The organism is Robertkochia solimangrovi (assembly GCF_007279655.1).
GTDB lineage: Bacteria > Bacteroidota > Bacteroidia > Flavobacteriales > Flavobacteriaceae > Robertkochia > Robertkochia solimangrovi.
On the sequence record NZ_QKWN01000006.1, the window covers coordinates 115,344 to 230,686 of the forward strand.

Sequence of the window (115,343 nt, forward strand, 5' to 3'; positions counted from 1 at the left end):
GTCCGCATTTCGCCATTTCATTAATCCTGTAAAATTCCTTTTTACTATCTTAACCTAAGCAATAGGAGTTACAGTTTCATAGATGGACATCGAATTATATTATCCCAAAAGTCGTGTAGAATGGCGGAAATGGTTGGTAGAGAATCACGATACCAAAACCTCTGTTTGGGTTATCTTTTATAAAATAAACACGGATAAAGCATCCGTGAGCTGGAGTGATGCCGTTGATGAGGCATTGTGTTTTGGTTGGATCGATAGCAAGAAGCAAAAAATTGACGAATTCAGTTATCGCCAGTTCTTTTCCAGAAGAAACCCCCAAAGTATTTGGTCAAAAGTCAATAAGAATAAAGTTCAAAGACTCATTGCAAACGGATCGATGACTGCAGCAGGTTTAAAAAGTATCGAAACAGCAAAACAAAATGGATCCTGGACACACTATGACAAGGTAGAAGAATTGATTATACCCAATGATTTAAAAATGGCATTGGCCAAGGAAAAAATTGCGATGGAATACTTTGAAGGTTTAAGTAAATCAAGTAAGAAAATACTATTGTACTGGGTTATTTCTGCCAAACGTTCTGAGACACGTCAAAATCGGATTGAGGAAATATTTAAATCAGCCAGTAAACAGCAAAAACCAAAACCTTTACGTTAAACGATATTTTTCAACGAGCTGGGATATGTAGACATTTGTTATTGCTTTGTCAGCATATATTTGTCCCCGTTCGCTTTGGTCAGATGTAGCATGGATTCATTCAAATCATAAGTCCATTCGTCATTCAGAATCAGTGACCAGTCGAATTCTGCGGTCCAGGGACAACCATTGACAAAGGTTACGGTATTGCCAGAGATCTTATAAGTTCCGTTACAAAGCGCAGGAAATTTTTCGAGCTCACTTTGTCCCTTAAACGTTTCATTGGTAAAAGTCAAAACCACTTCTGAAGTATTCCCATTCCGTTCAAAAATTCCGGTATAGGTACCATTGAGTTCAGATTGGGAATTTTGATCATCGTTATTACAAGCAACTAAAAATAACAGTATGCCAAGTAGCCGTAAAATTTTGGTTTTCATGATTTTGTTTTTTCATAGATGCATAAATTCACAAAGAGTTGCTTTAAAGTATAATGGTTTAATGTTATTCAGGTTCCTTCACTGACATTCAGTTTTATGCCTGAATCGAAAGTAAAAAGCGTATCTGTACTTCGGTAGTTTCTACAAAGTAATTCAGGAAAGTAAATACTATGGTGATTTAATACATTTAAAATGTAAAGGCCCTCTGTAAAAATACGGAGAGCCTTACACCAACGAGTTAATCAAAAATCAAATTACACTATTTTTCGAATATGCCCGGCTGTGCGATACCGTCTATTTCCTTCACCTCAATTTTAAGTAGTTGAGCGATGACAAGCATGATATCCTCCAGATGCAGTAATGGGATTTCTCTCCCTTTTGCAAACCCGGCACCATAAGCCACAAAACCGGTATAAATGTTATGATTATCAGGGAAATACCCATGTTTACCCCCAACTTTATGCTGTAAAACCTCACCTTGTGCATCATTGGAAAAAGCATATCCATCTGCTGCCGATAAGGCCAATCTTGTATTCGGATCTGCTTTATAGGTTCGAATCGTTTTCTCATCGATCACTTTAAAGGTTTGTTGATAGACAAAGGGTAATTGTGCCAGAAGCTGTTTAACCTTATCCAGCGTTTTGGTATCGTTCTTATCTTTAAGATGAAGAAACGTAGAACCACCTGTGGAAAAGAAAAATGCTTTTTCGTAAAGTCCTGCATCCTTTAGCCAGATATTAGGTGCAATTGCGGTATGTACCGTTACAAAACCATGATCTCCGGTAATAATAATAGCAGTTTCTTCTAAAATACCGGCTCTTTCCAAAGCATCGTAAATAGCTCCTACTGCATTATCTGCATTAGCAATTGCTCTATTCACATAATCTCCTTCTCTACCCATTTTATGTTGTGCCCCATCGGTATTCGGAAAATGTACCGTCAGCAAATTGGGTTTATATTTTTCGATGATGTGACTGGCTATTCTGCCTAAATTCTCATCCATTCTAAAAGAAGTCAGATTATAGGCATCCTTTTCCATTTGTCCCGTAGCATACTCGGTAACTTCTTCAAAAAGACCTTTAGGAGTTGCAAATTCCCGGGTTGCTTCCCGACGGTCTGATGGATTATCAAAAGACCAAATCTCCGGAATATTATAATCGATATAAGGGTTATTTACGGTAACAGGCCAGGAAACCGAAGCTGTTGACATTCCTTTTTCCTTAGCATACTGCCAAATGGTTTTTGCCTTTACCTGATTAAAATCATATACGCATCCCTCGGGTTTTCCATCTTTACCTACGCCAGTATTATAATAGATCCCGTGAGATTCCGGCAAGGTTCCGGTTACCAGGGTAGTATGTGAAGGATACGTTACCGAGGGAAAAATAGTCCGAACATCTGCGGCTGTCGTACCATTTTTTGCAAGGTATTTCAAATTGGCCGTAGCCCATTCCGGATCCTTGTAAAAATCTGAACGAAAACCATCGATGCTTATTAGCACCACATGTTTAGTCTCTTGTGCATTAAGTTGAAATATGCTGCCCAGCAATACTATACTAAGCAGACCAAAGGCTATATTCTTGTTAATCATATTGAAAGCTTTAGAAAAAAGGTACGATGGCCACATCATTTTTATTCTCAACAATTATTTTGTTCATATCCACGGTAATGGTAATGTTTCCATCCGCATCTGTGGAGAAATCATCCAAATTTTTATCCGCTACAAAGCTTGGAATCTGAGCCTCTATATATTCATCGGAAACATTGGAATTATTATCCTGTTCGATTTGAGAAATCGGATATTTTATACCCAGATCCGTCAATCTTCTCCCTTCACTCATAAATACCTCCTGGCGCATTAAATACACATGATAAAGTACGTCATCAATAGTCTGGGCATTGTCAATATCCGCAGCTGTTACGTGTGTGCCTGAAACAGTACTTACGGTAATACTCCCCTGTTGTCTGTCTAAAACCAGACCACTTTTGAAATCACTATTTGCATCAAAACGAACCTTTACAGCGGTTAACGGGTAATCTGTACGATTCCCACCATTTCTGGTCTCGCCGCTATCATCGACCAGTACTTTTGGTCTTATATTGATCAAACTTAAAAGTCCAATTAGATTTGATTTCGCAGTAGCTATATCATTTTGAGCCAAAGCAATCTCAGCCAGTATTAAATAAGCTTCTTCCGCTTTTACCAGGGTAACCGGCTTTTGATCTGTGGAAGGTGTGCCCGTTGAATAATATTTAGGATCCAAAAAGTCCAGTCTGGGAAGTGGGGCCAGTCGATTCGGTAATGCATCATAGGTCGCATTTTGCATTTCATTGGAAAGACTGTTCACACCGTCATAGGCAATTTGATACAATAATTCAGGAACCGCTAAAGCCTCTGTTGCTTCGGTATAGGCATTATTGGCATCTCCTAAGTTATAATAAGCCCGAGCTTTCAGCAATTGACATACTGCGATCATTTGCTGGTCATCGGTAAATGCAATGGCCTGGTCAAGCGCTTCCAGCGCAACTTCTAAAGTTTGTGCTGAAGAAAGTACTTCTCCCAGATTGGAAGCCGGTAATCCTGTGAATAATTCTCCACCGAGAATATTGGAATACCCCAAACAGAAATATATAAATGAAAGATCTTCCTCAGTTGCATTTTCATCCGCAGGGTATACGGTTTCAATTCCATAGGTTGCTAATTCACGCAGTGCCTGAACATCAGCCTGGATAGCATTTACATCCACATCGAAGTAATCGATCTGTAAAACATCAAATACCTTACTATATTGAGAATAATTATTGAAGTAATTATCCGAAGTGATCGCCACGTTTATAGTAACTGTATTCGAAGTTTTAGCCAATTGTCTTTTTAAGCCATTCAGCCAACTACTCACTGCATGCGGATTGCTTAAGTACACATCTTCGGTAACATTCGGGTTCTCTACACAAGCAGAAAACAAACCTGTGATGAGGACAATGTATATTATAATTTTTTTCATGTTTGGTAATGTTAAAAGTTGATTTTTAAGCTTGTTAAAAATTGTCTTGGAGCTGAGTAAGTAGCGTAAGAAATTCCACCCGTACTAGCTCCTCCCTGACCTTGAGCTGCACCACTGATGGTAGCCTCCGGATCAAAGGATGATGCCGTGAAATTGAATGGATTAACCGCTGTGATCCCCAGAATGATATAGTCAAATGCTTTTGAATTTCCAGGTCTGAAAGTATACGATGCCCCGATGGTTCTGATTTTCAGGAAGTCTGTCTTTTCAACAAATCGGTTGGTGAAATTCAACCAGTTGGCACGTCCATTTGCATCGATCTCACCTTGAGGGATATTCCCTTCTGCAGCACCGTAATAATATCTGAACTGTGCATCCCAGTTCGCTCCATATCCTCCGGATTGATATGAACCGTTAGCAAAAAGATTAAAATCCTTATAAGAGAAATTCATCCCAATATTTCCGAAAAGATCTGGAATCGTAGTTCCTAAATAAGATTGAGGTATGGTCTCTTCAAGCACTCCGTTCTCATCGAAAGTACCATAGTTTCCACGAATAAATCCTATTGGATAGCCTTCCTGAACCACAGTTTGCAGTGTTCTTGCACTAAATCCATTTAAATTAAATGCGGGGGCTCCACCGGCATCCAGCACTTCATTATGTAGCGTGTTCACGGAAGCGTTAAAACTCAATGAAATATTATCCGTTTGGATCGGTGTTACCTGCACACTGAATTCCAATCCATAATTCTCTATTTCTCCGATATTCTGTAATTGACTCACCGTATATCCACTGGAGGGAGAAGAAGGAATATAGAATAATGCATCCTTGGTCAGGGATCTGTAATAGCCTGCTGACAGGTTAACCCTGTTTCTTAAGAAAGCGATATCTACCCCACCTTCAATGGTATGGGTTTTCTCAGGTTTTAAATTTTCATTTCCGGGTTGACCAAAGGCAGCCGCCTGATTCCCCAGATACCCATCGAAAACAATAGTCTTTTCATTGGCATAGGCTGGCGGAAGATTTCCGGCTATTCCAAAACTACCTCTGAATCGCAATGAAGAAATGAGATTCGTGTTAAACCAGGATTCCTGTGACATCATATAAGAAGCTCCCGCTTTAGGATAAAACTGAGTACCGATATTATCTCCGAATGCCGGATTTCGGTCACCTCTTATCCCCAGGTCTAAAAATAATTTGTCTTTATATCCGATATTTTCCTGTGCATAGATACCATAGTTCAATACCTCACTCAGGAATTCATCACTGTCTTTTACGGCAGCATCACTAATGGTTAAGGCACCGTCACGAATATTGGTACCTGAGTACAGAATCTGGTGATCTTTATTTCGGAACAACTGCCCTCCCACTGTTGAAATGAATGAAAAGTCACCGGTATTATAGGTATGCTGGGCTGTAAACTCTAAGGTAATACCTAAATAATTTCGTTGAATATTTTGAATACTCCCCTGATCTGTAATTTCCTGTCCCCTTGTAGCGGTGAGATATTCATTGGTCTGTACGACAGTTTGCTCCTGTGCTCTATAATCCAGTCCGCCGGTAAATTTCAGCATTAAACTTTCTATAGGCTTGTATTTAAAGGATTGCGAAGTGGTGAATCGATTTACAATGATCTGGTTATCCTGCAATCTTTCTGCATTATCAACAAAAGCCTTCATTTCCTCAAATTCCTCCTCAGACAATTCATCCAATCGGTTATTGAATCCCGGGCCTGTAATTTTTGATGCGCCATCTTCTGCGAACCATAGGCCTGTATACCCACCCTGATTTCCATTACGGTTTCGTTTGTACTGATTATGAACATAAATAAAAGAGCTTTCGTAATCAAAATTATCGGCTATTTTAGCTTTAAATCCCGTACTGAAATCAGCCTTCATATTTTCATTCTGGTCATGAATCTGCACACCGGAACTGTTCATAAAGCTTGCCGAAAAATTATAACCGAAATCGGTACTGCTTCGTCCATTTAGATTGAGATTGTACTTCTGATAAAGGCCATTTCTAAACAACAGATCCTTTGAACGATCAAAATACAGAAAATCAGCGGTTGGAGTTTCAATACCACTTTCTGCCATAACACTAACATGCGTTCCCATCTTCCCTCCTTTTTTGGTAAAAATCTGAATCACTCCATTTGCTGCATCAGATCCATAAAGCGTGGTTGCTGCACCTCCGTTGATATACTCTATTTTTTCAATATTATCCATGGGTATATCTGCAATTGCACTCATGGAAGAACCCTGAGAAGATCCTCCTAAGGTTGCACGTGTATTTAAATTGTCAAGACGAACACCATCTAGATAGATAATCGGAGTGGAGTTCAAAAAGGCGGAATTAACACCTCTTGCCCGAATGATACTGGTTGCTCCGGCTTGCCCACCTGTCAAATTGATCTGCGCATTCGGTAATTGTGCGGATAATTGTTGATCGATTCGCTGCGAGGATATCTTCTCCAGATCTTCTCCTTTAATCGTGGTAACCTGAGTTGGCAATCTCTTTTTTCGAACATCAGCTCCCTGACCTGTTACCACCACTTCATTCAGAGCCTCCATGGAAGTTGTCATTATAAACGATTGCACCTCCAGCGGTGTTTCCGTAAATGTTCTGGTTAGGGTATTGTATCCGAGATAAGAAATTTCAATAGTCGTTGGAAACGTATTCGAAGTAATAGAGAAATGACCCTCCATATCCGTACTGGTTCCTCTGTTGGTCCCCTGGATTACAATAGTTGCTCCGGGAATTGGAATTTGCTGTTCATCTGAAACAATTCCTTTTATTTGATACTCCTGTACTTTTACAGGCATATCAACACGTTTTAATGCCACCGTATGGCCATCCACCAGATAGCTGATTGGTGCGACTTTCTCTAAATTATCCAAATTTGCCTTTAAGCTTGAACTTCTTTGAATTATAAAGTCATTCACTAAAAGTCCTTCGAAGCTATTAGGGTTATAGACAAACTCCATTTCCTCAAATTGTAACTGGAGTTCTTCAATTAAACTTTTTAGCTTCTTTTGTTCGTATGCAATAGTCAAGGCATTTGCATAACTGTAATTTGCTGTTACCAATAGGGTAAACAACAACATAATCAATGGTAAATGTTTTTTCATTAGTACACTTGTTAAATAAAATTTAGATCCACTGATCACAACAAGGGCCGGTTGTTGTGAAAAGTCTTTTAACTTCCATGGTTTATAATTTTTGGTATTTTAAATATTAATTCACTACGTTTGATTTTTCATTTTTACACTTGTTAAATGAAAATTTTCAGGGGGAAAATCGGGCCGATTTTTCCCTCTTTTTATTTTTCTTTTTGGTTCAATCGATAGGTTTTTTGGTCAATCTGTGTATATTCAATATCATGTGAAAAACTGATGATGTTCAGAAAATGTTCAATGCCATTGTCAATTTTAAAGGTTCCTGAGATGAATTTATCGGCAATACTTTTCTCCGCTAATTCAAAATCAACATCATAATAGTTGGATATTTTTTTGAGTAGTTCAGACATCTGCATTTCAACACAGATGATCTTAGAAGTCATCCAATCAACCTGAATCTTTTTATTAAATTCACTGATATATGTTTGGTTCCTTGAAAAGTCTTTGGAATACTTCTCGCCGGGAGACATGTTCAGGGTTATTCCATTGGTTTCTAAAATATGAACCTTACCGGTATAAAGTGACACAGATACCTCCTGATCCTTTGGATACGCATATACATTGAACTCCGTTCCGTAAACCATTACAGCCAAAGAATCTGTCAGCACCTTAAAAGGATGAAGTGAATCTTTTTTGATCTTAAAATATCCTTCTCCTTTAAGTGATACGGCTCTATCATTATCTGTGGTAAAACTGATTTCAGAATTTCGATTTAAGATCACCGTTGAACCATCTCTTAAATCAATACTTTTTGGAGTGATCCCATCATTTACTACAACCGTAGTGATTACCTGATTCTGGCGGAACAATAGTATACCGGATATACCTAATATCGCAACCACCATAGCTGCAATTCTATATAAGGTCCGTAAATGATTCTTTTGTACAGTTCGTTTTATCCGTTTCCAGGTTGTTTCCTTTAAAGGCAAAGGCATTCCTACCCCGGACTCTTCGTGCCAAAGCTGCTCAACTTTACCTTCAATAAATTCTTCGTTAAGGAGCGAGACCTTATTACTACCAGATTTTTTCATTGTTGTATTTAATCTGCTAATAATTCTTTTGAGAAAATAAATTCCCCTACGTGTTTACTGTAAGGTAATACTTTGTTAATATGAATAGTGGAGATCATTAGGTTTCTGAAGCTGTTCTTTTAATATTTTAACGGCTTTAGAAATTTGATTCTCAACGGTTTTAATCGAAATACTTTTATAATTTGCTATTTCCTTTTGCGTTAACCCTTCCAATTTGTGCAGCTTAAAGATTTCTTTACACTCAGTAGGTAAAATTTCGATGGCCTGATTCAAGAGCTCTTTCTTTAAAGTGAAATTATAGTCACTATCGGTGCCAATTTCTTCACGATCCTCTAAAATGACTTCAGTCAGAATTGTTTTATACTGCTTTTTTACAAAATCGATACAATAGGATTTGGCTATGCGTATTAGTTGTGCCTCTAAGGTAACTTCTGTGGAAAGTTTATTTCGGTGGTGATATAATTTAAGAATGATGTCATGAACGATATCTGAGGCACTACTGTCATCCTTGACAAAATATTTGGCCAAATGATATAACCTTTGGTGGTATTTCAGATATACTGTCTCTAAAGCTTTTAGATCCCCATCCTTTAAACTATTCAATAATTGCATAATTATTAAAGTTTTCTCAAGGGATAAAATTACCAAGAGCCGGGAACGCATATCCGAAGATGATCTTTATTAAAACTTAAAGGAAATGTTATTAGATCACAGAAGTTTTCCCACAAAAAAAGACTCATGATTTAGCTAATTCTGCCGTCGAACCGTAGCCTGAAGAATCAGTTCCGGATTCCCTGCTTTGCCAACCGTAACCCCGGAAGTAAAAGTTAGGTTCAAATCCTTCAAAAAAAGTCTGAATCTCTAATTATGTGGCAAGGGTTTTCTTAAGCGAATTTTACACTATAATAGTTCGGCTGAAAATCTGCATATACCATGGTGTTGGAGAAAACATAAACTTCAATATCTCAAACTATGCAGAAAAAATCGAATCGTCACTAAAGCTTTCTACCTCATAATTTGGCTTTAATCCAGCGTTTGGGGTTAAAACTTAAAATTGGTTCTTAGAAAGAAAAAGATAGGATCAGTCGAATCCATGCAAGAATTTTATGATAAAATTTTTAAAGCGACAATTATCCAGCATTTAATTAAAAACGTAGCTTAGTGTCCGTGACCTTTATCAGCAAATAAAAACCTCGGCTTCTTAGTTCAACCCTGTAGCAATGACGACCCTAATAAGATCCTTTTTGTTTTTTTCTTTGATGATAACCTGCCTGAAAACATATACACAAAGAAACGATGAATTTCAGGCTAAGGTTTTATATCAATCAGATCATTTGGTTATCTCCCAGATCTCGGAGAATTCGTTCCTGCATATTTCCTATTTGCAAACGTACGATTTTGGGAAAGTGCCGTGTAACGGACTTATCATTCGAAATGGTAAGGAAGCCCTCGTTTTGGATACACCTGTCAATGATGCTGACGCTGAGGCGTTAATACAATGGGTACAGGAAACACTGGGTTGTCAGATCAACGCCGTCATACCCACACATTTCCATGAGGATTGTCTCGGCGGATTACCGGCATTTGAGAAAAATGGGATTCCTTCCTATGCGAATTTCAAAACCATCGAACTGGCCAGGGATCAACATACGGCAGTTCCCGCGAATGGGTTTGAAAATTCCATGACTTTCATGATCGGTGATCAGCGTGTGGTCGTTAAATTCTATGGAGAGGGACATTCCAAAGATAATGTTATCGGCTATTTCTCTGGCGATAATCTGATTTTTGGAGGATGCCTGATCAAGGAAATTGGAGCGGGAAAAGGATACCTTGGCGATGCGAATGTACGAGAGTGGTCAAATACCGTTAATTTAATCAAAAAGGCATATCCGAATGTAAAGATCATTGTGCCAGGTCATGGAGCCTATGGAGATTCGCAATTACTGGATTACACCATGGAATTGTTTAGCAATCAATGAGTAACAATGGCATCCACCTCAATTTCGATCAACCAGTCCGGATCTATAAAACCAGACACCTGCACGATCGTATCTACCGGTTTAATGGTTTTAAAATAAGTGGATCTGACTGTAGCAGCCGCTTTCCAATCATCAATATTGATTAAAAGCATACGGGTTCTGATCACATCCTACAAACCTGAACCTGCACTTTCCAACGCTATTTTTATAGTCTCCAAACATTGCAAGGTTTGTCGGGAAATATCACCGATGCCTACGGTATCTCCATTTGCATCTATCGGCGCTGTTCCTCCTATTGAAATATAGGGTCCTACCCGGACAGCACGACTGAAACCAACAATATCTTCATAGGGACTACCACTGGATATTAATACTCTTCTCATTATCCGTTTATCTAAAGTGAGAATTTTATCAATCTATCTGTTTAACGCGTCGCATTTGCTCATTGGCCTTTCTGAAAATATCCTTTATTACCTCCCCATTCGAAGGTTCTTCCGTTAGCGTTTCCGGGTCCCATTGACTCCGTTCAGTAGCAAAGAAATCTCCCCCATAAATATGGAGGCCTCCGGTGAATCTCGGTAAAGGATTGGTCACCGAATGTATGGCATTCGTGTTCAACGTTGCCACATCTCCGGCGAATAAACATCTGACGTCTGAGGCTTCCAGGCCATTTTTTCTTTTCTCCCAAAGAATATTATCCTCACGGCCGGTATAGATCCCAATGTACGCCCACATTAAATGATTGTGTGGTATAAGGTTCATTTGAGGTGTCCAGGAAGCGGCAAAAATGGTCAGCTCCTTCGATCGTAAAAAAATCTTGAGACCTGCCTCTGTGGGTGGACCAATGGCTTTTAACATCAAATCCGGATTCGAAATTCCCTTTTTCAAAACTTCTTTTACCGCTTCCTGAGGGTTGGCCTCCTTATTAGCTAGTAAGCAATCCTCAATAAACTTTTGCATTTCGATCAGCTCAGCTTCTTCTACCGGCAGGATCTTCTCGCCATGATCTAAAGCATTCTTCGAAATATGGTTCATTTCCGGATTCATAAATGAAGGCAGGGCAGCAAGGCTCAGACCTAAACCTATCGTTCTGATCATTCCTCTTCGTGTAAATTCCGTGGCATCATTTGATCTAAACATTACAATACTTTTTATCGATTCATTTCTGGTACTCCGTATAGAAGCGTTCGTTAAAAGGTTTATCTTTTAAGGCTTCCTCAATATCATCAAGATAACTGATGATGGTCAAATCTCCTTCGAGCATTTGTAAAATAGCCCGCTCACAACTTTCCCATATATGCTCTAATTCCGGTAGCAAGTCGATTGATTTTTGGGTCAGTCTCAGGTTCTGTTTTCTTTTATCCTCGGGATCAGGCTCGGCTATTATATAACCTTTAGCGGTCATCTTCCTGAGCAATACCACAGTTGACGGATGCGTATACCCCAATTCCTCGGCAATTTCCACCATGGTAAGCACCTTATGTTGTTTAAAAAGTTTAAACACCAAATGCCAACTGGGCTCTACATCTATTGCTATCTGTTTAAAGAACTTTCTGGTATCATGAGTCATTCTATCACTGATTCTTTTTAATCGGTTATCCAATGCCCTGTAACCAAGTTGTCTGATAAAATCTTTTTCCATTTTTTTCGATCGGTGTATTAAAGATACAAAAAATAGTTAGTTGACTACATAGATAGCTAAACAAATCTACATTCGAAGGTTTTTGGCATTGCCGTTTTCTCAATAGCTATTCCATGAAAGTACAAGAAAATATAATGAAGGGAATAGTGTTAATACTCGATCTGTATAGTCTTGGAAGTTTCGTTCTATGGATCGATAAACTTTAACCTTCCACGATTGCACCGGATTTTTATTTTTTTCATATCCAAAAATGATTACGTTGATCTTTAGTTCTCCTGATAACTCGAATATAATTAAAAAAACACCCCATCATTTCAGCTACATCTATGAACCTCAGAAAATATAATTGGTTCAATTACAAAGGGTACCTTGAATAAAGTGTCCTCTTTACGACCATAGAATTATGACACCATCGTAGGAAATGTCTAAATTCACACTTTCATTTACCGTGTCTAATTTCGCTGATAATCAGCGATACAATAAATCCAATCTAAAGAACAATACCAATATTATGTTTAAAATCTATGTAACCCTAATCCTTCTATTAAGCCTTTCCCAAATTTTCGGCCAGGAAAACGATTGTGATTGCCAAAAAGAACTCGATAACGTTTCACAACTTATAACGAACTCGGAAAGCTATGATGATCAAATCAAAAAGACCGGGAAGGAAACTGATTTTGCCAGATGGAAAGCCACTCTAAAAAAAGAAATCGAGAAAGACAGTTTAAGTTCTTTTTTTTGTGCGGGGTATTTACAGAAATACATTTCCTATATCAATGACAGGCATAATGAACTCTACAGGATCCCTGAAGACCTGGAGTTAAGCGTCCCCTTCTATTCAAAAGACATAGATACTCTTACCCCAGGTAACGATCCTGTTTCCGGAATTTACGTTGCGGGAAGCGACCGTATTCTGGTGCAAAAAGAAAATGATTCTACTTATTTTGGAATCACCTTGAATTCCAATTCCAAAGATTGGAAACCTGGGAAAATAAGATTGCGTCTTAACCGAACTCAAAATAATGACTACGAACTATTTGAATTCTACAAAAACGGACTCCTCTACTATCAAAAGAACCTATCTGTAATTGACGGGAGAATTAAATCTACCTTTTGGAATAAAGACAATCAATACTTCTTTAACAAGAACCATGAGGATAATTTTAACTTCGATTCATCAATGGCTGCATTCGACTATATCGGAATTAAAACTTTAAGCAGAACGAAAACACTGATGAAAGAAGCCGATGCGTTTTACAAGCAGCATCTCGATCAGTTAAAAAAAGAAAATCTCATAATCGATCTTAGAAATAATGGGGGTGGCGCCACAAACCAGGCTAAACCGCTGTTGAAGGCCATAAGCAACAATAAGAATATTCAAAGAGTTTATGTGATGATAAACTTTAAAACGGCCAGTGCGGCTGAATTAACGGCACTAGCCTTAAAAAAGGATGAACGCACGATTATTGTAGGTGAAAACTCAAGAGGTATGTTGACCTATGGATACGGGAATAAAGCGTATTCAACGCAAACAGCTTGTATGGAATATAAGCTCGTTCTATCCACGGAAATTGCAGATAAAGACCTCATTGTATATGAATATACTGGAATTCAACCCGATTTCTACCTCGATAATAAAAGTGATTGGATCGAGCAAATTGTTCATTTGAATACGGTAGCGAAGTAACCCCCTTAATAGAAGAACTGCAGGATGAGACAGGTATAGAAGTAAAAACTAATGTTTTCATAGATCCGGATGTAAGCATTGACCGCCATTTCCATGGTTGTACTTCTGCAATTAATTCGTTGGTGAAAATACAACATCATCGATCTGGCAACTGGCATTGGCTTCCCCTTCCACATAGAACCCGATCTCAACCTTACCATGCGCTACCCTAATATTTTCCAGCCTTATTTCCGACCAGATTCCTGAATCATTTTTTACAGATTGACTATTTTTATTCCCCCCGCTTTCTGCATATATTTCCAAAATATCAATACCCGAATTGCTTTTGACCTTTGCCTTTAGTATATAGATGCCATCGGGAACGGAATAGGTGGGTGTGGATTCAATAATTTGGTAAACCTTTCGTTTAAATGAAACCTTATCCTCAATGTTCAAAGACTTCTCTCCAATTACCGATCGACGATCTGTTTTCGAATTGAAATAATTCAATTGAGGAGATTCCGTATCTCCAACGATTACAGCATTCCCCTGATAGATGTGAGTCACCCAACCTGTAATATGAGACTGGACAGGCTTTGCAGGGGAAGGAATCGATCTGCGATCTGCTTCAAAACTCGAATTTTTTACATAGTTATTGCCTTTTGAAACACGCCATTCACCGGTATCTTCATTCAGGTCCCAGGAATTAAGCGAATTTAAATACGGCGTATCCTTATTAAAAGATAAAGGCATCCATTGATTGTAACCTAATCCGTTACCTGCAAAATTAGCCCAGCGATCTCCACAATAAATCACGGTTTCCTGGTTACTTCCTTTCACGTTCACAAAAAATCCGGTCTGAGTTATATGCGCAAAATCATCCATACAGCCTGGCGTGATCAGCATTTGATCCTCCGGAGAATAGGGTCCTCTGATATCGTCACTCACCAGGTAGTAAGCATACGATGAATCCCAGCCATATAAGTTTGAAGCAAATACATAATATTTACCCTTAAACTTGAACATACAATTTCCTTCACGGCCTTGTCCCTTATAGATCTGTGTACAATCCAGCAGGTCTACCTTTCCGTTTTTAATGCCGATCTCCGAGATATAGATCTTATTTCGACCTCTTCCGTAAGAATAGACCAGATAAGACTTTCCTGTATCCTGATCGGTGAACACGGTCTGATCTCCGGTGTTGGGTGTGCCGATCAAACCCGTCATATCCAGACGTTGATGCCAATTGAACTTTCCGGTAGGTGAATCAGCCAGGGCGATGAGCACCCCATCATTGTGCTGAATAAAAAGTGCATATTTCTTCCATGCTGAAATATAGGCCACACCTAATCTGCCCATCCATCCCGTGTTGGGCTCATGCACTAAGGCATCAGACTTTTCAAAGACGTTATTTTCAAAGGACCAATGAACAAGATCTGTAGAGCTATAGCAGGTAACCGCTACAAAATTATCTTTCGGTGGTGTATAAGTTTGATCGAATCGGTATAATTCAGCCTCCTTGTAATGGGCTCCGTACCAATAATACTTTTCTTGTCCCGTGGTTGGATCTTCAAAGGTGAAAATACCGCCTCCCTGACTATAAATGGGTGTTCCGTTTACGGTATCCCAGAAGTGATCATTCTGTATAGTATTGAATTGAGCTGAAAGGGAGGAACAGCCTAAACACAAAAGCAACAACAGAAGTTTTCCTCTCATTAATTTCGTTTTACAATAACCCCACTGGAATAAATCCTTCCGGATCAGGAAATGGAAGATAGGACATCAAGTGGGTGAAATTATCCTGTACCGTCCTGTTGATGTTTGCCCAGCCTTGCCGACATGGTCTTACAGATAATTTCCATAACATTTCCTTCCAAATTGATTGGATCGATATTATACACGGTACCCGGGAAATTCAGTGCTTTTTGAACCGCCCAGATTTCATCATGCTTTTCAGGTGGAAATATTTGAACGGGATCACCCACAGCTACCCAACCGATGGGGACGAAAGTATGCTCCGGCAACACAGTCTTTAGATGAACCACGCCGTTAATTCTTACCTCTGAACCCTGCTTTAATACTGCCCCATGAAAAACCGAGGCTCCTGTTGCGATGAAAACCTGATCCTCCACAATGCATCCCGCCAAATGACTGTTCGGGCCTATTAAACAATTACACCCGATAGTAACAGGAAAATTATGTGTCCCCCGAATCACTGCATTTTCGAGAATGATACAATTATTCCCGATAGTGATCGGACTATTCTCGGCAATGATCTGGGCACCGAACATAACCCGCACATTCGCACCAATGGTTACATCTCCACAAATCATGGCGTTAGGAGCTATATATGCTGAAGCATCAATTTTCGCAAACTTCCCTAAATGATCGACTATCATAATTCCTCTGATTAAGGTTATTGAACAAAATGATTAATCTTGATTGTAGCACTTGTACAAACCTACCTGAAATTACATAAAAATATGATTATCAATCCTTTTCCAAGTGATTCGAATCCAAATTCCTTTCTTTCTAACAAGAATTCAAAAAATTCCGGAGCGAGAATATTATTTTTGCCGTTATGGACAATTTCACAAATGAATTCTTTGGAATAGGTATTCAAAACGGAAAGACCCCGGAAAATCTTGGGGTACTTTGGCGTTCAGCTCAAAACATGGGTGCTAGTTTCATATTTACCATCGGTAATCGTTATGCCAAACAGGCTTGTGATACTCATAATGCGGTTAAAGCCATGCCCTATTATCATTATGAGACTTTTGAAGATTTTTTGAAACATATACCCAAAGGCGCCAGAATTGTCGGAGTTGAATTAACCGATGAAGCCGAACCGCTGGAAACCTTTCACCACCCGAGACGCTGTGTTTATCTGCTCGGAGCGGAAGATCACGGCCTGTCAAAAAAGGCCATTGAAAAATCACATTTTCTGGTGAAGTTCAAATCTGAACTGAGCTTGAACGTATCAGTTGCGGGAAGTATCATCATGTACGACCGGGGTATCGATAAGCCCAGGTCTTGAATTAACTCCTGCTGAATATGTCATTTCGTAATTATATTTCGTTCCTGGAAATCTTCCTGATCAAACTAAGAGTCATTACAATCATTAAGCACAGTAGAATACCTAAGAACCAAAGCAATAATCCGTAATTCGTGTAGGAGGCCAGCTTACCGAACAGTAAGGGCATCAAAGTAATTCCGATATAAGCACTGGCCATTTGCAACCCCATGATCGCTTGTGAGTATTCCTTTCCAAAATGACTGGGTGTTTCATGGAGCAGACTCGGAAATATGGGCGCACATCCTAAACCGATCGCTAAAAAGCCTAAATAAATAGTGCTCCCAAAAGGCAGAAACAAAACGATCAAACCCAGGAAAATCAGTAATTGTCCTGAATATATCAACTGCCGGTTACTTAACTTCAGGGTCATGATTCCGGAAATGAATCTTCCAATGGTGATGCCTCCATAGTAGATGGTTACCAATGTTGCCGCATCTTCTGGCTTAAAGCCTCTTATGAAAACCAAAAAGCTCGAACCCCATAATCCGAACGTAGCCTCCAGGGAACAATAACAGAAAAAGACCAACAGTGCCTGTTTCACCCCCGGCAACTTCAATAATGAGGTCACAGGTAGTCGAATCTGCTCCTGATGTGCTTCCCCTGTTTGTCCCGTATTATGTTTCCACAGCGGAATGGAGACCAGGAGTATGATAAACACGCCTAACTGAATCCACCCTACTACATTATACCCCCCTGTCCATGATTTTTCATCGGAAAGATATCGGGTCATAATAAGGGGGCCGATCGCTGCTCCAACTCCCCAAAAACAATGCAACCAATTCATATGAACTGCTTTATAATACAAAGCCACATAATTGTTCAAAGCTGCATCAACACTCCCTCCTCCAAGTCCGAGCGGGATCGCCAACATACATAAGATCAAAAAACAGGAGGTATAGGAGATGCCGAGCGTTGCTAAAGCGGTCATCAATACACTTATACAGGTTATTAAAGCTACTCCGTACTTATCGATAAATCGGTGACTGAGCAAACTCGAAACTACGGTACCTCCGGCGATGATCATGGAAATAATTCCTGCATAGTGAACAGGAACCTTCAGATCGCGGTACATTTCCGGCCATGCAGCCCCCAATAAGGAGTCCGGTAAACCAAGACTGATGAATGCGATATAGATGACAACTAAAAGAACAACCCTTTTTAGGTATCTGGGAATATTTATCGACATGTAAGATCGTTAAAAATGTCATGTGATTAACTCAGAACTTTGGCTGTAGGTGAATCTGTTCCTGAATGATTGGTTTGGAAGCACTAAGGCTAATTTACTTCTTTTTATTTGATGTCCCGCTATATTACAAACTTATGACCTTCCCTTTTTCAATGAGCACAATTATATCTTAATGTAGTAGCCATGGAGTGACCGGATCCTTTTTAGCAGCGCTCCATACTACTGCAAAATACAGTCTCCCGGACATAGGAAGAGCCCCTTCTCCAACGGATTCTGTATCGATAAAATAATCATGATCGATTTCCGGCAGTAATGATACAGATTATCCTCTTTTTTACGCTGTCGTTCTATTTATTCCTCCTACCTGTAGGGCATTTAATAACGTCAAAAGCAATATGGCTGGAGTTGTTAATCCATCCATTTTCGCTCTCTTTCGGTGGCATCTAAGATATCAAGAGCCAGTTTCTCCCTGATTTTTCCGGCTATGGCAAAGGCTTCCTGTTTATCGAAAGTGCGGTAAAACGTTTCATACTTATTCCGTTCATAAAACAAATTGATCAAAAAAACACTATCGCTAAAAGAAGTGGATGCGCCCATTCCGTTAACTTTCTGTTTTTGTTTTCCTTTGAAAACAGAGACATATTCGAATTTTGGAAAGGACTTCCATTTACCAAATTTCAAATTGAAAATCGACCAGACTTTACGAAATCTTTTCGCATCCAGATCGATTTCAGAACCTTCTGTTCCTACAAGATAAATACTGAATGCCAGCATAAACCCTCCGAAAAGTGGATTTTCAGTAATCATGATAAAAAGGGCAAACAAAAAGACCAACCCTCCGAAAATTTTCTTGAGTAGTGAAACCGGTCTTACATAAGTAATGGTTGAATTCATAATAAACGTGGGGTTACAATAGCATTGATAAAGATTACCTTGCCCTATCTTCGGGTACAGCTGAGGCCAAAGCTATTATAAAATCATCATACTGCAAAAATGTAGATACACTGATATCGAAATTTATCCGGGCATAAACTTCCCGGATAAATTTTTGATCTATAAATAAAATAGTCACTTTAAAAACCTGACTACTTTCCAGTATTCGTTAATACTTGTTCACCTACAGCGTCTCTAAACAATTTTATATCCTTTGGATCGAAATCCCAGACCACTGGCAACATAAAATAAACGATGAGTGTGAGCAGCAGAATGGATATAATGTTCATCCAGAAACCGGTTTTAATCATATCCGGAATTTTCAGATATCCCGAACCAAAAACAACAGCGTTGGGTGGTGTTGCCACCGGCAGCATAAAAGCACAGGAAGCAGCAAGCGTGGTGGCAACCATCAACATATAAGGGTTAATGTCCAGCGATAATGCCACCGGTGCCAGAATAGGCAATAACATGGCCGTAGTTGCCAGATTGGAAGTTACTTCGGTAATAAAATTCACCGCCGTAATGATGATGAAAACAAGTGTAAGAATAGTCATCCCATTTAATAATTTTACCTGACTACCGAACCAGTTAGCTAAACCCGTCACTTCAAAACCTGAGGCCAGTGCCATCCCGCCTCCGAAGAGTAAAATGATACCCCAAGGCATTTTTACAGCCTCCTTCCAATTTATAATTGTATGCCCTTTTTTGGTCGTAGGAAGTATAAATAAAATAATACCCGCTATGATCGCTATAATCGTATCATCAATTTGGGGTGCGATTCGCTGTAAAAGAAAAGAACGGGTAATCCAGCAAAAAGCTGTCAGTACAAATACTGCTAATACCACTTTCTCTTCCTTTTGCATCGGTCCAAGATTATGCAAAAGCCGCTCTATTTCCTGCACCCCTCCCGGGAATTTCTTCTGCTTGAAAGTAAATGCATAATGTGTCAAATAATACCAGCCGATTATCAATAATACCAACGAAATAGGCAATCCTATCTTCATCCAGCTCCAGAAGGAGATCTCAATATGGTAATTTTCAGTAATAAATCCGGCAAATACAAGATTTGGCGGGGTTCCGATTAAGGTTGCAATTCCACCTATGGAAGCGCTGTAAGCAATGGAAAGCATTAACGCTTTTCCAAAAATGAGGTTTTCATCCTTTTCCGTCAGTGGATTATCCTTCAGTTGCGAAACGATCGACATCCCTATAGGAAGCATCATTACAGCGGTTGCTGTATTCGAAATCCACATCGATAAAAAGGAAGTAGCCAACATAAAACCCAATATTATCCGGGTCACATCAGTACCTATGATTCGAATGATGTGTAAAGCGATACGTTTATGCAGGTTCCATTTTTCGATGGCGATAGCCAGCATGAATCCGCCCATATAAAGAAAAATGTACTTATGACCGAAAGATGCCGTTGTAGTTGCGATATCGACGGAACCAGTTAATGGAAACAAAACAATAGGAAGCAATGCGGTAACCCCTATCGGAATGACTTCACTAGTCCACCAGATCGCCATCCATAACGTTATCGCCAGCATACTATATGCACGATCCGGCATACCTTGCGGACTTCCAAGTAATTGTAAGATCAGAAAAACCAGGGGCCCGAGAATCAAAAAAAATAAGCGCTTATTTATCGTCATTCCTTTGAAAGATTACCATTAAAAGCTGTTTCCTCTACCAATTGCCTTAAAAACTCTCCTGTTTCATGATGTATAAAAGATAGGATAAGTTCTTCTCCATACGCATCCCGGGAATACAATCGATCGGGAACTTCCCGGACCGAATTTCCAGTAAGGGCTTTGTACATAATAAGTGCGATCAGGTAAGAACCCTCTGAAGACGGATGCTTATCATCAAAATAAAAGTTGAGATCAGGTCTTAGTTTTCTGGCCTTCATAAACAATTCTCCCACCGGAATGATATCGGATTGTAATTTTTGAGCGAGTTCTCGATACTTAGTAGTGATCTCATCCTGCATCAAAGGATTAGAAGAATATGCCCAGGTCATCATGAGACAAGGTTTTGCTCCAGATTTTCTAATAGTTTCCGTCAGTTTGGATCCATATTCCTCAAATCTGTCCGGAGCCTCCAAAGTGCTAAGACTGTGATCTTGTATCACAACATAATCCCACTTTTCTTCCTTTAAAAGTCTGCGGGTTTGCGTCCCTCTTTTTTCATTGTAATGTTCCTCCCAGGTAGCCCCTCCCACCGTCGATTGTCGTACATCCATCGGGTATTTATCCAAAAGGGCCATCGCATTGACCATTTGTGGCATATTCCAGAAATAAGTAAAACTATTTCCCACCAGCAATACTCTTTTGGTAGATTCTGTTTGCGCCTTACTCGTAATTGGAACTAAAAATAATAAAAGTAGAAATATCTTAAATTGTCTCATTTGCATATACGATTTGAAATTAAATTTAATATCCTGGATTCTGTTCCATAACTGACCCTGTATTTGAATCAATTACAGATTGAGGAATGGGCCAATATTCATGAAAATCCTTCAAATGAAAATACATATAACGATTATATGTTCTGGATCTTTCTAAAAATTTACCTGTTCTTACCAACGCATGTCTTCTGGCAACCTCACCGAAAAGTTCTCTCGCCCTTTCATCTAATATGAAGTCGATATCTACGGTACCTGAAAATTCAGATGCGTTCGAACGATTTCTTAAAACATTGAGCGTTGCCTTTGCCGCATCAGCTTCTCCATTTCCCAATAATGCTTCTGCATAAACCAGATAGGTTTCGGCTAGCCTCAGATAGATAAAATCATTGTAGGAGTTCACTCCTTTGGGATCAGCGGGGTTTACATAATCCCATTTTTTTGTAAAAGGCCATTCAGCACTGGCACCCCCGGTTCCTTCTTCCTTTTCAGTTTGATAGAATTCATCAGAGAAAGTTGTGGTATGCGTAAACAATAGAGTATCTATCTGTGACGCATTATCCTTATTGGGAAATATGATATAACGGGCAATTGAGTACTGATCAGCCCTTAGGTCCTGATCTTCATATAAATTAAATGCCCAGGCGGTCATGGCAGCTCTTTGCGCTCCCTTACCTCCATTGAATTCATAAACCTTTAATTGATCATCCGTAGAAATGTTATTATTTTTCATATAATTTTTCACCGGGGTTGCATTGCTGTAATAAGAGTAATACTGATCCCTGATTCGGTTGTTGAAATTACCTTCGGGATTTACTGATTCTTCAATATTTAAAAATCCCCATAACGTTTCGGTATTCCCGTCTGTATAGAAAGGTTCCCTGAACATATCTATAAAATGGTTTCCAGGATTGGAGGCATTATTACCAAAACGATTGGTCACCAGTGCATAACCTGAATTCTCAATGACTGTGGCTGCCTCCGCTACAGCCTTACTATATTCACCGGTCGCGCAATACGTCTCTGCAAGATAATGCATGGCCACTGCCTTATTCGCCCTTCCGGGATTGTCATACCGCCAGGGAAGATTCTCTTTGGCAAATATCAGATCTTCAATCATCTGAGCCCTGATCTCTGGAACAGGAGTGCGTACCCAATCGGTTTTGTAGTTAGCACCATCGATTTCATCCAGGCTCAACGGCACATCGCTATAGAGGTAGGTCAAATGTCTGTATGCCCAGGCTCTTAGTAATTTTGCATGAGCAATAATTTCTTTCATTCTTTCTGAATTTTCATCCGTACTAGTACCTTGCCAGTCTACATCAGGATTTTCAGCTCTTGCGATTATTTTATTTACCGAATTGATTTCACGGTATAACCACATAAATATATCTTCTACAGCATCGTTGTCGGGAGACAGATCTGTACTCCAGTTCAACCAGTCTGAATCAGACCCACTGGTGTTCGGGCTCCAGGCAATATCTGTTCCGGCCAGCATATACACCTGTGTTCCAAGAGAAGTATTGGCGGTTGTTGCAAATTCCTCTCGAACCATCGCATACGAAGCATTTAATGCCATTTGAAAACCGTCATAGGTTGAATACAATTGATCTGCATAAATATCATCTCGAGGTTCTTCAGTGAGAAAATCCTCTTCGTCACATGACGAACATATACCAAAAAGTATAAGTATCGTAAAATATTTCAATAATTTCATCTTAGTGTTTTTAATTATTATTTCTATTACAGCACTTGGTTATAAACTGACCTTCAGCCCCATTAAATAACTCTTTGGCATTGGATTTCCCTGATTCGATACATGTTCAGGATCTACACCGATCCAATCGGTCCAGGTATGAACATTCCTTAAATTTATATATACCTGAAGGTTGTCCAACCCTATTTTTTCCAGAAGAGCTTTATCGAAATCATAGCTCAGGGTTATATCCTGCAACCTGACGAAAGTTGCGCTGTCAAAATAATCGGTGTCATATTTATTGGACCCGGGAGTGTTTTTAGGATAGATTGTATTTGTGTTATCTTCTCTCCAATAATCCACGACATCATAGACGTTCTCCAATTGTGGAATGAAATTATTCAGAATCGGATTTCTTCGGTCTATCCCAACGATACTATTCAGGAAGAAACTAAAACTGAAATTCTTATAGGTCATTATATTCGTAAGACCTGCGGTAAAGGAAGGTACTGCACTCCCGATTATTGTCTGATCACTGGTATCCACATCACCATCTCCGTCAACATCCCGATATCGCATATCACCAGGCCGATATCCTTCTTTCATAGTGTCAGGGATGGTTGGATCCTCAAAATCTTCTACCTGCCAGACCCCATCGATCATATAGTCGTAATTTACATTTATCGGCTGGCCGATAAACCATCGGCTGGCCACATCATCAATATAATTACCGTTATCATCCGTCAATCCTACATTTACGATTTCCGTGCGGTATTTTGAAAAAACGAAATTTGTTCTCCATTGAAAATCATTTTTATCAACATTAATCGTATTCAGGGTTATCTCAAGACCGTTGTTACGGGTTTCTCCAACATTTTCTGTGATTTGATCAGTACCATTCAATGCGGGAATCGTTCTATTGAGCAGGAGGTCTGTAGTTTTAGAAAAATAAACGTCAATATTTGCCGAAATTCGATTCTTCCATAAGGAAAAATCAGTCCCGACATTAAACGAACGAGTTGTCTCCCAGCTCAATGCAGGATTACCCAGTTTTTCGGGATAATAGCCTACTGCTGTCTGATGTTCCTCATCAAGATTTGCTTTGGGGTATAAGGGAGCCAGTGAACTGTATGGAGCGATTGCTTCATTTCCATTTTCCCCATAGGAAAGCCTTAATTTAAGCTGGGATATAAAATCAAGACTCCTGGAATTCTCCATAAAGCTTTCGTTGGAAAGGTTCCAGCCTACTGCAAAAGATGGAAAAACCCCGAATTTATTATTTTGTCCAAAACCTGAATAACCGTCTCTTCGTATCGTAAACGTGAGTAAATAACGGTCATCATACGTATAGTTACTTCTGAACATTTGGGAAATATAGTTACGCTGTGAATAATCAGAATTTCCTGATAGAGCATTCGCGTTTGATTGTTGATAATACCCAAGTAGATCGTTTGGGAAGCCTCGGCCGGTGATCGTATTAAACTGATATGAATTTTCCTGAACACTGTAGAGTCCTGTCAGAAAGAGCTTATGCTTACCAAATGTCCGGTTATAGCTCATTATATTCTCTACCACCCAGTCTTTATCGTACTGATAAGAATTGTAAAGCTCACCATTCACTCTATTACCTGTTCTGGTGTCCATACCATAATACCGTTCATATTGTCGATGACTATAGTTATAGCCAACATTTAATCGATACGACAGTCCTTCGATGAATGGGATTTTAATATCAAAAAAATTGTTTGTGATGATCCGCCAGGTATCATTATTATTCTTTGCATTGGTATCAGCCATAGGATTAGCTGCCCAAAAAGCATCTTCCCAGGAATCCAGCGTGTATGAACCATCTTCATTATAAGCATCACCCAGCGGATTAGAATTAAAGGCTTTATCTACATCGGCAGCAATACCGTCGCGATCGTAGAACCCGATCTGGGTAGTGGTTCCGAATGTGATCCAATCGGTAATCTTTGTTTCGACATTGGTCCTCAGACTTATTCTTTTAAAACTATCTCCAACAACAATTCCTTTATTATCGTTTATACCGGCAGATATATAATAACTCGATCTTTCGGAAGCACCACGTATCGAAAAATTGTGCTGTACAGAAGATCCTGTCCGCGTTGCGATATCCATCCAGTCTGTGGTATGTCCGTTGTCATAATTCTTCTGTTCGATATTGGTGAGTGGTTCTCCATATTCCACTTTTGCATCGCCAAAACGCTGACCATCCATCATTTTAGGATAGTACCCAACGGCATCCAACCGGTAAAAGGTATCATACGTAATCACAGGCTTACCTGTTTTTCCTTTTTTGGTGGTAATTAAAATAACACCATTGGCTCCTCTCGATCCATAAATTGCCGTAGAGGAAGCATCTTTCAACACATCCATCGATTGAATATCAACCGGGTTAATTTCCGAGAGATTTCCGTAATAAGGAATTCCATCGAGAATAATAAGCGGAGAATTAGAGGCTGAAATAGAATTTTGTCCCCTGATCTGAATTGTGGTACCAGAGCCTTCCGCATCACTTGAGTTTGCGCGAATATTCAACCCAGATATCTGACCTTGTAAAGCATCGGCAGCATTCGTTTTAGGGAAACGCTCCAGTTGTTCTGCATTTATGGAAGAAACTGCTCCGGTCAGATCACTTTTTTTCATCTGACCATAACCCACGACAACTACCTCATCTAGTAATTCCTGATTCTCTTCCAAGCTGATGTTAATGGTACTTTGGTTTCCCACGGTTACTTCCTGAGATTCAAATCCGATATAACTAAAAATCAGCACTGCATTTTCAGAGGAAACGATCAGGGAGTAATTCCCATCAAAATCGGAGGTGGTGCCATTGCCAGTTCCAGCTTCCATTATGGTAACACCTGGTAGCGGAACCTTGGAAGCATCAGATATTTTACCCGTAACGTTTATTTGAGCAAACATTACCTGAGTAATAAAAAATGTAATCACAAGAATTACTTTCTTTAAGTCAGCTTTCATTCTAAGTAGTTTTTAAAGTTGTTTTTATACATTTACAAACCAAAAAGATAAATCATCAATTTTTTGCCGTAAATTTTGACAATTATATAATTTATAATCATAATTGTTATCATTTTAATTATTTTTATCAATTTTTACCAATTTTTAGTAAACCATGAATGACCAGACCAACCTTCACCAGGCCTTCATATCGAAACTTGAAAAACACTACGGTACGTTTAGCCCGGAAAACAACCGATTTCAGTCTACCAGTAATTCAAAAATTGCCAGAGATCTGTTTTACAGCGATTCTCAATTCTCCAGACTGATTAACAATACGGCATCCGAAGGTGAATTACAGAGGGCGGTATCTAATGTGGAACGATTATTAAGGGTCAACGAACTTCAGCGTAAAATTGATCGGTTAGACGGTACGAAATCGATATATCAAACTTCTAAATGGAAATATGCTACTTTGATAACCCTGGTCATAATCATTATTTCATCTTCTGCCTTCTTTCTTCTACGGGGAAATAATAGTATCGACCAGATGCATCCGGCTAACCCCTCCAGATATGAAATGTTAAGATGGAGTTTTGAAAATAATTACATCAGACCCTATATCACTTTGAAAGAATTGCCAGATGATTGTAATTATCCCTGCTATAAATATCAGGGAAAATGGGAACTCGAAAAAGAATATAAAATTCCGTTTTTCCGTGAAAGAAATGGATTTCACTATGTAGCCAAACAGGCAACGATGTATGCCACCAGTACTGATAAAAGCGGATTACAGGGTAACATTTTTGAAGGGTATGAGTATCAGAAGCATGAGATTTGGTATGACAAAAGAGAATATCCCATTGATTCCTTTTTAGTAAAAGGTTCTAAATCTAAAGTAAGGCCGGAATATAACGAGTCAGCATTGGAACTGAATCCGAATTTTGTGAAATTGGCCTATGTACATACCTTTTTCAAAACCGAATTTACGATCGACTCCACAAGGATAAAACGAACTGGAAAAACCATCGGACGTGATATCGAATTCCTTGCAGAATCGGAAATTATTCCAAAATTGGATGCGAAAGACCTTCTTAAGGAACTTAAAGGTGAAATAAATGCCATTGCAAGAAACCGGCTTGAAGATTTCTCAAAGCCGGTTATGTGTAATCCATCAGTAGCACCTAAGGAAGATTTTCATCTGGTGGAAGAAGGAGATATGCTGAGTTTTGACTGTCAGTTCAGAACGGGAAGATTTCTGGTTGATTATACAAAGAATTATGTTCTAAAGGATCAGTACATAAATAACTATTGCCGGTAAATTAAAGTTCCGGTCCGGCTTGGTAAATCGCCTCATCGACGACACCTTTAAACTTTCTGAAGTTCTTATGAAATTCCTGTGCCAAATTCCGTGCTACCCGGTAGTATTCCTCTATATTATTCCAACTGTGGCACGGATTCATAATATTTTCAGGTATATCATTGCATGAAAGTGGCATCGACAATTTAAAAACCGGATGTATTCTGTAATTCTCTTCTGTTAATTCATCCATGTCACCATCGAGTACCGCATTGATCATCGCCCGGGTGTATTTTAAAGGAATCCGTTTGCCGACACCATACACTCCACCCGTCCAGCCAGTATTAACAAGCCATACCTTTACCTGGTTTTGACATAATTTATCTTGTAACATCGCCGCATACTTTACCGGATTCAACGGTAAAAAAGGCGCTCCGAAACAGGCTGAAAAGGAAGGTTGAGGCTCCGTAATACCGCATTCAGTACCAGCAACTTTGGCGGTATAGCCAGAAATAAAGTAATAAGCAGCCTGATTCAAGTTCAATCTGGACAGTGGAGGCAATACCCCGAATGCATCTGCTGTTAGAAAAAATACATTTTTCGGATTTCCACCTATCGATGGAAATTGCACTTTCTTCAAAAAATTAATCGGATAACTTACTCGTGTATTTTGTGTAATGGAAGTATCCTTATAATCAATCTCATCTTTAACATCTGTCATCACATTCTCCAATAAGGCTCCCTTTCTAACTGCATTGAATATTTCAGGTTCATTTTCAGCCGAAAGATTGATCACCTTTGCGTAACATCCTCCCTCAAAATTGAATACGCCAGCATCCGACCAACCATGCTCATCATCTCCTATAATTTTACGATTCGCCACTGAAGAAAGTGTTGTCTTACCAGTACCTGATAATCCGAAGAATAGTGCGGTATCCCCAAATTCACCAATATTTGCCGAGCAATGCATGGGTAAGACCTGGTGGTTCAGTGGTAGCAAAAGATTCAGAACCGAGAATATGGCCTTTTTAATCTCACCGGTATAACCGGTACCTCCTATTACTATTATCTTTTCCTTTATATTAATAATAGTGAAGTTCGCCGCCCTTATATTGTGAACGTTCGGATCTGCTTTAAATCCCGGGGCATTAATAACCGTCCAATCAGGCATGAATGCTTCCAATTCTTCAAATTTTGGCCTTAAAAACATATTATAAACAAATAGATTTGACCAGGGTAATTCATTAATTACCCGGATAGGCATGCGAAACCGATCGTCAGCACAAGCATAACAATCCCTAACATATAAAGTTCCCTTCAGGTAAGCGGTAACGTCTTTATATAATAGAGAAAATTCATCGCTGCTAACAGAAATATTAATCGCTCCCCAGTTGACCTTATCCCGTGTAAAATCATCTAAAACGATATACCGATCCTTTGGCGATCTACCTGTGAATTCACCGGTATTTATCATGAGAACCCCTTCCCGCGATTCTTTTCCCATTCCGGATTTTGTAACCATTTTCTGAAGTTGCTCCGGTGGCAATTGATAGTGAATTTTATCCGCATCTATACCTATTTTATCCTTCAGGAATGATGATATTGGATTCATCTCTTTTAGCATATGCTAGTAGTTTAGTAGTTTATCAAAAACAATTTTAGCTACTAAAATTCTAATAAATAGCGGTTTACTGATTTTTATTGGCTTTTATTGATCTTTATTGAATTACTATGAAAATCAATAACATCATCATTGGAAAAGAACGAAGCTTCCGTCTGATTAAGGGTTATGGATGATATAAGAAGTATATTCACATATAGAAAGGAAGTCAGAAAAAAATTAAAATGTGCATCAGGAATACTATAAAATGGTTTTATACATTTGTTAAAGATCAGATCAAAAGCATACTAATTCAACGTTCACTGTTTGTGAAACTACGGTTGCATTCAGCAAAAAGTACTGAATCACGGGTATTGTCGCAGCACAGTGATATCGACCACCTAACAATACTATGAAACAAAAAACACCTTGGGGTCTTGCCCTTAACACCGCTGTTATTGCCTTCGCAGGATTACTGCAGAGCCAATACGCTAATGCGCAGGAAATGACGGGCTATTCGCCTTCAGCTATAGCCGCTCAGGAAAATCTGGAAACCACATTTTTGAATACCGTTGATTTCCCACAATACCGCGAACATCTCAGCCAGCTTACCAAACAACCGCATATTGCAGGGACCCCTGCCAATGAAAAGGTTGCAGATTACATTGCTCAGATTATGGGGAATGCGGGGATGGATGTGAAGCGTTATCCCTATGACATCTATATGGCACCGGAAGCCGGAACTTCGCTGGTGGAGCTGGTCACCCCGATCAGGTTACCGCTCAATCAGCAGGAAAATATTCTCCCTGAAGATCCGTTTTCCGAGGATCCGACCCTGCTGAAGGGATGGAACGCCTATTCCGGAAGCGGTGATGTAACTGCGGAGGTTGTATATGCCAATTACGGTACCAAAGAAGACTTTGAGAAATTGGCAGAAATGGGCATCGATGTTAAAGGTAAGATCGTACTGGCACGTTATGGAGGGAACTTCCGGGGGTACAAAGCCAAATTCGCTGAAAAATATGGAGCCTCAGGACTGATCATTTTTACCGATCCCGGAGATAGTGGTTATATGAAAGGACTCACCTATCCGGAAGGAGTGTATTATAATGAGAGTGCTATTCAACGTGGGTCTCTTCTCACGGTAGATTATACCGGAGATCCCCTTACCCCGTTTGAACCCGCACTTCCTCTTGATGGAAAGAAAAAGGTGAAACGCCTCGATCCCGCTAAAACCGACTTACACACCATACCGGTACTACCGTTACCCTATGGTTCGGCAAGAGAGATCATCAGCCGAATGAACGGACAGGTGGTTCCAAAAGGCTGGCAAGGAGGCTTGCCCTACACCTATCGTCTGGATGGGGGGAGTGAACTAAAGATCCGTTTAAAAGTGGACCAGAAAAAGGATTTTGTAAGGGTGAACAATATTGTGGGTACCTTTAAAGGGAGTACCTATCCTGATGAATGGATCATTTTGGGATGTCACTATGACGCATGGGCATTTGGTGCTACCGATCCGAACAGCGGGACAGCTATGCTGCTTTCTCTGAGTGAAGCCCTGGGAGAATTGGAAAAGAAAGGATTTTCTCCGAAAAGATCCATCCTGATAGCCCATTGGGATGCTGAGGAACACGGGGTTATCGGTTCTTCAGAATGGGTTGAACAGATGAAGGATGAATTAGGAGCCAAGGCCGTTGCCTATATGAATTTTGACGGAGGGGTTTCCGGCAAGAACTTTGGGGGCTCTTCCTCTCCCAGCTTAAAGAATATCATGACCGAAATGGCTAAAAAAGTGGATTATCCCTATACCGACAAATCGCTTTTTGATCAATGGAAAGGCGATAAAGAACAACCGAATATCGGGAATCTGGGCGGAGGTTCAGACCATATCGGTTTCTATATGCATGTGGGGGTGCCATCGCTGAGCGGTGGTTCGGGTGGTCCTACCCTCTATCATACCAATTACGACGATTTTCATTTTTATGAAACCTATGTAGATCCCGAATTTAAAATGGGCGGAACGATTGAACAATGGGCAGGATTAATGGCCCTGCGCATGGCAAATGCTGATGTGATACCGTATGATGTAAAGCGCTATGCGACTGATCTGAAAGACCATTTCGACAATGCCTTGAAAAAGGTAAAAACCATTCAAAGTGATTTCAACGGATTTACCAAAGTGGATGCAGCTATGGAAGTTCTGGAAAAGAATGCTTCATTGCTGGAGGACAAACTTTCTGCAAGTATCCGAAATGGTTCCTTATCTAAAAAAGAAATAAAAAGCATCAATAAACAACTTATTGCCCTTGAAAAGAGTTTTATCGACGAGAAGGGAATGTATTACGGTTCCTGGTACAGATCGTTATATGCTTCGACGGATCCTTTCAGTGGTTATGCTTCCTGGATTCTTCCCGGTATTGAATACGAAGTATCGCTCGGTTCCACCGATCGCATGGAAGAATGGGATCAGCGTTATGCAGCTGCCATAGAATCCCTTGCCGGTAAAATACTCGCTTTGGCACAAAGTCTGTCCTGATATTAAATTCAATATTGAAGGCATTAAAAAAGCACCGGGTATCTTAGTGGCCGGTGCTTTTTTGCATTTAGGAGCTCCGAACAAAAAATCAGGTATATTATGGAATTCCCTTCCCCCTGATTGAAAAGCAACCCACAAGAATTTAGTATTTTAACGGTCTTAAATTATCAAATCCATGCCTGTCGGACTCATTGTTACACTTAAAAAGATCCTGCTCGTACTCGCTGTTTTTAAGGGTATTAGTGCCTATTCCCAATTCGATAGCATTCCCTTTACGGTAAGTATTAATTTTGATCTGAAACAATCCGAAACCCTGGGGCTTTCGAAAATACAGTCCGCGGAAACAATTACGATTTTCAGACCCGAACCTGACGAAAACACCTATAATCATGGTGTTGTTCTTTTTCCTTTTAAAGATAAGCTCTATGCGCAATGGCAATGTTCCTCAAAAGATGAAGACGAACAGGATACTCATGTTGTTTATTCGGTAAGTGTTGATGGAAAAAAATGGAGCATTCCCAAAGCGTTATCGCCTTCATATCCCAACAGGATCACAACCTCCGGTGGCTGGTGGAGTGACGGAACACAACTTGTCGCCTACCTCAATGTATGGCCCGATTCGATCAGTCCGAAAGGAGGATATACCGAATACATGATCTCTAAAGATGGAACATCATGGTCATCCCCTGAATCTGTGCTTGATCGTGAAGGGGACCCCATAGAAGGTATTATCGAACAAGACCTCCGGCTTTTGGAGGATGGAAGGATCCTAACTGCATTTCACCTACAGCCCGGATTACATATCACCCCCTTTTATACGGATGATCCATCCGGAATAAGCGGTTGGACTCCCGGAGTGATGCCATTAAATCCTTCTGGAACTGCTATGAGCAGAGAAATCGAGCCATCCTGGTTCTTCCGGAAAGATACATCACTGGTCATGGTATTCAGAGACCAGAACAGCACCTTTAAAAAATTAGCTTCCATCAGTTTTGATCAGGGTGCTCATTGGACGCTCCCGGTAATGGTGGACACGCCAGATTCCAGAGCCAAACAAAGTGCTGGAAATCTTCCGGACGGAATCGCCTTTATGGTAAATAATCCTACCGGAAATAAGAATCGGTTTCCACTGGTGATCACCCTGAGTAAAGATGGATATCATTTCGATAAAGCCTTTCTGCTCCGGGATGGTAAAGAAGACCTTCAACCCATGAGACATGAAGGAAAATACAAACGACCAGGTTATAGTTATCCCAAATCTGTTATTTGGAATGATTTCCTCTATGTGGCCTACGCCACGAATAAGGAAGATGTTGAAGTTACCCGTATCCCCCTTAAAGTTCTCTCACAGCTTTACCGCTAGTGAATCTCCTACCCTTCCTCTCTCCCCGAATAGATCTCTTCCTTCCGAATTCCCAGCTTCTTGATCTTGGAGTTTAAAGTAGAGGTAGGAATCTTTAATATCTCCGCGGCGCCACCTGCACCGAAAATTTTGCCATGACAATTTTTAAGGACAGATAAGATATACTCCCGTTCAACCTCCTTAAGGGCCTTGAAACTATCAGGTGAAAAACCGGAGTCAGACCCGGTGATACCAATTTCAGGAAATTTCACATCCTCGATGATACCATTACGACTTAACAGTATACTTCTTTCTATGGTATGTTCGAGTTCCCGAATATTTCCCGGCCAGCTATAAGCCTTAAATTTTTTCATCGCGTGGTCCGATACCCGAACCGATCTTTGTAAAGAAGCCTTGAACTTATCGATAAAATGATATACTAATAATTCAATATCCTCTTTTCGCTCCCTTAAAGGAGGCAGGTCGATAGGATATACATAAAGACGATAATACAGATCAAGTCTGAACCGGCCTGCAGCCACCTCTTCTTCCAGGTTCTTATTGGTAGCTGCGATCACGCGTACATCGGTCTTGATCGGAGTGTTGTTTCCGATTCGCTCAAATTCACGTTCCTGTAATACCCGTAATAACTTTACCTGCATCTCGAGTGGCATCTCCCCTATTTCATCCAGGAAGATGGTCCCCTGATCTGCTTGTTCAAATTTACCAATGCTACGATTGGTTGCTCCTGTGAAACTTCCCTTTTCATGTCCAAAAAGAATTGATTCTACCAGATTTTCAGGAAACGTTGCACAATTCACAGTTATGAAGGGTTTATTACCGCGGGAGGAATTGGCATGTATGCTTGAAGCCACCAATTCTTTACCGGTACCACTCTCTCCCAGGATCAATACAGAAGTGTTCATGGGAGCTACATTTCTGATAAGGTCAAAAACTCTTAATAAGGATGGACTTTTTCCAACCATTTTATCAAACACAACTTCATCCTCCGAAATTACCCGGCTTTCGTTCATTGTTATCTGTGTATCGAAAGAATAGTGCTTGGTGATTGGTCTCGTATCCTCAAGAAGGATCTTATTAATGATTTCCTGAAGGTCGATCAAAATATTCAGGAATTCCGCTGAGAATGCTTCATTCAACCTGCTGTAAAAATAAACACACCCTACTGGCGATTGGTCTGTTAGTAAGGGTAGTATCATTACTGATCTCAACCGGAAATGATCGATCATTACACTATGTACCGATCCATCATTTCCTATTGCAAGTATTTTATGATCATCAAGAATTTGAGGTGCTTTCGGAAGTATCCTATCCGCTTCATTTGTAAAACTGACCTTTGTAATATTTCTGATCTCCGAAATTCCCAGTTTTTGATATTCGTTGAACCCTATTCGCAGATATCCTGTTGAATCGCCCTTTGAAAAGGTATCTATATAGCAAAAGTCAAAAGGTATTACCGATTGAAAAGCTCTGACGACAGACATTTGATCCCTATCTGAGGATGCGACCAACTTTTGAAGCCGGTCCTCAAGAGAACGATATTGCCCGGCCCAATATTCGAGGCTGTGTTGATGGTGATAGAAAGCGATCTCCAGCGTAACCAACACATCCTTTTCACGAAAAGGTTTTACGATAAAACCATTCGGCCGGGTAGACTTGGCTTCTTCCAGAATGGTGCGATTGGAATTTGCCGAGATGTAGATAAAGGGTATGAATTTTTCATTTAATTCTCTGGCAAGATCGATCCCGTTCAGTTTGCCATGAAGGGATATGTCCAATAACACCATATCAGGCCTTGAATCTTCGATAAGATCTCTGGCTGATCTGACAGATCCTGCAATACCAGTAACTATATATCCCGCTTTCTTTAAGATCAATGACAGGTCATTTGCTACAATGAATTCATCTTCGACTATTAGTAATTTCTTTTTCATAAACGGGTTTATTGGCTGTCTGGTCTGAGATCCTGCTATTAAAATTAAGCTAATTTTAAAAACAAGGCTCATTCACTCAGAAAATATATCGGAGTATACTATGCTATAACAAAAAATCAGCCGTCATTAAAAATCACTGAATATCAGGCCTTATTTACATTTTTTTCCGTATCATGAACAGGAATTGAACTAAAATAGTCGATAATTAACGATATATCGCTAATTAAAAGTACTCCTAAACACCTTCTCCCCTAAAATTCACCGACATTCCTGTAATGGCATGTTTATGGCATGCATTGATCACAGAACATTCAATATGATCGCGAAATATAAGTATTACTCTTTCTTAAGATCTTAAGCAGGAAAAAATAGCTTATAAGACCACATATATCAAAACAGGAACTTTAAAATAATCAATATGAAAAAGCTAAAATTAAAAGACGGGGTTGAGATCTTCTATAAAGACTGGGGGTCCGGACAGCCCCTGGTATTTCACCATGGATGGCCTTTAAGCAGTGATGACTGGGATGCTCAAATGATGTTCTTTCTTGAACAAGGGTATCGGGTCATCGCACATGATCGTCGCGGACATGGTCGTTCGAGTCAAACGTATTCCGGAAATGAAATGGACACCTATGCCGCAGACGTGGCTGCTTTGGTAGAAGCACTTGATCTTAAAGATGCAATCCACATCGGACATTCTACCGGAGGTGGTGAGGTCATACGATATGTAGCTAAATATGGCAAAGGTCGGGCAGCAAAAGCAGTACTGATTGGGGCTGTTCCGCCGGTAATGGTAAAAAGCGATAAAAATCCTGAAGGTGTTCCCATCTCAGTTTTTGATGAAATCCGCCTGAATACCGCAACCAAACGCTCTCAGTTCTATCAGGATATCACGTTACCCTTCTACGGGTATAATCGGGAAGGTGCTGAAATCTCTCAGGGAGTACGCGATAATTGGTGGCGTCAGGGGATGATGGGTGGTATTAAACCTCAATATGATTGTATAAAAGCCTTTTCAGAAACCGATTTTACAGAAGATCTTAAAAGTGTGGATATACCCGTGTTGCTAATGCATGGTGAGGATGACCAGATCGTACCCTTTGAAACCTCCGCTAAAATAGGAATCACGCTGCTTAAAAAAGGTACACTGATATCCTATCCCGGTTTCCCGCATGGAATGCCAACTACTGAGGCAGCTACAATCAATAAAGATCTGCTCGATTTTATAAGATCCTGAATAATCTAATGATACTTACATTTAGTTTATCGATCAATTTTCCGAAAGCTCATCGAACGGATGAGCTTTTATTTTATCCCGCTGTTCCATACTAAGAACAGCCACCAATAACCTGAATGAAGAATGCAATTGCAACTGTTCATTATTTGAGGTACATTTAATTCATTTCTATTCCTATGTGGCAGGCTCAATTCAAAATATTCGGACTATTAATCTTAATTTTTCAGGGGATGTATGCTGTACCCGGAAGTTCAACCGATGCCGCACCCACATTCTCTGACAGGAGCCTTTCACAGGAATCTGACAGTCTTTCTTCCATAAACTATTATCTCAACAAAGGAGAGCAAGATCTGAAAAGAATATTTACCGAAAATGAAGCGGTAGAAAGTGCACGATTTAGTTTCGAAAAGGCAATTCTTTTAAGCTCTAAAAAGAATGATCTACCGGCATTGGCCGAGAGTTATATCGGACTTGGAACTATATATATATTTGAAAATGATCTTGACAAAGGAATTTATTATTTCCAGGAAGCCGTCACCATAAATGACAGTATAGGCAACAGAGAGGCGATCGCCGACACATGGTATCAACTGGGAAAAGTGATCTTTATTCATCATCCCGGAAATAAAACCATATATTCCTATGTCGACCAATATTATCAGAAAGCGATTGTTATATACAGAGAAGAAGGTTTAAAACTCAAGGAGACGCACGTTTTAAAAGATATAGGAGATCTTCTGCTCAACCGGGGTCGTCTTTCAGAGGCCAGTCGTGTGTTGGAAAATGTATTAAATCGCTATGATTCCCTGCAATATCAGCCGGTGGATAAAGTGTATTATCTGCTCGCCGTTACAAACCGGTTGAATGGCGATCTGGATAAGGCATTGGAATATGCACTAAAAACTAAAGATATCGCTGAAAATACCGAGAACTTGCCCAGTGCCTCCCTTTATTACAGCGTGATCGGCGATATTTATCGTGAAATCGGGAACCACGAAGAAAGTATCCAATGGTATAAAAGAGCGATCTATGAATGGGAAATTAACAATAGCAGACAGGAAAGCAGTATCTATCGCTATATCAATTATCTGACCAAGGAAATGATCGCGGTTTCCCGGGCGAAAGATGCTATGATTTTGATCAGGGACTTTGAAAGTAAATACCCGCCTGCAGCTATGCAGCAAAAGATCTTTTTGCTGCAGGCTAAGGCTTATGTTCACTGTGCCCTAAAGGAATTTGGAAAAGCAGAGGATCAGTTTAAACTGGTACTTGAACTTTATGATAGTATTGGTTCTGCAACCTATCAAATACTCATTTCCGAAGCGAATCTCGAGATGGGAAACTTTTATCTGGATCAAAATAGATTTCAGGATGCGAGATACTATCTTACAAAGGCTTTGAATTTTCCGGAAGGGATCATCGCCCTTGCCCGGGAAAAAGATCTTTATCATCTCCTGTTCAAAACCGATTCTGCAATGGGAAACTATCCGGATGCACTCCACAGTTACCAAAAGTATAAAGAGCTTAGCGATCGGGTTTTCAATGAAAAAATGAGTCAGCAGATCGCTGAAATGCAGGTTAAATATGAGTCTGAACGCAAAGAAAATCAGATCCATATTTTGCAAAAAGAGAAAAAAACTCAGGAAGCCAGGTTAAAGCAGGTAAATATTTCGAAGAACTTTACGCTGGGCACTTTGTTTCTTTTTGGGATCATACTGTTATTGCTTTGGCACCAGTATTCCAACAAGCAAAAAAATAATAGAATCCTGCTCAGTCAGAAAAATGAGATCGATCAAAAGAATATCACGCTTCAAAATATGGTGAATGATAAGGAATGGTTATTAAAGGAAGTTCATCACCGCGTAAAGAACAACCTTCAAATGGTCATGAGTCTCTTGAATACCCAATCGAATTATATCAGAAATGAAGAAGCGCTCACTGCTATCCGTAATAGTCAGCAACGTTTATATACCATATCCCTGATCCATCAGCGTCTGTATAACACGAATAATGTGAATACTATCGACATGCAGGTTTATATCAATGATCTGGTCGGCTATTTACGGGATAGTTTCGATAGCACGCATTCCATTACTTTCAATTATAAAACCGATCCTATAAATTTTACGCAAGCCCTTGCGGTTCCGATAGGACTCATTCTCAATGAGGCGATCACCAATTCGATTAAACATGCCTTTCCAAAAAATTATAAGGGTGTGATCGATATACAGCTAACCAAGACAACGAAATCATGTTATCTGCTTGTAATCAGTGACAATGGTATTGGATTTAAAGAAGAGAACGACTATTTAGAGTCTGATTCACTCGGAATGAATCTGATAAAAGGACTGAGCGATCAAATACAGGGAACGCTTACCGTCAACAATGAAAACGGCGTTCATCTAAGGATCGAATTCTGTGCGCCGGAAATGACCTGAAAAAACATGGATAATAAGGGTTAAAATTCATTCCTGAAAATCAAACCACTTCTTTATAACTCCTACAATAAATCCGGTGAAATCTTCATTTTTTGGTTCTTCAATAGTCGCCGATTTACGAAATAACACCACCTAAAAAACTTCATTTACGCTAAAAGACCCTGATATAACGGATTTTTAGTCTTTGGCATCGGTCTTGAATCCATCCTGACACACATTTGTATATGTTTAAATAATGTGGATCATTCGCAATGTTCTTTTAACCATTTAAATATTCAAACGATGACAACAAAGACTAAAACCAGGTGGATCGTTGATCCGACTCATTCAGAGATCGGGTTTAAAGTGAAACATATGATGTTCACTAACGTTTCAGGGAAATTTGAAAAATTCGAAGCCAGTGTCGAAAGTGATAATGACGATTTTGAGGATGCCATATTCACCTTTAAGGGTGAGACAAAATCTATAAACACCGGAAACGGTGATCGGGACACACACCTGAGAAGTGGTGACTTCTTCGATGCGGAAGAATTTCCAATTATCGGGTTTGAATCTACTTCATTTAAAGATTCTGACTCCGATGATTTTATTATGAAAGGTATCCTTACCATCAAAGAAATAGCAAATCCAATTACACTGCATGCCGAATTTATGGGCACTGCAAAAGATCCCTGGGGAAATCTTAAGGCAGGCTTTTCCATGAGTGGAAAGATAAACCGAAAAGACTGGGGATTAAACTGGAATTCGGCTTTAGAAGCCGGTGGCGTACTGGTGGGTGAGGAAATCCGCCTCCTGATAGATCTTCAGTTCATCAAAGAATAACCAAAAACTATTAATCTAAAACAACCATTAATTATGAAAAATCTAATGTTAACATTAATGCTGGGAATAACAATCTCTTTCGCATATTCTCAAAAACCCAGTCCGGAACTTCTAAACCCGGAAAATCACACCCTTGTTCTCATAGATCATGAGAGTCAGATGGCATTTGCCACCACGAACATAACCATTGATGCCCTACGAAATAATACAGCGATGATCGCCGGAGCTTCCAAGATCTTCAAAGTACCTACCGTGGTAACCACTGTAGCTGAGGAATCCTTCAGTGGACCTGTATTTCCTGAAATCGAAGAATTCTATCCGAAAGCAACTTCAAATTACATCGATCGTACTACCATGAATAGCTGGGAGGATGTAAATGCGCATAAGGCAATCACTTCTAAAGGAAAAAAGAAAATTGTTCTCGGTGGTTTATGGACCAGTGTATGTATTGTTGGCCCGGCATTGTCAGCTATTCATGATGGGTACGAGGTTTACGTAATCACGGATGCCTGTGGAGATGTGTCCGTTGAAGCACACGAGCAGGCCGTTGCCAGGATGATCCAGGCAGGAGCCAAACCCATGACTGCCATTCAATATCTACTGGAATTACAACGGGACTGGGCCAGACAGGAAACCTATGTTGCCGTTACTGATCTTGTTAAACGATATGGTGGTGCCTATGGAATAGGAATTATCTACGCTCATAAAATGCTACAACATTAAAGAATATGGGAGTCTCATACTGCTGAAATTTCAGCGAACAGAGGTTTATTAACGATAAATATACCTTCTCATTTACTTTCTCACGGGATGACAACCAATTATTGAGACTCCCTCTTTAAAATATTAAATATGAAAGCATTACTCAATAAAAGTTCACTCATATTGATCATGATCATCTGGTTCACCGGATGTAAAGATGACAAAGAAAAGCCAACATTATCAGCGGATATGATCATTATAAACGCAAAGGTCAGTCAGGATGATTCACAAGAATTCGCAGAAGCCTTTGCCGTTAAAGATGGTAAATTCCTTAAAGTGGGATCCAACCGATCCGTAATCGAATACAAAGGCGACAGCACCCAGGTTATCGATGTGCATGGAAAAACAGTGATACCGGGACTTAATGACTCCCATACACATCTGATAAGAGCCGGATTAAATTACAATATGGAACTACGATGGGATGGTGTTTCCTCCATCGAGACCGCATTACAAATGTTAAAAGAACAAGCTGAACGAACCCCGGAAGGCCAGTGGATACGCGTTATCGGAGGCTGGGGCGCATATCAGTTCAGGGAGAAAAGACTTCCAACGCTTGAGGAGATCAATGAAGCAGTACCCGACAAACCTGTATACATCCTCTATCTCTATTCGCTGGGCTACCTGAATCAGAAAGGTATAGAAACTTTAGGCTATAGTTCAGAGACAAAATTTCCGGGAGGAGAAGTGGAAATTAAAAATGGTAAACCCACTGGGTTGCTAATCGCTAAACCCAGCGCACTGCTATTATATAAAACACTGACGGAACTACCGAAACTTACAGAAGAGCAACAATTGAACTCAACCATACACTATTACAGAGAATTGAATCGTTTGGGCGTTACCAGTGCGATAGATGCTGGTGGTGGTGGTCAATACTATCCCAACAACTACGCAGTATCCCGCAAGTTAGCAAAAGCCGGAAAGCTAACGGTTCGTACCTCCTACTACTTGTTCGCAGTTGATAAAGGGACTGAATTCAATTTCTTTGAATCTGCCGTAACGAATGCTAAACCGGGTACAAACGATGATCTGTTCAAACCGAACGGGTATACCCTGGAAGGTGCCGGAGAGAACCTTACCTGGGCGGCGGCAGATTTCGAAAACTTTCTGGAACCACGACCCGAACTAGGTGCGACTATGGAAAATGAGCTGGAAGAAATCGTTACACTTCTTGCCAAAAATAAATGGCCCTTTCGTATACATGCCACTTATAATGAATCCATTGGGAGATTTCTTGACGTATTTGCTAAGGTTGATAAAAGGTATCCCTTTTTAAATGAAGTTCACTGGATCATCGATCATGCCGAGACCATTGACGATCATAATCTTAGAAGGATCAAAGAAATGGGCGGTGGCATTGCTGTTCAGGACCGTATGCTCTTTCAAGGTGAATACTTTACAGAGCGCTATAGCGATACGGCTGCGAAACATACCCCCCCTATTCGTAAAATCATCGAAATGGGAATACCAATGGGTCTGGGCACCGATGGTACAAGAGTTTCCAGTTTTAACCCGATGCTAACGCTGTATTGGGCAGTTTCAGGAAAAACCCTTGGTGGACAGAAAATCTATGAAAGTTCAAATACGTTAAATCGTACCGAAGCATTACGGTTTTTAACACATGGAAGTGCTTGGTTCTCCAACGAAGAAACTGAAAAAGGACTTATAAAAGAAGGTATGCTTGCCGATTTTGCAGTGCTTTCAGAAGACTATTATACCATCCCTGAGGATAAAATCAAGAATCTTACTTCAGATCTGACCGTTGTTAACGGAGAAATCGTATTTGCCAAAAATGATTTTAAAAATTATGATCCTGAAGTACCAGAGATCATACCGACCTGGTCTCCGGTACGATTCTATGGAGGATATCAAAATCCTGAATAAAGCCCTTGTAACCCTAAAAATGAAACCGTGATGAAAAAATTGATTCAATTCCTTTCTAAAACTCATATTCCGGTTAAACGAATGGATTGGTTATTATATGCCTTTCGTTCTATGGTGTCTCTCGAACTTATGATCGTACATGGATTTAAAAAAATCGGATTGGGGATCACTACCACAGAAATTGTCCCCAATCCTTATCACCTGCCGGAAAGCCTCAATCAAGGATTTGCCATTTTGGCGAATCTGTTATTCCCGATTATGGTGATCTTCGGGTTTCTAACGCGGTTGGCGGTAATTCCCATTCTTATGGTAACCATCTCCGGATACTTTGCAGTGCATTGGCATGATTCCTTACTCGTCAAGGATGTTCCTTTTATGTACTCCACTGCCTTTCTTTTCATCCTTTTCTCTGGTCCGGGAAGGATTTCAGTTGACCATTATCTTTTTAAAAAATATACGTATGAAAGCTAACCTCATCTTAATACTGTTTGCGGTACTTGCCGGAGCCGTTCTTCCCATCCAGGCCGGACTCAATGTTCAACTGGGCAAATCGGTTCATCAACCTGTTTTCGCTGCATTTGCTTCATTCCTCATCGGTTCGATAGGCTTGCTAATCTATCTTGTTATCATCAAATTTGATTTCGGGAGTGTGGTACAAGTACGTGAGGTTTCACCGACAGTATGGCTTGCCGGGATTCTTGGAGCTTTCTATGTAGCGGCCGTGATCGTACTGGCACCAAAACTTGGAACCGCACTCACCTTCTCACTGGTGGTTACTGGCCAAATGATCATCTCCCTCGTTCTCGATCATTATGGTCTATTAAGCCTGCCCGTGCAGGAGATCAATTGGCAACGCCTGATAGGCGTGGTATTACTCACAGCCGGAGTATTAATGATTCGGGGGTTTAATTAAATCATGAAGTTCCGGACAGTCATATGGTTCTGTATTCTAAATATTTCGATTGGTCTGGCTCAGCGTTCTGAATCACTCACCTTCAAGTTACTAAGTCAGTATAATGAAGTAGGATTCCTAAGGGATAAATCACAAAAATCACCTTACGAAAAGTTGAAATATATACCGCTTAACAATCAAACCTTTATCACTTTCGGGGGTGGATACAGGTTTCAGGCGGAGAGCTTTATCAACGAACAATTTTTAAAGGCAGGCAGGCAGGACAACCTATGGTATTTGAACCGGATTCTTCTGTATACCCAAATCGTTATAAACGACCGGTTCGAGGTCTTTGCTGAACTAAATTCCAGTACCGTACTAAATAAAAATGAATTATCACCTGTTGATAAAGATATACTTGCCTTTAACCAATTGTTCTTCAAATACCATATAACTAAAAACTGGAACCTGCTTATCGGTCGTGAAAATCTTATGTTGGGAAGCCGCAGATTGGTAGATCTGCGTGAAGGTCCAAATGTCAGACGTTCTTTTGATCTGGTGGATTTATCCTTTATAACAGATCGCATAACGATGAAAGCATTTGCAGGTATACCTGTTAAACCCAAAGAAGGAGTATTCGACAATGAAAGTTTGAATGGAGAAGAATTATTGACAGGTCTTTATCTGACTCATAGTCGATCTACTTCATTGAATTTTGACTTTTATGGACTCTACCAGAAAGATCCCAAAGTGACATATAATGCAGAGACGTCTGATGAACATCGTTATTCTTTCGGTAGCCGCTTTTTTGGCAACTCGGGTAAGTTCAGCTATAACCATGAATTCGTTTATCAATTCGGCAAGTTCGGTAATAAAACTATCTCAGCCTATACCCTTTCCTTTCTCGGTGATCTGAAAATAAGTTCAAAAGGCCTGATCGGCTTGAAGACCGAACTCATCAGTGGAGATAAGGACCCCAAAGATAACTTGCAGAATACATTTGATGCAATGTATCCGAGAGGCGCATATTTCGGAAGAGTTGCCCGGTTCGGTCCTGCAAACCTGATCGATATCCATCCCTACATAAATTTCACCTTGTCCAAATTTTTCTTTGAATTAGACTATGATGCGTTCTGGAAATATTCAAGAAATGATGTGGTATATGATGCTGCATTAATGCCGGCCTATACCGAAAATCGTAACAGCACATTCATCGCTCATCAAATCGGCTCTTTTCTAAGTTATGAATATAATAATCATTTGAGTTTTGAATTGGAAACCAACTTTATCATTCCAGGAAAATTCCTGATCGACAGTGAACTAGAAGACACTTTGTACCATTTTGTCTTCAGTATGGAATTCAGATTCTGAAATTCCACAAAGTTAAAAAGGTGTTTCACCTTTGAGACCTTCAGGGAATTTGATTAAGCCAGTTATAAATAAACTCTGCACTTATTTCCCACCCCTGTTGTTGCAGAAAAAAATGATTATTTCCATCATATTCTTTATAGATAGTGACGGAGTCCTTGTGCGTATATCCTTTATAATTCCGATAGTTCACCGCTGCCGGCACAAATCGATCTTTACCACCGGCGATAAATAATAAAGGTACATGTGGTTTGGTGAAATCTATGCGAGCCTTTGCAGTAAATATATCGCTCAACAAGGCATTTGATTCCGGCACGGCATATTTGTCATAGGTCGATTTTTGTTCATCCGATGAAAGTCCGTTAACCATCACCTTTCGCCATAAACGGATGGGCATCAGCAAGGATCCTCGCTGCGAAGAGAAAATTCCACGGGCACGCAACAACGTTGCATAATAAGTGAAGTTTAAAGGAAAAATGCCTTTAGGCGGTATGGAATTCATGATCACACCGGCAGCTATCGTATATCGCTGCTGTAATAACTGAACCAATAATCCTCCCAGGGAATGACCGATGAGGATTGGTGGTTCAGACAATTCCTCAATGATCCCTCCATAAAAATCGATCAACGTATTCAATCGTACTGAGGCTGTTAAAGGATCAGGGTGTCGGCTTCTCAAGGTTTCGGAATCCACATTTCTGAATGGCCAGGATGGGGTCAGTACCTTGTAGCCTCTGACACTGAAAAAAGTTTTCCAATCTTCCCAGTAACTGGCATGATGAAAGGCTCCACTGATCAATAGTATATTCTTGGCTAAAATCGGACTCATTGGGATAAATGTTATGATTAGTTACATTTTGGTTTACAAAAATTCAACCATTATCATAACACCTTGATTATCCTTAAACAAGATGTAACCTAATTTCATTTTAACGAAATATCCCTGATAAATTGGTGACATATCGACAATGACCTTAAGAATTACCTTAAAAAGAGGGAATTAAAAACGAGCATCATCTACGACCTCCGGAATAGGTCATTGCTTCTCCCTTTCCGAAGCTATAACTGAAGCCGAGGGTTAAAAAGCGTCCTCTCAACGATTGATTATATTGGTAAAAGTCAGCTTGCCGAATATTGTTTTCCTCGATTCTTGAGGCAAACAGATCCCTTACCCCCAGATTGATAATCGCTTTTCCCTGCCAAAGCTTCTTACGCAACCCAGCATCAAGAAAGGCAAACCCACTGATCTCCCCTTGTACCGTTTTGTATTTCGACTGATAATTCCCGGTTATTTCAAGATCGATAGCTGCCGGCAATCCGAACTTTAAGGTTGAATTGACAGACCAGCGATTCCCATTAAAATCAAAGTCCTGATCCTCAAACGAGCCATTTCTAAAAAAATAACCATAATTCAGATCTCCGGTAATGGTAAGCCAATTCGCGGCTACATACTTCCCATTCAATTCCAAACCATATTGATCACGTGTTCCGATATTCTGGGGAGTAGTAATATTTACATTGCCTTCAAATCGGGAAACCGACTCCACAACATCGGTGGTATGGAGATAATATAAGCTGGCGTTCAACGAGAGTTTATCGAGATCTGCTATTCCGGTAAGCTCATAGGAGTCTGAGAATTCAGGTTGTAAAAAGGGATTTCCCCGTCTGATATTATAAGTATTCTGTATACTGAAAAAGGGATTCAGGTCCCAAAGCCTGGGTCTGAATATTCGTCTGGAGAATCCGAGTTGAATCGAAAGATCATCCGATAATTTATAGGAGGAATGAACGGTTGGGAACAGGTTGGTATAGTTCTGATCGTTCGTCTCACGTGTATTGACCAACAAGGTATTCAGATTGGTAATTTCAACTCGCATTCCTAACTTAATTCCCCAGTGTTCACCTTCATAGGAACCAGTTGCATAGAGTCCCAGTACCTTCTGATTATATCGAAAATCATTGGTGAGATCCTCATCGATTATCCAGGATCCATCCTCCCGGTTATATACTATATAATCATTACCGACATCATTGATCTCATACATCCCGCCGGACTCCAGGGTATAATTGTCATTGATCGGATTGGTATAATCGAGTTTAAATGTATAATCCGATTGATAAAAATCGGTTTCTGTTCTTTGGTCTGTATCGGTAAGCTCTCCGGCCAGCAATAGATTGGTAAAAGTAGATTCCTGCTTCTTCCCGAAAAAGTTACCGGTAGCACTACCCAATAACACATGGTCTTCATTATCACCGATTTGTTTTTTGTATTGCAGATCAAACTGATATTTTGGATTATCAGCGGATGTCTCCCCTATTCGTCTGTAGGAAGATGTTAGCTTCGAATCTTCGTCCTGTGAATCGATCTTATAATCCGAAGGAGAATCTTCCTTTTCAAAGGCAAAGTTCCCGGAGAGAGTAATGATATTTCTTGGGTTCAGATAATAATCAGCTCCCAGCGTAATATTTACAAAGGTTTCATTTCTGAATTCCTTCCCATCGGTTATTACTGCGGTCTGCGATTCAAGATTTCGGTTCAAACTTTCTCTTTCTGTTGGCAATGACCGGTAACCTACACCTATCTGGGAAAAAAGGTTGAACTTTTCTGAGCGATTGTTGAGGCTAACTCCTAAACTGTGATTATCCGGAATTCCTCCGTTAACCGATATAGAACCATTAAATCCTCGTTTTTCTTCTTTTTTTAAGATGATATTGATGATCCCGGAGGTTCCTCCGGCCTCATACTTGGCAGATGGATTGGTGATCACTTCGATACTTTCGATCATATCTGCAGTAATAGTTCCCAGCGCATTACCGGAATCATCCGCAAGTACGGATGGCTTACCATTGATCAGGATCTGCACGCCACGGTTACCTCGTAAACTGACCTGACCTTCAATATCGACAGTTACTGAGGGCACATTATTAAGAACATCCAGAGCCCCCATTCCTGTACTGCTGATATCCTTCCCCACATTGAACACACGTCGGTCGAGTTTGAACTCCACTGTAGACACTTCACCCTCTACAACTACGGCTTCCAGCGACTCCAATTGTGGATGCAGCTGAATAACTCCAAAGTCATTAGTACCCTGGGAAATATGCAGGTTATTCATTGTCCTGGTCCTATAGCCCATAAAACTTATCTCTATAAAGATTTCCGAAGCTTCCGTACTCACGGAAAATTCACCGGACTCAGCAGTTACTCCACCGGTGATTACCTGTGAATTCAACGTACTCTTAATCGTAATCGTGGCAAAAGGAATCGGGTCTCCAGAGATACTGTCAATAACCTTCCCGGTTATGGTAATGGCTGAATTTTGAGACCATCCTATCACCATACCGACAAAGATCAGCAGTATGGAAATAATTCTTATGTCAGGTACAAAATGCAGTAACATATTCTTTTGAAGTTTTAAAAAATAATGGGAACCAATAGGGTTATTTTCTGCTTTGGGTATCAGAAATTCATTTTAACACCTATTAATTTAGGATTTTTTAAATCTTCAAAAGAATATTTTAAACTATTTAATAAATAATTAAGGAATTGACTTATAGCCATTTACAGCATATAACTATTACTGACAGGTCTGGTCATCTTACCACGTGGAAAGAATCTAAGGGGAATCAAATATTTTATAGTATTTTTGCCATAATTCAAATATAATTATTTCAATCAGGAAGCTCTTCTATAATAAGGCTTCCTGATTTTTTTTATCACAGCGGTACTTTCTTTACCGTTAACGTTCATAAAATGCCGGTGGTTCGATTCCCAGAGCCCTGAGGTAAACAAAACCCTGACCCCGGTGATGAATCTCATTATCGATAAAGTAAAAGATCGAAGACCATACTGTTCCGTCGTATTGTCCGAATATTTTGATCTTCTCCTGAAATTGTTCCGGTTTGATCTGTTGCCAATACGTATTGATGGTCTCTGTAGTCTCATCCCATAGTTTCAGATATGCCTCTTTCTTATTTCCCAGATCCCGATTTTCATCAAAGGCCTGGACCTGTCCTGTAGCGATCTCCCTGACACCGGGTCCGGCTATTGCCAGTAACTCCAGCACCATCGCTGAAAAAGGTCGCATACCTCCGATCGTAAAATTGAAAAAATCCTCCTCAGGAAATTTTTCGATCACTCTGCGGGTCAGGTTTCGGTGGCCTTGAAAATGAGCTAAAAGCTCCTCTGATGTAATGACTTGTGACATAGATTCTTGCTTGTTTACTAATGTATCCATTTTCTTATTTTTTGATTATGAAACAAATTTAAAGGAGGCCTGTGACAACGGTTTGTCAGTAGTCTTTTTTTAATTTAAAACATTGGTATTCAATTAAATTCTCCCTTTCCCTAATCAAATACTCATCAAGCCTTAAGATACAATCCTTTTCCCTATCCATATCATTTAAAGGACACCTAAATCCCTTAACCAACCAACACTAAAACATAATTCTTAATCCAAAGCATTATTTCCCCAAGTATCCTGAATCCTCTGTATCTTGCATAACATTATGAGTACAGACACTGTTAAACGTTTCGACAGGATCATTGCGATTCTGGTCCAGTTACAATCAAAGCGAATCGTAAAAGCCCAGGAACTAGCCGATCGTTTTGAAGTAAGTCTGCGCACCATCTATCGGGACGTCAGAACCCTGGAGACCTCGGGCATCCCCATTGTAAGTGAAGCAGGTGTAGGGTATTCGATCATGGAAGGTTACCGCCTTCCTCCGGTCATGTTCACCCGTGAAGAAGCAGGTAGTTTTGTCGCTGCTGAGAAGTTCATGCAAAAATTTCTGGATAAGACCCTGGGAAGTTATCATGAATCAGCCATGTTCAAGATCAAATCGGTGCTAAGAGGGAGAGAAAAAGACTGGGTGGAAGCACTTGAATCTCAAATCGTAGTCGATCCTTCTGCAGATCTTTTCAATACGGAGATACCCGACGCATTACAGATCATTTTTGAAAGTATTGCTGAAAAGAATCAGGTTTTTCTTAGTTATCACGCTTCCCGTAGTGACGAAACTACGGAAAGAAACATCGAACCGGTAGGACTCTTTCATGAAAATGGATTCTGGTATATCATGGCTTATTGCCATTTTAGAAAAGATTATCGACAGTTTCGCACCGACAGGATCGTGGATATTAAACGTACTAACTTAGACTTTACCCTGGATCATGGAAGTTTAGATGAATATCGAAAGGACACCGATTCCTGTCCGAAGATAAAAGTCAGGATCGCTGTAGATAAACATGTGATCCCTTATATAAACAGTGGAAAGAATTATTATGGTTTCGTTTCCCAGCAAGCTGAAGGCAATACGGTTGAAATGACTTTTATGACCCGCGATATTCACAACAGCTTTTCGAGATGGTACCTGATGTTCTGCGACTACGCCACCATCCTCGAACCGGAAAGTTTGAAAATCAGGGTACGTGAAATTATTGAAAAAGGACTCACTAACATTGGTTAGTTACCATTCAGATCTCTTCTTCCATCATTTCCGAGGTCTCTTCCTGACCATTATTAACGGTAGTTTCATCTTCTTCAGGCTCTTCAATGGTCTCACCGGCAGCGTTCCTTTGCTCCAGTAAAAAATATAAACCATTCATGGAATCTTCATAAACAGAGATAGCAACTCCGTCACTGTTCTCTGCCAACTCATTATTTTCATTATACCGGCTGATCTTACCAACAATTCCGGAGTTGAACAGTTCATAATCATAAATGGCAGTTCCGTAGGTATCATTCATAAGCTTCAAATCTGCACCATAGGTTTCAGACCGACTGATCTCACCCACCGGCTCCCAGGTATAACGTATCTTATGATATCCGTAATCACCGATCACAGGAACACCGTCCTTATCAAAATATGCATAGGTCAGGGTATGCCCGAGTTCATTTAATTCGATTTTTGTAAAGGAGATTCCAGCATAATTATCAACAGTACTATCATCTTCATCCAGAAACCGGAGTGAAGTTAACCAGCCACGCTCATTATAGGTCTTAACCTCTGCACTGATCCCGGTTGCTTCTCTTGCCCGTCTGCCATGCTTATCAAAAAATGCGATCTTCAGTAATGAGCCGTATGCGTTATAATATTTCTTGCTGGTACAGGCACCCTCAATCAATTTTGAATCGATACCATACTTTTGAAGAATCGTTTCATTTCCCCATTTATCGTAAGATTTTCGGGTCATATGAACTCCCTCGGCCAGGATTGGTTCCCCTGTACCATTAAAAATACGGGACTCAATCAAGCGGTCACGACTATCATATTTAAATTTAATTATGCTTTTTATGCCTTCCTCTTCCGTCGCAGTGTATTCTGTTTGCTGGATGACATTTCCATGATCATCAAAATCGTATTCATAACGGGCTACACCATCAACGTTGGCAATATTGATTCCCAGGGAATCCAGTGATCTTTTCTCCCTGGCATACCCTTCAGCATTACGATTAAAAGTATATGTACAGATTCCATCCGGGGTTTTTGCCGGATTTTCGTCCGCTCCGAAATAACGCTCCATTAATAAATTTCCCGAAGCGTCCTTTTTAGATTCGATGATGGCCACATTATTAGTATTCTCTATAATATTCCCATAGGCATCGAGATTTAATTGACGAACAATGCTATCACCCATATATTCATAACGGGTACCTCCCCATTTATAATCATCATACCTGAGAACATATCCCGGATAATAAGTAGCCTCATATCGCTTCCTTCCCAGATCATCATACGCTGTAACTCTTTCGAAGATATCGTCGTTGGCAATAATGGGCTCATGGTTTACATTGAATCGCTTCTCGCTTATTTCACGATCATTACGGTCATAACGATATTCATATATGGATGCTCCGTTATCATCATAAGTAAGCTGCCCGTCTTCATCCAGAGAGCTAACCTGAATTACATTCCCTCGTTCATCATATTCATATTTCAGATTGAAATCTGATAAATATTTGGCAGGCCTGCCCTGGTCATCATACATACGGTAAGCGATCTTTCGATGTTGCATGTTATATTCAAATTCAGACCGGCCTATGAGGTCTTTATCCAGAACCAGCTGCAGCTTATGATCCAGATTTTCCACGCTTATGGTATGTCCGCTTCCGTCGAGTTTTATACGACTATGAAAAATTCCATGCTCATCAGCTACCGATTTGCCTTTTTTATCAAGATATGAACTGACATAAGTAGAATCGACGGCATTGTAAACCCATTTGATCTGACTATAATTGAAAGGGGACACTTTTTGATCCTTAGCATCCAAAAACTCGATCAACCGTTCATCATCACTTGTTTTTACAGATCTGTGTCGGTAGTTTTTAAGTTTCGTATTGAAGGTGCCATCACTGTTTAAAAGCCTGAATTCGATTTCACCATCTCTGTTTTTAATGATACGGGTGATGGCAGTTTCGAAATATCCTCCGTTAACCAAGGTTCCGTTCTTATAAAACCTTATTTCTTTGACCCAGGCACTTGCGTTATGAATCTCATAAACTTCATTATTTTCAAAATCGTAATCATCGGCTGGATAAGAATATAGTATCGTTCCATCATGGGTAACGTAGATCTTTCTGTAATACTTCGAGCTATTACTCGAATAACGACGGTAATGCTGAATGTTCTCATCCCCATAATAGGCAGTCTGGCGTAGCCAGTCATCGATCTGTAATTCCCAAAACCTTTGTTTTGGTGTATCGGCATTATGGTCGGCTTCAGTGTCATACTGATTCTGCAAACTATCCCGCAAGGTATTGTATTTGAGTCTCAGGGAATCCATTACCGCATAGTTTAGTCCATTCATTCCCAATGTTACAATATCTCTTCTCAAAAGTCGCGCACAATATTCCGTTATATTGAAATGATATTGTTCGTGGGTGAGTACATTATAGGAATCGTATTCATCCTTCAATTTTTCCGATTGATTCGGATCCATATAAGCAAAGACCCGGTTATTGGTATCTGTGATTAGTCGCGGACACGATATTCCGGAATAGATGGTTGCCACGTATTCGTCTTCCAAATAAGAAACCTCTGTAAAATCATCCCAGGATAGTGATCTTTCTGACCAGGTTAGATTCGGTTTGACTATCGTTGATTTCCTTTCATTGTGGGTAACACCAAAACCAAGTATTAGGATCAGTAAAATTCCGGAAGTAATAAGATGGTGTTTAGTTTTCATAGGATACCGGTTGTTTTTTAGAAATTAAAACATAGGTACTTTCAAAAGGATAGCAAAGGATGCTGATCACCAGAATATAAATGAGATCAAGTGGAAAAATCTCAAAAGGCAGCCCTCCAAATTGCTTAAAATACATAGTACACAGTATCCAGTAAAAGGTTGAAAACAGCATACGTTCTCGGAATCTTTTGAAGGAATCCGGAATGGCATAACCTGAAAAACTTATCCAGAGATATAAAAAATAGAATACTAACGGGGTCAAAAAAAGTACAGCTAAAACTAACGGTATTGAATAGGCGAAAATATGGGCTATCAATACAACCACAAGTACACTCGATAATAAAGGAGTACTCATCAAAATGAGTCGGGATACATTATGCTGAGTGAGACAGAATAATTTTTGAAAAGTCAAAACCTCTGTGTTATTCGTATAAGGATCAATCGCTTTAGGATTAGTACCGTAACGATTTTCTAACCCTGACCCTTCACTAAATAACTGCACTAAAATATAGAATGGTATAAATTGATTAAATCCAGATTCTCCCAGATCATGACATCGCTTTGTTCCCTGAGCTATCATAAACCAAGTAACTATAGCACCCATCAAATAGAATAGCGCTGGTATCTGGTCCAGGGTATTTTCAAACGCGAAAATAATACTATCGGCTGCAATTGCAATAATAAGGCTCAATCCAAATTCAAGTCGTCTGATGCGACCGTCGAACGAAAATGGTGCTAAAAACATAATAAGTAGGTTGGTCAATCTGAAAAGCAAGGTAAATCTTTCTTTTAAACTAAAAAATCATTTTATGGATTTTATCACATCCTGAATCCTTAAATGAACTACTTTCATTGGTGAATTTTAAAGGATTTACTGTGATACAACTCATAATTCTTTGGTGTCCGATTAAAATCTTATGGTCTGCTGGAGCAATGGAAACCAATTAATTAAGGATTATGAATTATGGAAAATAGTTAGCTCCATTTCTTCATTCTAAATTAATAATTCTCAATTCTTCATTCTTAATCTTTAATTTATGTAACCAGTTACGTAATTTGTATTACATTTGCGTAACCGGTAACGTATCTTAACGATGGAAAACGATTTTTTATATGAAATGGAGTATCCGGGTCTGACCGGAAGATTGAAAAGGCTGAGCGACCTTTTCATCTATCAGACCAAGCAATTTTACCGCGATCATGATCTGGATATCGAACCGAACTGGCATCCCATATTCGAGCTTTTAAAAAAACACGAAAGGCTTACGATAACCGAGATCGCAACATACCTGCATTTCACGCATCCGGCTATTGTGAAGCTCATCGACAAGATGAAAGCCCATGGTTATATAAAATCGATCAGGGATAAAACAGACAAGCGTAAATTTCAGCTTGAACTCTCCGAAAAGGCCCGATCGAAAATGCCGTTGTTGGAAACATACTGGGCAGCAGGAAATCTGGCACTGGAGCAAATGCTGGAGTTTGATGATTCACTCCTGCAACAAATGAAAGTCCTGGAAAGCAATATGTCATCCCGGGAATTCAACAGAAGAATGGAAGACAATTTAAAAAATTAAGTTTATCGAAAGGATTGATGAAGATATTATTGGATCTATCAGGATGGCTCGGGTCATTTATGGTGCTGCTTTCATATGCACTGACCCTTTCAAAATCGAAAGATTTTAGTGTCGTAAACCGCTATCTGAACCTGATGGGCGGAATACTGATCGCCGTAAATTGTTTATACTATAAGGCCATGCCGTCATTTGTTACCAATGTGATCTGGAGTTTGATCGCATTTGTTTCCTTATATAGAGCGCGTCAGCATCTCTTAAAGAATTTGAAATAACCCGAAAGATTTTAAAGAAATATTTTAAGGTAATTTTCCGTTTCTTATGAGCAGTATTGCTTGTAAGAGAAAAGAACGCGCCGACATTCGTTGACGCGTTCTTCCTATTTATTAACGGCAAATATCTCTTTCAACTGGCCGATCATATTTCCGTTACCAGCCACAGTAATTTCTCCGATTTTATCTGCAATCTTCTCAACATACTCCATTTCCTTGAGTTTATAAAGCATTGCACTTTCTTCCATCAATTTAGCAGAATTCAATAAATTTCTGGTCGCTGCTGCCTCCTCTCTTCTTGTGATAATGTTGGCCTGAGCTCTTTTCTGAGCTACCAGAACCTGGTTCATGATATCCCTCATCTCACCGGGTAAGATTATATCCCGGATACCGAATTTTAAAACTTTGACTCCCAAGGCCTCCACATCTGTTTTCATGCTATTGAATACCGATGTTGCCAGCCCCTTCTTATCACCTAACAGATCATCAAGTGTATACTCACCGACATATGTCCTTAGCATCATCTGTGCTGCCACATACAATTGCTTTTGATAATCCCGGTTTTCAATCAAGGCTTTTTCGATATCAAAAACCCTGTAAACAATATCAGCATTGATTCTGACCGCAGCCTTATCCTTGGTCAATAATTCCTGACCGGAGATCTCAAGTTGCAGTTGTCTCATATCTGCTAAAAGAATTTCAATTTTGGATTGGTTCTTCCAGTATCGGTAAATTCCCGTACCCAGAGTTCTTTGATATACCCCATCGATATACAATAACCCTTTAGAATATGCATCTACCCCATATGATCGTAGATATGATGCCAGTATAGGATTATCATACCAGGATTTGTTGATCCTTTCATCCACTTCATTATCTTCGAGATCAATGTATTCAAACCTGTAATCGACGAGTACATTCCAGTAGTAATAATTCCCTGCGGTCAATACTTTTTTCAGTATACCCTTCTCCAGAACAATTACAATCTGATCATCCCTAACAGCAATAACATGAAGCATTGCCGTAAGCTCTTTATCCTGCAGTAATATTTCTGCGGGTATCTGAGATTCGAATGGCCTTGTCAAATCATAATTGATCACCTGTTCTCCAAAACCCAACCAATAGTTACCGGAAGTTAATACCCTGCTATAATTTCCTCTTTTTATGACTAGTCCGACCTGACCGTCTCTAATTTTTACATGTTTCATTTTATATATTTAATTGGTTTACTAATAAATTTCCAATTCTAAACTTTCGGTCATTTTCATTGTAATGCCCCTAAAAGCTTATAGGTTTCAGCTATGCAATTACCGGCATTCCATCTGAACAATCAGGATCATCAGCTTTTCCTTAGTATTTTAAAGTATGTTTAAGACAGTGGGCACTATTCCTTAATCCTGTTTCAATGCTGAAAAACGATTCTGAACGGCTAACTGTCTAAACCCACTTCTCCTACCTTCGGATCTAAAGAGACCAGTGAGCGGTCAGATTTACTTTGTAAGCAACAAATGACGGATTACCGGTATTGATAGCACTTTAGCCTTGCGACCGTGATCATTTTAAAGATGATCGAACTTCAAACAAACCTTTCAGTCCGTGCATAAAAATGGCGACTTAAGCCATGCGATACTGTTCTACCAATTGAACTAACTTCCTTTGATCAGGAAGACGGGATTCGAACCCGCAACACGTACTCGAGAACCATTATATGGTCAAGGTCCCAAACCTTCAATCGGGCTGTATACAGATTACTGATACCCAAGGGTAAGTCTCTGCACATCGATGCTATTGGAAACATCAGACCCGGCCTGATCGAAATCCTTAACCTCCGGTATCGATGAATGCCACCAAAACCTACCGGAGGTTTGTATCCCTCCTTTCAGGAACACTTATTTCTTGGCTTTCGCTTTTTTCTTTTTCTTGCCCTCTTGCTTACCGATTCTCTTCTTCACTTTTTGGATCTCATCCTCAAGTTCAGTTAATGTATTCTTATCGGTATAGTATTTACCAGCCCTTTTATACGAACGCATAGCCTCTTTGTACTGCCCCTTGTACTCCCTTAACCTTCCCTCATAAAAAGCAAGTACTCCTTTGTGCACCTTCTGTATACTGTCCGCAAAACAGATCAGTTTTTCCGCTGCATCGAAATCCTGAGTTCTAAAAAGAACTGTGATAAACAACGGATAAATCCCGGGCCATTCGATATCGATGCTCATCGCCTGTTCGAAACAACTTTTGGCTGCTTCATAATCCTGAAATTGTTCCATATGTACTCTGCCAAGCATACACCAAACCTGAACATTCAGATCATCATAAGACATCGCAAATTGCAAGGCTTCCATGGTCTCCGATATTTCATATGGGTAGGCATCGAAAGCTTTATATAAATGTGGATTGTATGTTATTCTTTCCATAACGGTAATAATATTCGGTTCGGATTAAAATTTTTCCGAATCCTTGATTTATAAAGATTGATAGATTAAAAACTGAAATTTTAGTTTTCGATCCGTTACATTTCTATGGTATGCCCCGGATCTTTGTACTCAGTTATCTACTGGTGTGGAAAGAACCGAAGCCCAAAACGAGATTGTCTTACAATCTGCGTTTTTCTGGAATCACTGCAATAAGATAGCATGGCTTCGTAATTTTAAATTATTCTGATATTCTAATATTTTGTCTGTATTGAACGACGGTGCAAATATGAACTTGAAATTTTAAATATCCAAATAAAAATAGGTTTTAATTATTTGATTTTCAATTACTTATAGATAAAATTAAACATATGTTTCCCTGTCCCCCAATACGGCGGATACAATGATATCGCTAAGTATTTCATTCTCAAATATTTTCTAAAACTCACATGTTGTTTTTAGTTTATTCATCAGTTAAAAAAATTTTCAAAAAAAAACGCCCGAGAGATATCGGGCGTTTTTTAAAGTATCTTCAAATGATATATGTTATCACATTTTAGCCTTTAAAATAGAAAATATTCGCCCATTCCTTGAATTTAGTCCTCCTAAATCACGGTTTTTAATGCTACTGCATGGTAGCCCTGGTGACGTATATTTTTGAAAAATTTTCATTTCGAATACAAATATGCGAATTTTATTACTAAAATTCCAGTTTCCATCCTAACAGTTTCTTCCTGAAGGATTCAGTCCAGGTAAGAATTCAGCGCTATTCATTGATTATTCTTTATAGAAATCGTAAACTAGTTCTATGAAACACAAACGCAGAGAATTTTTTAGGAAAATGGGTTTGGCCGGTATAGCCTTAGGAACTGTGCCAAATATAATTGCTCAAGAATTAAAATCAGAAGTACCGACTACTCCAACTCTGGATCCGGGTATGAAGATCCTTTTTCAAGGAGATTCGATCACCGATGGGAATCGCAGTAGAAATGACGACTGGAATCATGTTATGGGCCATGGATATGCCTATCTTATTGCCAGCAGACTCTGGTATGACTTTCCTGATAAACAATATATGTTTTACAACCGTGGTATCAGTGGAAATACAGTGAAGGATCTTAACGATCGCTGGCAGGAAGACACCTTAAAACTCAATCCTGATCTGATCAGCATTCTCGCAGGGGTCAATGATATCTTTTACGATATTTATGACCAAAAAACAATTGACTACAAAGCCTTAATGGAATCATACTCCGAACTTATAGAAAAAAGCAGGGAAAATAATCCGAACGTAAAAATAGTCTTATGTGAACCTTTCACACTCAGGGTTGGTCATGTAGAAAAGGACCCTGCCAATTGGGAAAGCAAAGTCGGTAAACTTCAGGAATTGGTTCGGGAACTTGCCGCAACTTATAAAGCCCATTTTGTCGCTCTTCAAAAACCTTTTAATGATCATTTAAAACTAGCTCCTGCAAAATACTGGATCTGGGATGGCATACATCCCATGCCTGCCGGACATGAACTGATTGCCCGTGAATGGCTTAAACAGACCCAAGGACTTTATTGATCAATTAAATTCTTTCCACCAGGCATCATATTGAATGGAATCGTTCTCCCAGAAAACTTTCTCACCGATCTCCGGTGTGATTATACGAATGCTTCCGTCATTTGCCTTGACCACAGCCTCAATGGGCTCCTTCCAGGTATGCATGGCAAGAGCGAACTTTGAATTATGAACCGGGATATATCTTTTAGCATTCAGATCCTTTAAAGCTTGAATCTGTTCTCCAGGAATCATATGAATGTATTTCCAGGCACTGTTATACTGCCCCGTTTCCAATATCGCAAGGTCAATGCTGCCATACTTCTTACCTATCACTTTAAAATGATCATCATAACCTGAATCTCCTCCTATATAAATCTTCTGTCCTCCGATTTCCAGTAAGTAACTCGCCCATAAGGTTCCGTTTCTTTTAAATCCACGACCGGAAAAATGTCTCGCGGGTTCCGCATTGAAGGTGACGAAATTATCGAAGCTCACACTTTCATACCAGTCCAGTTCCGTAATAGTGTCCGGATTAAAGTCCCAGTGTTCCAGATGTGCCCCTACCCCCAATGGGGCAATGACATGCTTGATTCGAGATCGCAGTGCCGTTACCGTTTCATAATCGAGGTGATCCCAGTGATCATGAGAAATAACCAGGTAATCTATTTCCGGAATATCTTCAGCCTTGTACACATCACTGCCTGGAAAAGCACGGGTAGTAAAACTCAACGGACTCGCAGCTCCGCTCAGTACCGGATCCACCAGAAATCTCTTTCCTCCGGTTTGAATGAAATACGAGGAGTGCCCCATCCATATATAAACCTCATCTGCTTTATCAAGCGTCTTCAGGTCGGTTTTAGAGAATTTCAAAGTATCTGCAGGCTTAACACCATCTTTCTTCTCAAAGAGAAATTTGAACATCACCCCGGCCATAGAGGCATCTTCAGCCAATTGCGGTGTTTCACTTAAATTCTGAAAACTTCCTTCCCGAAAGTTGGGTGATTGTTCCATCCGTTCCAGACGTGCCCCTTCAGGTGCTTTTCCGAATTTCGGATGTTGCATAAAAAGCCAGGTAGCCAAAACCAGAAATAGAGCAAGAAAGATAATTGTCATCACAATACGTTTTAATAATTTCACCATTAAGATTCAGTAATTATTCCCGGGCAGACCAGCATTGTTGCTCCCGAATTAAACAAGTCTTTACCGTCATGAATTCCTTACAAAAAAAGTTCATTTTTGAAGGGAACAAATGTAAAGGATAAGAGGGATGAAAAATTGCAGAAATCAAATCGTGAGTTGTAAATTTCAAACAAAATCCTATGGAAAGGCAGTAATAATGGGGACAATGGGGACACTAATGACACTGGGGACACTAGTGACACTAGTAACAATGGGGACAATGTTGATAATGGCAAAGATTAACCTTCTTGAATTCTCAATTCTACATTCTAAATCCATAATCCTTAATTCATAATCCTTAATCCTTAATTCATAATCCTTAATCCTTAATCCTTAATCCATAATCCTTAATCCATAATCCTTCATTTAAAAAAACAAAAAACCAGTTTGCAGTTACGTTTTACGGTCGATACAAACTGGTTCTTCAAAATTAATTATAAAGACGACTAACTTTTAAGTTTTCTTTCAGCGACAAAAGGTTGATGGTAATGTCGTTCTCCTGTTGCTTTATACAAGGCATTTGCCAGGGCACCAACAACCGGAGGGAAAGGTGGCTCTCCTAAACCTGTAGGGTGAATATCATTTTGAACGAATGCTACTTCCAGTTCTTTAGGTGCTTCACTATGTCGGATCATCCGATACCTGTCGAAATTGGATTGTTCAGGCCTACCTTCTTTGAAGGTCAGACCGCAGAACATAGACTGTCCGATACCATCAATGGTACCCCCTTCCACCATATTAGAGGCTGCGATCGGATTTACCACGATTCCGCAATCAACTGCACACCATACTTTCTCGATGACTGGAGTATCGTTATCCATTGTCATTTCAAGTACATTGGCGACATAACTGTTATGGCAGAAATAGGCAGAAACCCCTCTGTGGTGGGTACTATCCTGATCCCATCCCGATTTTTCCCGTACGAGTTTCAGTACACCTGCGTAGCGGTCGGCTTCATAATCATTATTTTCTCCTACCGGATCTTTTTGCGCTTTTTCGAGTAATTCCAAACGGAAATCAATCGGATCCTTACCTACCGCTTCCGCGACTTCATCGAGGAATGCCTGTTCGACACCAGCGATAAAGTTCGAACGTGGAGCCCGGAAGGCACCTACGGAAATATTCGAATCCATTTCCCATGATTCTGCAAGATAGTTATCGATGGCTCCTGCCGGGAATCTGTTTGCAAACAACGGACTCTCAGGAATACCCCCTGCTCTTACATGGAATCCGATAAGGTTGTTATCCGCGTCCAGGGCAGCTCTGTAATAGGCATGATAGGAAGGGCGATAATTACCAAAGGTCATGTCATCTTCCCGGGTATATACCAGTTTAACAGGAGCTTTAACCTTCTGAGAAATCGCGGCCGCTTCTACAACGAAATGTCCGTATAATCTTCTACCAAAGCCTCCTCCCTGACGGGTCATTTGAATATCGATCTTTTCCAGCGGGAGTCCGATACGGGCAGAAACTGCCTTTTCCATGAATTCCGGTGTCTGAATAGGTCCGATCAGTGTTGCTTTCTCATCGGTCACGTCCGCATAGAAGTTCATAGGCTCCATCGTGTTATGAGCAAGAAAGGGTGCTGTATAACTTCTTTCGATCACCTTGGCAGCATTTTTAAACGCTTTTTCGGGATCGCCATCTTTGCGTACTTCTTTAGCCAGCTTTTCAGACATGGTCTCCATACGTTGCTGATGAACCTCCGTACTTTCAAATCCGGCGGGTACCTTACTCGGATAAGGATCACCACCTCCAAAGCCAGTATAATAATCTTCGTAACTTTCAAAAGGCTCCCACGTTACTTTGAGTGCTTTCTTAGCCTTCATAACTTCCCAGGTGGAATCACCGGTGATTACCACCAGCTCTTTAAAGGCATCCGCATCAAACATACTCATGGTATATCCTTCTTCATAGGTCTTAATGGTGAAAATATCCTTAATACCCGGCATATCGCGAACTCCGGTATCATCAAACGATTTGAACTTGAGTCCAAAGGCCGGGGGATGAATGATCATTGCGATCTGCATTCCTTCCTTATAGGTGTCAAGTCCGAATAAAGGTTTTCCGGTAACGATCTTCATTCCGTCCACATTATTACGGGAGGTCCGTATGATCTTAAAGTCTTTAACTTCCTTGAGCTCGACTTTTTCCGGAACTTCAAGAGTTGCCGCCAGCGAAGCCATTTCTCCATACCCGGCCGATTTTCCACTAGCTTCATGGTAAAGCACGCCGGCATCCGTGGTGATCTCCTCTACGGGAACCTGCCAGGTCTTTGCTGCCGCTTCTTTGAGCATATGTCGTGCAGTTCCCCCAGCCATTCGAAGTCCGTCCCATCCTTGTCGGATAGACTGACTACCTCCGGCTATCTGTCTTGAAAATACTGCTGTATTCAGGGGAGCCTGTTCAACGATCACATTATTCCAATCGATATCCAGTTCTTCCGCGACGATCATCGGCATGGAAGTTTTTACGTTCTGACCGATCTCAGGATTTGGAGACATGATGGTGACTACGCCATTTTCTCCGATCTTCAGAAACCCATTGATCTCATACCACTCCTCCGGTAATTCCAGAGTAGCCATGGTACTTTCAGTTTCGGTTTTACAGGAAGCGAACCAACTGAAGCCAATCAGCATTCCCCCACCGGCCATAGCCGAGGTCTTTAAAAAGGAACGTCTTCCCAATGATGTTTTTATAAGTGCCACTTGATTATTTTTTAAGTTATTGATGGAATACAAATCAGCTGTTTACAGCTGCTGACTTTATCGCTGCCTTGATGCGTTTATAGGTCCCGCACCGACAAATGTTTCCGTTCATAGCTGCATCGATATCAGCATCCGTAGGATTCGGATTGGTTTTGAGTAGTGCTGCTGCAGACATGATCTGTCCCGCCTGACAATATCCGCATTGCGGAACATCAAGTTCAAGCCAGGCCTTTTGAACGGGATGATCCCCGTTTTCTGACAACCCTTCTATAGTGGTGATTTTCTGATCACCGATGGCTCCCACCTGAATCTGACAGGATCGAACCGGAATACCTTCAAGATGAACCGTACAGGCTCCACACTGTGCGATCCCGCAACCGAATTTAGTTCCGGTAAGCTGTAAATGATCCCGCAAGACCCACAGCAACGGCGTATCCTCAGCCACATTTACGGTCTCGGTATTGCCATTAATGACTATTTTGAATTCTGACATGATATTTTTTTTACAAATTAGTGAAATTTAATCAGGATATAATTAAATATTTCACGCAATAAGTTAATGAATTGAAACATTCTGTCAGTTTTAACATAATTTTATAAAGCACTGAAATCAGCATGCAATTATCAGGATATGAATATCGATTATGAGTTTAGAAAATAGAGTACGGAAAACGGAAAACTGCTTACAGCTTTACAAGGTGACAGGTGACAGCGTTATCCGTGACGGAAAAAAGACAGCTTACTGCGTTACTCCTTCACTGCTTCACAAGGTAACAGGTAACTTTGTAACTAAAACAAAAAGAGAACAGATTTTAAAATTTTGTTTTGAAAATTGAAGAATTTAAATTTACTTTGTTTTTCAAAGTACTTTTATATGAGCAATAAGGACTACTTAAAGGACATACATCTCATCAAGGATATGATGAACCGATCTTCCCGCTTTATCTCACTAAGCGGTTTGTCCGGCATCTTTGCAGGAATATATGCCATCGCCGGAGCGATCTTCGCCTATTTTTACATCTTCCCTTCCGATGAGCAACCGTTACTGATAAACAGTGCTCCCTATAACGGGATACTGATTCTCCTCGCTTCCATCGCCATATTGAGTATCGTTACCGCATTTTTACTTACCACACGTAAAGCAAGAATGAACAATGAAAAGATCTGGGATATCACTACCTACCGCCTGTTGATCAATTTTATGATACCACTGGTCACCGGAGGAATCTATATTTTAATTAAATTGAACAGTCAGCACTATGGTTTAACAGCCTCATTGATGTTGATCTTCTACGGACTAGCCCTGGTCAATGCTTCCAAATATACGCTTGGAAATATTCGGTATCTCGGATTAGCTGAAATTCTGGCCGGATTGATATGTGCAGCCATGCCTGGCTATGGTTTTTGGTTCTGGGTCATCGGATTCGGTCTGTTTCATATCATCTATGGAAGCATTATGTATATTCAGGAAAAAAGAAGTTAACCTTGGGGATAATAGATAACATCAACAAACTTTTCGACCACCGGGTTCGCCTTGGGATCATGTCGGTACTCGTGGTCAATGATGAAGCAGACTTTAACCGGCTTAAAGAATTGCTGGACGTCACAGACGGCAACCTGGCAAGCCACCTTAAAGCCCTGGAGAAAGCAGAATACATCAGTGTAAGAAAAGCATTTGTGGGTCGTAAACCTCAAACCACATACAGGGCAACGAAATCAGGCAAAGAAGCCTTTAAAAAGCATATTGAAGCCATCGAACGATTGATAAAATAATTTTTTTTAACCACTAACTTTGAATTTCAAAGTACTTTAAAACTATACAAACATGGAACTCAACAAAAGTAAATTTCAAATTTGGCTACGCGAATCTATTACCTTAAAGATGCTGGTCGTAGGGTTTTTATTCCTGGTACTCCTCATACCACTGGTATTTGCACAAGACCTGATCACGGAACGAAAGGCCAGACAACAGGAAGTGATCAATGAGATCAACGGTAAATGGGGTAATCCGGTAACCCTAACCGGTCCCATTTTCAAAGTACCCTATAAAACCCAAAAAGAAACACGCATTTTCAACAAAGAGACCGACTCCTATGAAATAAAGCACGAAGAGGTTACCCATTACGCCTATTTCCTACCGGAAACGGTAAAGTTCGATTCAGAGATCGAATCAAAACCCCTGAACAGGAGCATTTATAAATCAGTCGTATTCACTTCCGATACGGAGATCACAGGAGACTTCCCGGAACTGCGCCTCAATCATGAAAACATCATTCCCGAAGACATCCTTTGGGAAAAGGCCACATTGATCATGCAAACTTCGAATCTTAAGGGAATTCGAAATAATGTTTCCATAACGCTGAACGGACAAACTTATGAAATGAATCCCATTTACGATAAAAGCGCCATGAACACCCTTGAAAGTGAACCCGTAAAGGATCTTGCAGCCCGAATTCAGGATCCGGGTCACTTTCAAATGCATCTGGAAATCAACGGAAGTGAACGCATGCGTTATATTCCTGTAGGGAGAACAACACTGGCAAGCATGAGTTCTGATTGGAAATCACCTAAGTTCGATGGTATGTTCCTTCCGGAGGACGGTTCAAGGGAAATCACTTCAGAAGGATTCAAAGCCGATTGGAAAGTGCTTCAGATCAACCGTCAGTTCGAACAAATATTCTATAATGAATTACCGGACCTCCGCAAATTCGCATTTGGAAGTGATCTGATCATCCCGGTAAACGAGTATGTTAAAAGTGAACGTGCCTCCAAATACGGGGCGATGGTGATCGGACTCACACTACTGGTATTTTTATTGATACAACTGGTCAGCAGGATCTACATCCACCCCTTCCAATACGTAATGATCGGACTCGCATTAGTGATGTTCTATACATTACTGATCTCCATTTCAGAACACAGTTCTTTCATGACCGCTTATCTCGTCGCTTCGGTTTCGGTAATCGGGCTTATCACCTTATACTCTCGAACGATTTTGAAAGGCTTTAAATTTTCCTTACTGATCGCCGCAGCACTGACCAGCTTATACGGATTCCTGTATATTATCCTGCAACTGGAAGATTACGCATTGCTGGTAGGCAGTATCGGTCTATTCGTTATTCTGGCCATAGTGATGTTCGCAACTAAAAGGATCGATTGGAACCGATGATATGTACCGGAAACCGATTGACCATTCAATCGGTTTCCTCTTTATTTATCACGGTAGCTACATAAATTCATACGGATATAACACAAACACGGTTTCTGCTGAACAACCATAAAACCATCAAAAATACCATGCGATTCAATGCACATCATTTTCTGAAATTTTCCCTGTTACTACTTACCGAGGTTTTGATAGCGATCTATATTCACCATGGCTTCATAAGAGGATTTGCAGGTGATGTACTGGTGATCCTGATGCTGTATTATGGCATCAAATGTATATTGCCCAGACCTTCATCTGAACAAATTCTTAAATTTGTGCTCTTGTTTGCCTGTATCGTGGAACTCCTACAATTATTCGAAATAACACGCTACCTGCATATGGAAAACCGTCTGCTGCGTACCCTGTTGGGCACTACCTTTGATCCGTTAGATATAATTGCCTATGTCACAGGCTACTTGTTGACATTGTTCTTTATTAAATATTCATCACTGGCTGAACCGAAGGATATCTATCTTGAATAATGAAGCCATCAGCATCGTCTAAACAAAATTCCGTACGTAACAATTTAAAATTCATTTGTGTAAATATTTATTTAGCTTATTAACAACAGACCGACATTATTATTCGTATTTTTAAATAAACCAGTGAAATCCCGCTGTCGGGAAAGAAGTTAGCCTGCTAAAGCCCGGATCTGTTGACCACTTGTTAACAAAATTCATTTTCAAAACTCACAAATAATCGTATTTTTACCTGATAAATCTATTTATTCTCATGGGTAAAATAATTGCTGTAGCAAACCAAAAAGGTGGTGTAGGTAAAACAACCACTTCGGTAAACCTGGCTGCCGCCTTGGGAGTTCTGGAAAAAAAAGTGTTGCTTATCGATGCCGACCCTCAGGCAAATGCAACCTCAGGACTTGGGATTGATGTGGAAAGTGTTGAAAGTGGTACCTATCAGTTACTGGAACACTCCCTACCGGCTTCAGAAACCATAATCCGGACCGACTCCCCAAATGTCGATCTGATCCCAGCACATATTGACCTTGTCGCCATCGAAATAGAATTGGTCGACAAAGATCAACGTGAATATATGCTGAAGACTGCCATGGCACCGATCAAAGACCAGTATGATTACATCCTGATCGATTGTGCTCCCTCATTAGGATTACTGACACTTAATGCGCTGACAGCATCCGACTCCGTGATCATTCCGATCCAATGTGAATATTTTGCTTTGGAAGGTTTAGGAAAGCTGCTTAATACAATCAAAAGTGTTCAGAAAATCCATAATTCAGGACTCGATATTGAAGGATTGCTTTTAACGATGTACGATTCCCGCTTAAGACTTTCCAATCAGGTAGTTGAAGAAGTTCAAAAACATTTCAGCGACATGGTGTTCGACACGATCATTCAACGAAATGTACGTTTGAGTGAAGCACCTAGTTACGGAGAAACTATAATTAATTACGATGCGACAAGTAAAGGTGCTACAAATTACCTAAATTTGGCGCACGAAATCATCAAAAAGAATAAGCAAGCGGTCTAATGGCAAAAGCAACTAAAAAACAAGCTTTAGGAAGAGGATTATCAGCCCTGTTGAAAGATCCGGAGAACGATATTCAATCGGCTTCGGATAAAAATGCGGACAAGGTGGTTGGGAATATCGTAGAGCTCGAATTGGATGCTATCGAAGTTAACCCGTTTCAGCCAAGAACCAATTTCAATGAAGAGGCCCTTCAGGAACTGGCTGTATCCATTCGCGAACTTGGGGTTATTCAACCCATCACAGTTCGTAAGATCGAATTCAACAAATACCAGCTGGTATCCGGAGAACGTCGTTTACGGGCATCGAAACTTGCAGGACTGGAAACTGTTCCGGCATATATTCGTATCGCGAACGACCAGGAATCTCTGGAAATGGCATTGGTGGAGAACATCCAGCGCCAGGACCTCGATCCTATTGAAGTTGCCTTATCGTACCAGCGTCTCATCGATGAGATTAATATTACCCAGGAAAAACTAAGTGATCGTGTAGGTAAAAAACGATCGACCATTACCAACTACCTTCGTTTATTAAAGCTTGATCCAATCATTCAGACCGGAATGAGAGACGGTTTCGTCAGCATGGGTCACGGAAGAGCTTTGATCAATATTGAAAACAAAAAAGACCAGATCGAAATTTACGAAAAGGTGATCTCGAATTCCCTTTCCGTCAGAGAAACGGAAAAACTCGTAAGAGATTATCAACTCAGAAAGGAAACAGGAGTAACAGGTAAATCAGAACCTGCTGCAGCCTCCTCCGTACCTGAATATGTAAGCGAGAGTATCGATGGTCTTACCGAGTATTTATCCTCAAAGGTAGATGTAAAGGTGGCAAAGAATGGAAAAGGAAAACTCATCATTCCTTTTCATTCCAAGGAAGACTTTTTACGTCTTGCAAAACTTTTAAAATAGTGTTTGGAAAACGTATTGCTATAATTTTCTTCCTTTTCTTTCATCTTATCATCAATGCTCAGGAAAAGGAAAAGGATACTACAACGACCCGCAGGGAACCCCTGAAAACGGACAACAAACCTGTTCTTACTTCTCAGGATAGTACTTCTGCTGATTCGGTTGCCGTACTGAGTAAACGCGAACTTCGAAAGATCCGAAAACAACAGGAAAAAGACAGTATCGCAAGATCGAAACCGATCAATCCACTATCTCCGGCTAAAGCAGCCTTTTATTCAGCGATCCTGCCGGGACTCGGACAGATCTATAATAAAAGCTACTGGAAAGTCCCTCTGGTATACGGAGCCATCGGAACTGGAATGTATTTCTATATCAGCAATACTAATGAATACAATCGCTATCGTGACGCCTATAAAAGCAGGCTTGCCGGTTTTGAAAACGATGAATTCTACGATATCAATAACAGCGGAATCGTATCAGGAAGTCCTGATGTAAGCGATGCCGCCTTAAGAGATGCTCAGGAGTATTATCAGCGAAACAGAGACCTTTCTCTCCTGATCACTATCGGACTATATGCATTGAACATTATCGATGCCAATGTCGATGCGCATTTAAAACAATACAACATCAGTGATGAATTGACCTTTAAACCTTATATTCAGCAAAATCAGAATACAGCAGTCACGAGTTACGGACTATCACTGAACTTTAATTTTTAAGACAACACAAGTTACATTCACATGAAAATAGCGCTTTTAGGATACGGAAAAATGGGGAAAATGATCGAAAGGATCGCAACGGAAAGAGGTCATGAAATCGTCACTAAGATCGATGTGAATAACAGTGATTTTGATATCTCAAACGCTGATGTAGCTATCGACTTCAGCATTCCGGATGCCGCTTTTCAGAACATCAGCAATTGTATTACGAACGGCGTGCCGGTGATCTCCGGAACTACAGGATGGCTCGACCGATATGATGAGGCAGCAGCTCTTTGTAAAGAAAAAGGAGGAGCCTTTATCTATGCTTCGAATTATAGCCTGGGGGTAAATATCTTCTTTCAGCTCAATGAATATCTTGCCGGGATGATGTCGAAGTTAAAGGAATATAACGTAAGTATGGAAGAGATTCACCATACCCAAAAACTCGATGCACCCAGCGGTACCGCGATCACGCTTGCTGAAGGTATTATTAATAATACCGATAAAACAGGCTGGAAGCTGGACACGGCATCAGAAAATGAGATTCCGATCATAGCCAAACGTATTGAGAACGTACCGGGTACACACAGTATAACCTATGAAAGTTCTGTCGACAAGATCGAGATCACCCATACTGCTCACAATCGTGAAGGGTTCGCTCTTGGAGCCGTTATAGCAGCAGAATGGATCCAGGGTAAAACAGGAGTTTTCAGCATGAAAGATGTGTTAAACTTGGGTTAAAAACTCTTTTGCCAGCGGTATTTACAGTTCCTGTGGTGAATTTCCTGTAAAAAAATTTATTTTTACCCTTATTTTAGAGCGCTGATCACAAGGGTGGCCAGCATATAAATTCTTACTTATGACATTTACACAGTGGTTTATCTTTTTCCTGGTACTTCAGGTAATTCATTTCCTGGGCACCTGGAAATTATATGTTAAAGCCGGTAGAAAAGCGTGGGAAGCTCTTATTCCCGTATACAATGCAGTCATTTTAATGAAGATCATCAACCGCCCGTGGTGGTGGGTTATCCTGCTCTTCCTTCCTATTATAAACCTGATTATGTTCCCGGTAGTCTGGGTGGAAACCATCCGGAGTTTCGGCAGGAACAGCACCCTTGATACATGGCTGGTAATCCTCACACTTGGATTCTACATCTATTATGTAAACTACGCACTGGATGTCAAATATATCGAAGAAAGAGATCTGAAACCACGTACCGCTACGGGAGAATGGATCAGCTCCATACTTTTTGCGGTGGTTGCTGCTACTTTGGTGCATACATACTTTATGCAGCCATACGTGATACCCACTTCCTCCCTGGAGCAAACCCTTCTGGTTGGGGATTTTCTTTTTGTGAGTAAATTTCATTACGGAGCCAGGGTGCCTATGACCACCGTGGCGTTCCCTATGGTTCACGATACAATTCCCGTTCTTAAATCAAGATCCTATATCAAGAAACCGCAATTACCCTATATGCGTATACCCGGTTTCCAGAAGATCAAGCGAAACGATATTGTGGTCTTTAGCTGGCCTGCAGATACGGTGGAGAGGTTCTTCCAGTATACCGATAAACGTATTCGAAAACCCATAGATAAGAAATCCAATTACGTTAAACGATGTGTAGGTATTGCAGGAGACAGCATCGAGATTCGTGATGGTTACGTTTATATCAATGGCGAACGATTGGTACTTTCAGATCGCGCAAAGACACAATACACGTACCTGGTTAAAGGCTCGAAAGGTGTTTCTTCGACCGCCTTGCTGGATGCCGGAGCCAGAGAGATCACCAGAACCTATGTTGCTAGCGGTATGAATCAGAATCAGCTGGATGCAGTTCTTCCTTACCTGAGTCGCAATCCGGAAAGAGTGCAGAACGGGATCGCCTTGATCACCGGAAAGAACGGAATACCGATGAATTTGGTCAACAAACTTCGTTTGAACATTTCTGAAATTACCAATGTAGAACGCGAAGCAACTCTGACCGAGGAAGGTGCCGAAAAACTAAGAGCAAATTCTTCCATCGACAGCGTCATCCGTTACATCATGCCGGAATCGATCACCAGTACCTCCTTCTTCCCAAATGATAATGCTTACCAATGGAATCTTGATCATATGGGACCTTTCTATATCCCTGAAAAAGGAAAAACGATAACACTCAACCTGAACAATCTTCCGCTGTACAAGAAAATCATCGTTGAATACGAACACAATGCATTACGCGTGAATGGAAACCAGATCTACATCAATGATCAACCCGTGACCGAATACACGTTCCAACAAGATTATTACTGGATGATGGGAGATAACCGTCACAGATCTGAAGACAGCAGATATTGGGGCTTTGTTCCCTTTGATCACGTTGTGGGTAAACCGGTATTCATCTGGATGAGTATCGAAAATATCCACGATGGTATCTCAAACTTTAAGATTCGCTGGGACCGCGTATTCACGACGGTAGGAGGTGAAGGTAAACCTCGTTCCTATTTCATCTATTTTGTAATAGCCGTTGTTGCCTGGATCATTTTCAGCCAGTTCAGAAAACGTAAAAAAGCGAAATAATCTTTAAATAATCCGGTATGTACAAGTTACTGCATCCGACCTATTTCCCTCCGATCACTCATTTTGTTGCTTTCGCTCAGGGGGAAATTTTACTGGAAGCTTGTGATAACTATCAGAAACAGACCTATCGCAACCGAGCCTATATTTACGGAGCGAACGGAAAGCAGATTCTTTCCGTTCCGATCAAACATACCGGAAATGGAGGGCAACGCTTATACCGCGAGGTTATCCTGGAAGATAATTTCAATTGGAAAAAGCAGCACTGGAAAACCATTCAAACCGCGTATCGCACTTCCCCATTCTTTGAATATTACGAAGACGACCTCGCTCCCTTTTTCGAAAAAAAACACGATTCCATCTTTCAAATGAATCTGGAAAGTATTGAATTAATCGCAGAGTGCCTGCAAATGGAAATTTCATTTGACTTCACAGAACGCTATCAGATCGATTATACCAATCTTAATGACCTGCGCCACCTCGTAGATGCTAAAACGCCACCAAACTTCGGTTTTGACCCTTATATTCAGGTATTCGAGACTAAACACGGCTATATGGAGAACCTGAGTATCCTTGACCTTCTTTTCAATGAAGGTCCGAATGCACTGCATTACCTTCAATCACAAGAACTCTGATCCATGCGCCCAATAGTTCATTACGGTATCCATTTCCTGGTACCCGTACTGGTTGCGTGGTTATTTTACAGGGAATCCTTCAGGCGATCCGCGATTATCCTGCTGGCAGGCATCATCATCGACATCGACCATTTGCTGGCACACCCCATTTTCGATCCTGATCGCTGCAGCATCGGCTTTCATATACTACACACCTACCCGTTCATAGTCTTCTACCTGATACTAGCCCTATTTCGCAAAACACGACTCTACGGACTCGCCCTGATGATTCATATTATTGCCGATACTGTCGATTGCTGGCTGAACAACGGATTTTAGTGGTACGTGGTGAATCCAGCATGAAAAATTGAGACGCTTATCATTATCCCTCTGTGAGACCACTACGCACCCTACACTTTTTCATGATGATACCGTCGCATAGAACCAGCTCACTACTCACCCAGTGACGATCTGCTTTTCCGCGCATGCGTCGAGTGTCGCCGCGATCATAGTGCTGACACACGATGATACTCGAGTGTCGTTTTCTGTAACGTAAATTTATTACTATTTAGTTCTCTTAACATTATGAAGCATATCAAGGAGTTTGCTTAGCCTTTTGCTAAGGGCAGAATTTGTATGTTTTCAAAGACAATAGAACTTACGGTACACAAAGAGGCTCAAACGAATAGCCGAAGGCTGAAGGCAGGATCGCACTATCCAAACCAATCTACAATCTGATTCTGGAAATAACCGGATAATGGTCGGATAATTCTTCGTAACGATTTTTATGAGTAACCACATGCATGGAAGGATCTGCCAGAATAAAATCGATACGCAAGGGATAATAAGGAAAATAGAAAGTTTTACCGGTACCGCTGCCCTTTTCGTCATAGGTGTCGATACAATCACCTTTGATCTGGTGATAGATGGCTGAGAACTGATTATTATTCAGATCCCCACAGATGATCACACGGTACGGACAACTATTTCGATGGTTGATAAAGATATCGGTTTGCACCTGTTGTTTGGTAAACGCCTTCCCCATACGATTGACGATGCGGTTTGAATTCTCCTGACTGATCTCCTCACTTTCCGGATCAATATTGAAAGACTGCATATGCAAATTATAGATCCTTACCGTATCATGATCCATTAAGAGATCGGTGAAGATCGCATTGTTCCCTGAATCGGGAAAATCAAGCGAACCCTGATTGACGATCTTATACCTGGAAAATATGGCCTGACCGGCATTTCCACCCTTCACTTTTACATAATGATAGGGGTAATTATTGAACTCCGGTTGTACATCATCGTAGAATTCCTGTAAACAAAGAATATCAGGATCTTCATCTCTTATTTCCTGAAGGATTCTTTTTTCAGTATCCTTTCCCTGGATCCAGTCATACCGATCGAACAGCCTTACGTTATAGGTCATAAGCTTAACCCCTGAGGTCGTTACCACCTCATTCGTTCCTCCGAACTTATAAATGGAATTCACCTTGTTAAAGCCCAGCAATAGCACGATAAAAGAAAGCAACCACTGCCTGCGCCATTGTAACAACCAGAAGATTATAAACAATATATTAACGATGACAAGCGGCGGAACGGACAGGCTGAAGATTCCGAATTTTGGAAATGAACTGATCGGAACATAAGGTACCGCAAAACTGATAAGCAATAACAAAGCGAACAACGTATTCAGGAAGAAGAGTCCCTTTTGCAACCAGTTGAGTTTTTTCATACACCTATTCTTCTTTACCGGCTTTAAACAGAAAATCCTTCTCCTCTTTAGACAGACTTTCATATCCACTCTTACTGATCTTATCCAGGATTTCGTCTATCTGTTTCTGATATTCACGTTTATTAGGAGTAGCACTATAATGAGCATCCTTTTTCTTATGTACGGTTTTCAATGGGGACTTCTTTTTACGATCAAATAGAGATCCTAATCCAGTGACAGCTTTTTCAAAACCTGTACCGATATCGGTTCCTTCCATCAGACGTTTAGCATAGATAAACCCGAGTAGTTCCCCTCCGAGATGCGCGAGATGTCCGCCTGAATTCCCCATCGGTAGCTGGATCAGATCCGAAAGAACGACGAACACACCGATATACCAAAGTTTGATATTAAAGAAGAACACTCTCACTTCCTGATTCGGCATATAGGTACATATGAATACCAACACAGCCATCACCGCTGCAGAGGCTCCGATCAAAGAGGTTTGAATTCGGGAAAAGACAGGGAAAATATTATAACTAAGCAGAAATACAGCTCCTCCACAGATCGCGCCGAGAAAATATACATTCAAAAAAGTTTTACTGCTGAAAAGGTTGAGAAACATTCTTCCAGCATAATACAGGATGAGCATATTCATAAAGATATGCCAGAACCCTCCATGAAGAAAAGCATAGGAAATGATCGACCAGGGTTGCACGATAAAATCCTGAACAGCTTTGGGTAATTCCAGCCATTTCATGATCGTATCCGGGCTCAATTGAAACAGGAACGTAACCAGTGAAACCACAATGAAGATGGCCACATTGATCACGATGAGTTTTTCAGCTACGTTTAGAGTAGCGAATTTATATTTTAAATCCTTGGTTATACTCATTTAATCCCAGCGGTTGTTATTAAACTGATTCCTTTTCCAGTACCACATCATGATAAATCCAAATAAGGCGCCTCCAATGTGTGCGAAATGCGCGATCCCGGAACCGAATATGGAAATCCCTGTAACTCCTGAAAACAAATCTAATGCAATTATTACCGGAATAAAAAATTTAGCTTTGATAGGTACGGGAAAAAATATCAACATCAACTCCGCATTCGGGAACATCATAGCAAACGCCACAAGTATCCCATATATTGCACCGGAAGCACCGACTGCCGGAATGGTATAGGCGCTGGCGAAATTCTGCATTACAGACTCCGGGATCTCAGGGACATTGAGATACCTGCCGGCTGTTAACTTACTAAGTGCATCACCGATTTGATCAGGAGAATAACCCGCACTTAACAACGCATCATATCCGGCGTTAAAATGATAATAGTTCACCAATGTGTGTATCATTGCAGCTCCGAGTCCGGCAGAAAAATAAAAGAACAGAAACTTATTACGTCCCCACATCTGTTCCAGAGGAGAACCGAAAGCCCAAAGCGCATACATATTAAAAAAGATATGGAAAATAGACGTTTTATCATGCATAAACATGTGCGTCACGAATTGCCATAATCCAAAATGCGGATTCTTTGGAAACCATAGTGCCATGGAGTAAAAGAACTGATCGTTCAATACCAGTGCAGCGACATAAAAAAGGACGTTGATGATCAGCAGATGCTTGATCGCTTCGGTTAGTCTTCCCATTTACAAAAATCTTTTATCTATTTCTTCGACCGTCATGGTTATATAAATCGGTTTATGAAAAGGTGATACTGAGGGATCTTTCGTGGCAAAAAGATTATTGACCAAGGCTTCCTGAGACGCCTTGTTCAACACCTCTCCGGTTCTCACCGCAAGAGTTTTACACATCGTTTTTGCAAGCATATCGGCCTGTGAAAAGTTGGAGTCAGGAATTTCATTCTGAAAATCAGAAAGCAATTGATCCAGCACAATAGCCACTTCACTTTCGCTGATATTGATCGGTATACCAATAATCACTACCGTATCTTTTTCAAAGGATTCAAAGACAAATCCGGTATTTTCGAGACTGTCTTTCATCTCGCTAAGCAATTGTATATCAACGCTTGAAAAATTCAGATTTAAAGGAAATAGCAATTGCTGACTAACCCCTTTCTGAACGGTAATATTCTTAAGATATTCCTCATACAACACCCGTTGATGAGCGCGTTGCTGATCGATGATCACCATTCCCGATTTGATGGTGGTGACGATATATTTTTTATGTAATTGATAGGTTGTGGCCTCGCTAACTTCATTTTCCTTCTCGAACAACGAACCTGTTACTTCTTCACTTTCAAGTTCAATGGCGCTGAAATCATTCGATTTCTCAAGCCCTACATAAAGCTGTTCCCAGCTTCCTGACGGTTTACGAGAAGAACGACTGAACGACATTTTTTCTTTAGCCGGTTCCTTTTCAAAAGGATTAAAATTCACATCGACCTCAATTGCCGGCATCGATGCAGACCTCCCTTCATAATTATAGGGAGTGTCGAGATTCGAATCCCTGTCGAAATCCAGGATCGGCGCAACATTAAACTGCCCGAGACTGTGTTTCACAGCAGAACGTAATATTGCATATAAAGTATGCTCATCATCAAACTTGATCTCGGTCTTGGTTGGATGAATATTGATATCGATACTTGACGGATCAACATCCAGAAAAAGAAAATAACTAGGATGAGTCTGATCTTTTATAAGTCCTTCGAATGCGCTGGTCACGGCATGATGAAGATAGGAATTCTTGATAAACCGGTCATTGACGAAGAAAAACTGCTCTCCTCTTGTCTTTTTTGCAAACTCTGGTTTACAGACAAACCCAGAGACCTTTACAACACCGGTCTCTTCCTCTACCGGAACGAGTTTCTCATTGGTTTTAGGACCAAATACATGAACGATACGCTGACGTATATTCGTTGCGGGAAGTTTAAATAATTCACTTCCGTTATTATAAAAATCAAAACCAACTCCTGGATGTGCCAGAGCCACCCGTTGAAACTCATCGATGATATGACGGAGTTCAACCTGGTTTGATTTCAGGAAATTTCTCCTGGCGGGAATATTATAGAAAAGATTCTTTACAGCGATGGAAGTACCGCGCTGACAAGTCGTAACTTCCTGGCTTACGATCTTACCACCTTCCATTCGTATTTCGGTTCCGATCTGATCCTCTTCATCACTGGTCACCATTTCCACATGTGCGATCGCACCAATGGAAGCCAGCGCCTCTCCTCTGAATCCTTTGGTATGTAATTGAAAAAGATCTTCAGCCATTTTGATCTTGGAGGTCGCATGACGGGAGAATGATAGCCGGGCATCTGTCGTACTCATACCTTTACCGTTATCGACCACCTGAACCAGGGTTTTACCGGCATCCTTTACGATGAGCATGACCTCAGAAGATCCTGCATCGATGGCATTTTCAAGCAATTCCTTTACCACGGAGGCAGGCCTTTGAACCACCTCACCTGCAGCAATCTGGTTTGCAACATGATCAGGTAAAAGCTGTATAATGTCTGCCATTAAAAGAGTTTATCGAGATTAATATATTTGAGTGCCGCCAGAGCAAACATGAATAAAAAGGCAAGAATAACGTAAAAACGGACCCTGGAATTCTTGTCGACACCAGGCTTTCTCACGGTTTTCCAGTCTTCACGATAGCTTTTCTTCCGGTATCCTTTGAAATAATCTTCATCGGAATGCACCTCCTTATTGCGCTTGAGATTCTCCAGACGCTCTTTGCGCTCATCATAATACCGGGGCGTATAACCATACGCCTTAGGCTGCCTTTGTTTAAATAAAGTCGGAAGTTTCATAACCTCAAATTTACTTAAAATGGCAGAGAATAAAGGGCTACATCTCCTAAAAAATGTTAACAGTCTCTATTAACATCCGGATAGAACGCTATTCAGCATAAATGTAAGCAATTAGGAAAGAAATAAAGAAAATAACCGGTTAGCGATCCAGCGCAGCCATTTTTATGGCAGCGATCGCAGCCTCCGTTCCTTTATTACCATGAATACCACCACTACGAGCACGTGATTGATCGATCGTATTATCGGTAAGCACACAGAAGATCACGGGTACATTATGACGAACATTAAGGTCCATTATACCTTGAGCAGTTGCCTGGCAAACAAAATCAAAATGCTTGGTTTCCCCCTGGATTACGCTTCCGATCGCTATGATCGCATCAGGTTCATAATCATAGATAAGTTTCTTTGCACCGAAGGTTAGCTCAAAACTACCCGGAACGTTAAGACGAATGATTTCACTTTCCTGAGCCCCACAATCGATGAGTGCATCATAGGCCCCTTTAAAGAGCGCTTCAGTGATCTCTTCATTCCATTCAGAAACAACGATCCCAAACCGAAATTTACTCGCGTTTGGGATCGTGTTTTTATCGTAAGCTGATAAATTTTTATTTTCTGTAGCCATTATCAGAGATTTTCGGCCTTACCAATATAGATATCGATAGTTCTACCCTCTTCAGAATTAGGGAAATCCGATTTAATTCTGTTGAAGTATTTTACAGCCTTAGCCTTATCTCCCATTTGCATCGCCAATGTACCTGCCTTAAACAGAAATTTAGGGGCTGTAAAACCGTTATCACTATGTTCGAAAGCTTTTTCATAATAAGAAAGCGCTTCACCATCCTGAGTCAATTGCACAAATGCATCACCGATTCCTCCTTTAGCAAGTGCTCCAAGGATCGGATCATCTGATTTAAACTCTTGCAGATGCTTGATCGCTTCATCATATTTCTGAAGATTCAAATAAGCCATACCTGAACTATACTGAGCCAGATTAGCTGCTTTTGTACCGCTGTAATTATCGATGATATCCAGTAAACCATATTTTCCGTCAGCTCCGTTCAGTGCAAGTCCGTACAAAGAATCCTTCTGCGTACTGTTTACCGCTTCATTGAAATATTGCTGAGCGAAGAACATTTCGTTCGATGCTTCTGCTTCTTTAGGTTTTTGAATGAACTGCTCAAATCCGAGGTAACCCAAAACCACCAATACAATGATCCCGATTCCGCCAAGGATGAACTTTTGATTTTTAGATACCCACTCCTCTGTCTTGGTAGCGCTTTCATCCAGCGTACTGAATACCTCAGCCGTTGCACTATGCTCTTCCTGTACCTTTACTTCTTCCTCTTTGGTCTGTGGTTTATAGCCTCTTTTCTTGTACGTTGCCATTACATCATATTTAGTTAAGCGTCGCAAAAATAAAATTTTTATTCAAATAGGAAAGGGATTTTATTTGATAATTTTCAATATTTTGCAGCCGTTCCCAAGGGGATTATCCCAGAATTTTTGAAGGCTGAGTTCCATGGTTTTAAAGCAATTATCCTTAATTAATTATAAGAATTTCAAGACGGCAGACTTCGGGTTTGACGAGAAGATCAATTGTTTTGTGGGAAGTAACGGGATCGGAAAGACCAATGCGCTGGATGCGATCTACCAACTGGCATTCGGGAAAAGCTACTTCAATCCCATCGCTTCTCAAAACATCCGACATGGTGAGGAATTCTATGTGGTTGATGGTGTATTCGAAAAACATGGCAAGGAAGAAAAGATCGTTTGCTCCCTGAAAAAGAACCAAAAGCGCGTCATCAAAAGAAACGGTAAGATATATGATCGTCTTTCCGATCATATCGGACTCATACCGCTGGTGATCATTTCTCCCGCCGATCGTGATCTTATTATCGAAGGCAGTGAGACGCGCAGAAAGTTCATGGATGGCGTGATCGCTCAGAGCAACAAATCCTATCTGCACAATTTACTCAATTACAACAAGGTTCTGTCACAACGGAATTCGCTTTTGAAATACTTCGCATTGAACAACACCTTCGACCCCGCCACACTGGAAGTCTATAATGAGCAATTAAATGAATACGGAAGTATGATCTATGAAGAGCGTAAAAAGTTCCTCGATATCTTCATTCCGATATTCAGAAAGCGGTATGTTTCCATTTCCGGGAAGGATGAACAGATCGGACTCGACTATGAAAGCCAGTTACATGAAAGTTCCCTTCTAGCCTTGCTACAGTTAAACCTCGGAAAGGATCGCGCTGTTCAGTATACAAGTCAGGGAATTCACAAAGATGATCTGAACTTTTCGATCGCAGGCCATCCCATTAAAAAATTCGGCAGCCAGGGCCAACAAAAATCATTGCTCATCGCTCTAAAACTGGCTCAATTCGACTTTTTACGGGATCTGGCCGGAGATACACCCATTCTGTTACTCGATGACATCTTTGATAAACTGGATGAGAACAGGGTCGGTCAGATCGTCCAATTGGTGGATGATCAGCACTTCGGGCAGATATTTATCAGTGACACACATCCGGAGCGTACAGAAAAAGTTGTTAAAGCAACACATCAGACGTATAAAATGATTAACTTAGAGTCAGACCTGTAATCCATGAAAAAAAATTTGCTTACCACCCAGATCTTGATACTGAGCTGCCTTTTTCTGAGCAGTTGCGGGGGTGATTTTCCCTCAGACACTTCTTTACTGCAAGGCTATTGGGAGATCGAATCAGTAGAATTTCCGGATGGAGGTCATAAAGATTATCAGATCAGTACCACGATCGATCAGTTTGTTTTTGAATCGGATTCAACGGGATACCGGCAAAAGGTACAACCCCGGCTTGACGGAACCTATACTGGCTCCGGTGATCACGAACAATTTACGATTCTAAAAAGAGACCGGCAGCTCATTCTCCATTTTACGGGCCTTATGAGCGAACATGAAGAGAAATTACTCAGCCTTAACAATGATCAATTGATCTTGTTGAATGAACAGAATAAAAAATATATCTATCAACGTTACGAACCCATTGATATAAAATGAACATGGCCAGAAGAAAGAACGAATACATATCTCTCAGTGATGCACTCAAAGAATTCGTGAGTGAGAATAAGCTGGAAAAGGGGCTCGACAAGATCGAAGTAAGAGAAGCCTGGACTAACCTGATGGGAAATGGTGTCAACAATTACACCCGTGATATAAAACTACATAATGAAACCCTTTATGTAGATCTTTCTTCTTCTGTATTAAGAGAGGAATTATCGTATGGCAAAGCCAAGATCATCAGTATGATCAACGAAGAGCTGGGACGTGAACTGGTCCAAAAGATCGTTTTGAGATAAAAAAAAATCCATTCCGAAGAACGAAATGGATTTTTTTAATTTTTATATAATCCCGATTAGAAGATCTCTCTTCCGGAAAAATGGAAAGCTCCTTCAATAGCAGCGTTCTCATCACTGTCTGACCCGTGAACCGCATTTTCTCCGATTGAAGTCGCAAATAATTTTCTGATAGTCCCTTCCGCCGCTTCTGCAGGGTTGGTCGCTCCGATCAAAGTTCTGAAGTCTTCAACTGCATTATCCTTTTCCAGGATGGCTGCCACGATAGGACCTCTGCTCATAAAAGTTACAAGCTCATCAAAGAACGGACGCTCCTTATGGATCTCATAAAACAATTCCGCATCTCTTCTGCTTAATTGAGTGTACTTCATCGCCACGATACGGAATCCGGCTGCTGTGATTTTTTCAAGGATAGCTCCGATGTGTCCGTTTTCAACAGCATCAGGCTTGATCATTGTAAAAGTTCTGTTTGTTGCCATGTGTATTTTTAATTTCGCGGCAAAAATAAGGCTTTTAATTAGAAATCTAAATTTAGAATGGAGAATTTAAAGTAAAACTAATATTAGTGATACTAGTAACAATAGTATTATTAGTGACACTAGTGTCATCTGTGTCACCCGTATCATCAGTGTCACTAGCCAAGACTACATCAATACGCTTGCTTGTATTCCTGATAAACCTGTTTGTTATTACCGATCATTTCCATGGTAGCGGTCTTTGATCTGAAATTCAGTTTTAGTAGTCCGAAGCTTTTATTCTTCACAACCCTTCCGATTCGATAAGGATTCTCCTCTTCCTCGAATTCGGTATAGGTATGGGTTAGTCCGCTTGAAGTAAAATCGATCAGCGGGTAGTTCACACCTGGAATATTGATCTGCGAGAATTCAGATATATGACGGTCGCCTGACAAAAGGATCACTCCTTTAGCCTGACTTTCAGCGATCAGGTCAAAAAGTCGTTTCACCTCATTAGGAAAATTCCCCCAGGTTTCAAATCCATGTTTGTTTGACAGCACCTGAATACTGCTTACGATAATATTGAAATCAGCCTCAGAATCCTTCAGTTGTTCCGTGAACCAGAGCCATTGTTGTGCTCCGAGAATCGTACCCTCTGAATTATTGTTTGGAATATATTTTCTTCCACTCTCGCCAAGGTTCCGGGTAAGCGGGCTCCGGAAGTAACGTGTATCGAGAACGATCACTTTAACAGTACCTTCAGCCGTCGGGTACACATAACTTTCATAGACACCTTCTCTGAATCTCCTGGGATGATTTTTCGGAACCTCCATAAAATTCAGAAATAACTCCTGAGATTCTTTCTTCATCGGGTATTCTTCACCGGCATCATTCGCTCCATAGTCATGATCATCCCAGGTTCCGATAACCTCCACCTGCTTGGTAAGATCCCTGTAGCCATGCTGCCATCGTTGCTCTTCGTAGTCCTTTCGCATCTCACGAACATCATCCGTATCTGCATAGATATTGTCACCTCCCCAGATCCAGATATTCGGATCAAAAGCGAGCACATCGTCCCAGAGATAGTTCTCTTCCGTCTGCCGGTTACAGGATCCGAATGCGATCACAAAATCCCCATCACGTAATGGATAGCGGGCCTCAGAAGACTTCGAAGAACCACACCCCATCAACAAAAGCAATGGCAGTATCGTGTAGTAAATAGTACGCATCAGTTTAATTTATGCTCTACAAATGTACTACTACTTTTTAAACTATTATATTATTAAATCGTATATTAGCACGCTATGACAGAGCAAAAGACAGCAGCCTTAAAATCGTTACTGACAGACCCCAAAAATATCGTGATCATTCCGCATAAGAACCCGGATGGCGATGCTATCGGTGCCTGTCTGGCCATATTTCTTTACCTTAAGAAAAAGGGGCATAATGCAACAATTACTGCACCCAATGATTATCCGGATTTCCTTAAATGGATGCCGGGTACCGAAGAGGTGATCAACTATGAATCTCAACGGGAAAGCTGCAGAAATGCCATAGATAAAGCCGATATTATTTTCACACTTGACTTTAATGATCTCAGCCGTATAGGAGACCTTCAGTTTGCGTTGGCAGACTTCAAAGGAAAATATATCATGATCGATCATCACCAACAGCCATCAGACTATGCCTGGTTACAGTATTCCGATGTCATGATGAGCAGCACTTGTGAAATGGTCTGGCATTTTCTGGATACATTAGAAGAAACACACGCTGTGGATGCAGCTATTGCCAGCTGTTTATACGCCGGGATCATGACCGATACCGGATCTTTCAGATTCCCCTCCACCAGTAGCACAACGCATCGGGTGGTTGCTGAATTGATCGATAAAGGGGCCGATAACGCTGCGATACACAATGCAGTTTTTGATTCGAACTCACCGGATAAACTTCAACTCTTGGGTTGTGCCTTATCCAATCTGGAAACCCTGCCTGAATATCACACGGCCATTATCACACTGAATTCGGAGGAATTGAACCGGCACAATTTCAAAAAAGGAGATACGGAAGGCTTTGTAAACTACGGGTTAAGTATGAAGGGAATCCGTTTCGCGGTGATCCTTATCGAAAGTGCCCAGGAACAGATCATAAAGATCTCCCTGCGCTCCAAGGGCGATTTCTCCGTAAATCAATTTGCCAGAGATCACTTTAATGGTGGCGGACATATCAATGCTGCCGGAGGTCGTAGTGAACTTTCTTTAGAAGAAACGAAGAAAAAATTCAAATCCCTATTACCTTTATACAAAGATCAATTGTCGTAGTATGAAAAAATTTGTCTTCATCATAGGAATAATCGCATTGACTACTACAGCTTGCAGTCAGCCGGATGCACGTCGGCCGGTAAGCAGTAAATCAGGGAGCTTTATGCGTTCTTCCATCGAAAGAAATAAAAGCCTGCTCGACTATGAGGAAACGCTTATCGATTCTATCATTGCATCAGACTCGATCAACACCTATATAGTTTCTCAGAACGGCTATCAATACTTTTACAATACCGAGAATGCCGAAGATACGATATCCCCGGAAGAGGGTGATGTTGTAAAGATTACATACAATGTCAGAACGTTAACCGAAGACACGATCTACACCAACGACGATATTGGAATCGTTGAATTCCGTATCGACAAAGAAGCCTTGTTTCCCGGCCTCCGTACCGCGGTAAAACTCATGAATACCGGTGAAACAGCCACATTCTATTTTCCATCTTCCATGGGATACGGCTATCACGGCGATGAAAAGCGTATCGGTACCAATGAGCCACTGATCAGTACGATCAGTCTTTTGGAGATCAAAAAAGAAAACAACGCAAATTCTAACTGATAAATTTCAATTAATTACTTACCATGAAGAAGTTTAGTTTCTTATTATTACTAACACTGATTATCCAGTCTTGTTCCAGCACAAAATATGCTGATCTAGGAGATGGGATTTTTGCCGATATCCAGACCAACAAAGGAGATATCGTTGTAAAATTATTCTATAAAGAAACCCCATTGACCGTTGCCAACTTCGTTTCCTTAGCAGAAGGAACCAACACGTATGTCAGCGAAGATTTAAAAGGGAAGAAATATTATGACAGTGTCATATTCCACAGGGTCATCAAGGATTTCATGATCCAGTCAGGCGACCCGACCGGAACCGGAAGAGGTGGTCCGGGATACAAATTCGAGGATGAGTTTGTAGATTCACTTACACACGATAAAAAAGGAATATTATCCATGGCCAATGCCGGACCAAATACCAATGGAAGTCAGTTTTTCATCACTCAGGTTCCAACACCGCACCTCAATGGTAAACATACTGTTTTCGGAGAAGTCGTAAAAGGCCTGGAAGTCATTGACAGCATTGCAGATGCTCCTATGAGCAAGGCAAATCCTAGTCGTCCGGAGACTGATATTGTGATGAATCATGTAGTTATCGTTCGCAACGGAAAAGAGGCGAGAAAATTCGATGATCAGGCTATTTTGGCGGAGTATTTTGGCAAAGCTGAAGCGGAAGCTAAAAAGATAGCTGAGGCCCGTCAGGCATTGGTTGATGAGTTCAAAACTCAGGAGGCCATAGCTGACTCAACTAAGACCGGATTAAAATTCATTCAACTCACTCCCGGTACTGATGAAAAGCCTTCATTGAATCAAACGGCATTGATCAACTATGCCGGATATTATGCCGAAAGTGGAGAACTTTTCGACACCAGTTGGCTGGAGGTCGCAGAAGATTGCGGTAGTGTAAACCCACAAAAGAAAGCGGCAGGAGCCTATCGCCCTGTTCCTATGAAGATCAGTCCGGATGCACAATTGGTAGCAGGATTCAAAGAAGGATTATTCCTGTTACATAAAGGAGAAAAAATAAGAATCTTCATTCCTTCTCATCTGGGATACGGAGAAGCAGGATACGGTCCTATTCCTCCGAACACAGATTTGGTATTCGATCTGGAAATGGTAGATATACAGGAATAAGACCCTATTAGTAACACTGGTGACACTAGTGATATTGGTGACATACATTAGTTTCACTAGTGTCACTTTATATCACCAGTGTCATTTATACCATTAGTAGTATTATTCTTTATTCGGAATATCAGCAAGTATAGCTTTGGTAAATTCCCAGAATTTCTGCACTGAAGCTACCTCCGCACGCTCATCGGGAGAATGCGCTCCTTTGATGGTCGGACCAAAACTGATCATATCCATATCCGGATAATTCTGCCCCAATATCCCACATTCCAGTCCTGCATGACAGGCAACCACATTAGGAGTGCTCTTGAAAAGCACTTCATACTTTGATTGCAACACTTTCAGGATATCACTTCCCATATTCGGCTTCCAGCCGGGATAACTCCCGCTTAATTCCACTGAACAACCACAAAGCTCGAATACAGCTCTTAGAGTATTAGAAAGATCTGTTTTGGAAGACTCCACGGAAGATCTGGTCAGACAATGCACCTTGATCTTTCCGTTACCGATCTTCACTCTGGCAATATTATTAGAGGTCTGCACTAACCCTTCCATATCCGGACTCATACAATAAACTCCGTTATGAGCGGCATAAATGGCTCTAGTAATACCTTCCTGCACCCCGAGTTCCATGACAGTTTCCGGTACTTCCACCACTTCCCCGGTGATCGTAAGTGAAGGTTCTGTTACCTGAAGTTCCTTCTTAATAACAGTGGCAAGCTGATTAAATTCAAAAGCAAAGGCATCATGGTGGATCTTATCGACCACGACAATCGCTTCACTTTCCCGAGGAATCGCATTTCGAAGTCCACCTCCATCGATCATTGAAATTCGAAGTCCGAAATTCTCAAAACCATCGAATAACAGACGGTTCATAATTTTATTGGCATTTCCAAGACCTCTGTGAATATCCATTCCACTATGTCCGCCTTGCAATCCTTTAACCGTGATCTTACAGGCGATCACCCCTTCAGGAGTAGCTTCCACGCGATAGGTACGACTTGCGGTAACATCGATTCCTCCGGCACATCCGATATCGATCTCATCATCTTCTTCAGTATCAAGATTCAGGAGGATCTCACCTTTAAGCACACCTCCGTTTAATCCCATCGCTCCGGTCATACCTGTTTCCTCATCGATCGTAAAAAGGGCTTCAATAGCAGGATGTGAAATCGTTTTACTTTCGAGGATCGCCATAATCGCGGCAACCCCCAATCCATTATCAGCCCCTAGAGTCGTTCCTTTAGCTTTTACCCAGCCATTCTCTTCAAACATTTCAATACCCTGACTGTTAAAATCAAAATCAGTGTCGTTATTTTTCTGGTGCACCATATCCAGATGCGATTGCAAGACCACGGTTTTCCGCCCCTCCATTCCGGGGGTCGCAGGTTTTCTGATAATAACATTACCCACCTCATCCGAAAAAGTCTCAAGTCCGAGATTTCGTCCGAATTCCTTCATAAAAGCGATCACCCGCTCTTCTTTTTTTGAAGCTCTGGGTACCGCATTAAGGTCCGCAAAGTTCTTCCAGACCTCACGAGGCTCCAGAAGACGTATTTCTGAATTCATTTACATCTTTTTTGGTTCAGCACAAAGGTAATTAATGAATCTCATTCACTCAACCCGAGAATCTTTTTGATACCGAATCTTAAAAAATTAACCCCATAAATAAAGATTTACGCCAGCAAAACAATCAAGGTGAAGCGAAGCAAACCCATAATTTACGCCAGTAAATCCATAAAGCCGAGGCAAAGCAAACCCATTATTTACGCCAGTAAATCCATCAAGGCGAAGCGAAGCAAACCCATTATTTACGCCAGTAAATCCATAAAGCCGAGGCAAAGCAAACCCATGATTTACGCCAGTAAATCCATAAAGGCGAGGCGAAGCGAACCCATGATTTACGCCAGTAAATCCATAAAGGCGAGGCAAAGCAAACCCATTATTTACGCCAGTAAATCCATCAAGGCGAGGCGAAGCGAGCACTAAGGTCACTCAAGGAAGTTTTGCGCCAGCAAAACAACCCGCGACACTGGAGAACTGATCGCGCCAGCGATCAGGATCGACACTAAGCACCGCAAGGTGCACGTCACTAACACAGTTTTATTTTGGTTTGTCATCGATTACCTTCCCTCCCACGTAATTCTATTTACTATTTTTGGCGCTATGACTAAAAACCTCAGAACGATAATAGCCTTGTCCCTCATCCCTCAGATCATAATCATAAAATGGCTGGGAAAGCATCCGAATTGGGTCGAAGACTATTACAGCAATGGTTTTTATCGTTTTTTGTCTGCAGGCTTCCGATATGTATTCGGATGGATCCCTTTCTCCGTAGGTGATATCTTCTATACCATTCTTGGCATCCTGATCGTTCGCTTTTTCATTCAAAAGGGACCATTATTCTTTAAACGTACCCGTCACTTCTTCCGGGAAATGTTCGTTGGAATCTCAATCTTCTATTTTGTATTTCACCTATTCTGGGGCATGAATTATTACCGATTACCGATTCATGAAAAACTTGGCCTGGACAATGAATACTCAACCGAAGAGCTATTGGATTTCACAGACCGTTTGATCCTGAAATGCAATGCTCTGCACAATGAAATTGTCGAGAATGACAGTTTACCTGTGCAGATCCCATATAATAAAAGCACCATATACCGAATGACTTCGGAAGGTTATAAGAATCTTGAGAAAAAAATTCCCGATTTCGCTTATCACCCAAGAAGCATTAAGACTTCACTGTACAGCACTGCACTCACCTATATGGGATACAGCGGTTACCTGAATCCATTCACCAATGAGGCACAGGTAAACGGACTACAGATCGATTTCAAATACCCTACGGTAAGCTGTCATGAAGAAGCACATCAAATCGGCTACTCCGCAGAAAACGAAGCTAATTTTGTTGGGTATCTCGCTGCGGTTCATAACGAAGACATCTACTTTCAATATTCAGGCCACATCTACATCCTGCGATATTGCCTTGGCGAGATCAAGCGCAGGGATGAGGAAATCTTCGAGGAATACAATAAAAAGCTCAATTACGGGATCATCGAGAACTATCTGGAGGTTGCCCGCTTTTGGCAACGTCATAAGAACAGTGCCGAACCGGTATTTAAATCTACTTTTAACACCTACCTGAAGGCTAACAATCAGAAAGAAGGAATAAAAAGTTACAATTACGTTGTTGCATTACTTGTAAATTACTACAAAGACCGTAAGATATAAATGTTAAAAAAAACCAAACACTATAATACAATCTTTTAGTTATTTTATTTTTATGCAACTAACTTTCTAATCCAATCAAAATATGAAATTTAAACGATACCTGCTGGCACTACTATGTTGCGGGTTTATTGGGTATTCCCAGGAATACATACCCAAGAATGACGGAGTCAGTAACTCCGATCACAGTTACAAAGCCTTTACAAATGCCCGGATCATTGTTAGTCCGGGAAAGATCATTGAAAAAGGAACCCTTCTCATCAAAGACGGGGTTATCATCGATGCAGGAACTACAGTTTCAATACCAGAAAACACATTGGTTACGGACCTGAATGGAAAATCTATTTACCCTTCATTCATCGACCTTTACACTTCGTTCGGAATGGAAGAGGTTAAACCGGTACAGGGTGGCGGACGTAGCGGAACACCTCAATATGACGCCTCCAGAGAAGGGTACTACTGGAATGACCACATCCTTTCAGACCAGAAAGCCATCGAACATTATTCTTATGATAAAGGACAGGCCAAGCAATTGGTCAATGCCGGATTTGGTATTGTCAATACACATATGAATGATGGGATCATGCGTGGTACCAGTATGCTTGTTGCCTTGAACAGTGACGGTACCGACAATGAAAGAATAATTTCTAAAAGCGCTGCGGAACATCTTTCATTTAGCCGCAGCCGAACTACGCGACAATCCTATCCGGGTTCACTGATGGGTGCTATGGCGTTGATTCGTCAGGTATATTTCGATGCGCAGTGGTATGCAGATGGCGGGTCTAAAGATAAAGACCTCGCTCTTGAAGCAGTGATCGCTAACAAATCGCTGCCTAAAATATTTGAAGCCGGAGGTAAACTCAATGACCTTAGAGCCGATAAGATCGGTGATGAATTTAAACTGAACTACATCCTCAAAGGAGGAGGTGATGAGTTTGAACGAATCGACGAGATCGTTGCCAGTAATGCATCCTATATTATACCGGTGAATTTCCCGGACGCTTATGAGGTTACAGACCCTTATATGGCCCAACTCGTATCTCTTGAGGATATGAGAATGTGGAATCAGGCTCCCGAAAACCCAGCGGTTCTTGCAAGTCATGGTGTACCTTTCACACTGACTACAGCTGATCTCAAAAAGATCGCCGATTTTAAAAGCAATGTTCAAAAAGCGATCAGCTACGGACTTGACGAACAAAAAGCACTGGAAGCCTTAACGACCACTCCTGCTCAATTACTCGGAATAGCTGATATGGCCGGAAGTCTGAAAAAAGGAGCCTGGGCAAACTTCCTGATCACCTCGGGAGATATCTTTGATAATTCCACTACCCTTTTTGAAAACTGGGTTCAGGGAAAAAAATATATGATCAGCGATATGAATGCCGTTGACATCAGAGGAACCTATGATCTGAAAGTAGGCGGAACAACCTATACGCTTTCTATCACCGGAGAACCTGGTAAACCAAAATCAGAGATCAAGCAAAATGATAATAAGATCGCTTCCAAATTGGATTATGACGGAGGCTGGGTGAATCTATTCTACACCCCGGAAAGTAAAGGAGATACTGAATTCGTTCGTCTTACCGCACCCGTAACCGATGCTTCGGCATTCTCAGGTCAGGGTACACTTACAGACGGTGCCACAGTAAACTGGAGCGCCTCACAAACCGCTGGTCCGGAAGAAAAATCTAAAAAAGACAGCAACACTAAACCTGAAGTACTTCCGGTGACCTATCCGAACAAAGCTTTCGGTGTAAGTAACCTACCTGAATCTCAGGATGTGTTATTCAAAAATGCAACGGTATGGACCAGTGAAGAAGACGGTATCCTGGAAGGTACGGATGTCTTGGTTAAAAACGGAAAGATCGCAGCAATCGGTAAGAATCTGAGCGCTGGAGGTGCTGTTATCATCGATGCCACAGGAAAACACCTTACTCCAGGAATCATTGATGAACACTCTCATATAGCAACAGCTGCCGTTAACGAAGGAGGACATAACAGTTCTGCGGAAGTTACCATTGAAGATGTGGTTGACTCTGAGGATTCTAATATCTATAGAAACCTTTCCGGTGGTGTGACCACCATACAAATCCTTCACGGTTCTGCAAATCCTATCGGCGGACGTTCGGCCCTTATCAAATTGAAATGGGGAGAAGATCCTGAAGATCTGCTGGTAAAGGATCGACCTAAGTTCATCAAATTCGCTTTAGGAGAAAACGTAAAACAATCCAACTGGGGAGCTGCAGAAACAATCCGTTTCCCGCAAACCCGTATGGGGGTTGAGCAACTGTTTATCGACTATTTCCAAAGAGCCAAGGAATACGATGCTGAATGGAAAGCCTATAACGGGCTGAGCAAACGTCAGAAAGAAAAGGCGACCAAACCAAGAGTTGATATCGAACTTCAAACCCTGGCAGAAATTCTGAATAAAGAAAGGTTCATCTCTTGCCATTCCTATGTACAGAGTGAGATCAACATGCTGATGAAAGTAGCCGATCAGTTCAACTTTAACATCAACACCTTTACTCACATCCTTGAAGGATACAAGGTGGCAGATAAAATGAAGGAACATGGAGTTGGTGGCTCTACCTTCTCAGACTGGTGGGCTTACAAATATGAGGTAAACGATGCAATTCCATACAACGCTGCGATCATGCATAACGCAGGTATTACCGTAGCTATTAACTCCGATGATGCAGAAATGTCGAGAAGACTGAATCAGGAAGCTGGAAAAACGGTAAAATACGGAGGTGTCAGCGAAGTAGAAGCTATGAAAATGGTTACCATCAATCCGGCTAAACTTTTACACATCGATGACCGTACCGGAAGTATCAAGGTAGGGAAAGATGCGGACCTGGTGCTATGGAGCGATAATCCGCTGTCGATCTATGCGATTGCAGACAAAACAATGATCGAAGGAAAAGTTTATTACGATTATGAACAGATGCAGGCAATGACCAAAAGCATCAGTGAGGAGCGTAACAAACTCATCAATATGATGATCAGCGCTAAGAACAAGGGAATGAAAACTCAGGCTCCTAAAGGAAATGAAGAACCTGAATTTCATTGTGACACCGAAATCTATCAAAAATAAGACAGCATGAAAATTTTTAAACATACACTAAAGGTTTGCCTCGCGCTGTTCAGTATAGCGCTCAATGCGCAGCAAACACCCGCTCCGATACAGTCGGAATCAATTCTGATCACCGGAGCCACCGCACATATCGGAAACGGTGAAATCATCGAGAACAGTGCGATCGGTTTTGCCGATGGAAAGATAAATTTTGTAGGTACTGCGGGATCCGCAGACAAAAGCGCTTACAGCAAAGTGATCGCTGCTGAAGGGAAACATGTCTATCCGGGATTCATCGCATTGAACACTACCTTAGGGCTCGTTGAGATCGATGCGGTAAAAGCTACAGATGATATCGATGAAGTTGGTGCAATTATTCCAAATGTACGCAGTCTGATCGCTTACAACGCCGAATCAAAAGTTGTGGAAACCATGAGACCTAACGGGGTCCTAATGGCACAGGTCGCACCAAGGGGATCCCTTATCACCGGTACTTCTTCCATCGTTCAACTCGACGCATGGAACTGGGAAGATGCCGCTATAAAGACCGATGATGGAATTCATATGAACTGGCCTTCTCTCTATAGAAGAGGTCGTGCATGGCGCGGGGAGGATCCGGGAATCAAAAAGAATGATGAATATGAATCACAGATTCAGAAAGTAAAGGATTTCTTTGCAGCTGCTGCCACCTATATAAAAGGGGATCAATCACCCAGAAATCTGGCTTATGAAGCGGTTCAAGGATTGTTTGACGGTACTCAGAAGCTCTACATCAATGCAGCTCAGGAAAAGCAACTGATCGATGCGATGAACTTTGCTAAAACAATCGATGGATTAAAGATCGTATTTATCGGTGGAGACGGAGCGGTTCCTGTTGCTTCTCAGCTTCGCGATAACGGAATACCGGTGATCGTGAGCCGTCCGCACAGAATCCCTTCTCTGGAAGATATGAATGTAAAAGAGCCATATAAGCTCGCCGGGGAACTGGTTAAGGAAGGAGTTACTGTAAGTATCGACGTCAGCGGTTCGATGGAGCGTATGAGCACCCGTAACCTGCCATTCTATGCAGGAACCTTTGCCACCTACGGGATGGATAAAGAAAGAGCACTACAAATGATCACGCTGGATGCAGCAAAAATACTAGGTATAGATGATTTTGCAGGTTCATTAGCTACCGGCAAGGATGCAACTTTGTTCATCTGCGAAGGTGATGCCCTTGACATGCGTTCAAATCAGATCCCACAAGCTTTTATACAGGGTCGTGACTTAAGTCTTGAAACACACCAGACCACACTCTGGAAACGATATTCCAACAAATATGCTGGACAAAAATAACTATATAGTTGTTTGAACATTCGATTAGAGGTTGTCTGATATCAGGCAGCCTCTTTTTTTTGAACAGACTTTCCTTTACTTTTGAAAAAAAAATTAATTGAAAGTTATATCCAGCATTCAAAATCCGCTGATCAGGGAGATCATCCAGCTTCGCGAAAAATCTCGCAAACGAAAGCAGTCAGGAAAATTTCTCGTGGAAGGACAACGAGAGCTATCTCTTGCCCTTTCGGGTGACTATGAATTCACCACAATACTTTTCAATGCTGGAATCATCGGCCTGGATAAAGTGGAATCCCTCATCGGTTTTGCGAAATCATCCCCAGAGATCATTGAAGTATCCGATGACGTCTATGAAAAAATGAGTTACCGGCAATCAACCGAAGGAATTATCGGTATCGCATTATCAAAAACACATTTGCTGAGCGACTTGGAATTCAGTACTAAAACCCCTTTAATCCTGATTGCTGAGGCACCGGAAAAGCCTGGGAATATCGGTGCTTTACTCCGAACTGCTGATGCTGCCAACCTGGATGCAGTGATCATCGCAAACCCTAAGACAGACCTTTATAATCCAAATATTATTCGGTCAGGCGTAGGGTGCTTGTTTACCAGACAAGTGGCCACTGGAACCACTTCAGAGATCATCGATTTCCTCAAATCAAGGAATATATACATTTATTGCGCTGCCCTGACTGCTTCTAAACCCTATCATGAGATCGAATACTCAGAAGCTACAGCTATAGTAGTGGGCACGGAACATGATGGATTAACCGAAACCTGGCTAAATGCTTCAGACCAGAATATCATCATTCCAATGCAGGGCACCATCGATTCTATGAACGTTTCCGTATCGGCGGCAATCATTATATTCGAAGCAAAGCGCCAGCGTAAATTCTTATAAACCAACGTATCGAAACCATGAACGTTACAATTATCTATTATATAATCACAGGTATTCTCATTCTTGATTTTGTGATCGATCAGGTACTGGATTATCTCAATTATACCCGTTTTGACAGTAGCCTGCCGAAAGATCTGGAAGGTATCTATGACGAAGAGACTTATAAAAATTCACAGGTCTATAAAAAAACGAACTATCGCTTTTCAGTGATCCATGAAACGTTTAGTTTACTGCTCATCCTACTGATGCTAAGGTTCAGCGGATTCGGTTGGATCGATAATATAGCCCGAAATACCACAGAGCACCCGATCGGAATCGCCTTGATTTTCTTCGGGATCATTATGTTCGCAGGCGATTTACTGAACCTTCCGTTCAGCATCTATAAAACTTTCGTGATCGAAGAAAGATTCGGTTTCAACAAGACCTCCGTGAAAACATTTGTTCTGGACAAGATCAAAGGCTGGGTTCTGGGAGCAGTACTGGGCGGAGGCATTCTTTCACTGATCATTCTATTCTTCGAGAAAACCGGAACCGATTTCTGGATTTACGCATGGATCCTGATCACTGTGATAACCCTGTTCACAAATATGTTTTACAGCAGGTGGATCGTACCGATATTCAATAAGCAGACTCCTCTGGAAGACGGAAGCTTACGGTCGAAAATTGAGAAATACAGCAAAGAGGTAGGTTTCAACTTAGAAAAGATTTTTGTAATTGACGGATCGAAGCGTTCCTCTAAAGCAAATGCTTACTTTTCAGGCTTTGGCAAGGAAAAAAGAATCACTCTTTACGATACTCTGATCAAAGACCTGGATGAAGAGGAGATCGTGGCTGTACTGGCACATGAGGTCGGGCATTATAAACGCAGGCATATCATTTTCAATATCGTACTTTCTGTAGTACTCACAGGTATCACCCTTTACCTGCTAAGCCTGTTTATCAGTATACCGGAACTATCGCTTGCACTCGGAGTTTCAACACCGGGATTTCATACCGGACTTATCGCCTTTGCCTTACTTTATAGTCCCATCTCTGAAATCACCGGGTTATTCATGAATTGGGTTTCCCGAAAATTTGAATATCAGGCGGATGATTATGCCAAAACAACCTATTCGGCAGCCCCATTGATCAATGCACTTAAGAGACTTTCCAGGAATAATCTCAGCAATCTGACACCACATCCTGCCTATGTTTTTATGCATTACTCTCACCCTACGCTATTACAGCGCATCAGGAATCTTAAGGCATAGATTTTGTTGGTAAATAATAAAGATTATGTTATTTTTAGTTTATGGCGGTATTAGATGTAGAGAAAGAGAACAAGCAGATTGCAAAGCAGTATAAAGAATTACTGCGAATAAGCTACCAGACCTTATCCGATGCGGATAAGAAGCTGATCAGACTCGCTTTTGACACGGCCGTTGATGCCCATAAGGATCAGCGACGGAAAAGTGGAGAGGCTTATATTTTCCACCCGATCGCCGTAGCTAAAATCGTTGCACAGCAGATCGGACTGGATGCTACTGCCATTGCGGCAGCCCTTTTGCACGATGTTGTGGAGGATACCACATATACCCTGGAAGATATCGAAAGATTGTTCGGACCTACGGTTGCAAGGATCGTTGACGGACTCACCAAAATATCTCAGATGAGTTCTGAGCAGGATATCTCACTGCAAGCCGAGAATTTCCGTAAAATGTTACTAACCCTGAACGACGATGTCCGGGTTATTCTCATCAAGATCGCCGACAGGTTACATAATATGCAGACCATGGATTCCATGGCTGATCATAAACAGGTCAAGATCGCTTCAGAAACACTGTATATCTATGCTCCACTTGCACACCGTATCGGCTTATACAACATTAAAACTGAACTGGAAGACCTTGGTCTAAAGTATACAGAGCCTAATGTCTATAACGACATCCTTAATAAGATCGAGGAAAGTGAAGATGAGCAAAAAGCCTATATAAATTCCTTTTCAAATATCATACAGGAAAGTCTTGATAAGGAAGGCCTCAATTATGCGATCAAAGGAAGGCCAAAATCTATTTTTTCCATTCGGAGAAAAATGAAGGCTCAAAATGTAAGCTTCGATGAGGTATACGATAAATTTGCGATCCGAATTATATACAAGAGCGATGCTGCGAATGAAAAGTTCCTGGCCTGGAAGATCTATTCCATAGTTACCGACCACTTCCGTCCGAATCCTACCCGTTTAAGAGACTGGATCTCCTCCCCTAAAACTACAGGATACGAGGCACTCCATATCACGGTAATGGGACCAAAAGGAAGATGGGTGGAAGTTCAGATTCGAAGTGAACGGATGCACGAGATCGCAGAAAAGGGATATGCAGCGCATTTCAAATACAAACACGGAGAACAGAAAGAACAGGGAATTGAGATCTGGCTGAACCGACTACAGGAAGCACTGGAAAATGCAGATGGAAATGCAGTTGATTTCGTAGAAGAATTCAAACTCAACCTGTATTCTCAGGAGATCTTTGTATTTACGCCGAAAGGAGAATTGAAATCATTACCAAAAGGGGCTACGCCGCTCGATTTTGCCTTCAGTATTCATACTGAGATCGGACTCAAGACCAGAGGTGCCAAAGTGAACGGAAAACTCGTTCCCTTAAGCCGGGAATTGAAAAGCGGTGATCAGGTTGAGATCATTACTTCAGAGAGTTCCAAACCAAACTCAAACTGGCTTGACTACGCAACTACTGCCAGAGCCCGAGCAAAGATCAAATCTTCGCTTAAGGAAGAGAAGAAAGAGATCGCAGAGGAAGGTAAAGAGATCCTGCGCCGTAAGATGCGACAGATGAAGATCGCATTGAATGAAAAGGTAGTGAACGATCTCGTGGTCTATTTTAAATTGAAGACCAGTCTGGACCTTTTTTATCGAGTGGGTATCAACACCATCGATAACCAGATGCTGAAAAACTTTGCGGCCTCCAGAAACAACACCTTCCTGAATTTCTTCAAAAGCAAGATGCGTAAGCCAGTATCTTCAGAAGAGATTAACAGAGAGGAGATCACAAATAATTACGATCTGATCGTATTCGGTAAGGAAGAGGAAAAACTCGATTATAAATTTTCAAATTGCTGTAATCCGATACCAGGAGATGAAGTTTTCGGTTTTATTACGGTAAATGAAGGAATAAAGGTTCACAAGAAAAATTGTCCGAACGCGATCACTTTGCAATCCAATTATGCATACAGGATTATTTCTGCTAAATGGATCGATTCTACCCAACAGGACTTCACCGCGGTGATAAAACTAGACGGGATCGACAAACTAGGTTTGGTTAATAACGTGACCAAGGTTATTTCGAGCAATATGCATGTGAATATGAAAAATATCAATTTCGATACAGAAGGCGGTATCTTTTCAGGAAAGATCACTGTAGAAGTGAAGAACAAGACCATTCTTAAAAAGCTACTTGAAAATCTCAAAAAGATCAATGGTATAGATAAAGTCGTTCGAATTTAATTTTAAACACTACATTTGTACCTTTAATAGCAGTCCAGAATATGGGGAACGATAAGAACCAGGAAATTGTTAAGAATGTCTTTACTAAATTCTTAGAAGACCACGGTCACCGCAAAACTCCTGAGCGATACGCGATCTTACAGGAAATCTATGACAGTGATGATCACTTCGACATTGAATCACTGTACATCAAAATGAAAAATAAGAATTACCGCGTCAGCCGGGCTACTCTTTATAATACTATTGAACTTCTTCTGGAGTGTAATCTGGTCAGAAAACACCAATTCGGGCAGAATCAGGCTCATTACGAGAAATCGTATTTTGACAAACAACATGACCATGTTATCCTGACCGATACCGGAGAGGTAATGGAGTTCTGTGATCCAAGGATTCAGAGTATACAACAAACCATAGAAGAGGTCTTTAATATCAAGATCCAAAACCATTCACTTTACTTTTACGGGACTAAAAACGACAATAAAAATTAATTACATAAAATGGCAGTAGATTTACTACTAGGACTACAGTGGGGAGACGAAGGTAAAGGTAAGATCGTTGATGTCCTTACCAGAAATTATGATATAATCGCTCGTTTTCAGGGAGGACCCAACGCAGGTCACACTCTTGAATTTGACGGCATTAAACATGTACTTCACACTATCCCTTCAGGGATCTTTCATGAAAATGCGATCAACATAGTCGGTAACGGCGTTGTTATAGATCCTGTGATCTTTAAAAAGGAAATCGATAATTTGGATAAATTCAATATCGATATCCCTTCAAGAATGTTCATTTCAAGAAAGGCACACCTGATCCTTCCAACACACCGATTACTGGATGCCGCTTCAGAAGCTGCCAAAGGCAAAGCCAAGATCGGCTCTACACTTAAAGGTATCGGGCCGACCTATATGGATAAGACGGGCCGTAACGGAATTCGTGTTGGAGATCTTGAACTAGACGACTGGAAAGAAAAATACCGTGCTCTTGCAGATAAGCATGAAGCCATGATCCGTTTCTATGACGTAGATATCCAATACAACCTTAAAGAATTGGAAGTTGAATTCTTTGCAGCGATCGAAACGCTTAAATCATTGAAGTTCATCGACAGTGAAGAATACCTTCAACAGGCATTGAAAAGCGAAAAGACCATTCTTGCAGAAGGTGCACAGGGATCTTTACTGGATATCGATTTTGGAACCTATCCTTATGTTACCTCTTCTAATACCACCGCTGCCGGAGCTTGTACCGGTCTGGGTGTTGCACCCGGAAAGATCGGTGAGGTACTCGGGATCTTCAAAGCCTATACCACACGTGTAGGTAGTGGCCCCTTCCCTACTGAACTTTTTGACGAGGTTGGAGAAACTATGGGACGTGTTGGTAACGAATTCGGAGCGACCACCGGAAGAAAAAGAAGATGTGGCTGGCTAGATCTGGTTGCATTGAGATACGCCGTTCAAGTAAACGGAGTTACACAATTGATGATGATGAAAGCCGATGTGCTCAGCGGATTCGAATCCCTTAAGGTTTGTACTGCCTATAATTACCGCGGAGAAACTATTGAACACCTGCCTTTCAATATCGAGGAACAAAATATTTCACCGATTTATACAGAAATGAAAGGTTGGGATAAGGATCTCACCAATATCACGAGTGAATCAGATTTCCCTGAAGAACTGACCGCCTACATCGATTTTATCGAAAAAGAACTGGAGGTACCGGTTAAGATCGTCTCTGTGGGACCTGACAGAAAACAGACAATCATGCGATAATAATCGCGTTAATTTAAAATAGACCCTGAAAACGCATCATGAACATGATGCGTTTTTTTAGTATTTAACTTCGGCTTATGACAAGCTTTGTTAAAAAGGTTTATTTTTGAACTCAAATCAACACAAATTTTGAAGTTAACTACAAGCACATTTTTGTTTTTGCTGTTTTTGACAGTGGCCACTTTGCAGGCACAAGACAAAAAAAGGATCATTATCAATCATCCCGGGCAGTTTACGAAAGACGAAACCAAATACCCCGGTGCTGATATCATGAGTAAAACTGACCAGCAGGTACAGTTTGAACATGATGGAATGGACCTTTGGTGTGACCTTGCAGTTTTCTATCGTAAAGAAAACAGAATACGCGCTTTCGGCAATGTTTTCTTCCAACAGGGAGACAGCATCAAAATGAATAGTGAATATGCTGAATATGATGCGAACACCAAGATCGCAGTGTCCAGCAAACAGGTGGAACTCCGCAATAATACGATGACCCTCAACACGGAGGAGATCCGTTTTGACCGCAATCAACAGATCGCCTTTTACGACACCTTTGGAACGGTAAAGGACAGTGCTAACACCCTTACCAGTAATCAGGGAAAGTACTATCTCGAGATCAATAAATATGAATTTAAAAGTGATGTCCATATCACCAATCCTGACTACGAGATCAACAGTTCAAGACTGGATTATTACACAGATAGCAAAAACGCATACATGTACGGTCCTTCAACCATTACCGGGAACGACTATAAGATCTATTGTGAACGGGGTTATTACAATACTACCGCAGAAAATGGTTATGGTGTAAAGAACACCCGCATCGATTACGACAACCGCATCATCTACGGAGATAGTCTCTATTTCGATAAGGCCACCGAATTCGCTTCGGCAACAAATAACATCAAAGTGATCGACACGGTGAACAAAGGCGTCGTAAGAGGTCATTATGCCGAGGTCTATAAAGCAAAAGATTCGATGTTCGTTACCAAACGAGCCCTGGCGATAACTTTAATGGAAAAAGATTCCATGTACATCCATGGTGACACCCTCATGGTAACAGGAAAAGAAAACGAAAGAGTGATCAAGGCTTTTCGTGATGCACGTTTCTATAAAACTGACATGAGCGGAAAATGTGATTCGATTCATTCTGACCAGGCAACTGGAATCACTAAGCTGATCACAACGATACCACCAAATATACCGGAAAACCTTTACGCTAAATACCGACCTGTATTGTGGAACGGAGAAAGTCAGATGACCGGTGACAGTATTCACATACTTTCAAACGTGGAAACGGAAAAACTGGACTCTCTTAAAGTACTTAACGATGCCTTTATCATTCAAAAGGATTCATTGAGTCATATCACCTTTAAGGATTCTGCCAAATTCGGATTCAACCAGATCAAAGGAAAGGACCTGTATGGTATATTCAAGGACAATAAGATGGATTATATCGACATCGTAAAAAATGCTGAATTGATCTATTATCTCTGGAACGATGACGAGGAGGAACGTGAATTCATGGGCATAGACAAAAGGGTTTGCGGAAGAATTCGTTTTAATATGATCGAAAATCAAATAGATAACATCACTTCCTACAATAATGTCGACGGAAATATTTTCCGCGATGAAGACATCCCTGTTAACGGCAGAAAGTTCAGGGGGTTCTACTGGCGGGGTGATGAAATGATCCGAAGTGTAGACGACCTGTTCAGTGCTGAAGATAATGCCATTGAACTGGTAAAGATAAACGGTGTAGATCAGCCTATCGATATCGACAATCCGAACCTGGCCCCCGATGAAGGCTCCGATTCTGAGCAGCAGGAGCAAAATGAAGATGAAAAAGAAAAGAACGAAGGAGTTGTCAACAATAAGGGGAATCTCCCAAAAGAGCCACAACATCCCGGTTCAGAAAAAAAAGAATAGCCATTGAAAACAGCATTTTTTAAATACCAGGCACAGACTTCACCCTATCCGCTCGCGCTTGAGATCAGCCGTGCAGAAGGATCATATATTTACGATACTGAAGGAAATGCCTATCTGGATTTTGTAGCGGGAGTCTCTGCTAATACACTCGGACATAGTCATCCGGCTGTAGTTAGTGCCGTTCAGGAGCAGGCAGCACGCTATATGCATGTGATGGTTTACGGGGAATTTATCCAACAACCTGCAATAGAACTTACGCGTTTACTGGCTGAACACCTGCCCGGAGAACTTGAAACTACCTATCTGGTAAATTCAGGAACCGAGGCGATAGAAGGGGCCCTGAAACTAGCTAAAAAAGCAACAGGCAGAGGCGAGATCATCGCAGCTCGCAATGCATATCATGGCAACACCCAGGGATCCATGAGTTTGATGGGCCTCGAGGAAAGAAAACGCCCATTTCGTCCACTGATCCCCGGTGTGCGCTTCATTTCGTTCAATGAAGAATCAGATCTGGAACTAATTACCACCCAAACCGCAGGCGTAATTCTGGAGACCATACAGGGAGGAGCTGGCTTTATAGAACCCAAAAATGATTATCTGAAAAAGGTCAAAGCCCGTTGTGAAGCAGTGGGTGCATTATTGATCCTCGATGAGATACAACCCGGGTTCGGACGAACCGGTAAACTTTTCGGGTTCATGAACTACGATGTGATCCCGGATATTGTGGTCATGGGTAAAGGAATGGGAGGCGGAATGCCTGTGGGTGCATTTACCGCATCCAATGCCCTGATGTCGCAATTGAAGGACGCCCCGAAAATGGGTCATATAACCACTTTTGGCGGCCACCCGGTCATCGCTGCAGCTGCCCTGGCAACGCTAAAAGAACTTACTGATACCGATCTGATGGCAGAAGTGCTGAGAAAAGAACAGCTTTTCCGTTCCTTGCTTCAACACCCTTTGATCGAAGAGATACGAGGCAAAGGTTTGATGATCGCGGTTATCTTAAAAAATAAGGAGCTTACTGACCGGCTTATTCTGGAAGCAATGCAAGAAGGACTTCTCATGTTCTGGTTACTTTTTGAACCAAGGGCAGTTCGAATCACTCCTCCATTGACAATTTCTGACGAAGAGATACAGGCAGGTTGTCGTCTGATATTGAAAGTATTGAACCGTTTCAACGACCAAGCTGTTAATTAATTTGTTAATAAGAATAGCGCTGTTTCCTCATACGGACAGCTTCAAGCTTTAAATTTATTAACGTAGAAATCTAAAAAAGCATCGCCTATGGCATTTAGTGCTCACGAAGACCAAAATCTACCACTGGCAAAATTCGAATCAATGCTGAAAACAAATGATGTTTATTTCTTTGATTCGGATGATTTTCAGGAGATAATCCACCACTATCTGGACTCCGGAAAAATCGCCCTCGCCAAAAAAGCTATAAAGATCAGTCTGGAACAACATCCTTCCTCCACGGAACTTAAATTGCTCAATGTAGAGATTCTAGTGTTTGAAAACAGGTTTGAAGCAGCTGAAGTCTTATTGAATGAGATCGAAGCTATCGAAATCTCCAATGAAGAGATCTTTATACAGAAAGCGAACATATATTCCAAAAAGGACGAACACCTGAAAGCGATTGAATGTCTCAATACAGCACTTACCATGACCGATGAAGCTGCAGACATCAATTCACTGCTGGGTATTGAATATCTATTCCTGGATAATTACGAGGCCGCTAAGGAGGCATTCATACGTTGTCTGGAAGAAGATCAGGATGATTATGCCGCCCTTTACAATATCATTTACTGCTTTGACTTTCTCGAAGACTATGATGGCGCCATCGAATTCCTGAATGATTACCTCGATCACAATCCTTATTGTGAAGTTGCTTGGCATCAACTCGGCAAGCAGTTCATGTCGAAGAAAATGCATAAAGAAGCATTGGCAAGCTTTGACTTTGCTATTTATTCCGACGACACCTTTATCGGTGCTTACTTTGAAAAAGGAAGGGTACTGGAAAAGCTCAGACGTTACAATGAGGCAATCGAAAACTACGAAATAACACTTACCCTTGATGACCCCACCTCTTTTGCTTACCTGAGAATGGGGAAATGCCATGAAAAACTGGGTAATCTGGAATTAGCCAAGAAATACTTCTACCAGACCGTACACGAAGATCCTTTACTGGACAAAGGCTGGCTCGCCATAACCGATTTCTATTATCGTCAGAATAATTTCCAAAAAGCGCTTTACTATATCAATAAAGCGATCAACATCGATGGAGAGAATGTTCTTTACTGGAAAAGATCAGCCCGTATCAATGAGTTACTTCATCTTTACGAAGAAGCTGATCTCGCTTACCAGAAGACCATCGAACTCGGTAATTATGAACTGGAAACCTGGCTCGCCTGGACAGACATCCTTTTAAAACTGGGAGAATACGAAAGTGGTATTCATACCCTCTTACAAGCACTGGAATTTTACCCGGAACATGCCGACCTGGAATATCGTCTGGCAGGGATGTATTATATGCTTCAGGATACGCTCAAAGGTAATTACCACCTTAAAAATGCATTGATGCATAACTTTGAGGAACACGACACCATGGAGACCTTGTTCCCTACGGTTTACAATTCTGGAATTGTGAGGAATTTAATTCATTCCTATAAAAACAACTAAGTTTAAATTCCATATTTTTGTTCGCGTCAAGAACAAAATATGCAACGAAAACTTACAGACTATGTGATCATAACCCTAAAAGGACTTGCTATGGGTGCTGCAGATGTGGTACCAGGTGTTTCCGGGGGAACGATAGCATTCATTTCAGGTATCTACGAAGAACTGATCGAAACCATCAATAAGGTCGATCTTAAAGCTTTCAAAATACTGCGACAAAACGGAATCAAGGCTGCATGGAATTACATGAACGGTAATTTTCTGGCTGCCCTTCTCCTCGGTATAGGCATCAGTGTTCTCTCTCTGGCTAAACTGCTGAAATGGCTTCTGGCCAATGAACCTGTTCTGTTATGGTCTTTCTTTTTCGGACTGGTGCTAGCCAGTGTGATCCTTGTTGGAAGTCAGATCGAAAAATGGAACTGGAAAAGTATACTGGTCTTCATCGCTGGAGCAGTCGGGGCATTTTATATCACCACGCTTCCCCCTATGCATGACACCAGCAGCGATCTCTTCTTACTGATCGCCGGGGCACTCGCAATTTGCGCCATGATCTTACCCGGGATATCGGGTGCGTTTATTCTGGTACTTTTAGGTGCCTATGAAACCGTACTGGAAGCGGTAAGCAGTATGGATATCAAGAAAATTGTTTTATTTGCCATAGGAGCGGTTGTAGGCTTACTAAGTTTTTCAAGGCTTCTCAAATTTCTCTTTCACAGGTTTAAAAACATCACGCTTGCGGCTCTTACCGGTTTCATCTTCGGATCGCTGAATAAGATATGGCCCTGGAAGATCGTTACGGAAACTCGTATCTTTAAGGAGAAGGTAATACCGATCAGTGAACACAGTGTACTCCCTTCTCAATTTGATGGAGATCCTCAGCTTTTTCCGGCAGTATTGTTGGCGATCGGAGGCTTTGCCCTTATATTCCTTCTCGAACGCCTGGCCGTAAAAAAATCGTAAAACATGCAGCACCCCACCCGCACCATACGCGATAAAGTTTTTCTCTTCATCAAAGGATTAGCTATGGGTGCCGCCAATAAGGTTCCTGGCGTATCAGGAGGCGTTGTGGCATTTGTGGCCGGTTTTTACGAAGAATTCATCTATTCGCTTCAGAAGTTCAATCTGAAGGCGCTAAAGCTGCTTATAAACGGGCGTTTTTCCAGCTTCTACAGATATATCAACGGAAAATTTCTCGTATTCCTTATTTTGGGAATGTTATTCAGTTATTTCAGTATCTCCAAGCTGCTGGATTATTTCATCGACCGAAAAGAACTCTATGTATGGGCTGCATTCTTCGGAATGATCATTGGGTCGATCTACTATATTGCAAAAGACTTTCATCATTGGAACCAGCGCACGATCTTCGCTGCGATACTTGGAATACTCTTCGGAATTTCCCTTAGTTTTCTGAGTCCGGCCAAAGAGAATGACAACCTGATCTTTGTTTTTCTTTGCGGAATCATAAGTGTGTCTGGAATGACTTTACCGGGACTGTCAGGTTCCTTCATTCTGATCCTTCTGGGTAACTACGTACTCCTGCTTGTCGACTCTGTAAATGCCCTATACGATACCTTTGCAGATATCTTTAGTGGCGATTTCAGTTTTATCAATAATGCCAAACGAATCCATACCCTCAAAATACTAGTGGTTTTCACCCTGGGTTCCGCGACCGGTCTGGTAACCCTGAGCCATTTGTTGAGCTATGTCCTGAAACATTATAAGCATATTACCACTGCGACCATTATCGGTTTTATCACAGGCTCTCTTGGCGTGGTATGGCCCTGGAAAAAAACGATCTACCGAATGAATGACGAAGGTGCTGTTATGCTGGATTCAGCTGGTGATAAGATCATACAAAACTATCAGCGTTATCTGCCAGACCCCGCAACCTCGGAGACCTGGATCGCAGTCTTCTTTGTGATCGTAGGAATTTTAATATTGCTATCTTTGGACTGGTACGGTAAAAAGCAAAGAAGATATGTCTAAATTGTTCGGACTGGTCGGGAAGAATATCGCCTATTCCTTCTCTCGAAGATACTTTACAGATAAGTTTGAAATTATGGAACTCGGAGATCATTCCTATGTGAATTTCGACATTCCAACTATTGAAGACTTTCCTGAAATACACAAGAAACACCAGGATCTTATCGGTATGAACGTGACCATCCCGTACAAGCAGGCGGTCATCCCCTACCTGAATGATCTCGACGAGATCGCTAAGGAGATCGGTGCTGTCAATACCATCAAAGTTACCGGTAATAAACTGACCGGATACAATACGGATGCAGTAGGATTCGACGGAGCACTCACCCCTGCTTTACATTCCGGTGTAAAGAAAGCTCTGATCCTCGGTACCGGTGGTGCTTCCAAAGCTGTAGCCTGGGTTTTGAATCAAAAAGGCATCGACTATCAATATGTCTCAAGAACTCCGGCTACAGGGCGTTTAACCTATGAGGAATTAAAAACCAAAGGACTTGAAACTTTTGATCTTCTGGTGAATTGTACCCCTCTGGGAACATTTCCTAATGTGGAACTTTGCCCGGATCTTCCTTACGATACACTTTCTGACAAACATATTCTTTTTGATCTTATCTATAACCCGGAACAAACAGCCTTTATGAAAAAAGGGGCTGAAAAAGGTGCGAAAACCCTGAATGGATATCGAATGCTGGAATTACAGGCAGAAAAGGCCTGGGAAATCTGGAACCGCTAATCGAAATCCTTTTAATAGCTCATTTTTCATTCGGTCTGTTCAAAACACTTGGCTAATAACATTCTTGTTAGTATCTTTCAACTTCAAAGTTGAGATGAACCCAAAACATTGACCGTAATGTTAGATAAAGAAAACGATAACCTGCACGATGATGCAGAAGGAATGGAATCAGCATCAAATCAACCCGAAACCGAAGCTACCAATCCGGAAGCATCCGAAGATGCGCAGGATAACAAAGTGACTACGGAGGTTGAGGGCGATGATGAAGTGCAGAATGAGATAGACGAGTCAAATGCCGAAGATGCGGAAGATGAAGGTAACATAGATCGCCATGAGATACCGTTACTGGATTATCATTCCATGAATATGGATAAGTTGACGGATGAACTCTACAGACTGGTCTCTAAAGAAAGAATTCAGGCGATAAAAGATCATGTCGACCAGATCCGTTCAGAATTCGATCTCAAATATCAGGAATTACTCGAACAGAAAAAGGAAGATTTTATCCACGATGGTGGAAACGAATCAGATTTCAACTATACAGCCCCTATTAAAAAACGCTTTAATGATATCTATTCCGAATATCGGGATAAGCGTAATCAGTACTACAAGAACCTTGAACAAAAGCTGAAATCCAATCTGGACATAAGACTGGAGATCATCGAAGAACTCAAGGGTCTTATCAATGTTGAAGAGAATATCAACGACACCTATAAGCATTTCAAAGAATTACAGGATCGCTGGAGAAATGCAGGACCGGTTCCCAGAATGAATTATAACGATGTTTGGAGAACCTATCATCATCATGTTGAAATATTCTATGATTTCCTCGATCTGAATCGCGATCTGAGAGATCTTGATTTCAAACACAACCTCGAAGAAAAGGAAAAGATCATCGAAAAGGCTGAAGCACTAGCTGTCATTAACGATGTGAATAAGGCATTCCGCGAATTACAGATATTACATAAAATTTGGAAAGAGGATATCGGACCGGTCGATCGTGAACACCGGGAAGATGTCTGGAACCGTTTCAGCGAAGCTACAAAAACGATTCACAGAAAAAGACAGGAATATTTCAAAAATCAGGATGAGATTCACGAATCGAATCTTCAGGTGAAACAAGAGATCATTCGCAAGATCGAAGAGATCGCCGACCATCCTGTTACTTCTCATAATTTATGGCAAAAGCAAATCCGCGAAGTTGAGGAGCTACGTGAAAAGTTTTTCAATGCAGGACGTGTTCCTTACAAAGTTAACGAATCGACCTGGGCTGCTTTTAAGGAGGCTGTTCGCAGATTCAACAGAAAGAAGAATGGTTTTTACAAGAACCTCAAAAAGGAGCAACATGACAATCTGGAAAGAAAGATCGCCCTGGTAAAACTGGCCGAATCCTTAAAGGATAGTGATGACTGGGATATGACAACCCCCGTTATGAAAAAGATCCAATCGGATTGGAAACAGATCGGACATGTTCCCCGCAAATATTCAGATAAGGTATGGAATGAGTTCAAAGCAGCTTGTAATCATTATTTCGATCGTTTCCATGCCCGTAAGAACAAAGATTTCCAGGAAGAAATGACTGCCTTTGATCAGAAAAAGGATTTTCTTGATCGATTAAAAAGCTATGAACTCAGCGGAGATAAAGATAAAGACCTCGAACAGATAAAAGCCTTTATCGAAGAATGGAAATCTTATGGCAGAGTACCTTTCAATAAAAAGAACATCGAAAGTAAGTTCAACAAAATACTGGATGCACTTTTCAAGAAACTGGATGTCGACAAGCAGAAATCCGAAATGATCAAATACGGAAATAAACTTCAGGAAATTGCGGAAGCCGATAATGACCATGCACTACGGAACGAAAAGATCTTTATCCGTCGTAAGATCGATGAAGTAAAAGCAGAAATTCGCCAGCTTGAAAACAATTTGCAATTTATCAATGCCGACGCAAACAACCCCATAGTTAAAGACGTTATTAAAAATATCGACGGCTACAAAAACGACCTCTCGATCTGGAAGGCAAAGTTGAAAAAACTTAAAAATTTAGACGAAAATTAAAATTTTAGCGTTTAGGATTTCGTAGGTATTCTCTGAATATTAACAAATTAATTCCTAAAAATTAGGAAAGTTTTAATTTTTTGTTAAATTTGGAGACCTTTTACCCTAAATGAAGACTAAACTACTTTACATATCTGTGTTGCTATCGGTTGCGGCATTCGGACAGTCCCCGAAAATCGACAGTATTCGCACGTTGATATATAAGTATGAAAAGACGGGTTTAACCGGCACAATAAAAGACACTTCCTATATAAAAAATCTCAATATTCTGGCGAGGAGTTCTGTATATTCTTCCCATGATACCGTGATCAAATATGCGAGAAAGGCGAAGACCCACTCCCAGCGTATCAATTACAACAAGGGTACCATGGTCGCACTTCAGTCTTATGGAATGCTCTACACGGAAATCGGTGAATATGAAAAGAGTAAGGAATTTCTTAATGACGCCCTGAAATTAGCCGAAAGACAGCACGACACCATCGCTATGATGAACTCGTATTACGAACTCGGTATCCTCTTTCAATATCAGGCGGCTCTGAACATCTCAAATGCAAATTGCCTTAAACTGATCGCTCTGGGAAATAGCTCCAATAAGAGCGAAGATGTGATGAATCTGGTTTCTATGGCCTATGAATGTATCGCCAACAATCATATGATGATCAATCGGTACGAAAAGGCTTTAAAATATTACGATACCGTAGCCAGCATAAATCAGGATCTAGGAAACAGGATCTCTCAGGGACAATCATTCAGTAATATAGCAGAATTGCACCTGCGAATGAAGCAATATCCGGAATCGCTGGACTACATCAACCGTTCGATAGGAATATTTGAAGAAAACAAAGAGAATATGCCCGATTGGCTGGCATTTGCCTACCGAATTAAAGGAGATATTTACCGGGCCAAGGAAAACTACGCTAAAGCGCTGGAGATCTACCGTAATGCCGAATCACTACAACCTTTGTTTACGGACAACAGAGAACTCGCATTTCTTAAAATCGGACTGGCAAAAGCCAGCCTCGGCCTCAAGGACTATAAGCTTGCTGAATGTTTTGTAGGGGAAGCACTTGCGGTAGGAAGAGAGATCAAGGCCATCGAGGTGAGTCGCGATGGTGCAGAGATACTTTATCAGATCAACCAGGCAGAAGGAAATTATGAATCCGCTTTACATTACCATCAGGAGTTTAAAAAATTCAATGACAGCATCTACAATCACACCAACTCGAAAAGTCTTGCAGGCTTAGAGGCTGAAGTCGAATTTATCGAGAAAGAGAACAACCTGATCCTGGACAATGAAAAGGAACACAATAAACGCTTACTGCTGCTTTATCTTTCCACCGGTGGAGCTGCGATACTCCTGACCATACTGTTCCTCACTCAGCGCAGCAGAAAACTTGAACGTAAGCTCAACAGTCTGCTCGCCAAAAAGAACAGAGTTCTCGAAAAAAGAGAATTACAGCTAAAACATACCAACGAGACAAAAAATAAATTATTCTCTATAATCGGCCATGATCTTCGTGCGCCGATCAATTCGTTGAACGGCCTCATCGATCTGCTGCAGGAGAAACAGATCGAAGCTGAAGATTTCATCAATTTCGCGCCTCAGTTAGGAGAGCAGGTCAAGAATGTTTCCTTCATGCTGAATAACCTTTTACACTGGTCGCAGCAGCAGATGCGTGGTATCAAGAACAACCCGGTTAAGAACAACCTGTTCCTGCTTGCCAATTCATCGGTAGACCTTTTAAGGGAAGGTGCGAGTGCCAAGAATATTATGATCTGTAATAATATACCAGATGATGCTTACATCTTCGGAGACACTGAGATCGTGACCATCCTTTTACGAAACCTCATCAATAACGCGATTAAGTTTACTCCGGAGAACGGACGTATCGATATCAATGCCCTCGAAAAGAATAACAACTGGGAGATCGAAGTGAAGGATACCGGTGTAGGAATGGATGAAATGACCATTCAAAGAATACTCTCTAAAGAGAGTTATATCACCTCATCCTATGGTACCAATAATGAAAAAGGTACCGGTATCGGTTTAAGCCTTTGTAAAGAGATGATCCTCAAGAGCGGTGGTGCTTTCCATATTACCTCCATTCCGGGACATGGCAGCAGTTTCTTCTTTACTGTTTTGAAATATCAGGAGACAATGCAGAAAGTCGGATAGTTCATCTGTACAGCAATTATCAACCCTTTTTACGAAATGCCATCGGCGTGATATCATGATATCGAGAAAAGCTCTTGCTGAGATGCGATTCATCCGTATAGCCGAATTCCGTTGCGATCTCCCGTAAGGTACTTTTACTATATTTTAAACGATGCTCGATAAGCCTTTGACGGTAATCACGAACATAATCTCTAAGCGGTACCCCGACATTCTTTTTAAAGAATGTCCCCATATAATGAGGAGAATAATTAAAATTTTCAGCGATCATTTTAATCGTAAGCATATTAGGGTCATAGATATTCGTCTCGATATAATCCAGAAGCTCTTCATTACATAACTCTCCTTCCACTTTTGGTAACGGATCTATCGATTCAGGTCTGCTTCTGAGGATCACGAATAGCAATGCCTGGAATAATTTGAAGATAACATCTTCATAATGCCCCGACCTTTCATAATATTCATCAGAGATCATCTCCATTAAATCCCCTGCCCTGCGTTGATCCTTCTCGGTATTCAGAAGATTCCCGATCCTGTTCAGGCAAAGCAAATGATCGAGTTCCCGGTTCCAGGCCTGCAGGTCAACAGTATCGCTGATTCCTGATTGATAAAGACCCGTAAATTTAAAATAGATGAACCTTGTGCGATCTTCCACTTTAAACTCATGAGCATCGGCTGGCTTTATAAGATAAAGGTGCCCTTTCGAATAAGGAATGCGCTCATCGTTCAGGTGATGGATCCCCTTTCCCGATCCGATATAGATCAACTCGAAATGATTATGATTATGAAGAGGATGCTCCCAGATATCAGTAGTAAAATCATCTACCTTAAGGGGATCAAACTGTATATACCGTTGCATAAAGGTGAATATTTACAAGTATCCAAGTCAAATATACAAGATAGTTAACAGGGTTAGGTCTAACTTTATGATCCTTTTAATATTTATCCTATAATTTAATTTTGAACCATGAAATACAGAAAAATAGGAAAGACCGACATACAGGCAGCCCCCATTGTTTTTGGAGGTAATGTTTTCGGTTGGACACTCGATGAAAAAGCTTCTTTTGATATTCTTGATAAAATTTCGGAGAAAGGACTGAACTTCATCGATACTGCTGATATCTATTCTTTTTGGAAAGAAGGAAATAAGGGAGGCGAATCGGAAACGATCATCGGTAACTGGATGCAGAAACGCCGAAACAGGAATGAAATGATTATCGCAACGAAGGTCGGTGGTGCCTATGCAGACACCAGCGAAAACCTGACAAAGCCCTATATCAAAAAAGCAGCAGAAGACTCTCTAAAACGGCTGAAATCCGATCATATCGATCTTTATTACTCCCATTTTGATGATAACGTAACACCGGTAGAAGAAACTTTGTCGGCTTATCAGGAGCTCATTCAAGAAGGGAAGGTCAGATTTATCGCTGCTTCCAACCTTTCTCCGGATCGATTAAAAGCATCCCTGGAACTATCAAAATCAGGATTACCTGCCTATCAGGCATTACAGCCGCATTACAATCTAATGGAACGTGATAATTATGAAACTCAATATGCAGGTTTGGTTAAAGAATACGGTTTATCTGTATTTCCGTACTGGGCATTGGCAGCAGGTTTCCTTACAGGTAAATACCGAGAGGAGGCAGACCTTTCCAAAAGCGTTCGTGGAGAAGGAGTTCGCAAGTATCTGAATGAAAAAGGATCTGAGGTCCTTAAAGCGCTGGATACTCTTGCTGTAAAGCACGAGTCTGCCCAGGCTTCTATAGCGCTGGCCTGGTTACTGCACAAACCAGGTATTACGGCACCGATTGCCAGTGCAACTAAACCCCAGCATCTCACTTCATTGCTCGAAGCAATTGACATTTCTCTCTCTGAAGAAGATATGAACCTGCTCGATAAAGCAAGCTCCTGAAATCACAATGATCGATGGTAGGACTACGAAATTCCTGCCATCGATTTCACCATAAAAAAAAGATAATGACCTTACGAATGAAAAGCCATATTTTACGATTGATACTCTTCCTGTTTACTTCAATGATCAGTGCCCAGCAAAATCAGGCTAAATGGCTTGATCTTGAACTGAGTAACTACGAATACCCATATCCTGTAAAGTATATCAAACTGAACCACCAGGAACAGGAACTAAATATGGCATATATGGACATCAAACCATCAAACTATAACGGCAAGAACGTAGTGCTTTTTCATGGTAAGAATTTCAACGGTGCCTATTGGAAGACCACCATTGAAACCCTCACCGAAAATGGTTTTCGTGTGATCGTTCCCGATCAGATCGGATTCGGAAAATCATCCAAACCCTTGCATTATCAATATACATTCCAGCAACTTGCCATGAACTCTAAGTCTATACTGGATAGTTTAAAAATAGAAACAACCGCTATACTCGGGCATTCCATGGGAGGTATGGTAGCAACAAGATTTGCATTGATGTATCCTGAAATCACCGAGAAACTGATACTTGAAAATCCGATTGGATTGGAAGACTGGAAATTAAAGGTACCCTATAAACCCGTTGAATGGTGGTATCAAAATGAATTAAAAAAAGATTATGAAGCCATACGTACCTATCAGTTAAACAGCTATTATGACGGCAAATGGAAGCCGGAATATGATGAATGGGTAAATCTTCTGGCCGGATGGACTCTGAATTCCAACTACAAAACCATAGCCTGGAATGCAGCATTAACCTATGATATGATATTTACGCAGCCAGTGCTTTATGAATTTGGAGAATTAAGCATGCCTACGTTATTGATCATAGGCACCAGAGACCGAACAGCATTGGGGAAACCACTGGTTTCTGAGGAAATAAGAAAGACCATGGGATTATACCAAAAATTAGGAAAGACAACACAAAAGGCGATTCCGAACAGCAAACTTGTAGAGATTCCTGACACAGGTCATTTACCCCATATTGAGCGCTTTCAGCAATTCATCGAACCGCTGTTAGAATTCCTGAAGGATTAACACCTGTGCTATTTAAAGCATACAAGATAACATCTTGCATTTTTTAATAAAAAAGGCTGTTACGCTCTGCGGACAGCCTTTTAATTTTTTATCGGTGAACTCTTAATCGACCTTAGATAACCTATTGGATCAAAGCAAAAACACCTTTCGTAAGAAACTGACTATTTTCCGGAAACTTATCGACATCTTCGACCTGAATCATACCATTTTCAAGTTTACCCGGAGTAACCGGCACCTTACTGAATTCATAATTGCCATTATTTCTGCCGGATAAAAGAAGTGCATAGTGATCATTACCTACTTGTACAACAGCGGTTTCAGGCAAAGCTCTAACAGGATGATCGCCTACATGTATCTCTGCTTCCACATACATTCCGGGAACAAATTTTGATTCGTTCTCCTCGCCCATATGTCCGTGTACGCCAACCATACCCGTTTCCGGATCGATCACCTTTCCTACGAGATGTACCATTGCTGTATACTGTTTCTCGGAATGTTCCGGACGGAAGGTGATACGTTGCTCTTCCCGAATCTCAGGGAGGTCCTTTTGAAAAACCTGAAGTTCCAGGTGCATATGATCGGTGTTCACCAGCTCTACGGCCTTCATTTGTGGCGACAGGTAACTACCCTGTACGATATTTACCAAAGTTATATATCCACTTATCGGAGCCTTGATCTGAATTTGATCGGTCATGGAAGTGGTTCGTACTTTTTCAGGATTCAGTGACATCAGTCTCAGCTTTTCTTCCAGTGCGGTCATCTGAGCGGCCAAAGACTCCATATTCGATCTTGATTCTTCATACCTTTTGTCAGCACTGATTTTATCTTTCCATAAAATTTCCTGTCGGCGATAATCCTTATCTGCGATCTCAAAAGCACTTTTAGACTTTAAATAATCTTCTTGTATCTTTAAAAATTCAGGATCCTGAAGCGTAAACAGGACCTGTCCTTTTTTGACATACTGTCCCGGAAGTAATTTGAGATTACGAATATATCCTCCGAAATAAGAGCTCACGACAGCACGGTATTCCGGTGGAACATCAAACCTACCCGTCGTTTGGATCACCTTGCTGAAAGTTACCTCCTTTAATTCCTGTATTTCCATTCCTCCTTCAGAAAACTGTTCTTCTGAAATAACTACTTTATCAGTAGTATGCGCTGATGGATCTGTTCCTTTCTCTTCTTCCGTTCCTTTGCAGGAAGCAATCAAAAAAGGAAGTGTGAATCCTAATATTAGCCAGGCGGTTGAATTAAGCGTAAGTTTCATTTTCATTCGTAAAAATAATTAAGGGTGATGACGGTCATATCATAATCATAAATGGCATTCAGACGTGCTACAGCAGTATTCATCGCTGCCTGAAGCAATTGAAGATATTGAAGATAATCCAACTCCCCGGCGGAATATGCTACTTTAGCCTGCTGCAAAATACGAGTAGCAAGAGTAGCTCCTTCCTCGTTATGATACGCCATTCGTTCCTTTTGAATCTGTAATTGATTGTTAAGCGCCTCTAATCGGGAACGGGTATGCGTTGCCAGATCATTGACCGCATTCGTCTTTCTGTCTACCGCTATACGCGTTGCTTTGGTTCTTGCAGCCGAAGCTGTAAACCACAATGGCACACTGATCCCAAACTGGACACCTGAATAAGTTTTCGCTCCCGGATAACCATTCGTTCCCTGAAAATACGATAAATGAAGGTCCGGTAACAGGCTCTGTTTTTCAAGTGAGAGTTTCTTCTCCTCAAGTCGTTGCTGAGATCGCATCATTTCCACTGCGGGTATCTCATTCGCTATCTCGGGAATTAAAGGTAAGACTACCAGTGAATCTTCAACCGGAACATAGGTGCTGCTTTCATCCTGAATCCAGCTGTTCAGTACCTGAACTGAATTCTTATAGGATGCCAGATGTTTTTGCAAGGTCATATTCACCTCCTTATAATTCGCTCTCGCAGTCAATTGTTCTAATTCATTGGCATCGCCAACTTCAAATTTTCTGTCGGCTGCTCTCGAAAATTCCTGATAGAGACTATCAATAGCCCGGTAGGTCTTAACCAGATTATTATAATAAACGGCTGAAACATAACTTTTGGATATCTGTGCCCCCGTTTCAAGGCTATCCATTACATATTGTATCCTGTTTAAATTGGTTTCTTCCCGAAACACCTTTTTTCTGGCTCCATAAATGGTTGGAAATCTGAATTGTTGTGTCACCCCCCAAACTTCGATAGGATGTCCGTTTTCCGCAATATTGTTCTGATCATAATGATAGTAGATCTGTGGTTGATCAGGGTTCCAGGCACTCCCTTCAAGAACCTTCCCATATTCCTGCCCAT

General features: G+C 40.9%; 97 protein-coding genes and 1 pseudogene (1 of these 98 only partly in view). 54 read left to right on the forward strand and 44 right to left on the reverse strand.

All coding sequences use genetic code 11. The annotated features are described in order from the left end of the window. Nucleotides 1–82: 82 nt before the first annotated feature. The gene (locus tag DMZ48_RS08845; protein WP_143954775.1) at nucleotides 83–655 is read left to right on the forward strand and encodes a YdeI/OmpD-associated family protein; all 573 of its coding nucleotides are present in this window, start codon (nucleotides 83–85) and stop codon (nucleotides 653–655) included. A gap of 38 nt (nucleotides 656–693) precedes the next feature. Here DMZ48_RS08845 and DMZ48_RS08850 read toward each other — a convergent pair whose 3' ends face one another. The 6 genes from DMZ48_RS08850 to DMZ48_RS08875 all read right to left on the reverse strand — a co-directional run bounded on the left by DMZ48_RS08850 (nucleotide 694) and on the right by DMZ48_RS08875 (nucleotide 8,895). Beyond that, nucleotides 694–1,071 carry a hypothetical protein gene (locus DMZ48_RS08850; protein ID WP_143954776.1) on the reverse strand — a complete coding sequence of 126 codons (378 nt, stop codon included), beginning with the start codon at nucleotides 1,069–1,071 and terminating at the stop codon, nucleotides 694–696. Nucleotides 1,072–1,330: 259 nt separating this feature from the next. After that, nucleotides 1,331–2,662 carry an alkaline phosphatase family protein gene (locus DMZ48_RS08855; RefSeq protein ID WP_143954777.1) on the reverse strand — a complete coding sequence of 444 codons (1,332 nt, stop codon included), beginning with the start codon at nucleotides 2,660–2,662 and terminating at the stop codon, nucleotides 1,331–1,333. A gap of 10 nt (nucleotides 2,663–2,672) precedes the next feature. Then, nucleotides 2,673–4,073, reverse strand: a complete 1,401-nt coding sequence (locus DMZ48_RS08860; RefSeq protein WP_143954778.1) for a tetratricopeptide repeat protein — start codon at nucleotides 4,071–4,073, stop codon at nucleotides 2,673–2,675. 11 nt (nucleotides 4,074–4,084) lie between these two features. Continuing rightward, nucleotides 4,085–7,204 carry a TonB-dependent receptor domain-containing protein gene (locus DMZ48_RS08865; protein ID WP_143954779.1) on the reverse strand — a complete coding sequence of 1,040 codons (3,120 nt, stop codon included), beginning with the start codon at nucleotides 7,202–7,204 and terminating at the stop codon, nucleotides 4,085–4,087. A 191-nt stretch (nucleotides 7,205–7,395) separates the two neighbouring features. Further along, on the reverse strand, nucleotides 7,396–8,283 hold the full coding sequence (locus tag DMZ48_RS08870; protein ID WP_143954780.1) for a FecR family protein: 888 nt from the start codon (nucleotides 8,281–8,283) through the stop codon (nucleotides 7,396–7,398). 75 nt (nucleotides 8,284–8,358) lie between these two features. Next, a complete protein-coding gene (locus tag DMZ48_RS08875) occupies nucleotides 8,359–8,895 on the reverse strand; it encodes an RNA polymerase sigma factor (RefSeq protein WP_162558693.1) in 537 nt (178 codons plus the stop codon). A gap of 608 nt (nucleotides 8,896–9,503) precedes the next feature. Here DMZ48_RS08875 and bla point away from each other — a divergent pair. Next, nucleotides 9,504–10,262, forward strand: coding sequence for a subclass B1 metallo-beta-lactamase (bla, locus tag DMZ48_RS08880; RefSeq protein ID WP_143954782.1), 759 nt, complete (start codon nucleotides 9,504–9,506; stop codon nucleotides 10,260–10,262). Here the strand turns inward: bla and DMZ48_RS18775 are convergent. From DMZ48_RS18775 to DMZ48_RS08895, 3 genes and pseudogenes are all read right to left on the reverse strand, one after another. Beyond that, nucleotides 10,256–10,645 (reverse strand): annotated as a pseudogene (locus DMZ48_RS18775) (RidA family protein). The gene bla and the pseudogene DMZ48_RS18775 sit on opposite strands and share 7 nt — an antisense overlap. A gap of 28 nt (nucleotides 10,646–10,673) precedes the next feature. Then, nucleotides 10,674–11,402 carry a hypothetical protein gene (locus DMZ48_RS08890; RefSeq protein ID WP_143954783.1) on the reverse strand — a complete coding sequence of 243 codons (729 nt, stop codon included), beginning with the start codon at nucleotides 11,400–11,402 and terminating at the stop codon, nucleotides 10,674–10,676. A 19-nt stretch (nucleotides 11,403–11,421) separates the two neighbouring features. Next, nucleotides 11,422–11,904 carry a MarR family winged helix-turn-helix transcriptional regulator gene (locus tag DMZ48_RS08895; RefSeq protein WP_143954784.1) on the reverse strand — a complete coding sequence of 161 codons (483 nt, stop codon included), beginning with the start codon at nucleotides 11,902–11,904 and terminating at the stop codon, nucleotides 11,422–11,424. Nucleotides 11,905–12,325: 421 nt separating this feature from the next. On the opposite strand from DMZ48_RS08895, the gene DMZ48_RS08900 reads away from it, so the two are divergent. Next, nucleotides 12,326–13,591, forward strand: coding sequence for a S41 family peptidase (locus DMZ48_RS08900; protein ID WP_242009163.1), 1,266 nt, complete (start codon nucleotides 12,326–12,328; stop codon nucleotides 13,589–13,591). Nucleotides 13,592–13,702: 111 nt separating this feature from the next. Here the strand turns inward: DMZ48_RS08900 and DMZ48_RS08905 are convergent, their stop codons facing one another. Together DMZ48_RS08905 and DMZ48_RS08910 are read right to left on the reverse strand one after the other, a co-directional pair. Further along, a complete protein-coding gene (locus DMZ48_RS08905) occupies nucleotides 13,703–15,286 on the reverse strand; it encodes a family 43 glycosylhydrolase (protein ID WP_143954785.1) in 1,584 nt (527 codons plus the stop codon). Between the two features lie 80 nt (nucleotides 15,287–15,366). After that, nucleotides 15,367–15,969 (reverse strand): gamma carbonic anhydrase family protein, encoded by a 603-nt coding sequence (locus DMZ48_RS08910; protein WP_143954786.1) that lies wholly within the window; start codon nucleotides 15,967–15,969, stop codon nucleotides 15,367–15,369. A gap of 182 nt (nucleotides 15,970–16,151) precedes the next feature. Here DMZ48_RS08910 and DMZ48_RS08915 point away from each other — a divergent pair, with 182 nt between their 5' ends. Then, the gene (locus DMZ48_RS08915) at nucleotides 16,152–16,607 is read left to right on the forward strand and encodes an RNA methyltransferase (RefSeq protein ID WP_143954787.1); all 456 of its coding nucleotides are present in this window, start codon (nucleotides 16,152–16,154) and stop codon (nucleotides 16,605–16,607) included. A gap of 31 nt (nucleotides 16,608–16,638) precedes the next feature. On the opposite strand, the gene DMZ48_RS08920 is transcribed toward DMZ48_RS08915, so the two are convergent. The 6 genes from DMZ48_RS08920 to DMZ48_RS08945 form a co-directional block, all read right to left on the reverse strand. Continuing rightward, nucleotides 16,639–17,832 carry an MFS transporter gene (locus DMZ48_RS08920; RefSeq protein ID WP_143954788.1) on the reverse strand — a complete coding sequence of 398 codons (1,194 nt, stop codon included), beginning with the start codon at nucleotides 17,830–17,832 and terminating at the stop codon, nucleotides 16,639–16,641. 408 nt (nucleotides 17,833–18,240) lie between these two features. Then, nucleotides 18,241–18,726, reverse strand: coding sequence for a hypothetical protein (locus DMZ48_RS08925; protein ID WP_143954789.1), 486 nt, complete (start codon nucleotides 18,724–18,726; stop codon nucleotides 18,241–18,243). Between the two features lie 191 nt (nucleotides 18,727–18,917). Further along, the gene (locus tag DMZ48_RS08930; protein ID WP_143954790.1) at nucleotides 18,918–20,423 is read right to left on the reverse strand and encodes an SLC13 family permease; all 1,506 of its coding nucleotides are present in this window, start codon (nucleotides 20,421–20,423) and stop codon (nucleotides 18,918–18,920) included. Continuing rightward, a complete protein-coding gene (locus DMZ48_RS08935) occupies nucleotides 20,420–21,178 on the reverse strand; it encodes an SGNH/GDSL hydrolase family protein (protein ID WP_242009164.1) in 759 nt (252 codons plus the stop codon). The genes DMZ48_RS08930 and DMZ48_RS08935 overlap by 4 nt, the downstream gene beginning before the upstream one ends. A gap of 25 nt (nucleotides 21,179–21,203) precedes the next feature. After that, nucleotides 21,204–22,892, reverse strand: a complete 1,689-nt coding sequence (locus DMZ48_RS08940; RefSeq protein ID WP_143954792.1) for a RagB/SusD family nutrient uptake outer membrane protein — start codon at nucleotides 22,890–22,892, stop codon at nucleotides 21,204–21,206. A 39-nt stretch (nucleotides 22,893–22,931) separates the two neighbouring features. Then, nucleotides 22,932–25,874 (reverse strand): SusC/RagA family TonB-linked outer membrane protein, encoded by a 2,943-nt coding sequence (locus DMZ48_RS08945; RefSeq protein ID WP_143954793.1) that lies wholly within the window; start codon nucleotides 25,872–25,874, stop codon nucleotides 22,932–22,934. A 154-nt stretch (nucleotides 25,875–26,028) separates the two neighbouring features. Here DMZ48_RS08945 and DMZ48_RS08950 point away from each other — a divergent pair, with 154 nt between their 5' ends. Beyond that, entirely contained in the window at nucleotides 26,029–27,174 is a 1,146-nt protein-coding gene (locus tag DMZ48_RS08950) for a hypothetical protein (protein ID WP_143954794.1), read from the forward strand. Between the two features lies 1 nt (nucleotide 27,175). Here the strand turns inward: DMZ48_RS08950 and pckA are convergent, their stop codons facing one another. After that, nucleotides 27,176–28,777, reverse strand: coding sequence for a phosphoenolpyruvate carboxykinase (ATP) (gene pckA / locus DMZ48_RS08955; protein WP_143954795.1), 1,602 nt, complete (start codon nucleotides 28,775–28,777; stop codon nucleotides 27,176–27,178). Nucleotides 28,778–29,165: 388 nt separating this feature from the next. Between pckA and DMZ48_RS08960 the strand changes: the two genes are divergently transcribed. Continuing rightward, nucleotides 29,166–31,292: a M28 family peptidase gene (locus DMZ48_RS08960; protein ID WP_143954796.1), complete on the forward strand. Its 2,127-nt coding sequence runs from the start codon at nucleotides 29,166–29,168 to the stop codon at nucleotides 31,290–31,292. Between the two features lie 175 nt (nucleotides 31,293–31,467). Next, nucleotides 31,468–32,655, forward strand: coding sequence for a sialidase family protein (locus tag DMZ48_RS08965; protein WP_143954797.1), 1,188 nt, complete (start codon nucleotides 31,468–31,470; stop codon nucleotides 32,653–32,655). Between the two features lie 8 nt (nucleotides 32,656–32,663). On the opposite strand, the gene DMZ48_RS08970 is transcribed toward DMZ48_RS08965, so the two are convergent. Next, entirely contained in the window at nucleotides 32,664–34,589 is a 1,926-nt protein-coding gene (locus DMZ48_RS08970; protein ID WP_143954798.1) for a sigma 54-interacting transcriptional regulator, read from the reverse strand. A gap of 418 nt (nucleotides 34,590–35,007) precedes the next feature. On the opposite strand from DMZ48_RS08970, the gene DMZ48_RS08975 reads away from it, so the two are divergent. From DMZ48_RS08975 to DMZ48_RS09010, 8 genes are all read left to right on the forward strand, one after another. Next, nucleotides 35,008–35,829 (forward strand): alpha/beta fold hydrolase, encoded by an 822-nt coding sequence (locus DMZ48_RS08975; protein WP_143954799.1) that lies wholly within the window; start codon nucleotides 35,008–35,010, stop codon nucleotides 35,827–35,829. Nucleotides 35,830–36,059: 230 nt separating this feature from the next. Next, complete coding sequence (locus DMZ48_RS08980) at nucleotides 36,060–38,267, forward strand: tetratricopeptide repeat-containing sensor histidine kinase (RefSeq protein ID WP_162558694.1); 2,208 nt, start codon at nucleotides 36,060–36,062, stop codon at nucleotides 38,265–38,267. Nucleotides 38,268–38,549: 282 nt separating this feature from the next. Beyond that, a complete protein-coding gene (locus tag DMZ48_RS08985) occupies nucleotides 38,550–39,089 on the forward strand; it encodes a YceI family protein (RefSeq protein WP_143954801.1) in 540 nt (179 codons plus the stop codon). A gap of 33 nt (nucleotides 39,090–39,122) precedes the next feature. After that, the gene (locus DMZ48_RS08990) at nucleotides 39,123–39,812 is read left to right on the forward strand and encodes a hydrolase (RefSeq protein ID WP_143954802.1); all 690 of its coding nucleotides are present in this window, start codon (nucleotides 39,123–39,125) and stop codon (nucleotides 39,810–39,812) included. 129 nt (nucleotides 39,813–39,941) lie between these two features. After that, nucleotides 39,942–41,738: an amidohydrolase gene (locus DMZ48_RS08995; protein WP_143954803.1), complete on the forward strand. Its 1,797-nt coding sequence runs from the start codon at nucleotides 39,942–39,944 to the stop codon at nucleotides 41,736–41,738. Between the two features lie 30 nt (nucleotides 41,739–41,768). Next, nucleotides 41,769–42,209, forward strand: coding sequence for a DoxX family protein (locus DMZ48_RS09000; RefSeq protein ID WP_143954804.1), 441 nt, complete (start codon nucleotides 41,769–41,771; stop codon nucleotides 42,207–42,209). After that, nucleotides 42,199–42,651, forward strand: coding sequence for a DMT family transporter (locus DMZ48_RS09005; RefSeq protein ID WP_143954805.1), 453 nt, complete (start codon nucleotides 42,199–42,201; stop codon nucleotides 42,649–42,651). The genes DMZ48_RS09000 and DMZ48_RS09005 overlap by 11 nt, the downstream gene beginning before the upstream one ends. A 3-nt stretch (nucleotides 42,652–42,654) precedes the next feature. Then, nucleotides 42,655–44,001: an alginate export family protein gene (locus tag DMZ48_RS09010; RefSeq protein ID WP_143954806.1), complete on the forward strand. Its 1,347-nt coding sequence runs from the start codon at nucleotides 42,655–42,657 to the stop codon at nucleotides 43,999–44,001. Between the two features lie 40 nt (nucleotides 44,002–44,041). Here the strand turns inward: DMZ48_RS09010 and DMZ48_RS09015 are convergent, their stop codons facing one another. The 3 genes from DMZ48_RS09015 to DMZ48_RS09025 all read right to left on the reverse strand — a co-directional run bounded on the left by DMZ48_RS09015 (nucleotide 44,042) and on the right by DMZ48_RS09025 (nucleotide 48,236). Continuing rightward, nucleotides 44,042–44,827 (reverse strand): alpha/beta hydrolase, encoded by a 786-nt coding sequence (locus tag DMZ48_RS09015; RefSeq protein ID WP_143954807.1) that lies wholly within the window; start codon nucleotides 44,825–44,827, stop codon nucleotides 44,042–44,044. 184 nt (nucleotides 44,828–45,011) lie between these two features. Further along, complete coding sequence (locus DMZ48_RS09020; RefSeq protein ID WP_143954808.1) at nucleotides 45,012–47,399, reverse strand: TonB-dependent receptor; 2,388 nt, start codon at nucleotides 47,397–47,399, stop codon at nucleotides 45,012–45,014. Between the two features lie 339 nt (nucleotides 47,400–47,738). Then, nucleotides 47,739–48,236, reverse strand: coding sequence for a DinB family protein (locus tag DMZ48_RS09025; protein WP_143954809.1), 498 nt, complete (start codon nucleotides 48,234–48,236; stop codon nucleotides 47,739–47,741). Nucleotides 48,237–48,507: 271 nt separating this feature from the next. On the opposite strand from DMZ48_RS09025, the gene DMZ48_RS09030 reads away from it, so the two are divergent. Continuing rightward, nucleotides 48,508–49,467, forward strand: a complete 960-nt coding sequence (locus DMZ48_RS09030; RefSeq protein ID WP_143954810.1) for a helix-turn-helix transcriptional regulator — start codon at nucleotides 48,508–48,510, stop codon at nucleotides 49,465–49,467. A 7-nt stretch (nucleotides 49,468–49,474) separates the two neighbouring features. Here the strand turns inward: DMZ48_RS09030 and DMZ48_RS09035 are convergent, their stop codons facing one another. Further along, nucleotides 49,475–52,186: a hypothetical protein gene (locus DMZ48_RS09035; RefSeq protein WP_143954811.1), complete on the reverse strand. Its 2,712-nt coding sequence runs from the start codon at nucleotides 52,184–52,186 to the stop codon at nucleotides 49,475–49,477. Further along, a complete protein-coding gene (locus DMZ48_RS09040; protein WP_143954812.1) occupies nucleotides 52,176–52,931 on the reverse strand; it encodes a DUF805 domain-containing protein in 756 nt (251 codons plus the stop codon). The genes DMZ48_RS09035 and DMZ48_RS09040 overlap by 11 nt, the downstream gene beginning before the upstream one ends. A 349-nt stretch (nucleotides 52,932–53,280) precedes the next feature. On the opposite strand from DMZ48_RS09040, the gene DMZ48_RS09045 reads away from it, so the two are divergent. Next, entirely contained in the window at nucleotides 53,281–53,763 is a 483-nt protein-coding gene (locus DMZ48_RS09045; RefSeq protein ID WP_143954813.1) for a MarR family winged helix-turn-helix transcriptional regulator, read from the forward strand. Between the two features lie 17 nt (nucleotides 53,764–53,780). After that, entirely contained in the window at nucleotides 53,781–54,035 is a 255-nt protein-coding gene (locus DMZ48_RS09050) for a CBU_0592 family membrane protein (RefSeq protein WP_143954814.1), read from the forward strand. Nucleotides 54,036–54,139: 104 nt separating this feature from the next. On the opposite strand, the gene DMZ48_RS09055 is transcribed toward DMZ48_RS09050, so the two are convergent. From DMZ48_RS09055 to DMZ48_RS09060, 3 genes are all read right to left on the reverse strand, one after another. Further along, nucleotides 54,140–55,240, reverse strand: a complete 1,101-nt coding sequence (locus DMZ48_RS09055; protein WP_143954815.1) for a slipin family protein — start codon at nucleotides 55,238–55,240, stop codon at nucleotides 54,140–54,142. 540 nt (nucleotides 55,241–55,780) lie between these two features. Next, the gene (locus tag DMZ48_RS18615; RefSeq protein ID WP_162558695.1) at nucleotides 55,781–55,921 is read right to left on the reverse strand and encodes a hypothetical protein; all 141 of its coding nucleotides are present in this window, start codon (nucleotides 55,919–55,921) and stop codon (nucleotides 55,781–55,783) included. After that, a complete protein-coding gene (locus tag DMZ48_RS09060) occupies nucleotides 55,922–56,446 on the reverse strand; it encodes a tetratricopeptide repeat protein (RefSeq protein ID WP_143954816.1) in 525 nt (174 codons plus the stop codon). A gap of 805 nt (nucleotides 56,447–57,251) precedes the next feature. Between DMZ48_RS09060 and DMZ48_RS09065 the strand changes: the two genes are divergently transcribed. Further along, nucleotides 57,252–58,010, forward strand: a complete 759-nt coding sequence (locus tag DMZ48_RS09065; RefSeq protein WP_199287962.1) for an SGNH/GDSL hydrolase family protein — start codon at nucleotides 57,252–57,254, stop codon at nucleotides 58,008–58,010. Here the strand turns inward: DMZ48_RS09065 and DMZ48_RS09070 are convergent, their stop codons facing one another. From DMZ48_RS09070 to DMZ48_RS09080, 3 genes are all read right to left on the reverse strand, one after another. Beyond that, nucleotides 58,011–59,102: an MBL fold metallo-hydrolase gene (locus tag DMZ48_RS09070; RefSeq protein WP_143954817.1), complete on the reverse strand. Its 1,092-nt coding sequence runs from the start codon at nucleotides 59,100–59,102 to the stop codon at nucleotides 58,011–58,013. 512 nt (nucleotides 59,103–59,614) lie between these two features. Continuing rightward, nucleotides 59,615–61,876: a xanthine dehydrogenase family protein molybdopterin-binding subunit gene (locus DMZ48_RS09075; RefSeq protein ID WP_143954818.1), complete on the reverse strand. Its 2,262-nt coding sequence runs from the start codon at nucleotides 61,874–61,876 to the stop codon at nucleotides 59,615–59,617. A gap of 34 nt (nucleotides 61,877–61,910) precedes the next feature. Continuing rightward, nucleotides 61,911–62,369 carry a (2Fe-2S)-binding protein gene (locus tag DMZ48_RS09080; RefSeq protein WP_143954819.1) on the reverse strand — a complete coding sequence of 153 codons (459 nt, stop codon included), beginning with the start codon at nucleotides 62,367–62,369 and terminating at the stop codon, nucleotides 61,911–61,913. Between the two features lie 381 nt (nucleotides 62,370–62,750). On the opposite strand from DMZ48_RS09080, the gene DMZ48_RS09085 reads away from it, so the two are divergent. The 11 genes from DMZ48_RS09085 (at nucleotide 62,751) to DMZ48_RS09135 (ending at nucleotide 71,706) form a co-directional block, all read left to right on the forward strand. Next, entirely contained in the window at nucleotides 62,751–63,359 is a 609-nt protein-coding gene (locus DMZ48_RS09085; RefSeq protein ID WP_143954820.1) for a hypothetical protein, read from the forward strand. Nucleotides 63,360–63,361: 2 nt separating this feature from the next. Continuing rightward, nucleotides 63,362–63,649 carry a winged helix-turn-helix domain-containing protein gene (locus DMZ48_RS09090; RefSeq protein WP_199287963.1) on the forward strand — a complete coding sequence of 96 codons (288 nt, stop codon included), beginning with the start codon at nucleotides 63,362–63,364 and terminating at the stop codon, nucleotides 63,647–63,649. Nucleotides 63,650–63,701: 52 nt separating this feature from the next. Continuing rightward, nucleotides 63,702–65,045: a cell envelope integrity protein CreD gene (creD, locus tag DMZ48_RS09095; RefSeq protein WP_143954822.1), complete on the forward strand. Its 1,344-nt coding sequence runs from the start codon at nucleotides 63,702–63,704 to the stop codon at nucleotides 65,043–65,045. 128 nt (nucleotides 65,046–65,173) lie between these two features. Next, entirely contained in the window at nucleotides 65,174–65,566 is a 393-nt protein-coding gene (locus DMZ48_RS09100) for a ribosomal maturation YjgA family protein (protein WP_143954823.1), read from the forward strand. Between the two features lie 250 nt (nucleotides 65,567–65,816). After that, complete coding sequence (locus DMZ48_RS09105; RefSeq protein WP_143954824.1) at nucleotides 65,817–66,590, forward strand: ParA family protein; 774 nt, start codon at nucleotides 65,817–65,819, stop codon at nucleotides 66,588–66,590. Further along, nucleotides 66,590–67,498, forward strand: a complete 909-nt coding sequence (locus DMZ48_RS09110; protein WP_143954825.1) for a ParB/RepB/Spo0J family partition protein — start codon at nucleotides 66,590–66,592, stop codon at nucleotides 67,496–67,498. The genes DMZ48_RS09105 and DMZ48_RS09110 overlap by 1 nt, the downstream gene beginning before the upstream one ends. Then, nucleotides 67,498–68,214, forward strand: a complete 717-nt coding sequence (locus tag DMZ48_RS09115; protein WP_143954826.1) for a DUF5683 domain-containing protein — start codon at nucleotides 67,498–67,500, stop codon at nucleotides 68,212–68,214. Before DMZ48_RS09110 ends, DMZ48_RS09115 begins: the two co-directional genes overlap by 1 nt. A gap of 21 nt (nucleotides 68,215–68,235) precedes the next feature. After that, nucleotides 68,236–68,937, forward strand: a complete 702-nt coding sequence (gene dapB, locus DMZ48_RS09120) for a 4-hydroxy-tetrahydrodipicolinate reductase (protein WP_143954827.1) — start codon at nucleotides 68,236–68,238, stop codon at nucleotides 68,935–68,937. Between the two features lie 118 nt (nucleotides 68,938–69,055). After that, nucleotides 69,056–70,756, forward strand: a complete 1,701-nt coding sequence (gene lepB / locus DMZ48_RS09125) for a signal peptidase I (protein WP_143954828.1) — start codon at nucleotides 69,056–69,058, stop codon at nucleotides 70,754–70,756. 17 nt (nucleotides 70,757–70,773) lie between these two features. Next, entirely contained in the window at nucleotides 70,774–71,388 is a 615-nt protein-coding gene (locus DMZ48_RS09130) for a WbqC family protein (RefSeq protein ID WP_143954829.1), read from the forward strand. Between the two features lie 3 nt (nucleotides 71,389–71,391). Continuing rightward, nucleotides 71,392–71,706 (forward strand): DUF6122 family protein, encoded by a 315-nt coding sequence (locus tag DMZ48_RS09135; protein ID WP_143954830.1) that lies wholly within the window; start codon nucleotides 71,392–71,394, stop codon nucleotides 71,704–71,706. Between the two features lie 388 nt (nucleotides 71,707–72,094). On the opposite strand, the gene DMZ48_RS09140 is transcribed toward DMZ48_RS09135, so the two are convergent. The 7 genes from DMZ48_RS09140 to DMZ48_RS09170 all read right to left on the reverse strand — a co-directional run bounded on the left by DMZ48_RS09140 (nucleotide 72,095) and on the right by DMZ48_RS09170 (nucleotide 78,247). Beyond that, the gene (locus DMZ48_RS09140; protein WP_143954831.1) at nucleotides 72,095–73,108 is read right to left on the reverse strand and encodes an endonuclease/exonuclease/phosphatase family protein; all 1,014 of its coding nucleotides are present in this window, start codon (nucleotides 73,106–73,108) and stop codon (nucleotides 72,095–72,097) included. A gap of 4 nt (nucleotides 73,109–73,112) precedes the next feature. Next, the gene (locus DMZ48_RS09145) at nucleotides 73,113–73,979 is read right to left on the reverse strand and encodes a rhomboid family protein (protein WP_143954832.1); all 867 of its coding nucleotides are present in this window, start codon (nucleotides 73,977–73,979) and stop codon (nucleotides 73,113–73,115) included. Next, entirely contained in the window at nucleotides 73,980–74,732 is a 753-nt protein-coding gene (locus DMZ48_RS09150; RefSeq protein ID WP_143954833.1) for a rhomboid family intramembrane serine protease, read from the reverse strand. It lies immediately after the preceding gene. Next, the gene (gene mutL / locus DMZ48_RS09155) at nucleotides 74,733–76,568 is read right to left on the reverse strand and encodes a DNA mismatch repair endonuclease MutL (protein ID WP_143954834.1); all 1,836 of its coding nucleotides are present in this window, start codon (nucleotides 76,566–76,568) and stop codon (nucleotides 74,733–74,735) included. Beyond that, nucleotides 76,568–76,861, reverse strand: coding sequence for a hypothetical protein (locus tag DMZ48_RS09160; protein WP_143954835.1), 294 nt, complete (start codon nucleotides 76,859–76,861; stop codon nucleotides 76,568–76,570). Before DMZ48_RS09160 ends, mutL begins: the two co-directional genes overlap by 1 nt. A gap of 139 nt (nucleotides 76,862–77,000) precedes the next feature. After that, on the reverse strand, nucleotides 77,001–77,483 hold the full coding sequence (ribH, locus tag DMZ48_RS09165; RefSeq protein WP_143954836.1) for a 6,7-dimethyl-8-ribityllumazine synthase: 483 nt from the start codon (nucleotides 77,481–77,483) through the stop codon (nucleotides 77,001–77,003). Nucleotides 77,484–77,485: 2 nt separating this feature from the next. Then, nucleotides 77,486–78,247: a tetratricopeptide repeat protein gene (locus DMZ48_RS09170; protein WP_143954837.1), complete on the reverse strand. Its 762-nt coding sequence runs from the start codon at nucleotides 78,245–78,247 to the stop codon at nucleotides 77,486–77,488. Between the two features lie 133 nt (nucleotides 78,248–78,380). Between DMZ48_RS09170 and recF the strand changes: the two genes are divergently transcribed. From recF to DMZ48_RS09185, 3 genes are read left to right on the forward strand one after another with little or no spacing between them, the layout of a single operon-like run. Continuing rightward, nucleotides 78,381–79,472, forward strand: a complete 1,092-nt coding sequence (recF, locus tag DMZ48_RS09175) for a DNA replication/repair protein RecF (protein ID WP_143954838.1) — start codon at nucleotides 78,381–78,383, stop codon at nucleotides 79,470–79,472. Between the two features lie 3 nt (nucleotides 79,473–79,475). Further along, nucleotides 79,476–79,907, forward strand: coding sequence for a hypothetical protein (locus DMZ48_RS09180; RefSeq protein WP_143954839.1), 432 nt, complete (start codon nucleotides 79,476–79,478; stop codon nucleotides 79,905–79,907). Nucleotides 79,908–79,909: 2 nt separating this feature from the next. Then, nucleotides 79,910–80,206 carry a DciA family protein gene (locus DMZ48_RS09185; protein WP_143954840.1) on the forward strand — a complete coding sequence of 99 codons (297 nt, stop codon included), beginning with the start codon at nucleotides 79,910–79,912 and terminating at the stop codon, nucleotides 80,204–80,206. Nucleotides 80,207–80,262: 56 nt separating this feature from the next. Here DMZ48_RS09185 and DMZ48_RS09190 read toward each other — a convergent pair whose 3' ends face one another. Together DMZ48_RS09190 and DMZ48_RS09195 are read right to left on the reverse strand one after the other, a co-directional pair. Next, a complete protein-coding gene (locus tag DMZ48_RS09190) occupies nucleotides 80,263–80,682 on the reverse strand; it encodes a nucleoside-diphosphate kinase (protein ID WP_143954841.1) in 420 nt (139 codons plus the stop codon). Nucleotides 80,683–80,852: 170 nt separating this feature from the next. Continuing rightward, the gene (locus tag DMZ48_RS09195) at nucleotides 80,853–81,887 is read right to left on the reverse strand and encodes an alkaline phosphatase D family protein (RefSeq protein ID WP_143954842.1); all 1,035 of its coding nucleotides are present in this window, start codon (nucleotides 81,885–81,887) and stop codon (nucleotides 80,853–80,855) included. 75 nt (nucleotides 81,888–81,962) lie between these two features. Between DMZ48_RS09195 and DMZ48_RS09200 the strand changes: the two genes are divergently transcribed. The 3 genes from DMZ48_RS09200 to DMZ48_RS09210 are packed head-to-tail and all read left to right on the forward strand — an operon-like array spanning nucleotide 81,963 to nucleotide 84,671. Beyond that, nucleotides 81,963–82,976 (forward strand): DHH family phosphoesterase, encoded by a 1,014-nt coding sequence (locus DMZ48_RS09200; protein WP_143954843.1) that lies wholly within the window; start codon nucleotides 81,963–81,965, stop codon nucleotides 82,974–82,976. A 1-nt stretch (nucleotide 82,977) separates the two neighbouring features. Beyond that, the gene (gldI, locus tag DMZ48_RS09205; RefSeq protein WP_143954844.1) at nucleotides 82,978–83,535 is read left to right on the forward strand and encodes a gliding motility-associated peptidyl-prolyl isomerase GldI; all 558 of its coding nucleotides are present in this window, start codon (nucleotides 82,978–82,980) and stop codon (nucleotides 83,533–83,535) included. Between the two features lie 23 nt (nucleotides 83,536–83,558). After that, the gene (locus DMZ48_RS09210) at nucleotides 83,559–84,671 is read left to right on the forward strand and encodes a peptidylprolyl isomerase (protein WP_143954845.1); all 1,113 of its coding nucleotides are present in this window, start codon (nucleotides 83,559–83,561) and stop codon (nucleotides 84,669–84,671) included. 102 nt (nucleotides 84,672–84,773) lie between these two features. On the opposite strand, the gene DMZ48_RS09215 is transcribed toward DMZ48_RS09210, so the two are convergent. Then, complete coding sequence (locus DMZ48_RS09215) at nucleotides 84,774–86,237, reverse strand: aminoacyl-histidine dipeptidase (RefSeq protein ID WP_143954846.1); 1,464 nt, start codon at nucleotides 86,235–86,237, stop codon at nucleotides 84,774–84,776. A gap of 87 nt (nucleotides 86,238–86,324) precedes the next feature. Beyond that, on the reverse strand, nucleotides 86,325–86,663 hold the full coding sequence (locus tag DMZ48_RS09220; RefSeq protein ID WP_143954847.1) for a hypothetical protein: 339 nt from the start codon (nucleotides 86,661–86,663) through the stop codon (nucleotides 86,325–86,327). Between the two features lie 171 nt (nucleotides 86,664–86,834). Between DMZ48_RS09220 and DMZ48_RS09225 the strand changes: the two genes are divergently transcribed. The 16 genes from DMZ48_RS09225 to DMZ48_RS09300 all read left to right on the forward strand — a co-directional run bounded on the left by DMZ48_RS09225 (nucleotide 86,835) and on the right by DMZ48_RS09300 (nucleotide 110,025). Continuing rightward, entirely contained in the window at nucleotides 86,835–87,902 is a 1,068-nt protein-coding gene (locus DMZ48_RS09225) for a DUF3810 domain-containing protein (RefSeq protein WP_143954848.1), read from the forward strand. A gap of 82 nt (nucleotides 87,903–87,984) precedes the next feature. Next, a complete protein-coding gene (locus DMZ48_RS09230) occupies nucleotides 87,985–90,993 on the forward strand; it encodes an amidohydrolase family protein (RefSeq protein WP_143954849.1) in 3,009 nt (1,002 codons plus the stop codon). Between the two features lie 6 nt (nucleotides 90,994–90,999). Beyond that, nucleotides 91,000–92,307, forward strand: coding sequence for an amidohydrolase family protein (locus DMZ48_RS09235; RefSeq protein ID WP_143954850.1), 1,308 nt, complete (start codon nucleotides 91,000–91,002; stop codon nucleotides 92,305–92,307). A gap of 97 nt (nucleotides 92,308–92,404) precedes the next feature. After that, nucleotides 92,405–93,208 carry a TrmH family RNA methyltransferase gene (locus DMZ48_RS09240; protein WP_143954851.1) on the forward strand — a complete coding sequence of 268 codons (804 nt, stop codon included), beginning with the start codon at nucleotides 92,405–92,407 and terminating at the stop codon, nucleotides 93,206–93,208. A gap of 17 nt (nucleotides 93,209–93,225) precedes the next feature. Continuing rightward, a complete protein-coding gene (locus tag DMZ48_RS09245; protein WP_143954852.1) occupies nucleotides 93,226–94,458 on the forward strand; it encodes a M48 family metallopeptidase in 1,233 nt (410 codons plus the stop codon). A gap of 41 nt (nucleotides 94,459–94,499) precedes the next feature. Next, nucleotides 94,500–96,704 carry a RelA/SpoT family protein gene (locus DMZ48_RS09250; protein WP_143954853.1) on the forward strand — a complete coding sequence of 735 codons (2,205 nt, stop codon included), beginning with the start codon at nucleotides 94,500–94,502 and terminating at the stop codon, nucleotides 96,702–96,704. A 41-nt stretch (nucleotides 96,705–96,745) separates the two neighbouring features. Next, nucleotides 96,746–97,192 carry a Fur family transcriptional regulator gene (locus tag DMZ48_RS09255; RefSeq protein ID WP_143954854.1) on the forward strand — a complete coding sequence of 149 codons (447 nt, stop codon included), beginning with the start codon at nucleotides 96,746–96,748 and terminating at the stop codon, nucleotides 97,190–97,192. Nucleotides 97,193–97,201: 9 nt separating this feature from the next. Continuing rightward, nucleotides 97,202–98,473, forward strand: coding sequence for an adenylosuccinate synthase (locus DMZ48_RS09260; RefSeq protein WP_143954855.1), 1,272 nt, complete (start codon nucleotides 97,202–97,204; stop codon nucleotides 98,471–98,473). A 129-nt stretch (nucleotides 98,474–98,602) separates the two neighbouring features. Then, the gene (locus DMZ48_RS09265) at nucleotides 98,603–100,402 is read left to right on the forward strand and encodes an OstA-like protein (protein ID WP_242009165.1); all 1,800 of its coding nucleotides are present in this window, start codon (nucleotides 98,603–98,605) and stop codon (nucleotides 100,400–100,402) included. Nucleotides 100,403–100,405: 3 nt separating this feature from the next. Continuing rightward, the gene (locus DMZ48_RS09270) at nucleotides 100,406–101,599 is read left to right on the forward strand and encodes an aspartate aminotransferase family protein (RefSeq protein WP_143954856.1); all 1,194 of its coding nucleotides are present in this window, start codon (nucleotides 100,406–100,408) and stop codon (nucleotides 101,597–101,599) included. A gap of 87 nt (nucleotides 101,600–101,686) precedes the next feature. Next, nucleotides 101,687–103,081, forward strand: a complete 1,395-nt coding sequence (locus DMZ48_RS09275; protein WP_143954857.1) for a tetratricopeptide repeat protein — start codon at nucleotides 101,687–101,689, stop codon at nucleotides 103,079–103,081. A gap of 39 nt (nucleotides 103,082–103,120) precedes the next feature. Further along, nucleotides 103,121–104,038 carry a polyprenyl-phosphate transporter gene (locus DMZ48_RS09280; protein ID WP_143954858.1) on the forward strand — a complete coding sequence of 306 codons (918 nt, stop codon included), beginning with the start codon at nucleotides 103,121–103,123 and terminating at the stop codon, nucleotides 104,036–104,038. A gap of 3 nt (nucleotides 104,039–104,041) precedes the next feature. After that, nucleotides 104,042–105,064, forward strand: a complete 1,023-nt coding sequence (locus DMZ48_RS09285) for a DUF368 domain-containing protein (RefSeq protein WP_143954859.1) — start codon at nucleotides 104,042–104,044, stop codon at nucleotides 105,062–105,064. Then, nucleotides 105,057–105,791: a shikimate dehydrogenase family protein gene (locus tag DMZ48_RS09290; protein WP_143954860.1), complete on the forward strand. Its 735-nt coding sequence runs from the start codon at nucleotides 105,057–105,059 to the stop codon at nucleotides 105,789–105,791. The genes DMZ48_RS09285 and DMZ48_RS09290 overlap by 8 nt, the downstream gene beginning before the upstream one ends. A 117-nt stretch (nucleotides 105,792–105,908) precedes the next feature. Continuing rightward, entirely contained in the window at nucleotides 105,909–107,849 is a 1,941-nt protein-coding gene (locus tag DMZ48_RS09295) for a DUF349 domain-containing protein (protein ID WP_143954861.1), read from the forward strand. A 109-nt stretch (nucleotides 107,850–107,958) separates the two neighbouring features. Beyond that, nucleotides 107,959–110,025, forward strand: a complete 2,067-nt coding sequence (locus DMZ48_RS09300) for a tetratricopeptide repeat-containing sensor histidine kinase (RefSeq protein WP_143954862.1) — start codon at nucleotides 107,959–107,961, stop codon at nucleotides 110,023–110,025. A gap of 19 nt (nucleotides 110,026–110,044) precedes the next feature. On the opposite strand, the gene DMZ48_RS09305 is transcribed toward DMZ48_RS09300, so the two are convergent. Next, nucleotides 110,045–110,881 carry a helix-turn-helix domain-containing protein gene (locus DMZ48_RS09305; protein WP_143954863.1) on the reverse strand — a complete coding sequence of 279 codons (837 nt, stop codon included), beginning with the start codon at nucleotides 110,879–110,881 and terminating at the stop codon, nucleotides 110,045–110,047. A 108-nt stretch (nucleotides 110,882–110,989) separates the two neighbouring features. Between DMZ48_RS09305 and DMZ48_RS09310 the strand changes: the two genes are divergently transcribed. Then, nucleotides 110,990–111,934, forward strand: coding sequence for an aldo/keto reductase (locus DMZ48_RS09310; RefSeq protein ID WP_143954864.1), 945 nt, complete (start codon nucleotides 110,990–110,992; stop codon nucleotides 111,932–111,934). Nucleotides 111,935–112,011: 77 nt separating this feature from the next. Beyond that, the gene (locus DMZ48_RS09315; RefSeq protein ID WP_143955045.1) at nucleotides 112,012–113,010 is read left to right on the forward strand and encodes an alpha/beta fold hydrolase; all 999 of its coding nucleotides are present in this window, start codon (nucleotides 112,012–112,014) and stop codon (nucleotides 113,008–113,010) included. Nucleotides 113,011–113,131: 121 nt separating this feature from the next. Here the strand turns inward: DMZ48_RS09315 and DMZ48_RS09320 are convergent, their stop codons facing one another. Together DMZ48_RS09320 and DMZ48_RS18780 are read right to left on the reverse strand one after the other, a co-directional pair. After that, nucleotides 113,132–114,283, reverse strand: a complete 1,152-nt coding sequence (locus tag DMZ48_RS09320; RefSeq protein WP_143954865.1) for an efflux RND transporter periplasmic adaptor subunit — start codon at nucleotides 114,281–114,283, stop codon at nucleotides 113,132–113,134. Further along, nucleotides 114,280–115,343 carry the 3' portion of a TolC family protein gene (locus tag DMZ48_RS18780; protein ID WP_242009166.1) on the reverse strand. 160 nt of this gene lie beyond the right edge of the window, so only the last 1,064 of its 1,224 coding nucleotides appear in the window; its start codon lies beyond the right edge, outside the window — the gene reads right to left on this strand; it ends in the stop codon at nucleotides 114,280–114,282. The genes DMZ48_RS09320 and DMZ48_RS18780 overlap by 4 nt, the downstream gene beginning before the upstream one ends.

Bases quoted from the DNA above. Each gene is read 5' to 3' on its own strand.
- DMZ48_RS08845 (WP_143954775.1), top strand. From the start codon at position 83: ATGGACATCGAATTATATTATCCCAAAAGTCGTGTAGAATGGCGGAAA.
- DMZ48_RS08850 (WP_143954776.1), bottom strand. From the start codon at position 1,071: ATGAAAACCAAAATTTTACGGCTACTTGGCATACTGTTATTTTTAGTT.
- DMZ48_RS08855 (WP_143954777.1), bottom strand. From the start codon at position 2,662: ATGATTAACAAGAATATAGCCTTTGGTCTGCTTAGTATAGTATTGCTG.
- DMZ48_RS08860 (WP_143954778.1), bottom strand. From the start codon at position 4,073: ATGAAAAAAATTATAATATACATTGTCCTCATCACAGGTTTGTTTTCT.
- DMZ48_RS08865 (WP_143954779.1), bottom strand. From the start codon at position 7,204: ATGAAAAAACATTTACCATTGATTATGTTGTTGTTTACCCTATTGGTA.
- DMZ48_RS08870 (WP_143954780.1), bottom strand. From the start codon at position 8,283: ATGAAAAAATCTGGTAGTAATAAGGTCTCGCTCCTTAACGAAGAATTT.
- DMZ48_RS08875 (WP_162558693.1), bottom strand. From the start codon at position 8,895: ATGCAATTATTGAATAGTTTAAAGGATGGGGATCTAAAAGCTTTAGAG.
- bla (WP_143954782.1), top strand. From the start codon at position 9,504: ATGACGACCCTAATAAGATCCTTTTTGTTTTTTTCTTTGATGATAACC.
- DMZ48_RS08890 (WP_143954783.1), bottom strand. From the start codon at position 11,402: ATGTTTAGATCAAATGATGCCACGGAATTTACACGAAGAGGAATGATC.
- DMZ48_RS08895 (WP_143954784.1), bottom strand. From the start codon at position 11,904: ATGGAAAAAGATTTTATCAGACAACTTGGTTACAGGGCATTGGATAAC.
- DMZ48_RS08900 (WP_242009163.1), top strand. From the start codon at position 12,326: ATGTCTAAATTCACACTTTCATTTACCGTGTCTAATTTCGCTGATAAT.
- DMZ48_RS08905 (WP_143954785.1), bottom strand. From the start codon at position 15,286: ATGAGAGGAAAACTTCTGTTGTTGCTTTTGTGTTTAGGCTGTTCCTCC.
- DMZ48_RS08910 (WP_143954786.1), bottom strand. From the start codon at position 15,969: ATGATAGTCGATCATTTAGGGAAGTTTGCGAAAATTGATGCTTCAGCA.
- DMZ48_RS08915 (WP_143954787.1), top strand. From the start codon at position 16,152: ATGGACAATTTCACAAATGAATTCTTTGGAATAGGTATTCAAAACGGA.
- DMZ48_RS08920 (WP_143954788.1), bottom strand. From the start codon at position 17,832: ATGTCGATAAATATTCCCAGATACCTAAAAAGGGTTGTTCTTTTAGTT.
- DMZ48_RS08925 (WP_143954789.1), bottom strand. From the start codon at position 18,726: ATGAATTCAACCATTACTTATGTAAGACCGGTTTCACTACTCAAGAAA.
- DMZ48_RS08930 (WP_143954790.1), bottom strand. From the start codon at position 20,423: ATGACGATAAATAAGCGCTTATTTTTTTTGATTCTCGGGCCCCTGGTT.
- DMZ48_RS08935 (WP_242009164.1), bottom strand. From the start codon at position 21,178: ATGAGACAATTTAAGATATTTCTACTTTTATTATTTTTAGTTCCAATT.
- DMZ48_RS08940 (WP_143954792.1), bottom strand. From the start codon at position 22,892: ATGAAATTATTGAAATATTTTACGATACTTATACTTTTTGGTATATGT.
- DMZ48_RS08945 (WP_143954793.1), bottom strand. From the start codon at position 25,874: ATGAAAGCTGACTTAAAGAAAGTAATTCTTGTGATTACATTTTTTATT.
- DMZ48_RS08950 (WP_143954794.1), top strand. From the start codon at position 26,029: ATGAATGACCAGACCAACCTTCACCAGGCCTTCATATCGAAACTTGAA.
- pckA (WP_143954795.1), bottom strand. From the start codon at position 28,777: ATGCTAAAAGAGATGAATCCAATATCATCATTCCTGAAGGATAAAATA.
- DMZ48_RS08960 (WP_143954796.1), top strand. From the start codon at position 29,166: ATGAAACAAAAAACACCTTGGGGTCTTGCCCTTAACACCGCTGTTATT.
- DMZ48_RS08965 (WP_143954797.1), top strand. From the start codon at position 31,468: ATGCCTGTCGGACTCATTGTTACACTTAAAAAGATCCTGCTCGTACTC.
- DMZ48_RS08970 (WP_143954798.1), bottom strand. From the start codon at position 34,589: ATGAAAAAGAAATTACTAATAGTCGAAGATGAATTCATTGTAGCAAAT.
- DMZ48_RS08975 (WP_143954799.1), top strand. From the start codon at position 35,008: ATGAAAAAGCTAAAATTAAAAGACGGGGTTGAGATCTTCTATAAAGAC.
- DMZ48_RS08980 (WP_162558694.1), top strand. From the start codon at position 36,060: ATGTATGCTGTACCCGGAAGTTCAACCGATGCCGCACCCACATTCTCT.
- DMZ48_RS08985 (WP_143954801.1), top strand. From the start codon at position 38,550: ATGACAACAAAGACTAAAACCAGGTGGATCGTTGATCCGACTCATTCA.
- DMZ48_RS08990 (WP_143954802.1), top strand. From the start codon at position 39,123: ATGAAAAATCTAATGTTAACATTAATGCTGGGAATAACAATCTCTTTC.
- DMZ48_RS08995 (WP_143954803.1), top strand. From the start codon at position 39,942: ATGAAAGCATTACTCAATAAAAGTTCACTCATATTGATCATGATCATC.
- DMZ48_RS09000 (WP_143954804.1), top strand. From the start codon at position 41,769: ATGAAAAAATTGATTCAATTCCTTTCTAAAACTCATATTCCGGTTAAA.
- DMZ48_RS09005 (WP_143954805.1), top strand. From the start codon at position 42,199: ATGAAAGCTAACCTCATCTTAATACTGTTTGCGGTACTTGCCGGAGCC.
- DMZ48_RS09010 (WP_143954806.1), top strand. From the start codon at position 42,655: ATGAAGTTCCGGACAGTCATATGGTTCTGTATTCTAAATATTTCGATT.
- DMZ48_RS09015 (WP_143954807.1), bottom strand. From the start codon at position 44,827: ATGAGTCCGATTTTAGCCAAGAATATACTATTGATCAGTGGAGCCTTT.
- DMZ48_RS09020 (WP_143954808.1), bottom strand. From the start codon at position 47,399: ATGTTACTGCATTTTGTACCTGACATAAGAATTATTTCCATACTGCTG.
- DMZ48_RS09025 (WP_143954809.1), bottom strand. From the start codon at position 48,236: ATGGATACATTAGTAAACAAGCAAGAATCTATGTCACAAGTCATTACA.
- DMZ48_RS09030 (WP_143954810.1), top strand. From the start codon at position 48,508: ATGAGTACAGACACTGTTAAACGTTTCGACAGGATCATTGCGATTCTG.
- DMZ48_RS09035 (WP_143954811.1), bottom strand. From the start codon at position 52,186: ATGAAAACTAAACACCATCTTATTACTTCCGGAATTTTACTGATCCTA.
- DMZ48_RS09040 (WP_143954812.1), bottom strand. From the start codon at position 52,931: ATGTTTTTAGCACCATTTTCGTTCGACGGTCGCATCAGACGACTTGAA.
- DMZ48_RS09045 (WP_143954813.1), top strand. From the start codon at position 53,281: ATGGAAAACGATTTTTTATATGAAATGGAGTATCCGGGTCTGACCGGA.
- DMZ48_RS09050 (WP_143954814.1), top strand. From the start codon at position 53,781: ATGAAGATATTATTGGATCTATCAGGATGGCTCGGGTCATTTATGGTG.
- DMZ48_RS09055 (WP_143954815.1), bottom strand. From the start codon at position 55,240: ATGAAACATGTAAAAATTAGAGACGGTCAGGTCGGACTAGTCATAAAA.
- DMZ48_RS09060 (WP_143954816.1), bottom strand. From the start codon at position 56,446: ATGGAAAGAATAACATACAATCCACATTTATATAAAGCTTTCGATGCC.
- DMZ48_RS09065 (WP_199287962.1), top strand. From the start codon at position 57,252: ATGAAACACAAACGCAGAGAATTTTTTAGGAAAATGGGTTTGGCCGGT.
- DMZ48_RS09070 (WP_143954817.1), bottom strand. From the start codon at position 59,102: ATGACAATTATCTTTCTTGCTCTATTTCTGGTTTTGGCTACCTGGCTT.
- DMZ48_RS09080 (WP_143954819.1), bottom strand. From the start codon at position 62,369: ATGTCAGAATTCAAAATAGTCATTAATGGCAATACCGAGACCGTAAAT.
- DMZ48_RS09085 (WP_143954820.1), top strand. From the start codon at position 62,751: ATGAGCAATAAGGACTACTTAAAGGACATACATCTCATCAAGGATATG.
- creD (WP_143954822.1), top strand. From the start codon at position 63,702: ATGGAACTCAACAAAAGTAAATTTCAAATTTGGCTACGCGAATCTATT.
- DMZ48_RS09100 (WP_143954823.1), top strand. From the start codon at position 65,174: ATGCGATTCAATGCACATCATTTTCTGAAATTTTCCCTGTTACTACTT.
- DMZ48_RS09105 (WP_143954824.1), top strand. From the start codon at position 65,817: ATGGGTAAAATAATTGCTGTAGCAAACCAAAAAGGTGGTGTAGGTAAA.
- DMZ48_RS09110 (WP_143954825.1), top strand. From the start codon at position 66,590: ATGGCAAAAGCAACTAAAAAACAAGCTTTAGGAAGAGGATTATCAGCC.
- dapB (WP_143954827.1), top strand. From the start codon at position 68,236: ATGAAAATAGCGCTTTTAGGATACGGAAAAATGGGGAAAATGATCGAA.
- lepB (WP_143954828.1), top strand. From the start codon at position 69,056: ATGACATTTACACAGTGGTTTATCTTTTTCCTGGTACTTCAGGTAATT.
- DMZ48_RS09130 (WP_143954829.1), top strand. From the start codon at position 70,774: ATGTACAAGTTACTGCATCCGACCTATTTCCCTCCGATCACTCATTTT.
- DMZ48_RS09135 (WP_143954830.1), top strand. From the start codon at position 71,392: ATGCGCCCAATAGTTCATTACGGTATCCATTTCCTGGTACCCGTACTG.
- DMZ48_RS09140 (WP_143954831.1), bottom strand. From the start codon at position 73,108: ATGAAAAAACTCAACTGGTTGCAAAAGGGACTCTTCTTCCTGAATACG.
- DMZ48_RS09145 (WP_143954832.1), bottom strand. From the start codon at position 73,979: ATGAGTATAACCAAGGATTTAAAATATAAATTCGCTACTCTAAACGTA.
- DMZ48_RS09150 (WP_143954833.1), bottom strand. From the start codon at position 74,732: ATGGGAAGACTAACCGAAGCGATCAAGCATCTGCTGATCATCAACGTC.
- mutL (WP_143954834.1), bottom strand. From the start codon at position 76,568: ATGGCAGACATTATACAGCTTTTACCTGATCATGTTGCAAACCAGATT.
- DMZ48_RS09160 (WP_143954835.1), bottom strand. From the start codon at position 76,861: ATGAAACTTCCGACTTTATTTAAACAAAGGCAGCCTAAGGCGTATGGT.
- ribH (WP_143954836.1), bottom strand. From the start codon at position 77,483: ATGGCTACAGAAAATAAAAATTTATCAGCTTACGATAAAAACACGATC.
- DMZ48_RS09170 (WP_143954837.1), bottom strand. From the start codon at position 78,247: ATGGCAACGTACAAGAAAAGAGGCTATAAACCACAGACCAAAGAGGAA.
- recF (WP_143954838.1), top strand. From the start codon at position 78,381: ATGGTTTTAAAGCAATTATCCTTAATTAATTATAAGAATTTCAAGACG.
- DMZ48_RS09180 (WP_143954839.1), top strand. From the start codon at position 79,476: ATGAAAAAAAATTTGCTTACCACCCAGATCTTGATACTGAGCTGCCTT.
- DMZ48_RS09185 (WP_143954840.1), top strand. From the start codon at position 79,910: ATGGCCAGAAGAAAGAACGAATACATATCTCTCAGTGATGCACTCAAA.
- DMZ48_RS09190 (WP_143954841.1), bottom strand. From the start codon at position 80,682: ATGGCAACAAACAGAACTTTTACAATGATCAAGCCTGATGCTGTTGAA.
- DMZ48_RS09195 (WP_143954842.1), bottom strand. From the start codon at position 81,887: ATGCGTACTATTTACTACACGATACTGCCATTGCTTTTGTTGATGGGG.
- DMZ48_RS09200 (WP_143954843.1), top strand. From the start codon at position 81,963: ATGACAGAGCAAAAGACAGCAGCCTTAAAATCGTTACTGACAGACCCC.
- gldI (WP_143954844.1), top strand. From the start codon at position 82,978: ATGAAAAAATTTGTCTTCATCATAGGAATAATCGCATTGACTACTACA.
- DMZ48_RS09210 (WP_143954845.1), top strand. From the start codon at position 83,559: ATGAAGAAGTTTAGTTTCTTATTATTACTAACACTGATTATCCAGTCT.
- DMZ48_RS09215 (WP_143954846.1), bottom strand. From the start codon at position 86,237: ATGAATTCAGAAATACGTCTTCTGGAGCCTCGTGAGGTCTGGAAGAAC.
- DMZ48_RS09225 (WP_143954848.1), top strand. From the start codon at position 86,835: ATGACTAAAAACCTCAGAACGATAATAGCCTTGTCCCTCATCCCTCAG.
- DMZ48_RS09230 (WP_143954849.1), top strand. From the start codon at position 87,985: ATGAAATTTAAACGATACCTGCTGGCACTACTATGTTGCGGGTTTATT.
- DMZ48_RS09235 (WP_143954850.1), top strand. From the start codon at position 91,000: ATGAAAATTTTTAAACATACACTAAAGGTTTGCCTCGCGCTGTTCAGT.
- DMZ48_RS09245 (WP_143954852.1), top strand. From the start codon at position 93,226: ATGAACGTTACAATTATCTATTATATAATCACAGGTATTCTCATTCTT.
- DMZ48_RS09250 (WP_143954853.1), top strand. From the start codon at position 94,500: ATGGCGGTATTAGATGTAGAGAAAGAGAACAAGCAGATTGCAAAGCAG.
- DMZ48_RS09255 (WP_143954854.1), top strand. From the start codon at position 96,746: ATGGGGAACGATAAGAACCAGGAAATTGTTAAGAATGTCTTTACTAAA.
- DMZ48_RS09260 (WP_143954855.1), top strand. From the start codon at position 97,202: ATGGCAGTAGATTTACTACTAGGACTACAGTGGGGAGACGAAGGTAAA.
- DMZ48_RS09275 (WP_143954857.1), top strand. From the start codon at position 101,687: ATGGCATTTAGTGCTCACGAAGACCAAAATCTACCACTGGCAAAATTC.
- DMZ48_RS09280 (WP_143954858.1), top strand. From the start codon at position 103,121: ATGCAACGAAAACTTACAGACTATGTGATCATAACCCTAAAAGGACTT.
- DMZ48_RS09285 (WP_143954859.1), top strand. From the start codon at position 104,042: ATGCAGCACCCCACCCGCACCATACGCGATAAAGTTTTTCTCTTCATC.
- DMZ48_RS09290 (WP_143954860.1), top strand. From the start codon at position 105,057: ATGTCTAAATTGTTCGGACTGGTCGGGAAGAATATCGCCTATTCCTTC.
- DMZ48_RS09295 (WP_143954861.1), top strand. From the start codon at position 105,909: ATGTTAGATAAAGAAAACGATAACCTGCACGATGATGCAGAAGGAATG.
- DMZ48_RS09300 (WP_143954862.1), top strand. From the start codon at position 107,959: ATGAAGACTAAACTACTTTACATATCTGTGTTGCTATCGGTTGCGGCA.
- DMZ48_RS09305 (WP_143954863.1), bottom strand. From the start codon at position 110,881: ATGCAACGGTATATACAGTTTGATCCCCTTAAGGTAGATGATTTTACT.
- DMZ48_RS09310 (WP_143954864.1), top strand. From the start codon at position 110,990: ATGAAATACAGAAAAATAGGAAAGACCGACATACAGGCAGCCCCCATT.
- DMZ48_RS09315 (WP_143955045.1), top strand. From the start codon at position 112,012: ATGAAAAGCCATATTTTACGATTGATACTCTTCCTGTTTACTTCAATG.
- DMZ48_RS09320 (WP_143954865.1), bottom strand. From the start codon at position 114,283: ATGAAAATGAAACTTACGCTTAATTCAACCGCCTGGCTAATATTAGGA.